Origin of the sequence: Bradyrhizobium sp. Gha, from assembly GCF_900113735.1 — a bacterium.
GTDB lineage: Bacteria > Pseudomonadota > Alphaproteobacteria > Rhizobiales > Xanthobacteraceae > Bradyrhizobium.
Genome location: NZ_FOQM01000018.1, coordinates 1 through 113,207, shown reverse-complemented (window position 1 = coordinate 113,207; position 113,207 = coordinate 1). Strand labels below are relative to the sequence as shown.

The following is a 113,207-nucleotide window of genomic DNA, read 5'->3' as shown; positions in this document are numbered from 1 at the left end:
ACTGCTGGACCTGGCGCAGCGCGCCAAGACCTATGACCTCAACTTCACCGTCGATGCCGAGGAAGCCGACCGGCTGGAACTGTCGCTCGACGTGATCGCGGCCACGCTGGCCGATCCCTCGCTTGGGGGATGGGACGGCTTCGGGCTTGCGATCCAGGCCTATCAGAAGCGCGCCAGCGCGGTGATCGATTACATCCACGAACTCGCGCGCGCGCATGATCGCAAGCTGATGGTGCGCCTCGTCAAGGGTGCCTATTGGGACACCGAGATCAAGCGCGCGCAGGAGCGCGGGCTCGACGGTTATCCGGTATTCACCCGCAAGGCGATGACTGACATGAACTATGTCGCCTGCGCCGCGAAGCTTCTGGGTTTGCGGCCGCGCATCTTCCCGCAGTTTGCCACGCACAACGCGCTCACCGTCGCAACCGTGCTCGAACTCGCCGGCGATAGCGGCGGCGTCGAATTCCAGCGCCTGCACGGCATGGGCGAGGCGCTTTACGAGCAGCTTGCCAAGGATCACCCTGACATCGCCTACCGCACCTATGCGCCGGTCGGCAGCCATCGCGACCTGCTCGCCTATCTGGTGCGGCGGCTCCTGGAGAACGGCGCCAACTCGTCCTTCGTGGCGCAGGCGGCCGACTATCGCGTGCCGGTCCCGGCGCTGTTGAAGCGTCCGGTCGATCTCATCGTCCGGCCTGACCATGCGCATCACGCCAAGATCCCGCTGCCGGGTGACTTGTTCGCGCCGGAGCGGCATAATTCAGCCGGAATCGAGTTCGGCGAGCGCGCGGCGCTCGAGCGGATGCTGGCCGGGGTCAATGCCGCGACGCTCAACCTCAAACCCGTCCCCGACGCGACGCCAGAGCAGGCGGGCGCCGCGATCGCTGCAGCCCGCGCCGGTTTTGCGACATGGAGCCGGACGCAGGCCTCGACACGCGCGGCGGCGCTGGAGCAGGCTGCGCATTTGCTGGAGAGGCGCGGCGCGCATTTCATCGCACTGCTTCAACGCGAAGGCGGCAAGACGCTCGACGATGCGCTGTCCGAGTTGCGTGAAGCCGCCGATTTCTGCCGCTATTACGCCGCCCAGGGCCGAAAGCTGTTCGGCAGCGAGACGGCAATGCCGGGCCCGACCGGCGAGAGCAATGCGCTCGCCATGCGTGGCCGCGGCGTCTTTGTCGCGATCTCGCCGTGGAACTTTCCGTTGGCGATTTTCCTCGGCCAGGTCACCGCGGCCTTGATGGCCGGCAACACCGTCGTTGCAAAGCCCGCCGAGCAGACGCCGCGCATCGCGCGCGAGGCCGTCGCCCTGCTGCACGAGGCCGGCATCCCCAAGAGCGCACTCCAGCTCGTCACCGGCGACGGCCGCATCGGCGCCGCGCTGACCGCGCATCCTGACGTTGCCGGAATCGTCTTCACCGGCTCGACCGAGGTCGCGCGCCACATCAACCGGACGCTCGCCGCCAAGGACGGACCGATCGTGCCACTGATCGCGGAGACCGGCGGCATCAACGCCATGATCGCCGATGCCACCGCGTTGCCCGAGCAGGTCGCTGACGACGTCGTCACCTCCGCGTTCCGTTCCGCAGGCCAGCGCTGCTCGGCGCTGCGGCTGCTGTTCGTGCAGGACGACGTCGCCGACCGCATGATCGAAATGATCGCGGGCGCGGCGCGCGAGTTGAAAGTCGGCGATCCCTCCGAGGTCGCCACCCACGTCGGCCCGGTGATCGACACCGATGCCAAGCAGCGGCTCGATGCGCATATCGCGCGGATGAAGTCGGAGGCGCGGCTGCACTTTGCCGGCATCGCGCCGGAGGGCTGCTTCGTCGCGCCACATATCTTCGAGCTGCGCGATGCTGGCCAGCTCACCGAGGAAGTCTTTGGCCCGATCCTGCACGTGGTGCGCTACCGCGCCGAGACGCTCGAACATGTTCTGCAGTCGATCAAGCAGACCGGCTACGGACTCACGCTCGGAATCCACTCGCGCATCGACGACACGATCGAGGCCATTATCGACCGCGTCCAGGTCGGCAACATCTACGTCAATCGCAACATGATCGGCGCGGTGGTGGGCGTACAGCCGTTCGGCGGCAACGGCCTGTCCGGAACCGGCCCCAAGGCCGGCGGCCCGCACTATCTCGCGCGCTTCGCCACCGAGCAGACCGTGAGCATCAACACCGCCGCAGCCGGCGGCAACGCAGCGTTGCTTGCAGGTGAGGAGTGAGGCCCGCGAGGGGCCGTTGCATCCCGCTGAAACATCGGTCTAATGCCTCCACGAGCGACCCGCGGAAATTCCAGCCGGCGGGAAACAACAAGAGCGAGGGAGCAACGCCGCGATGGAAAAAGGCATTTTTGCAGGGCTCAGGGTTCTCGACTGCGCGAGCTTCATCGCGGCGCCCGCGGCTGCGACCGTGCTGTCCGATTTCGGCGCCGACGTCATCAAGATCGAGCCGCCCGGCATCGGCGATCCCTACCGCAATCTGCCCAACCTGCCCGGCTATCCCGCCGGCGAGCACAATTACGCCTGGCTGTTAGAGGCCCGCAACAAGAAGAGCCTCGCGCTCGACCTTTCCAAGCCCGAGGCGCAGGCCGTGCTCTACAGACTGGTCGAGGAGGCCGATGTCTTCATCACCAACATGCCGCCCCCGGTGCGCGGCCGGCTCGGCATCAGCTATGACCATCTCGCCCATCTCAATGACCGGCTGATCTACGCCTCCTTCACCGGCTATGGCGAGAAGGGCGAGGAAGCCAACAAGCCCGGCTTCGACAGCAACGCCTATTGGGCGCGCTCCGGCCTGATGGACCTCGTCCGCGCCGACACCGACACGACGCCGGCGCGCTCGATCGCCGGCATGGGCGACCATCCCTGCGCCATGGCGCTGTACAGCGCGATCGTCACCGCACTGTATCAGCGCGAGAAGACCGGCAAGGGCTCTCATGTCGCCTCCAATCTGATGGCGAACGGGGTGTGGGCGGCGAGCGTGCTGGCGCAGGCAAAGCTGTGCGGCGCCAAGTTCAGCGAGCGACGGCCGCGCGAGCGCGCGCTCAACGCTGTTGCCAACCACTACCAATGCGGGGATGGCCGTTGGCTCATCCTGTCGCTGCTCAACGAGGAGAAGCAGTGGCCGACGCTGGCCACATGCCTGGGGCGCGAGGACCTGATCAACGATCCGCGTTTCGCCACCAAGCCCGACCGTCACGCCCGCTCGATCGAGTTGATCAAGATCTTTGACGAGACCTTCGCGACGAAGGACCTCGCCGAATGGCGCAAGATCCTGGATGGCAACGGGCTGGTGTTCGGCATTGTCGGCATTTTGGACGACATCCCTGATGACAAGCAGATGCTCGACAACGAGGTGCTGGTCCCGTTCGAGAACGACACGATGCTCACCATCAACTCGCCGATCTGGATCGACGGCACCAAGAAGGTGCAGCCGCGCAAGCCGCCCGGCGTCGGCGAGCACAGTGACGAGATTTTGCGCGGCGCGGGATACGACGAGGCTGCGATCAAAGAGCTGCGGTCGAAGGGCGCCGTGGGGTAAGAGGGCACTCGCTCTTTCTCCGTCATTGCGAGCGAAGCGAAGCAATCCAGAATCCCGCCGCGGATGCATTGCTGGATTGCTTCGCTACGCTCGCAATGACGATGTGGGGCCGGCACGGTATAACAATTGACAAAGCCCAACGCCGCGTGAGGTCTCATGCCCGCCTATCGCCTGCACTACTTCCCCGAATCCGGCAACAGCTACAAGCTGGCGCTGATGCTGACGCTTTGTGGCGAGACGTTCGAGCCTGTGTGGACCGATTTCGGCGGCGGGGTCACGCGCACCGCGGAATGGCGCAAGGCCGTCAACGAGATGGGCGAGATTCCCGTGCTCGAAGTCGACGGCGTGAAGATGACGCAGACGGCGCCCCTTCTCCTCGTGCTTGCCGAACAATATGGCCGCTTCGGCGCCGCGTCAGAAGCCGAAAAATTCGAGTTGCTGCGCTGGCTGTTCTGGGACAACCACAAGCTCACCGGCTACATGGCGACTTACCGCTTCATGCGGGCCTTCACCCAGAAGAACGATCCGCAGGTGCTGAAGCATTTTCGCCGGCGGCTCGATGACTTCCTCGGCATTCTCGACGGGCATCTCCAGAACAACGCGTTCGCCATCGGCAGCAAGCCGACTGTGGCAGATATCTCGATGATGGCCTATCTGCACTACCCGAGCGACGAGCACGGCTTTGATTTCGCCGCAAGCCATCCTGCCGTCCACGCCTGGCTCGGCCGCATGGCCGCGCTGCCCGGCTGGAAGCCGGCCTATGAGCTGCTTCCCGGCAAGCGGATGACGAATTACGCGAAGTGAGGTGCGCGCGCCAAAGCCTCAGCGCCGTCATGGCCGGGCTTGGCCCGGCCATCCACGATCTTGAGCGCGGATAGAGAACGTGGATACCCGGGACAAGCCCGGGCATGACGAAAGAGCGGGGGCTACCTCAGCGCCAGCCAGCCGAGCGTGAACAGGATGCCGCCGATGATGACGACGACCGCGACCGCCCAGGTGCTGACGCGGATGCTGCCGGTGACCTGCTTGGCTTCCTCATTGCGCGCGATCTCGCGATTGCGCTCCTTGTTGGCATCGCTGGTGTCCGTCATGGGGTCATCCGAACCGGTTGGGGGCGGGCCTAACGCGTCTTGATGAAGCACATGCCAATGCGGCTCGAGGCCGCCGCAGGCTGACAGGTGAGACCGTTAGCACAGGTCCATGACGTAAAACTCTGATCCGGCGTTCCCGATCCCATGTTTTGCAGGGAACAATGGGCGCCCCAGCCGTCCAGATATTCGGTGCCGGCGAGCTCTTGGACGCCGCGGGTCTGCGGCCGGCCGGCGAATCCGCGCGAAAAATCAGGGCGTTTGCCGGCTGCGAACGCGGCCAGGATGTCGCGGCGGCGGAGCTGGTCGCCGAAGAAATGCGGCGAGGCCGGCACGATGGTCGAATTTGAAGCCCCCTCCGTCAGCCAGTCCACGCCAGGAAAATGGAAGCCCCCGATGCCGCGGGTCTGGTGGCAGCCCGAGCAGGTGACGTCATTGAGACGGCGCTGGAAGCCTGCGACCGAGCGGATGTTCTCCATGGTGATGCCGCGCGCCGCCGCCTGCTTCAGCGCACCGACGACGTCATCCTCCGTGAAGATGGGATCGTTGCCCTCGCCTTCTTCTTCCCCTTGCATCATGCCGAACTCCGGCTGCAACGCGGAGGCGTCGAGGCCCGCAGGCGTTGGTGCCACGGCAGCTTTGGCGAGATATTGCTCCGGGATCAGCACGGTGCCCCGATCGAACTCGCGAAGATTCACTGCTGACAGCAGCCAGGCCTTGAAGTCGCGCCGGAGCGTGTCATCGGCGAGGATGCGATCGCGATCGATCTGGTTCTCCAGCGTCGATTCCTCGAATGTCCTGTCGACGGCGTTGTATTTGAACACCTTGAGCAGATAGTCGGAGCGGAAATCGTGCAGCGCCGATTTTGGCGAGATCGAGATCTGGATGTTGGTCTCGACGCGGTCGAGCATCGCATCGTAAGGCGCGGTGCGACTGCCGATCAGCCCCCGCCAGTCGCCATTGCCGAGCCAGCGCCGCGCGACTTCGGCACAGGTGATGGGCTTGCCGCTCGCATCGATCCGGCGGGCATCGCGTGCCTTCATCACCAGATTGAACGTCATCGGCAGGCGCGTCGCGGCGTTAGCGCCATCCGGTTTGGTGTCGAACCGCACCAGACGATAGATCAGGCGGATCTCGCCGCAGGACTCTTCCGACACATAGGCGCGGTCCATGCGGTTGACGATGCCCGCCAGCACGAAGCGGGTGTTGGCCGACTTCAGCGCGGCCCGATCGAACAGCTGGACATCGAAACCGTCGCCGACGCCGATGGTCTCGCTCGGCGAGGCCTGCTTGTGCCGGGCGATGTAACGATCGAACTCGGCATCGATCGCCGGCGGAATCTCCTTGAGCTGTGACAGTGATGTGAACAGCAGGTCGCTCGTCAGCGGAGCATTCGCGTTGCGCTCGGGCTGCAGCAGGCGGGGGATCGACAGCGCATCGCTCTGGTCGAGCCTGCGCAGGAGATCGGGATCGGTGATCGCGGTGCCGCGTGCGAGCGCCGGGCGCTCTGCTGCCGAGAGCGACATGATGTTCCCGGACAACATGGCGGCAGCCAGGAGAATTCGCAGCGCGCGGCTCATGCCTCCACTAACACCGCGGACGACAGCCTATTCAAGTAAAAAGGCGCTTCACGCGGTGGTGAAGCGCCTCTTCGCATTGAGATATCGGACGCTTAGCGCGCGACGATCAGGCCCTTGCTGGTGACGACCACCCAGCGGCCATCCTGACGGCGGATCGCGTCGACGCGGCCGATTCCCGGGATGGGATCACCGGCATAGACCTCGTACAGGCCACTCCGGCCCTCGACCAGCGCGCCGCCATTGGCGACGTCGCGCAGCCTCCAGCCCTCGATCGTCGGCAGGCGGCCGACTTCGGTCTTGGGCGCAGCAGGCACGGGAGCCGCCGTAGGAGCAGCCGTCGCAACCTGGGTCGGGGCCGGTGCTGCTACCGTGCCGGTGGTTTCCTTGGCGGGCGCCGGGGCGGCAGCTTGCACAGGGGCGGCTGGCGGCGTGGCACGGAGCTTGTCGACGGTCTCGGACAACTTGGCGAGCTTGGCCATCGGCTCGGCCTGCGCCTTCTCGAGCTTGTCGAGACGATCATTGGCCCGGTTGATTTGGCTGAGGCCATTCTTCGAGCTGTGCTCGAGATTGGCCTTGAGCGCGACGATGTCGGCGTCGATCCGCGAGACGGACGCATCCAGCGCACTGGTATCGGCGACCTGCGCCGGTGCCGGGCTGGCGAAATGCATCATGCTGGCGGTCGCGAGCGCGCCGCTGGCGGCGCCGACGCAAGCCGCGATCGCGACGACAGCGGCCATCGCCGACAGTCGACGCTTGCCGGCAGTGTCCCGCACCTCGTCCGCCTTCACATGCGGGGCGAACTCTTCGCGCTCCCACGACTGCTCCGGGGGCGCCATGACGATGAGCTTGCCGGGCTTTGGCTCCGCCTTGGCCTTGGGTTCAGCCTTGGGCTCAGCCTTGGGTTCAGCCTTGGGTTCAGCGCCGACCTCAAACTTCGGGACCACGATCCGCGGCGGCTCGACCGCCGGGGCATCTGCTTTGGGCGGCGTCTCATGGTCGGGGGCGATCGAAGGGGCATCGATGGCGGCGGCAGCCTCGACGGCCGGCGGCACGGCTGCTCCGGCGGCGTCTGCGGCGCTGTCCTGGCCGGCCAGTTCGGGCATTGGTTCGCTCACGGCTCAAATACTCCAGTCTCGGTTGACCTTTTGGTAACTTTCATTGCTTGCGAATTCCTTACCTCGGGACCCGCTTACCGAAATTTTAGGAACTCGTCCGGGGCCGAATTGGGTCGGGAAAATGGAACCGGCGTGGCGGGCATGAAACAATTTGTAACCGGATGAAGATGAACGGCGGAGCAACGGCCGGGACGGCCGGTGTTTGCCCGTGACCGTTCCCCGGTTAACATGGGCCATCCCGTCAGCCAGAAGGCGTTTGGGGGTGCCATGACAATCGAGAAATGCATCAACACGTTCGGTGTCGATGACGTCATCTTCGAGGAGGGCTCCACCGGGCGCGAATTGTTCGTCGTGCTCGACGGCGAGGTCGAGATCGCCAAACTCGACGGCGCCCGCAAAACCAGCATCATCAAGCTCGGCAAGGGCGAGTTCTTCGGCGAGATGGCCGTGATCGACGGCTCAGCCCGCTCGGCGACCGCGATTGCATCGGCGCCCGATACGAAGGTGATGCGGATCAACCACGCGCGCTTCGTCTACCTCGTCAGCCAGCAGCCGGCGTTTGCGCTGATGGTGATGGACGCGTTATCGAAGCGCCTGCGCGCCTCCAACGCCGTTACCTACCGGGCGGCGCAATCATGAGTGAGCGCAAGCCGACCGCATTCCCGATCCTGATGAAGAACGACGTCTGCTCGCTGATCCAGGCGGCCGATGACGTCTACCAGATCCGCTTCTTCAACCGCGCCGCCAACGCATATCTGGTACGCGGCTCGGCGCGAACCATCCTGATCGATGTCGGCTTGTCCTCCAACTATCCGGCGATGGCCGAGTGCCTGACCTTCGCCGGATGCCCGCCCGAGAAGATCGACATGGTGGTGCTGAGCCATGAGCATCTCGACCATATCGGCGCGGCCTGGCACTTCAACGAGCGCCGCACCTATGTGGCCGCCCATCGCCTTGCCGCCAACAAGATCATGCTGCGCGACGATTTCTCGATGCTGCGCAAGATGTTCAACGAACCGAACGTGCCTATCAACATCGACATCTGGCTCGAGGAGGGCAACCTGATCGACCTCGGCAATTTCCGCCTCAACGTGATGTACACGCCGGGCCATACCTCGGCCTGCATCACGCTGTTCGAGCAGGATAAGGGCTTGTTGTTTGCCGCTGATACCTTGATGCCCGGCGGCGTGATGGGCGGCGTGTTCGGCTCCGGCAGCATCTCCGACTACATCCAGTCGCTGGAGCGCATCAAGGGGCTGAACACCAAGATCCTGCTGTCCGGGCACGGAAGGCTGTCCGACACACCGCAGGAAGACGTGCGCATCGCGATTGCGCGATCACACGGCCTCTTGGAAGACACCGCGGAATTGTTCGAAGCGCTGGATGCACGATCGAACTTCGAGCCGATCATGCAGTCGGTGCGGGATTTGAACAAGCTGGACGACTGAAGGCGCGGGCGCCTCTGCCAACCCCGTCATTGCGAGCGCAGCGAAGCAATCCAGACTGCCGCTGCCAAGAGATTCTGGATTGCTTCGTCGCTTCGCTCCTCGCAATGACGACGGACAGAGCCGCACTCTCACATCACCACCGGTGTGTCCGGCAGCTCGTTCGGATGCGCCCCGCCCGGCGGATAGTGCTTTGCGAGCTCTCGCGACACCGCCGCAATGCCATCGATCGCGCCACGCTCGAACTCGCCGGAGCCGAACGCGGCCTCCATCGCGCGGCAGATCGCCTCCCAGCCCGCGGCACCAACCTTCGCATCGATGCCGCGGTCGGCGATGATCTCGACATCGCGGTCGGCGAGCAGCAGATAGATCAGCACGCCGTTGTTGTGCGCGGTGTCCCAGATCCGCAGATGCGAGAACAAATCGAGCGCGCGCTCGCGAGCGTGCTGATTGCGGAACAGCGGGCGGCCGTCGAGCGCACCTTCGACGACGAAGCGCACCTGGCCGGAATGCGTCCTTTCGCTTTGCTTGATCGCCTGCTCGATGCGATCGAGCACACTTTTCGGGAACACTTGCCGCACACGCCAATGGTGCTGGAGGAGATGCCTGATGATACGTCCGATGCTCATGACTACCAGCTCCCCGAGGCGCCGCCGCCACCAAAGCTGCCGCCGCCCCCACTGAAGCTGCCGCTGTCACTGGACGACGATCCGCTGCTCCAGCCGCCCGACGAGGAGCCGCCCGACCAGGAACCACCGCGCGACGACCCCGTCGACGCCGGAAACAGATCGGCGATGAAGGACAGCACAAAGGCGATGATTCCGGCGAGCAGGGCCAACACGCCGGATCCGAGGATCAGCAGCGCCAGAAGGCCAATCATGCTGCCCGTCGCGACCGAGCCCAGCAACCGCCCCAGCAGTGCGCGCAAGAATCCGCCGACGACGAGCGAAGCAAACAGGACAAACGGAACAGCCGGCCCGATATCATCCAGATTGGCGAAATTCACGCTGCGCGAGGGAGCCGGCAATGGCTCGCCGTCGACGACGCGCATCATCCGCTCCGCGCCGGCCGAGATGCCGCCGGCGAAATCACCGTCCCTGAATTTTGGGGTGATGACCTCATCGATGATCCGCCGCGAGGTCACGTCCGTGAGCGCACCTTCGAGGCCGTAGCCGACCTCGATGCGTAAGTGCCGGTCGTTCTTGGCGACGACGAGAATCGCGCCGTCGTCGACCTTCTTGCGGCCGATCTTCCAGGCTTCAGCGACACGGATCGAGAACTGCTCGATCGTCTCCGGTTCCGTCGTCGGCACGATCAGCACGGCGATCTGGCTGCCCTTGCGCGCCTCGAAATCGCCGAGCTTCTGCGACAATGCGGCGATGTCGCCGCTCGACAACGTGCCGGTCCGGTCGACGACACGGCCGGTCAGTTGCGGAATGGCAACGTCGGCCGCGGCGGGGAGGACAAAGGCAAGGAAAAGCGTTGCCACGATCGTTGCGCGCCACACGCTCAGTGTCATCGCCCGGCTCGAACGGCCGATCCAGTATTCCAGAGACGCCAGCGCGGTCCTGAAAGGCCGCGGCGTACCGGATTCCCCGCTTTCGCGGGGAATGACAGCGGTGGGTGGGGCGCGCATCTGGGACGAACGCTTACTTCGACGGCGCGGGCGTGGGGTTGAAATCGACCTTCGGCGCGGTCGAGATTTCCTTCTCGTTCTCGACCGAGAAGTTCGGCTTCTCCTTATAGCTGAACATCATCGCCGTGAGGTTCGTCGGGAACGAGCGGATGGTGACGTTATAGTCCTGCACCGACTTGATGTAGCGGTTGCGCGCGACCGTGATGCGGTTTTCGGTGCCCTCGAGCTGCGACATCAAGTCCCTGAACAGCGCGTCCGACTTGAGCTGCGGATAGTTCTCCGTGACCACGAGGAGCCGCGACAACGCGCTCGAGAGCTCGCCCTGGGCGGCCTGGAATTTCTGGAAGGCAGCGGGGTCGTTGAGTACCTCGGGCGTTGCCTGGATGCTGCCGACCTTGGCGCGGGCATTGGTGACGCCGAGCAGCACGTCCTTTTCCTGCTGCGCAAATCCCTTCACCGAGTTGACCAGATTCGGCATGAGATCGGCACGGCGTTGATACTGGTTCACCACCTCGGACCAGTTGGCCTTGATCTGCTCGTCCTGGCTCTGGATCGCGTTGTAGCCGCAATTGGTGAGGCTGAGCGAGGCCAGCGCCGCCAGCACGGTCAGGATCTTGCGCATCAAATTTCTCCCGGTGGAATCGGCCGCAAGCTACCAGATCGAGCGCATAAAGCGCCAGATATCCGGCGCGGACGGCGCGAAAAGCAGCCGGCTGACGCAAGCCCCTTGCCTGCCATCACGCGACATAGTCAACTCGCAGCCAACAAGGCGAAAATGCAGGGAGCGCGCCATGTCCTCGTTCGAGACCATCCTGGTGGAGCGGCCGGAGCCGGCGATCGCCCGGATCGTGATGAACCGGCCCGACGCGCGCAACGCGCAGAACCTGCAGATGACCTACGACCTCAACGCCGCCTTCGACGCGGCGGTGCAGGACGATGCGGTCAAGGTGATCATCCTGGCTGGGAACGGGCCGCATTTCTCCTCCGGCCACGATCTGCGCCCTGGGCCCAGGAATACCGCAGGCACAGATTTTCCGCCGGTGGGAAATTGGGGCGGCTTTGCGGAAGCCAACGCCCACGGCCGCTTCGCGCGCGAACAGGAGATATATCTCCAGATCACGCGGCGCTGGCGCAACCTGGCCAAGCCCACCATCGCCGAAGTGCACGGCAAGTGCATCGCCGGCGGCTTGATGCTGGCCTGGGCCTGCGACCTCATCTTCGCCAGCGACGATGCGCAGTTCTGCGACCCTGTTGTCACCATGGGCGTCTGCGGCGTCGAATGGTTCGTGCATCCCTGGGAGCTCGGGCCCCGCAAGGCCAAGGAATTTCTGTTCACCGCCGACTCGTGGAGTGCGCAGGAGGCGCACCAGCTCGGCATGGTCAACCAGGTCGTGCCGCGCGCGGAGCTGTCGTCCCGCGTGCTGGAGCTCGCGCGCCGGATCGCGGCAAAGCCGTCCTTTGCGCTGAAGCTGACCAAGGAGGCGGTGAATCGCTCGGTCGACGTCATGGGGCAACCCGCCGCGATCGACCAGGCCTTCGCTCTGCATCAACTCTGTCACGCCCACAACCTGCAGGAGTTCGGCATGGTGGTCGATCCGTCCGGACTGCATCCCTCCGTGCGCAAACCGGCGGCCGCGGAGTAAAGACATGGATCTCAATCTCAGCGACGAGCAACGACTGCTGCGCGAGAGCGCGGAACGCTTCGTGGCCGAGAGCTACGACGCCGACCACCGCCGCAAGACCGCGAACGACCCACTCGGCTTCAGCCCTGAAGTCTGGAAGCAGTTCGCCGAGCTCGGCTGGCTGGCGCTGCCGATCCCGGAAGAGTTCGGCGGCCTCGGCGCCGGTCCGGTCGAGATCGGCATCTTGATGGAAGCGTTTGGCCGCGGGCTGGTGTCCGAGCCGTACATCGCAACGGTCGTGCTCGGCGCCGCGTTGATCGAGCGATGCGGCGGCCCGGCGCAGAAGCAGGCGAACCTGCCCAAGATCGCGGACGGAACATTGAAGCTCGCCTTCGCGCATTCCGAGCGTGCCGCGCGGTTCGATCTCGCCAAGGTCGCGACATCGGCGACCAAGACAGCACAAGGCTGGCACCTCACCGGCAGCAAGATCGCCGTGCTCGACGGCCATGCGGCCGACGAGATCATCGTGTCAGCGCATCTGCATGATCATCGGGGACCATCAGGACGGGTCGGCCTGTTTCTGGTGCCGGCGACGGCAGCGGGGCTCGCGATTTCCGATTACCAACGTCTCGGCGGGGGACGGGCCTGCAACATCGAACTCTCCGACGTGCAGTTGCCCGAGGACGCCCTGCTCGGCGATGGCGCGAACGCGCTGCCGGCGATCGAATGGGCCGTCGATCGCGTGATGGCTGCGCTTGGTGCCGAGGCTGTCGGCATCATGCAGACGCTGCTCGACACCACGCTTGACTACACCAAGATCAGAAAACAGTTCGGCCGGCCGCTCTCGGCCAACCAGGTGATCCGCCATCGCCTCGCCGACATGGCCATCCAGGTGGACGAAGCCCGCTCGATGGCGCTGCGCGCCGCGTTGAAGGCAGATAGCGCACCGGTCGAGCGCGCCCGCGCTGCTTCAGCCGCGAAGGCGAAGATCGGCAAATGCGCGCGCTTCGTCGGCGAGCAGTCGATCCAGCTTCACGGCGGCATGGGTGTCACCGAGGAACTCGAGGTCGGTGCCTATTTCAAGCGGCTCGTCGCCTTTGACACGCTGTTCGGCGGGGCCGCGCATCATTATGCCCGCCATGCCCAGCTCGGCCGCGCGGCTTCGACTGCCTGAAACAGGAGCGCATCATGGAGCTGTCGTTCAATGCCGAGGAGCGCGCCTTCCAGAGCGAGGTGCGAAGTTTCATCGCCAAAAATCTCACCGAGGAGATGAGGCGCGCGACCGCGCTGACGCCCTCGGTGTTCTCCGATCCCCCGATCGGCATGGCCTGGCAGCGCGCGTTGCACAAACAGGGCTGGGGCGCACCGGGTTGGCCGGTCGAGCACGGCGGCCCGGACTGGACGCCGGCGCAACGCTGGATCTTCGAGAGCGAGTGCGCCCGCGCCGGCGTGCCCAATGTCAATGTGATGGGCGTGAAGATGGTCGGGCCCGTCATCATCGGTTTCGGCTCGCCCGAGCAGAAGAATTATTACCTGCCGCGGATTCTCTCCGGCGAGGACTATTGGTGCCAGGGCTATTCCGAGCCGGGCTCGGGCTCCGATCTCTCCTCGCTGAAGACGCGCGCGGTACGCGACGGCGACGATTACATCATCAACGGCACCAAGATCTGGACCACGCATGCGCACCACGCCAACCGCATGTTCGCGCTGGTGCGCACCAGCGACGGACCGCGCCAGCAGGACGGCATCAGCTTCATCCTGATCGACATGAAGGCACCGGGCATCACGACGCGACCGATCCTCACCATTGGCGGCGACCACGAGGTCAACCAGGTGTTCTTCGACGACGTGCGCGTACCCGTCTCCAACCGCGTCGGCGACGAAGGCAAGGGCTGGACCTACGGCAAATATCTGCTCGAATTCGAGCGCGGCTCCGGCATTGCATCAGCCAAGCTGCGCGAGGGACTGCGCGCGATCACCGAGCTTGCGGAGTCCGATCTCACGGGCCGCGCGATCGAGAGCCCTGACATCGCGTCCCGCATTTCCGAGATCGAGGTCGACATCGATGCGCTTGAAATGACCGAGCTGCGCGTGCTCTCGGCGCTGCAAACGGGCCAAAATCCCGGTGCGGTATCGTCGATCCTGAAGCTGCGCAACAGCGAGATCCGGCAGGCCGTGACAAAGCTGGGCGTCGACGTGATCGGCCACGACGCGCTCGTGGTCGAGCCGATGCGTCCGCTCTACGAGCTCAACCACGAGCCGGCGCTGCCGGAGGACATGCTGACGGTGGTGCCGGAATATCTCAACGGCCGCGCCTACACGATCTTCGGCGGCACGTCGGAGATCCAGCGCGATATCATCGCGAAGATAATGCTGGGGATCTAGCTCTCTCCTCCGCACTTGAAAGGGCTAAGCCGTCGCCTTCGCATCCCGGATCGCCTGCCAGATCTTCTGCGGCGTCAGCGGCGTATTCAGCTGGGTGATGCCGAGCTCGGCGAGCGCGTCCATCACGCCGTTGGCGACGCAGGGCGGGCCCCCGATGGCGCCGGACTCGCCGCAGCCCTTGGCGCCCAGCGGATTGGTGCGGCAGGGCGCGGAATCATCCAGCGTCACCACGATCGGCGGCACGTCATCGGCGCGCGGGATACAGTAGTCCTGATAGCTCGCGGTCAGCAGCTGACCGTCGGCATCATAGGACACACCCTCATACAGCGCCTGGCCGATTCCTTGCGCGACTCCCCCATGGATCTGGCCGGTCACCAGCATGGGGTTCACGGCGACGCCGACGTCGTCGACGGTGGTGTAACGCACGACCTTGGACACGCCGGTCTCGGGGTCGATCTCGACCTCGCAGATATGCGTGCCGTTCGGCCAGCTCGGCCCGTCGACCTCGCCCTCGGAATCGACGCTAAGTCTTTCACCGGCCTCCTTCTCGGCAATGTCGAACAGGCTGATGCGGCGGTCGGTGCCGACCACGGTCAGCATGCCGCCCTGATACTCGATGTCCTCGACCGAGGTCTCGAGCACATTCGCCGCCCTTTCGCGCGCCTTCTGGATCAGATCGTTGGAGGAGACCGCGACCGCGGTACCGCCGACGAACAGCGAGCGCGAGCCGACGCTGCCAAAACCCATGGCGAGATCGGTATCGCCCTGGACGACGTCGATCTTGTCCATGGCAATGCCGAGCGTGTCGGAGATCATCTGCGTGTAGGTGGTCTGCAGCCCCTGCCCCATCGCCTGGGTGCCGGAATGCAGCACGACGCGGCCCTGCGAGGTTGCCTGCAGCGTGACCTTTTCGGTATGCGCGCGGCCGCCGGTCCATTCGATGTAGGAGGTGAGGCCGCGGCCGTAGAGCAGGCCCTTTTTCTTGGCCGCCTTCTTGCGCGCGGCAAAGCCGTCCCAGTCGGCGAGCTTGACTGCACGGTCGAGCATGTGCGCGAAGGCGCCGGAGTCGTACACTTGGCCTGCTGCATTGGTGTAGGGCAGCTGCGCCGGCTTGATGTAGTTGGCTTTCCGGATCGCGCGCGGATCCATGCCGATCTTGCGCGCAGCAGCGTCGAACAGGCGCTCGACGATGAAGACTGCTTCAGGACGCCCCGCGCCACGATAAGCACCGACCGGCGCAGTGTGGGTCATCACCGACTTGATCTCGAAATGCACCAGCGGCAGATCGTAGACGCCGGTCTGCACGAACGGACCGAGCACCAGCGGAATGATGTTGCCCGTGCCGGAGGAGTAGGCACCGGTGCAGCCGATCGACCTGACCCGATAGGCGAGCACCTTGCCCTTCTCGTCCAGGGCGAAGGAGGCGGTCGAAGTGAGGTCGCGGCCGTGGGTGCCGCCGACGAATTCGTCGCTACGGTCGCCGCGCCAGCGGATCTTCTTGTTCAGCTTGGTCGCTGCATAGGCGACGATGCCGTCTTCCGGATAAAGGCTGGTCTTCTGGCCGAAGCCGCCGCCGATATCGCCGACCAGCACGCGCACGCTGTCCTTCGGACGCTTGAGGATCGATTCCGCGAGGAGATCACGGGTCGAGGCCGGCGTCTGTGACTGCACGTGCAGGAGAAGACGGCCGGTCTTCTTGTCGATCTCGGCAATGGTCGAGCGCGGCTCCATCGCCGAGGGCACCAGACGCTGGCTGACGAGATCGAGCTCGACCGTATGCGCCGCCTTGGCGAAGGCTTCGTCGACCTTGGCGGCATCGCCATAGCTCATCGCGCCGACAATGTTATCGGGAGCGTCCGGCCACACTACCGGCGCACCCGGCTTCACGGCCTCGACGGGATCGACCACGGCGGGCTGCACGTCGTACTCGACGGCGATCGCCTCGGCCGCGCTCTGTGCCTCCGCACGTGACGAGGCCACGACCGCCGCAACGGCCTCGCCGGTGTAACGGACGACCTCATGGGCGAGCAGGCGGCGTGGCGGCACCGTCATCGGCTTGCCGTCAGGGCGCTTGAAGATGCTTAGCGTCGGGATGGCGCCGACGTCGTCCTTGACGAGATCGACGCCGGTGTAGATCGCGGCGACACCCGGCATCGATGCCGCCGCGCTGGTGTCGATCGAGACGATTTTCGCATGCGCATGCGGCGAGCGCAGCACGTGCAACCACAGCGCGCCGTCCTCCGGCTTGTCATCGATGAATTGACCCTTCCCGGTGAGCAGCCGCTGGTCTTCCAAACGCTTGACGGGCTGGCCCGCTCCGAAACGCAAATTGCCGGGAAGAATATTCATTCCGCTGGGTCCTCTAAGCCTCAAAAGTGCGGCCGCCTTTTAGCGGATCGAGGCAGACCAGACCAGTCGCGGATTTGGGCGATAAACCCACGGATTCGTCATGCCCGGGCTTGTCGGGGGCATCCACGTTCTTGCTTTCGCGTTGTGAGACGTGGATGGCCGGGTCAAGCCCGACCATGATGCCTGCGGAGGGGCTTACGCCAGCTCCCGCAGCGCCGCCTCAACGGCTTTCCGCGCCTCGGCGTTGAGCGCCGCCTGCGGCGGGACGGGATCGCCGACGTCATAGCCCTGGATCGAAAGGCCAGCCTTGATGCAGGCGGCGAGATTGAAGCGGGCGAAGGCCTCGTTGATGCGCCACAGCCTGCGCTGGAGCGCCATGGCCTCGTCCCAGCGACCGGCCCGGCCGAGATCGTAGAGCCTGACGCTCTGGCGCGGAATGATGCAGGCCGGTCCCGCCATCCAACCGACGCCGCCGATCAACATCACAGCGGCCGGGATGTGGGCAGAGGCCGCAAACACGCGTAAGGCATCGCCGCAGCGGTTGATGATCGAGAGCAACCTGCCGGTGTTGGTCGAGGCATCCTTGATGTAGCCGATGCGCGGATGTTCGGCGAGGCGCGCAATGACGTCGAGGGTCAGATCCGAGCGCTGGAATTGCGGATTGGTGTAGATGACGACCGGAATGTCCACGGCGTCGGCAATGCCGCGGAAATAGGATTCGACCTGGGCATCAGAGAGCGGGAAGTAGGCCTCGAGGATCGCCAGGATGCCGTCGGCGCCGAGCTTCTGATAGGCCTGCGCCTGCGCCACTGCATCGGCCGTCGAGGCCGACGCAACGCCCGCGACGACGGGCACACGGCCCTTCGCAGCCTCGATCGTGGTCTGCACGATCGCCATGCGCTGCGCGGCGTTGAGATAGGCGAACTCCCCGGTCGAGCCGAGCGGGGTCAGTCCGTGCACGTCGGCGCGGATCAGATCGTCGCAGAGCCTTGCGAGCACGTCAGTCCGCACAGTGCCGTCGGCACTGACGGGTGAGACGAGGTAGGGGAAGACGCCGCGAAATTCGGTCATGTCGGGAATAAAATCCGCAGGAGCTGAGTCCAGTCTGGCGGGCGCGCGATCCATCGCGTGCTACCATGGGGTATAATTGCCAGCAAGCGATCGGCCCTCGAGCCTATTTGTGGTCTTTGGAATTGTCCTGCAGCGTTGCGCCTTTCGTTGCGTTGCGTCAACTGCAGCCGCGTGCTCCAACAGATCGATTGCGACGCCATCAAGCCTGGTTTGGGGATTGCGGCACGTTCGCGCGAGGGGCTCCAAATCACATGTCCGTCGGCCATGTCCCTGGGGAGGACTGGCCACCCGGCCAGTTTCGCTATCGGCCGCGACATCCCAGATTGTGGGCAACTTACAGGAGCCTTCCATGACCGACCTCACCCCTCTCACCTCGCTGTCATCGGCGCTCGCGGACGTCGTGGCGCGTATCTCGCCGTCCGTCGTCTCCGTGCATTCGCATCGTTCCCGCTCGACCGGCTTCGTCTGGAAGCGCGGCCTGATCGTCACCGCCGACGAGGCGCTGGCCGACGAGGGCGACGTCCAGATCTCCGATGCCGACGGCAGCGCGGTTGCCGCCACGGTGGTCGGCCGCGACCACACGACCGACATCGCGCTGCTGCGCGCCGATACGGCCATAGCGCCGGTCAAGCTGGCGGCGACGATCCCTGCTCTCGGCTCGCTCTCGGTCGTGGCTTCCACCAACCGCGATGCACCGAGCGCTTCGCTGGGATTGGTGTCCGCTTCAGGCAAGGGCTGGCGCTCGCTGCGTGGCGGCGAGATCGATGCGCGGATCGAGCTCGATGTCCGCCTGCGCCCGAGCCAGGAAGGCGGCCTTGCCATCGATGCCTCGGGCGAGGCCTTCGGCATGGCGGTGCTCGGCCCACGGCGCGTGCTGGTGATCCCGACCGCCACGATCGAGCGGGTCGCGGCGCAGCTCGAGACCCGCGGCCGCATCGCGCGCGGTTATCTCGGACTCGGGCTCCAGCCGCTGCGGCTCGATGATGGCATCGGCGCGATGGTGATGAATGTCGACAAGGCTGGTCCTGCCGCTACGGCCGGCATCCGGCAGGGCGACGTGATCGTGGCGGTCAACGACGAGAAACTTTCCGGCGTGCGCGCGTTGCTGCGAACGCTGGGGCCCGCCAGTGTCGGCCGGGTGGTCGATGTCGCGGTCCGGCGTGGCGGCGAGCCAGCGAGCTTCAGGGTCACAATTGGCGAGAGGCCCGAGGCGTGAGCGAGGACACCACGCCCGACATCGTGCTGTCGATCGAGATCGACGATCCCGTGTTGGCCGACCGCCTCGCGATGCTGCTCGGCAGTGTCGCGGGGCTTCGCCTTGCCGCGTCCGGCGAGACCGCCAATGCGAGCGTCGTCGCACGCGATCCGCGCGTCATGCCCGAGGATATCGCGCTGACGCAGCGCGAGCTCGACGTGCTCGCGCTGATGGCGGAAGGCGCCTCCAACAAGATGATCGCGCGCCGGCTCAATATCTCCGTGCACACCGTGAAATTCCATGTCGGCTCGCTGCTCGACAAGCTGGATGCGACCGGCCGCACCGATGCGGTGGCGCATGCGGCGCGCCGCGGCGTGATCGAGCTATAGCGCGCTCCTGAAGCTGAGCTGCACCGTCAGGCCCGGCGCGTTGTCGTGCAGCGCAATCTCGGCGGCATGCAGGCGCGACACCGCCGCGACCAGGCTCAGGCCCAGGCCGTTGCCCGGCGTATAGCGGCTCTGCTCGAGCCGATAGAAGCGCTTGAACACATGGTCATGCTGATCGGCTGCAATGCCCGGGCCATCATCGGCGATGGCGATCGTCGCACTGTTGCCGGCATTGCGGCACGTCACCGTGACCTTTCCGCCCGGACGGCCGTGCTTGATCGCGTTGTCGACGAGATTGGCGATGGCATCGAACAAGAGGTCGCGATCGCCTGTGACTGCCACTTCGCTGTCACCACCGAGGCTCAGGCGCGTCGCGACCTGTTCGGCGGCGGCGTCGTAGAGCTCGACGACCTCGCCGGCAATTTCAGCCAGGTTGAGCGTACGAAACGCGCTGCGGCGCGCGCGGGTCTCGATCTCCGAGATCCGGGTGATCGAGGCGAACATGCCGAGCACGGCGTCGAGATCGGCGATGGTGTCGCCGATCAGTGCGGCATCGGCCTCGCTGTTGCGCTCGTGGTGATAGGCCTTTTCCAGCCGGCCGCGCATCCGCGTCAGCGGCGTACGGAGATCGTGGGCGACATTGTCGCTGACCTGCTTGACCTCACCCATCAGGGTCTCGATGCGATCGAGCATCTGGTTGAGGTTTTCGGCGGCCCGGTCCCATTCGTCATGACTGCCGCGCAAGGGAATGCGCCGGTCGAGGCCTGACAACATGATCGCGCGGCTGGTGGCGTTGATCTCCTCGATCCGCCCGACCGTGCGCCGCGTCACCAGCACGGCGGCCAGACCGGCCAGCAGCACGAGCAGCACGGCGACCGCGATCATCGCGAGCTCGAGCATGGCGACGAAGCCGGAATGATCGCCGGCATCTCCGACCCGGCTCCGCACATAAGCGAGCGTGCCGAAATAGACGTAAGCCATGATCGCCGCGACGATCAGGCCGAAGATCGCGATCGCAATCAGCGCCAGGCGGAAGGTCGAGGACCGAAGCGTCTTAGCCAGGAGCACGGAGGCAATATCCGATACCGCGAATGGTGTGGATCAATGGATAGGCCTGGGCATCGTCGACCTTGCGGCGGACGCGCCCGACATAAACGTCGATGATGTTGGTGGAGGGATCGAAATGCAGGTCCCAGACGTGCTGCAGCAGCATCGCGCGGGAGACGACACGCCCCTCGTTGCGCACGAGGTATTCGAGCAATTGAAACTCGCGCGGCAGCAGCGGAATCTTGCGGCCGCGGCGGCTGGCGTTGCGCGCGATCAGGTCCACGGCGAGATCGCCGACGCGCAGGATCGTCTCCTTGGCGATGGTCTCGCTGCGGCGACCGAGCGCCTCGAGGCGCGCGAGCAGCTCGACGAAGGAGAACGGCTTGACCAGATAATCGTCGCCGCCGGCGCGCAACCCGCGCACGCGGTCATCGACCTCGCCGAGCGCGGAGATGATCAGGAAGGGCGAGGCGACGCCGTCATCGCGCATCTGCCGCATCACGGTGATGCCGTCGATATCCGGCAGCATGCGGTCGATTGTGATCACGGCATAGTCGCGCACGAGGCCATGGCTGAGGGCTTCACGCCCCGTCGCCGCGAGATCGACGTCATAACCCGAGGCCGTCAATTCCTCGACGAGCTGGCCTGCGGTTTCCGGATCGTCCTCGACGACGAGGATGCGGCGGTGGCCTCCGGTCATGACGAACTCCGCGCGACGATCGCCACCAGATTATCCCGTTCCGGGGCTGAGCGGAACCACCCGGCGGCGATCGCGACAATGGTGCGGTCCGGCGATGCTAGTACCAATTATCCCCGCACACATTGACCCATTGCCACCCATAGGGCGTCCAACTCCTGCGCCAGCAGCCGTCGTCGTAATAATTGGCGTAGTAGAAAGGTGCGCCAAAGAAGGCGAACCGGTGGAAGCGATGATGGTGGAAGAAGAAGGCATGGCGTCCGATGAAAGACCTGCCGTGCCAGCCGGCGCCGGCAAATCGCGGGCCGAAGGCCGCGCGGGTCGCAAACGGTGCACCGGCAAAGCGCGGCCCGAAAGCTGCGTGCGCGGCCATCGGCGAACCGGCGAAGCGCGCGCCACCGAAATGAGCCCCGCCCATGCCGCCAAAGTGCATGGCACCACCCATGCCGCCGGCATGCATTCCTCCACCGCTGAAATGGCCACCACCAAAGCCGCCACCAAAGCCGCCGCCGTGACCGCCGCCTCCGCCACCACCACCTCGGGCGAGAACCGGCGATGCGAGCGCCATCGCTGCGGCGATCGTCACCGCAGTGAGGCCTTTGAGAAGCCTGTTGTCCATGGAAGCATCCTCCGTGCTGCGCGGCGATATCGCTGCCGCGCCAGGAGGGATCAGAGAGGAAGGGACGGGCATCTTCAACTTACAAGCGCGCCAGATTCTGACGCGGAAGTTAGGGAGCGGGAGCGCTCTCGCTCCCGTCATTGCGAGGAGCTCTTGCGACGAAGCAAATCCAGGACTGTTTCCGCGGAGGGATACTGGATCGCTTCGCGGAGCCTGTCATCGGGCCGCGCTTCGCGCGGACCCGTTGGCTCGCAATGACGAGTGGTTAGAGCACGCCCTACGGGCTACTCACCCCCTCACGCCCGCTTGCCGTTGTTCTTCTCCGCGGCCCGGCGCATGGCCTCGGCCAGCGCGCCGCCGCCACCGGACGACTCCTGCTTGCGCGGGGCCGACGAGGTCATGCGGGCGGCGTTACGAGAGTTGTTGTCGCGCTGCATGCCGGGGGCGTCCTTCTTGGCGCCAACCTCGTCGTCGAGGCGCAAGGTCAGCGAGATGCGCTTGCGGGCAACCTCGAAGTCCAGCACCTTCACCTTGACGATATCGCCGGGCTTCACCACCTCGCGCGGATCCTTGATGAAGGTTTTCGACATCGCGGAGATGTGCACGAGGCCGTCCTGGTGCACACCGATGTCGACGAAGGCGCCGAAGGCGGCGACGTTGGTGACGGTGCCCTCGAGGATCATGCCCTTCTGGAGATGCTTGATCTCCTCGACGCCTTCCTTGAACACCGCGGCCTTGAACGCCGGACGCGGGTCGCGGCCGGGCTTTTCCAGCTCGCGCAGAATGTCGGTGACGGTCGGCAGGCCAAAGGTCTCGTCGACGAAGTCCTTCGGCTTCAGCGTGCGGACGACCTCACTGCTGCCGATCAGCGCCTTGATGTCGCTCTTGGTGGCCTCGAGAATCCGGCGTACCACCGGATAAGCCTCCGGATGCACGCCGGAGGCATCGAGCGGGTCTTCGCCGCCGAGGATGCGCAGGAAGCCCGCGCACTGCTCGAACGCCTTCGGACCGAGCCGCGGCACCTCCTTCAGCGCCTTGCGCGACTTGAACGGGCCGTTGGCGTTCCGATGCGCCACGATGCTCTGCGCCAGGCCGGAACCGACGCCCGACACGCGTGCGAGCAGTGGCGCGGAGGCGGTGTTGACGTCGACACCGACCGCGTTCACGCAGTCTTCCACCACCGCGTCGAGCGATTTGGCGAGCTTGGCCTGACCGAGGTCGTGCTGATACTGGCCGACGCCGATTGCCTTGGGCTCGATCTTGACGAGCTCGGCGAGCGGATCCTGAAGACGGCGGGCGATCGAGACCGCGCCGCGCAGGGTGACGTCGAGGTCGGGCAACTCCTCGGAGGCGAAAGCGGAGGCCGAATAGACCGACGCGCCGGCTTCGGACACCACGATCTTGGACATCTTCAATTCGGCGAGACCCTTGACGAGATCGCCTGCGAGCCTGTCGGTTTCGCGCGAGGCGGTGCCGTTGCCGATCGCGATCAACTCGACACGATGCTTGATCGCGAGCTTGCCGAGGATCGCGAGTGACTCATTCCACTGCCGCTGCGGTTCATGCGGATAGATCACCGCGGTATCGACGACCTTGCCGGTCGCGTCAGTGACGGCGACCTTGACGCCGGTGCGGTAGCCGGGATCGAGACCCATGGTGACGCGGGTGCCGGCGGGGGCGGCCAGCAGGAGATCACGCAGGTTCGAAGCGAACACGCGCACGGCCTCGGTCTCGGCCGAGTTCCACAGCCGCATGCGCAAATCGATGTTGAGATGCACCTGGATCTTGGTGCGCCAGGCCCAGCGCACGGTGTCGATCAGCCAACGGTCGCCGGCGCGCTTGAGATCGGCGATGCCGAACCGCTTCATGATCTTCAGCTCATAGGCACCGGGCACGCCGGCGGGCGGCGCCTCCGCCTCGGCCTGGATCTGGAGATCGAGGATTTCTTCCTTCTCGCCGCGGAACATCGCCAGGATGCGGTGCGACGGCAGCTTGGTCAGCGGCTCGGAGAAGTCAAAATAGTCGGCGAATTTTTCGCCCTCGGTCTTCTTGCCATCGCGCACCTTCGAGGTCATGCGCGCATTGGTCCACATCTCCTCGCGCAACACGCCGATCAAATCGGCGTCTTCGTCGAAGCGTTCGACCAGGATGGCGCGGGCGCCGTCTAGCGCAGCCGCGGCGTCGGCAACGCCCTTCTCGGCGTTGATGAAACCTTCGGCGACGACTTTGGGATCGTTGCCAGGCTCGGCGATGAGCTTGACGGCAAGCGCTTCGAGGCCGGCTTCCTTGGCGATCTCGGCCTTGGTGCGGCGCTTCGGCTTGAATGGCAGATAGATGTCTTCGAGGCGCGCCTTGCTGTCGGCGGCGAGAATGGAGGCTTCGAGCGCAGCATCGAGCTTGCCCTGCTCGCGGACTGATTCGAGGATCGCCTTGCGGCGGTCTTCGAGCTCGCGCAGGTAGACCAGGCGCTCCTCCAGGGTCCGCAATTGCGCGTCGTCGAGCGCACCGGTCGCTTCCTTGCGGTAGCGGGCGATGAAAGGAACCGTGGCGCCGCCGTCGAGCAACGTCACCGCAGCCTCGACCTGCTCCGCCCGAACCCCAAGCTCCTGCGCAATTTTCTGGTTGATATTTGCCACGCGAGAATCCCTCTATGTCCAAGCACGCGACGCAGACCGAAATGCGGCCGCGGGACGCCGCTTATGGACCAACCAAGGTCGATTCATCAAGGTGCGGCGGGTGGCCGTCGACAGGGGATTTTTTGTCGGGCCGATGCGATCTCGCCACAATCGTGGGGATGTCGCGGAACACCTCTTGCTTCGCTGACAATGTTAGCTCCGTCGTCCTGAGGCGCGTGACGCACGGCGCATCGCGCCGCGCGGGGAGCCTCGAAGGATGCACGGCAAGGCGCGGGAGCCATCGTCCTCCAATTCACATCTCGAACAGCAGACACGCCTTCTCCTTCTCGATCCGGACTACGGACCTTGCACTTGACATCCGCCCCGCTTCCACGGCTGGTTAGCCTCCGCCGGATCAGCAAACTTCCCGCGAGGATACTCCATGCGCACCACGTCGGTTGGCGTCTTCAAGATCGCCACCAAAGGTCCCGGCGATGTTTCCGGCCTCATGAGCCTGATCGGCTCCCGCGCGATCGATCCGGCTTGCATCCTGGCGATCCTCGGCAAGACCGAAGGCAATGGCGGCGTCAACGATTTTACGCGGGAATATGCGGTCGCAGCGCTGCGCATGGCGCTGGCGCCAAAGCTCGATCTGACGCCTGAAGAAGTCGAGCAGCGCATCGCCTTCGTGATGTCCGGCGGTACCGAAGGCGTGCTCAGCCCGCACATCACGGTGTTCACGCGCCAGGACGTTCAACAGCGGCCCGCAGGCATCTCCGGCAAGCGCCTGAGCATCGGCATGGCGCAGACCCGCGATTTTCTGCCCGAAGAGCTCGGCCGCTCCGCCCAGATCACCGAGACCGCCAAGACGGTGAAGGCCGCGATGGAAGATGCAGGCATCACCGATGCTGCCGACGTCCATTTCGTCCAGATCAAATGTCCGCTGCTCACCAGCGAGCGTGTCGAAGCAGCAAGCTCGCGCGGCCACAAGACGGCGACGATCAGCGCCTACAGCTCGATGGCCTATTCACGCGGCGCCTCTGCGCTCGGCGTTGCGGTTGCGCTTGGCGAGGTCATGTTCGACATCGACGACGACGATGTGCTGCGGCGCTATGATCTGTTCTCGAAGGTGGCCTCGACCTCATCGGGGATCGAGCTGATGCACAACGTCGTCATCGTGCTCGGCAATTCAGATTCGTCGGCGAGCGAATTCGAAATCGGCCATGCCGTGATGAGCGATGCGATCGACGCCTCGGCGGTCTTGTCGGCGCTGAACAGCGTAGGGCTTGGCCCGCAGGCAAAGGCAGGCCGCGAGTTCGTGAACGTGTTCGCCAAGGCCGAGGCCTCGCCAAATGGAAGCGTGCGCGGCTTTCGCCACACCATGCTCGAGGACACCGACATCAGCTCGACACGCCATGCCCGCGCAGCGGTAGGCGGCCTGATCGCGGGCCTTGCCGGCACCGGCGCGGTCTACGTCTCGGGCGGCGCCGAACATCAAGGGCCCGCCGGCGGCGGGCCGGTTGCGGCCATCGCGCGCCTGCTCTAGAGCGCGCCGACCTCTCCGCCCGGCGCAACCCTGCCCTTCGCGCCGGCTCAGTTGATTCATGCCGGCCCTTGCGAAAAAGGTGACGCGACACCTCAAGAGGATCTGACGTCATGACCTTGCCGATGAGCTGGAACGAATGGACGCAGCATGACGGCGTCGGACTTGCAGCGCGCGTCCGCAAGGGCGAGCTGACGGCGAAGGAATTGGCTCGTCAGGCCGCGGCGGCCGTCGCCAAGGTCGATCCGACGCTGTCGGGCGTGGTCGAGCTGTTCGACGACGTCATTGCCGATCCCGCCAAGGACGGCGCCAATCTCTCAGGTCCGTTCGCCGGCCTTCCCTTCCTGATGAAGGACCTCGGTCCGACCATGAAAGGCCGGCTCCAGGAGATGGGCTCGCTGTTGATGCGCGGCAATCGCGCCGCGGCCGACACGTTCCTCACAGGCAAATTCCGCCAGGCAGGCCTCAATCTGATCGGGCGCACGACGACGCCGGAATTCGGCGTGTGCTCTTCGGCCGACAATCCCGCCGTCTATGTCACCCGCAATCCCTGGAATACCGACTACACCACCTGCGGCTCGTCGGCGGGCAGCGCCGCGATGGTGGCAGCCGGCGTGGTGCCGATCGCGCACGCGACCGACGGCGGCGGCTCGATCCGCATCCCCGCCGGCGTCAACGGCAACATCGGATTGAAAGTGTCGCGTGGCGTGTTCTCGCTGGCGCCGCATATGTCCGATCTCACCGGCCTCGTCTCGATCCAAGGATGCCAGTCGCGCTCGGTGCGCGACACCGCCGCTTTCGTCGACCATGCGCGCGGGCCTGCACCCGGCGAGTTCATGCCGTTCTGGACCACGGCACAGCCCTATTGCGAGATGATCAAGCGCGATCCTGCAAAGCTGCGCATCGCGCTGTCCCACACCTGGGGCGACTACACCGCGACACCGGAGATCGCGGCCGAACTGGAGAAGACCGGCCGCTTCCTCGAAGGCCTCGGCCATCACGTCGACTACGCGCTGCCGAACCTCGATTTTCGCGCCGCCTTCGCGGCCCAGACCACCTGCTACATCTCGAATTTTTCGGTCGTGATCTCCAACATGCTCGCGGCGCGCGGGCTGGAGCGGCCGCCGGAAGATCTGATCGAGCCGATGAACATCCGGATCTGGGAAGCCGGACTTCACACCAGCTTTGCCGACCGGGCCAAAATGCAAGCCGTGTTCAATACGACCTCGCGCGGCTTCGGCAGCTTCTTCGAGCAGTGGGACGTGATCCTGACGCCGATCACGGCGCTGCCGACGCCGAAGGTCGGCACAAAGGAATATCTCACCACGTCCGACAATCCCGACGTGTTCGACTGGTTCGGCAATCTCTGGCGCTTCTTCGCCTTCACGCCGCTCGCCAATCTCTGCGGCATTCCCGCGATCTCGATGCCGATGGCAGCCCAGGATCACGGCCTGCCGCTCGGCATCCAGGCCATCGCGAAGCAGGCCAATGATGGCCTGCTGCTGCAGCTCGCCGCCCAGATCGAGCGCGCGCTCGACGGCAAGTGGAATGACGGGAAGAAGCCGAAAGTGCATGTCGGCTGAGATTTGGTGATCCTCTCGATACCCAATTCGATAAGCCTCAGTTCTTCACCGACGGGATCGTCTCCGCCCGCTCCTGCTGTCCGAGCTTGAGCATCGCGAGCGCCTTGTCGATTGCTTCGCGCAAGGCGAGCGCCGCGGCGGGGCTGCAGCGCAGATGCGCGGTCTGGACCACGTCCACTCTGACGGCGGCACCAACAGGCATCAAGAGGTTTGCGGCAAGCTCGATCTGGATCGCACCATTGTGGTGGCCGAAGCAGGATGCACCGTCGAAATAGATGATCGGCGCCCGTTCGGAGCTTGAATTGGAAATGATGACGGGTCCCTGGTTGGCGGGCGTTTCGGGGGCTGCCATGGGATACTCCTCGCGGCAATGGAAGGCCCACCATCGTTGCTTCAGCCTGATCTGTCGAGGCAAAACCGGGCTTGCAGAGGCTGCATGCGGGGTTTTGCGCGGCGCGCGACACTGGTCTAGAACGTCACCATGTCTACCTCATCGCCCACGCTTCCGTTCGAGGAACTCGCCGACGCCATCAAGTGCCGCCGTTCCGATTACGGCCGTATCAGCGGGCTCCAGCTCGAGCGGTTCGCACCGGGCGAGGCGTGGTCGAGCCTGCCCTATCGCCCCGTCTTCGTCGGCGACACCGACACTGGCGTGCTGCATGGCGGCGTCGTCACCGCGATGCTGGATGAGAGCTGCGGCATGGCGGTGCAGCTCGCGCTCGACGGCACCAGCGCGATCGCGACGCTCGATCTGCGCATCGACTACCAGAAGCCGGCGACGCCTGGCCTCGCCATCAAGGCGCATTCGGTCTGCTATCGCACCACGCGCTCGATCGCGTTCGTTCGCTCCACGGCCTACCAGGAGTCCGAGGACGATCCGGTGGCGACCGCCACCGCCTGCTTCATGATCGGCGCCAACCGCACCAACATGCTCGCGGATCGCCCGATGGAGGAGCGCAGCATTCCGACCCTGGAGGCGCCGGACGATCCCGACGGTCCGTTCGCCAACAGCCCGTTCGCGCGCGCCCTCGGCATTCGCGTCAATGATGACGGCACGCTGACGATGCCGTTCTCGCCAAAGATCATCGGCAACCCGATCCTGCCGGCCATCCATGGTGGCATGACCGGCGCCTTTCTCGAAACCACAGCGATCATCGGCGTACGGCGCGAGCTCGGAATCGCGACGCTGCCGAAGCCGATCGGGCTGACTGTGAACTACTTACGATCCGGCCGGGCGCTGGATACCATTGCCAATGTCTCGATCGTGAAACAGGGACGGCGTATCGTCGCCTTTGAGGCACGCGCCTGGCAGGACGAGCCGGGCAAGCCGATCGCCTCCGCTTTCGGCCATTTCATGTTGCGTCCGGCGCCCGGAAACGACGAGTGACAGGCGTATTTTACTTGACGGAACGGGCCTGACGTCGAAGGCTTGATGTCGAACGCTTAACGTCGAAGGCTCGACGTCGAAGGCTCGACGTCGAAGGCTTGGGACTCAACGATAGCGCAAGCTCGCGAAAGGTATTCGGTTGCGACACCCGATCGACATCATCGCCATGTTTGCCGCCATCTGGCTGCTGGCCTCGATGGTGCTGGACGCGGTGACGCCGAAGGAGCTGACGGCGGTCATGATCGCCATCGCGATCGGACCCGCCGTGGTCATCACCGCCGTGTTCTACTATCTGCGCTGCCCGCGCACCGATTTCGCGGTGATGTTCGCTGCGCTCTGGCTTATCTCCGACATCGCGATCGCCTTCATCTCGCCGAAGGAGCTGCCGCAGTTCCTGATCGCGCTCGGTTTCGCGCCCGCCGCACTGATCGGCATCGTGCTGCACTGGCAGCGCTTCCAGCGCCGCCATGAGCAATTGCCTGCGCCGTCGGCGAAGCGCGGCTAGACGCGCTGTTCGTCGGTCTCCTGACCCCGCTAATGCAGCAAGACGGGACAACGCATGAGCGTTAGGGCATCACGGCCTTATGGGGTTTCAGTCCTTCGCAATCGCCCGGTCATAGGCTTCGATCGTCGCTTTCGCGCGCGCAGCGACGTCGGCGGCCGACATGCCTGATTTGTAGAGGCTGGAACCGAGCCCGAAGGCCGTCACGCCGCCCTTGATGTATTCGGCAAAATTCTGGTCGGAGACCCCGCCGACCGCGGCGATCATCACGCCTGCGGGCAGCACCGCGCGGATCGCGGCAATGCCGGACGCACCCAACACACTCGCCGGAAAGAACTTCAAGCCCGAGGCGCCGGAGCCCGCCGCGAGCAGCGCCTCGGTCGGCGAGAACACGCCGGGCAGCGTCACCATGCCATGCTGATGCGCCCGCGCCAGCACCTCGGTGTCGACATTCGGCGCCACCATGAGCTTGCCGCCGGCCTCGTTGAGGCGATCGACATCAGGCGCACTCAGCACCGTGCCGGCGCCGATCAGCACGTTGGCAGGGGCGAGCTTCGCGGCCATGCCGATCGAGCGGAACGGATCGGGCGAGTTCAGGGGAATCTCGATCGCGGTCATGCCGGCCTCGATCAGCACGCCGACGATGGCCTCGCTTTCCTCCGGCTTGACGCCGCGCAGGATCGCGACCAGGGGCCGCTTCATCGGCGGAAAGGGAACGCTCATCTCAAAGATCCTTCTACTTGGTCCAGATCGCCGCAGCCGCCCTCGACAGGCCGCGGCGCACCGCTTCATCCGCATCGATCGGGTTCACGGTAACCGACAGCGCACCGAAAGCCTGGCGGTAAAGTGCCGCCAGGCGGCCCGACGCAATCAGCGAGATGCCGGACTTCGGCACGCTGCCGGAGAGGCCCGCCGCGAGCTCTGCGCCGATCAACGTGCCCGACAATGTCTCGCGCGCCGCCGCCGGCGTGCCGCCGAACAGCAGCTGCCGCGACCGCGCTGTGAACAGGTGATTGGCCGCGAAGGCCGGCGCCTCGAACGCGGCTTTCACGGCGGCCTTGAAGCTCGCGACATCCTCGGCATCATCGGCGCCGGCGATGGCAAGCGACAGGATCGTCTCGCGCGAAACGACGCTGAACAGCTCGCCGGTCATGAAGGTGGAGAAATGCGCAACGCTGCCGTCCTTCACCCGCACCCATTTCGAATGGGTGCCGGGCATGCAGACCAGGGCCTCGCCCGCGGCCTCGAGGCCAAGCGCGCCGAGCAATTGCGTCTCCTCGCCGCGCATCACGTCGGGCGCGGATGCGTCGCGCTGTGCGATGCCCGGCAGGATGCGGATGTCGCGCACTTCGCCCGGCACGCGGGCGGCCTGCTGGAGGACCGCGGACAACGGCGCCGGCGTGTCGACGTAGCCGGCCTCGACCCAGCCGGTCTTGGCGCCAGCCATGCCGCAGACCAGAACCGGCAGATGATCAGGCGCTTGGACCGCGGCGAGGTGCGCTTGCAGCACGCTGGGGAAGCCGGCCTTGGCCGCCGCCAGCATGCCCTCATCGCTGCGGCGCTCGGCCAGCACCTGGCCGGTGCGATCGACCAGCCAGAGGCGAAAGCTGCTGGTGCCCCAGTCCACCGCGACGAATGCGGGTTCGGTCATTTCGAATCGTATCCCTCGTCTCACCGCCAGGACGCCGTCTCGCGACAATGAGACGGACGCTCGGCAAATCTGCCCCGGAATATCGGCTATTACCGCTCCAAACCAGCCTTTTCTCACGGGGCCGGGCGCAAAGCGCGCTGGCACACCGCTTGCTGAAGCTGTTTCCGTTCAAGGGGACGCGCGCAGCAAGACGCGTCAACATCAGATGAGGAAACCATGGAGATCGGCTATTTCACGATGCCTTCGCATCCGCCGGAGTGCGGCCTGAAGGAAGGACACGATTGGGACTTGCAGGTCCTGCGCTGGCTCGACGAACTCGGCTATCAGGAAGCCTGGATCGGCGAGCATCACACCGCGCCCTGGGAACCCAATCCCACGCCGGACCTGCTGATCGCTCAGGCCCTGATGCAGACCAAGCGCCTGCGCATCGGCCCCGGCGGCTTCCTGCTGCCCTATCACCATCCCGCCGAGCTCGCCAACCGGGTCGCGATGCTGGACCATCTCTCCGAGGGCCGGCTCAATTTCGGCGTCGCGGCCTCAGGCTTGCCGAGCGACTGGGCGATGTTCAACGTCGACGGCATGAGCGGGCAGAACCGCGACATGACCCGCGAGGCGCTGGAGATCATCCTGAAGATGTGGAGCGAGCCCGCACCGTTCACGCACAAGGGCAAGTTCTGGACGGTGACCAAGCCCGACACGATGTTCGACTTCCTCAAGCCGCACATCAAGCCGCTGCAGGCGCCACATCCGCCGATCGGCGTGGCCGGACTGTCGAAGAACTCGGACACGCTGAAGCTCGCCGGCGAACGCGGCTTCATCCCGATGAGCCTGAACCTCAACCCGGCTTATGTCGGCAGCCATTGGGATTCGGTGGAGATCGGCGCCGCCAAGACCGGACGCAAGCCGAACCGCGCCGACTGGCGCCTGGTGCGCGAGGTCTTCGTCGCCGACACCGACGAAGAGGCCTGGAAGCTCTCGACCGGTGACATGATGGGCCGGATGATGAGCGAGTACTTCCTGCCGCTGCTCGGGCATTTCGGCTTCAAGGACTATCTGAAGCACGCCCCCGATGTGCCCGATAGCGACGTCACCGTCGAATATTGCGCCAAACGGAACTGGATCGTCGGCTCGCCTGCGACGGTCGCGGAGAAGATCGAGAAGATCTATGACGAGGTCGGCGGCTTCGGCGTGCTCTGCGTGTTCGGCTTCGACTACAAGCACAAGCCGGAGGCCTGGCACCACTCGCTCTCGCTGCTGATGAACGAGGTGATGCCGCGCCTGAAGCATCTCGGCTCCGCAAAGAAGGCAGCTTGACGCTCGGCGGGTGCGGCGCGAACCTGCCGCACCCGCTACTGTTTCGGAGATGTCCGCGTGAGCGTCGACGCCAATCCTTTTGATGCCAAGGATTTCAAGCAGGCGATGCGCCAATGCGCCGGCGCGGTCGCGCTGGTCACGGTCGGCGCCGAGCACGGCAAGCGCACCGGGCTGACGGTGACGTCGGCCTGTTCGCTGTCGGACAATCCGCCCTCGCTGATCGTCTGCGTCAACCGCAAAGCCAGCGCGCACACCCGCATCCGCGAGGAAGGCGCCTTCGCGATCAACTTCCTGCACGAGGATCACGCGCTGCTGGCGCTGACCTTCAGCGGCCAGAAAGGCGTCAACGGCGACGACCGTTTTGCCTTCGGGCAATGGACGCGCGGAGTCACTGGTGCTCCGGTGCTGACCGACGCGGTCGCCGCGTTCGACTGCGTACTGGCGCAGGAATTCGAGACCAGGACGCACTCGATCTTCGTCGGCAAGGTGCGCGGCGTGTCGCATTCAGCCGCGGCCGCGCCACTGGTGTATTTGCGCAGCAGCTTCCACACCCCGCACGAAATCCGCGAGACCGTTTCAGTCGGCGACCTCGATTCGCGGCATCTGAGCTGGATGGATTTTTCGTAAGTGCGAGCTACTGCGGGGTCTCGATCTTCAACTGCTTGATCTTGCGATACAGCGTGGCGCGGCTGAGCTTCAGCGTCCGCGCAGCTTCGGTGACGCGGCCGCCGTGCTTGCGCAGCACTTCGATGATCGTCGCGCGCTCGGCGGCTCCGAGAGCCTCCGTCGCTCTCCCGCCGAACGGCGGCAGATCGAGATCGGACTCCATGATCACCCCATCCTCGGCCGTGCAGCCGGCAAGCCGGAGCACGTGTCGGAGCTGGCGCATGTTGCCCGGATAAGAATAGGCTGCGAGCAGCGACCATGCCTCGCCCGAGATACGGCAATCCGGCGCTTCCTCGCGCGCGATCTGGCGGACGACGTCATCCCGATCCGCGCGCTCGCGTAAGGCAGGCAACCGAACCTCCAGACCGCGCAGGCGGAAATAGAGGTCGGCGCGGAAGGCGCCCTCCTCCGCCATGCGGCCGAGGTCGCGATGGGTGGCGCTGATCAAGCGGATATCCACCGGCACCGGCTTGAGCGCGCCGAGCGGCCAGACCTCGCGGTTCTCCAGCACGCGCAACAGCCGCGTCTGCAGCGCGATCGGCATGTCGCCGATCTCGTCGAGGAACAGCGTGCCGCCATCGGCCTGTACGATCAGGCCTTTCGAGCCGTCGCGGCGCGCGCCGGTGAAGGCGCCGGCCTCGTAGCCGAACAGCTCGGCATCGATCAGGCTCTCCGGCATCGCCGCGCAGTTCAGCGCGACGTAATTGTTGCGCGCGCGATTGCTGGCGGCATGTATGGCGCGCGCGAAGACGTCCTTGCCGACGCCGGTCTCGCCACGCAGCAGCACCGGCAGATTGTGATCGCCGATGCTCCGCAAGCGCTTCACGCTCTTGACCAGGCCTGGATCGCGGCCGGCGAGCCGGTGCAGCGCGTCGAAGCGATCGATCGGAGCATCACGGCGAAGCGTGGACGATCTCGCGCGCAGCGGCGGGGCAAGGTGGCTGCGACCGAGCGGCCGGCCGTCGGCGCGGCGAAGCTCGACGATGTCGTCTGCGTCGCGCGAATGGTCGAGCTTGATATAGCGTGACAGATCGATGCCGGAGGCGATCAATCCGTCGGTGAGGCCGAGCAAGGCGCGCGCCGAGCGGCAGGCGCCGACGATGCGGCGGTCGTCGTCATAGGCGAGCAAGCCGCCGCCGCTGCTATCAGGCACCGTCGCGATCCAGGCGTTGCGGAAATGATCGCGGAAGATCGCACGCTCCATCCGCCGCGTCGCTTCCATCGTCACCGCAAGCGCGAGCTGATGCGCGGCACGGCTGAGGTCATCGCGGCAGGAGGTGATGTTGACCGCGCCGGCGAGACGTCCGGCCTGGTCGAACAGGGGCGTCACTGCGCAGGAGAAGATGCCCCACTGCTCGCGAAAATGCTCATCGCGATGGACCAGGATGGGCTTTTGTTCCGCCAGGCACGTGCCGAGCCCGTTGGTCCCTTCAAAAGCTTCCGAAAAGTTCGAGCCGGTATAGACCTTCCAGCGCAAGAAGATCTCTGTATCGGCCTCGCCGGGCAGGCGGCTGAACAGCATGGTCGCGTTCGCGTCAGCGAGGTTGACGCAATAGCCGGCGTCGCGGAGCACGCGGGCGAGATCGTCGAGTTCGGGCGTGAGCAACCGGATGGTCTCTTCCAGCGGCTCGGCGACGTGCCGGATCTCGGCCTCAGTGAGCGTCTGCGGCGGACCCTGACGGGCAGGGTCGAGCTTGTGGCTGATCAGACAACGCCGCCAGGAATTCGCGATCCGCGACTCCGCGTCGACGTCGGCCATATGATTGGCGACGGACAAGACACGGGCGACATGGTTCGAGGCCGAAAGGCTGGCCATCGCGGACGTCTCCACCCTGTATTCTCGTGCAAAGTCTGGCACCAAAGGCGGGGATGTCAATCGGGAACCGGAACGCAGCTATTGCTGCACCGCGCTCACCAGGTGTCGATGCACGGCCGCTTCTTCTGCGTCCTTGGCGCCGGCTTCGGCACCGAGCGCAGGCCCGCCATGATCCAGCGCCGCGTCTCCGCGGGGTCGATGACGTTGTCGATCTCGAACACCGAGGCGATCGAGACCGCCTTGCCGTTGGCATAGAGCTCGGCGACCTTGTTGCGATAATAGGCCTCGCGCTCCTCGGGGTCGGCGATCGCTTCCATCTCCTTCCGGAAGCCGAGGCGGACATAGCCTTCGAGGCCCATGCCACCGAACTCGCCGGTCGGCCAGGCCGCGGTGAAGAACGAGGCGTGGAAGCCGCCGCCGATCATCGACTGCGCCCCGAGCCCGTAGCCCTTGCGCAGCACGATGCCGAACAGCGGCACGGTAAGGCTCGCGCCCGTCACGAACATGCGCGAGACGTGGCGCACGATCGCGGTCTTCTCCGCTTCCGGGCCGACCATGAAGCCGGGCGTGTCGCAGAGCGAGACAACAGGCAGATCGAAGGCGTCGCAGAGCTGGAGGAAACGCGCGGCCTTGTCGCCGGCGTCGGCATCGATCGCGCCGCCGAGATGGCGGGGATTGTTGGCGATCAGGCCGAACGGTTTTCCCTCGATGCGGATCAGCGCGGTGATCATGCCGAGACCATAGTCGCGGCGCAGCTCCAGCACGCTGTTCTTGTCGGCGACCAGATCGATCACGCTGCGGATCTCGTAGACACGCAGGCGATTCTCCGGGATGGCGCGACGGAGCAGGCGCTGATCGGCGGCTTCCCAGTGCGTCACGGCGCCCTGGAAATAGGACAGGTATTTCTGCGCGACTGACGTCGCCTCCTGCTCGTCCTCGACCAGGATATCGATGACGCCGTTCGGCGACTGGAACGAGACCGGGCCGACTTCTGCGGGATGATAGACGCCGAGGCCGCCGCCTTCGATCATCGCGGGGCCGCCCATGCCGATCGAAGCATTCTTGGTGGCGATGATGACGTCGCAGCAGCCGAGCATCGCGGCATTGCCGGCAAAGCAATAGCCGGAGACGACCCCAATGACGGGCACGAGGCCGGAGAGCTTTGCGAACTGCACGAAGGACGGCCCATCAAGCCCGGTCATGCCGAGCCGGTCGGTGTCGCCGGGCCGGCCGCCGCCGCCTTCGGCATAGAACACCAGCGGCAAACGCCAGTCTTCCGCCAGCGTGAGCATGCGGTCGATCTTCTTGTGGTTCATGTGGCCCTGCGTACCCGCAAGCACGGTGTAGTCATAGGCCACCACGATGCAGCGCGCGGCGTCTCCGCCGAATTTCTCGCCATTGACGGTGGCGATGCCCATGACGAGGCCATCGGCCGGTGTATTCTTGATGAGATCGTCGAGCTTGCGCCGCCGCCGCTGCGCGGCAATGGCCAGGCTGCCATATTCCATGAACGAGCCGTCATCGACCAGCTGCGCGACGTTTTCGCGCGCCGTACGCTGGTTGGTGTTGCGCCGGCGCTGGACAGAGGCCGGACGGTTTGCATCGAGCGTGTTGGCCTGCCGCGCGATCAACTCGGCAAGATCGGGGCGGATATGGTCGAGATCGATGTCGGTCTCGACAGACGACGCATCGGCAGCGACGTCGAGCGGCTCGAGATAGAGGATCGGTTCGCCATGTAGCAGCGTGACGCCGTCGCCGGCTGCGAGCTTCATGACGCGGCCGCCCTGCTCGGCCATGACCAGATGCTCCATCTTCATGGACTCGATCACGGCGAGTTGCTGGCCCGGGCGCACGACCTCGCCTTCCCTGACCTGAATGGTGACGATGGTGCCCTGCAGGGGCGCTGCGACCATCACCGCGCCTTCAGGCACGGCTTGCGCGATTTGGGTCTCGGTGCCGTGAGCGCCGCCTCGCTCAGCCGCGGCAAAGTACAGCGGCTTGGCCGCGCCATCCGCCGCCTCGACCAGCCTGGCGATGTTGCGATCGATGAAATCGGTCGCGATGCGATTGGTCCGGAAGTCAGGGTGCGCCAGCACGGCCTGGAGGAAGGCGATGTTGGTGACGACGCCATCGATCCGGAACTCGCGCAGGGCTCGCGAAGCTTTGGCGACGACGTCATGCCAGGCTTCGCCCGGCGTGTGCACGATCACCTTGGCCAGCAGCGAGTCAAACGCCGCGCTGGTCTTGTAGCCGGCATAGCCAAAACTGTCGACGCGGACACCGGGGCCTGACGGTGGCTCGAATACGGCGAGCACGCCCCCGCTCGGATGCGTCGCACCCGTCGCGTCCAGCGTCTCCATGTTGACGCGGAGCTGCATGGCATAGCCGCGTGGCTTCGGGATCGCGCCCTGCGCGAGACCGAGCGAGGCCAGCGATGCGCCCGCGGCAATTGCGAGCTGGGCGCGGACGAGGTCGATGCCGAGCACCTCCTCCGTCACAGTATGTTCGACCTGGAGCCGCGGATTGGCCTCGATGAAAGCGAAGCTGTCCTCGGCGGTGCCGTCGACCAGGAACTCGAACGTGCCGAGATTGTCATACGAGGCGGCCGCCGCGAGCTGCCTGGCCGCCTCGATGATACGGCCGCGCAAGGTATCGCTCAGCGACGGGCTCGGCGCCACCTCGATCAGCTTCTGATGCCGGCGCTGGACGGTGCATTCGCGCTCCCAGAGATGAGCGATCGCGCCGTGATGATCACCGATGATCTGCACCTCGATGTGGCGCGCCTGCCGGATCAGCCGCTCGGCATAGACGCCGTCGAAGCCGAACGCCGCCCTGGCCTCGGACTGGCAGCGGGCATAGGCCTCGACCAGATCTGCGGCGTTCTCGACCACGCGCATGCCACGTCCGCCGCCGCCGGCCATCGCCTTGATCACCACCGCCGCATTGTTGCCGAGCGAGGTGAAGAACGCCGTAATCTCGTCGAGCGACGACGGCCCGCTGGTGCCTGATATGATCGGCACACCGCAACGCTTCGCCAGTTGCCGTGCGGCGACCTTGTCGCCGAACAGTTCCAGCGCGGCCGGCTTCGGTCCGACGAAGACGATGCCCGCATCCGCACAGGCTGTTGCGAACGCCGCGTTCTCGCTGAGAAAGCCGTAGCCGGGATGCAGGGCATCGCAGCCCGCGCTCTTCGCCGCCCTCACGACGGCATCGATATCGAGATAGGCCCGCGCGCCGCGACCGGGAATTTCGATCGCGTCGTCGGCAACGCGCACATGCAACGACAGCGCGTCATCGGCCGGATGGATCGCAACCGTGGCAATGCCGGCGTCAGCCGCGGCGCGGGCGATGCGGATGGCGATCTCGCCGCGATTGGCGATCAGGAGCTTCTTGAACGACATCGCTCTCACGCTCAGACTGCAATGGGCTGGTTCGGATTGAGATCCTGCTTCTTCACCTTGCCCGTGGCCGTCAAGGGTAGCGCCTCGATGATGCGCACCTCGGGGACCTTGTAGGCGGCCATGCGCTCGGCACACCAGGCGCGCAGGTGCTCGGCGGTGATCGTGCCAACCGCCTCGGGCTTGAGCTGGATATAGGCCACCGGCACCTGCCCCTTGTCGGGATCGTCGCGCCCCACCACACCGGAGCCCAGCACCTTCGGATGCTGCCCCAGCATCGCCTCGATCTCCGGGGGAAACACGCTCATGCCCTTGACCTTCAGCATCTCCTTGCGACGGCCGAGGAAGTGTAGGAAACCGTCCTTGTCGATGGTGCCGATGTCGCCGGTGCGCAGCCAGCCATCGATCAACGATTCCGCAGTCGCCTCCGGCTTGTTCCAGTAGCTCTTGAGCAGCGACGGCGTGCGCACCCGGATCTCGCCCTCCGCGGGGAGCGGGAGCAATGCGCCGGTCTCGAAATCGGTGATCTTGAACTCGGCGCCGGGGACCGGCAGCCCGACGAAGATCGGTTGATTGTTGAGATCGAAATCGTCGTCCTGGAAACCTGACGTGAACGTGTTGGAGGTGTGGGTTTCCGTCATTCCCCAGGCCGCCTCCATCAGGAGGGTACCGGTGAGATCCTTCCAGCGCTTGCGATAGTCGGCGTTGAGCTTCTTGACGAAGGAGACGACGCGGACCTCCTTCAGCGACGACAGGTCGAACTCGCTCCAGCGAGGATGATCCATCAGCTCCACCGCGCTATCGACCGGCATCGCCGTGACGGTGACCTTGTACTTTTCGATCGCGGCCATGGCGCCGACGGCATCCCAGCGCGCCAGCAGCACCAACGTCCCGCCGGAGAACAGCGGGAAGATAAGGCCGGCGTTTTCGCCGGCGATCCAGAACTCGGGAAAGAACGACAAGAACACGCTGCTCTCGTCCGCGGGCACCGAGATGCCGTAATTGGCCGCGGCCGTATAGACCATGTCGCGATGGGTATGGACGCAGCCCTTTGGCATGCCGGTGGTGCCGCCGGTGTAGTTGAGTGCAGCGACCTCATCGAGGCCGGGCGGCGGCAGACGCACAGGCACCGGCTGTGCTGCGAGCGCAGGCAGCAGATCGGTCGCGCCTGAGATCGCGATACGGGGCGCGCGGATCGAATCCGGCGTCGGAAATGTGGGCGTCGAGGGGATGACATCGGCAAAGCTTGTGACGATGATCTCGCGCAGGCTCACCTCGCGCTTGACCTGCTCGACGATGGGTATGAGCTGGTCCAACGCCACGATCACCTCGGCATTGGTGTCGTTGAGTTCGTAGGACAGCTCGAACGCGCGAGACAGCGGGCTGACGGGAACATGGACCGCGCCGAGCTTCAAAATGCCGAAGAACACGATGTGGAATTGCGGGCAGTTCGGCAGGAAGACGGCGACGCGATCGCCCTTGCGCACGCCCTTGGCCTGCAACAGCGCCGCAAAGCGATCGCTCTGCTCATCGAGATCCGCATAGGTCGTGACGTGCCCGTAAAAGATCACCGCGGGCCGTGCAGGGCTCTGCTTCGCCCAGGCGCGGAGATATTCCGTCAAGGGTACTTCGCCATGCAGATAGGTCGGCAAACGCGGCAGGCCCTTGGGCCAGGCCTTCTCCCACAAGCCGTGCAAGGTGGCGAGGTAGTCCTGTTCGTCGAGACCTGCGCTCATGACGTCCTTCCCGCGTGCTTTTCTTTTCGGGCACAGAAGTGCCATTGACCGACGTCTTTACACGTCGAGCACGGCGAACGTCATGTCAAGACAAACAGTTCGCCCACGTCGAGGGCGATGCCGTGACGCGGAAAAATGCCGAACAGGCTTGCACGTCAGGCCGCCCGCACGCCGCCACGAAGGCGCTGACCTCGTTCTCGAGCGATTGCAGCTTCTGGGTCGGCATTGCAGCTTCTGGAGCAGCCGGCCGCTCGATTCGATTCGGCGCTATTCCGCCTGCGCCTGCACGCCGTGGTGACGGTGATACGCACTCGGCGCCGGCCAGGGCCAGCCCTTCAGTGTCGCTGGATCCGGCTCGAAGATTTCGATCTTGAGCGGATGACACGCCGCAACATCGCTGGAATGGGTCGCGCTGCAATCCCCTCCGGGACAGGCCGACAACGCTCCGAGCAGGTCGATCTCCGCGAAGAACTCGATGAAGTCGCCGGGCCGGACCGGACTGGCCTTCATGAAGTACTGGTGCGTGTCGGCAGTGAAGCCGGTGCACATGAAGACGTTGAGCACGTCGTGGACATGGTGCTCCGCCGCGGCGGGATCGACGTTCAATTCGGCGGCAAGCGCGCGCGACAGGTTGGAGTGGCAGCAGAAATCGTAGGCCGTGCCATTCAACAGGAGATTGGTGTAGGGATCGCAGCGCGTACCGATGACGTCGTGAATGCCGGCTCCATCGGCGTCGAAACCGTACCAGCCCAACGTATCGTGACTGATGGTCGCGATCGGCCGCAGATAAGGCATCGTGCTCCAGAGCCGATCACCGAGGCCGACATGGGTGCCGTGAAGCGCCCGCGTCTTGCCGCTGAAGAAGCGCTCGGCGAGATCATCCGCGTTCCAGAGATTGAGATCGCCGACCTGGGGGCCTTCGACGCCGACGATGCGGAAGAACTGGCCGCGCGCCACACGAAAGGCGCGAGCATCGCGGGGCGGCACGATGAGCTCGTGCGTCTTGACCATCGTCCGCCGCGCGGATTCGAGCGTGGCCATGTCAGGCCCGGGCATCGTCCCGGCGGGATAGACGATGGCCGGCTTGGCACCGCGGCGTAAGGCGGCGTCGGCAGGGACGGGTGGGCTATTGGGGGGCATCCTTGGCCTCGGATCGACACAGCAACGCGACAGCCGGCGGCTGACGTTGGGCGCAATGACTCTATCGCCTCACGTCAACCTGAAGCAACACACCCGTCCATGAGCTCGTGCAGCTCGGCCTTCGAGAGCACCCCGAGCTCGGCGATGAAGACGATCCGCGCGCGCGGTACGCCCGCCGCAGGCGCATCAGCCGGCGCCAGTGTCGCGCGGCCGCCGGCAAACTGGAACACCATCTGACGCCCGGGTTGCTCGATCGTCTCGAACAGTCCCTTTGCGCGCGCCAGCTTCGGCGCGAGCTTGTTGATCGCCTGCTGCAGGTGCGGCAGCGAGAGTGGCCGGTCCGCGGTCCAGCTCAGCGTCTCGAAGCGTGCTTCCGCCGGGCGCTTCGGTCCCGGCTCGCGCGGCACGGGCGCGCGATCGCTCGCAGGAAACAGCAGCGCGGATGGGATCTCGCCGTGCCTGGCATCGACAACCACGGCCGGGACGCGCTGCGCGCGGATGACCCCGCGCATCCGCACGCCTGCGCCTTCGTCCGCCAGATCCAGCTTGCTCAACGCCACGATATCGGCGACGCGCAGCTGCGAGCGCTGCAGCGCATCCTCCAGGGCCGCCGGCGGCGTCGCCGCATCCATGACGCAAAGCACGGTTTCCAACGGCGCCTCGCGCAGGATCACGGGGTCCATCAGATTGCGGACGATGTCGGCGGGGTCGGCAACCCCGCTGGTTTCGATGACGATGTAATCGGGCCTCGGATCACGGCGCAGCAGCGTCGACAGCGTGCGCAACAGGTCGCCCTGGAGCGAGCAGCAGATGCAGCCATTGGCAAGACTGACCACCCCGTCACGCTCACCTGCAATCAACTGCGCGTCGATGTTGATCGCGCCGAAATCGTTGACGACGGCCGCGATCCGCCGCCCGTCCGCATTCGCCAGCAGATGATTGACGACGGTGGTCTTGCCCGCTCCCAAAAAGCCCGTCACCAGGAGAACAGGGACCGGCATGGATCAGCTCCCGACGACAGGACGGCGCACCGGCCGGCCCGGCCGCGCCGCGACATCAAGCAGGCCGTCATCGATCAGAACCTGGCCGCTGACGACGAGATGCCGCACGCCTTCCGACGGACGGTTCATCGCGGTGAAGGTCGCGCGGTCCGAGAGCTTCTCGTAGTCGAACACGACGATGTCGGCATCGGCGTCCTTGGCAAGCCTGCCCTTGCTGCGCATCGCCGGCGTGCTCTGCGAGAGGATCTCCGCCGGGATCAGCGCGCATTTGCGCACGCCTTCCAAAAGCGGGATCGCTTTGCGCTCGCGCACCCATTCGCGGATGAATTTCGTGAAGCAGCCGGCCGAGCGCGGATGCGAGGTGGCATCGTCAGGCAACGGCCAGGCGTCGCCCTTGTAGGTCGTGCCGTCCGACAGGGTCCACGGCATCGCGTCGGATGCGATCGCGCCGCCGGGATAGAGCACCGACATGTCGAGGAGTTCGCGATGATGCCAATTGTTCTCGGTGTCGAGAATGTGCCAGAGCACCAGTGAGGACGGCTCTTCGGCCTGGGCCTTGAGCAGTTCCTCACGGTCATGGAAGCGATGGCCGTCGGTGACGCGCTGCACGGAATCGTAAGCCGTGCCATTGCGCTCGACGAATTGGGGATCGCTGAAAAAGGCAGCCGCCAGTACGGTCGAGCCGGTGCCGTAAGGATAGGCCTCGACCGTGATCGGCAGGCCTTGCGCCTGCGCCTTCTCGATCAGCACGCGGCAGCGCGCGATGTCGGTCTTGCTCGACGAATTGAAATGGCAGATGTGCATGTGCGCCCCGGTCGCACCGGCATAGCCGATCAGGCGGATATAGGCCTCCACGGCACTCTCGGGGGCGATGCGCGCCATGTAGGCGACATGGGTGAAGGTCGGCACGTTCTGCGTTGCGGCGAGCTGGCACACCGCGGTCAACTCCTGCACGCCGGCGCCCGGCGCATAGGCGTTCAAGATGCCGATGCCGATGCCGCCCTCGTTTAGGACGCGCGCGAGCCGCTCGGTGATTCCGGCGAGTTCCGCCTCCGTCGCGATATTGTCCATCCAGCGGCGGTCGCGCATGGCGTTGCCGAATGCCTCGAGCGAACTTTCCACGTTGGAGCCCGTCATCGCGCCGATGCGCGCAAACGCCCAATTGGTGGCGGCGCCGTAGTTCAGCACGCGACCTCGCCGCGCCTGGCGCTCGTACCAGGAGCCGACCGGCAGCACGCCGGCTTCGAGATCGAGCGTCGTCGTCACGCCATCGAACGCCTGCATGCGGTCGGCGGGGATCGACTGGCCATGGGCGTGCAGATCGATGAAGCCGGGCGCCACCACGAGCCCGGTCGCGTCGATCACGCGCTCGGCGCCGCCGAGCGAGGAGCCGACCGCGGCGATCTTGCCGTCCACCGCGCATGGCCGCTTCGTCGATGAGGCGGGCGATCGGGGCGAGGCGCAAAGCAGCTCTTGCTGAGGCTGCGCGCGGGACGGAGAAGATGACGAGCGAGACGAGAAACGTCCTGGCCACCTGGCTCGCGAGGATGACGAGAGTCCGGTTCAGCAGATGGCGGTTGACCTCGGTGAGCGTCGCTTCGCCGTAAACCGTCCCGATCGGACGCTTGGTGCCGCGAACCACGTAATCGAGCGGATATTCCGGGGCGATGCTGGGGCGCGCGCTGATCGCAGCGCAATCTGCGCTCCGCGAGCCAGGTGTGGCAAGTCAAGAGCCAGCGGGCTGTGAAATCAATCAGTTCGCGCGGTGACCAACAACGCGGTCGCTGTGGTCGAGGACGCACTTTCGCTGACCGGCAATCACGGCCTTAGCCGCGCCAATCCGCTGGAGCGGCATTATCGCGACGTCCTGTGCGGGCGCGTGCACACGCCGCAGGTCTTTTTACGGCGACGATGCGCCACGCGAATTGACGTGTTGAGGGGGCGTACGATTGAGTTCGCAACGGTCTTCGATCGTAATCCAGACCGCGATCTTAAGCGTTTGCGCGAGGATAAAACAGCTATTGCGCCCATAACCCGGATCTCGAGGCATTTGTTGCCCACCTCACCCGAACTTTGGAATGGCAAGGTCTCCTTGTTTCGCCTCTTCTACGAAGAAAGGCTGATCGTGCTGAAACATCGCGATCCGATCGACGCATCAATCATCCGGGGTCATTCATGTTCGCGCATTTATCTTCAAGCTTGCTCTCCAGACGCCGCCTGCTGGTCGCAACTTCCCTGATGGCAGGCGTCGCCTTGACGGCAATGGCGGGCCAGTCTGCAGTTCTGAGCGCGGGCGCTCCACCAAACGGCGGCGACATTACCTTCCTGATCGACTCGCTCGGCGGCACCTGGATTCCGAACAACAGCTCCATCTCCAGCTTCCAGGGCCACATCTGGGGTCACGTGACCGACAAGCTCGTCTATGTCGACGCCGACGGCAAGGTCAGTCCCTGGATCGCCGAAAGCTGGGAGCAGAGCAGCGACGCCACGCAGTTCACCCTGCACCTCAAAAAGGGCGTCACCTTTTCCGACGGCACCCCGCTCGATGCCTCCGCCGTCGTCGCCAATCTCGACATCTGGTACGCCGGGCGGAAGAACGAAGGCATCAACCCGGTCGGCCTGTTTCCGAAGACCTATGACCGCGCCGAGGCCGTCGACGCGACCACCCTGAAGGTCGTTTTCAAGGCCCCGACACTCGGCTTCATTCCGACGCTCGGCTATCACGGCTCGATCCTCATCTCTCCGAAGACGCTCGCGCAGCCCGCAGCCCAGCAGGCCGACCTCTCCAGGACATCGGGCAGCGGACCGTACGTGGTCGCGTCCTGGAAGGAGGGCGACTTCGTCAAGCTGGTCAAGCGCAAGGACTACAATTGGGGTCCGGCAGCTGTCGGCCACACCGGCCCGGCCTATCTCAACTCGATCACCTACAAGATCGTATCGGAACCATCGTTGCGGGTCGCGGCCGTCCAATCCGGCCAGGCCGACGTCGCCTACAGCCCCTCGCCGCAGGAATTAAAATCGCTCAAGGAGGCCGGCTTCACCACCGCAACCCCACGCTATCTCGGCTTCGTCAACGGCCTTGCGATCAACACCAAGCTGGAGCCGTATAACGATGTGAAGGTGCGCCAGGCGCTCCAGGCCGCCATCGACCGCAAGGAGATCATCGATACCGTCTATACGCCCGACTGGAAGCTGGCGACGTCCTTCATCCAGAGCAACGTGCCCGGCGCGACCGACCACAGCGACCTCTTGGCCTACAACCCGGGCAAGGCGGAGAGGCTGCTCGACGAAGCGGGCTGGATCAAGGGCGCCGGCGGCATCCGCGCCAAGGACGGCAAGCAGCTGACACTGACGCTCTTCTCCAACCCATATCTTGCGACGTCGAAGTCGATCGACGAGCTGATCGCCCAGCAACTCGGCAAGATCGGCTGGAAGGTCAGCATCCGCGCCTATGACGTGGTCACGTTCGGCGAGAAGGTCAGGTTCGGCGGCACCGGCGTTGCGGCCTATGAGGTGACGCGCAGCTTCATCGACGCCGGCACGGTGGCGAGCATTCTCACCAACGCCAACAATGGCGAGGACTGGTTCGCTCTCGGCGAAAGCGACACGAAGCTCAACGATCTCCGCGACAAGATCGCCGGCGCCGGTTCGCCCGAAATCCGCGCGCCCCTCCTCGACGAGCTGCAGAAATACGTACTCGAGCAGGGCTACTTCATTCCGCGCACGCAGATCGTCCAGCGCATCTACGTGCAATCGCCAAAGCTCAAGGGCGAAGTCTACAACGGCGTCGCCTACGCCAGCTACTACACGGCGACGATCAGCGAGTAGGAGCTGACCGGCATGAACAGTGCCTACCTTGCCTATGCAGCGAAGCGCCTCGCGCAGGCGCTCGTTGTCAGCGTGCTGGCTTACATCCTCACTTTTGTCGTCGTCAGCATCCTGCCGGGGGATCCCATCACCAACGTGCTGCGTGACCCACAAAACGGGTTCACCGAAGACGAGATCAAGGCGATCATTGCAGCCCAAGGCCTCGACCAGCCGATCCCAGTCCAGCTCTGGACGTCGCTGTCCCATTTCGTCACCGGCGATTTCGGCCTGTCGATGCGATCCAGCCGGCCGGTGGCCACCCTGATCGCGGAGGTTCTGCCCTCGACGCTCACGCTTGCCTCCGCGGCTTTCGCGATCGCGCTGCTGCTGGCGGTCACGATCGGCTACGGCACGCAATTTCTACCGAAACGATTGGGACAAGGCCTGCTGCGCGGCTTGCCGTCGCTGTTCCTGTCGGTGCCGAACTTCGTCATCGGCCTGATCCTGATCCACGTTTTCGGCTTCCAGCTCGGCCTGTTCCGCGTGATCGAACCGAACAGTTTCTGGGCCACGCTGTTTGCGTCGATCGCGCTCGGAATCCCCATCTCCGCACGGATCGCCGAGGTGTTGATCGCCAATCTCGACAAGGAATCCGAGCAGGAATATGCCGCCGTTGCGCGCGGCCGTGGCCTGACGCAGATGCGCCTCTTTGCCAGGCATCTGCTCAAGCCGTCTTCACTCCCGGTCGTCACCGTGATCGCACTCGCCATCGGCGAGCTGCTCGGCGGCTCGCTCATCACCGAAACGGTGTTCGGACGCACCGGCATCGGCAGCCTGGTGCAGCGCTCCGTGAGCACGCAGGATTTGCCCGTGCTCCAGGCGGTCGTATCGCTGGCGGCGCTGGTGTTCGTGATCGTCAACCTGCTCGCCGACCTCGGCTACCCCCTGCTCGATCCGCGCGTGAAGCTGATCGGGGATCGCAAATATCGCCCGACCACCGCTGACGACAGTCCGGCTACCGTAACCGCGGCGGTGACATCGTGACCTTCGCTTCCTTCTCCGACTCGCGGACGTCGATCAGCCGGCTGAGCGCTGTTCGCGTTCCTCCAACCGTTGCGCTGTCCTTCGCCGTGATCGCGATCGTGGTTGCCTGGGCGCTGGCGCCGGAACTGTTCACCGGTCATAGCCCGATCGTCGGTGTTCCCGCCGAGAAGCTGCTCAGCCCGAATGCCTCGCACTGGTTCGGCACCGATCATCTCGGCCGCGATCTCTATACGCGCGTCGTCTATGGCACGGCGTCCTCGGTGACGAGTGCGCTCATCGCCGTCACCATCGCCGCGGTTGCAGGCGGCTTCATGGGTTTGCTCGCAGGCTTCCTCGGCGGCTGGGTGGATATCCTGCTCGCCCGCCTGGTCGACGTGCTGCTGGCGATCCCGAACTTCCTGCTGGCGGTCATCGTCGTCACCGCGATCGGTTTCGACACCACCAATGCTGCGATTGCGACCGGCGTCTCGGCGGTGGCCGTGTTCGCGCGGGTGATGCGCTCGGAGGTGATCAAGACCCGGCGGGCGACTTTCGTCGAGGCGGCGTTCCTGATGGGCGGCTCGCGCTGGCACATCCTGTTGCGGCACGTGTTGCCGAACGCGTCGCGCTCGGTGCTCCCGCTTGCCGTATTGCAATTTGGCCTGTCGATCCTTGTGATCGCGAGCCTTGCGTTTCTCGGCTACGGCGACCCGCCGCCCGCCTCCGACTGGGGCCTGCTGATCTCGATCGGCAAGGACTATTTGAAATGGCCCTGGCTGGTGTACGCGCCCGCCTTCGTGACGATCGCGACCGTCCTCTCCGTGAACAGGATCAGCCGATGGCTCCGCAAGACGGACTGACCGCCAACATTTTCAAGCGCACTGCGCCGGTGCCGCTGCGCCCGCTTCCGCTGCTCCGGGTCGATGGCCTCTCGGTCTCCTACGGGCCGCACGAGGTCGTGACCAATGTGCGATTTGACCTCGGCCGCGGCGAGAGCCTCGCGCTCATCGGGGAGTCCGGCTCCGGCAAGTCGACGATCGCCCGCGCGGTGCTGCGGCTGCTGCCGAGCAGCGGGCGCGCCACCGGCCGCGTCGCTTTCGACGGCCAGGAGGTGCTTGATATCTCCGAACGCGGCTTCCGGCCGCTACGCGGACGCGCCATCGGCTTCGTGCCGCAGGATCCTGCCAACTCGCTCAATCCGGTGCGGACGATCGGTGCCCAGGCCGACGAGGCCGCGGCACTGCTCGACGAGCCCGACAGGGCGATCCGCAAGCAGCTCATCCTGGAGACGTTCGCAGAGGTGGGGCTCGACAACCCACAACGCATCTACGACTCCTATCCGCACCATCTGTCCGGCGGCATGCTTCAGCGCGTGCTGATTGGGCTCGCGATCCTTCCGCGGCCGGCTCTGCTGGTTGCGGACGAACCGACCTCCGCGCTCGACGTCACGATCCAGAAGCGGATCCTCGACCTGCTCACGCGGCTGCAGCACGATCTCAAGATCAGCCTGCTGCTCATCACCCACGATCTGGCGATCGCGGCTGAACGCGCGAACTCGCTGGTGGTGCTTAAGGACGGCGTCATTCAGGAAGCCGGCCGGACCGCTGCCGTCTTCTCCTCGCCGGCATCGGCCTACACAAGGAAGCTGCGCGCCGATGTCCCGGCACTCAACCCCGACCGTTACGCCGCGCTTCGCGACGTCGGCTTGCGAGCCCTCAAGACCGGCGAGGCTGCGACGCCGAAGATCGCGGTCAACGCCGTCACCAAAACTTTCACCGTCGACGGCAAGACGCTGACGGCCGCCAGCGATGTGTCGTTCGCCGTTCCCGCCGGCACCACGCACGCGCTGGTCGGCGAGTCCGGCTCGGGCAAGACGACGGCGGTCCGACTGCTGCTGGGTCTCGAGCAACCCGACAGCGGCACCATCTCGGTCGCAGGCGAAGAGATCACCGGTCGCTCGCCGGAGGCGCTGCGCTCGGCGTGGCGTCACCTTCAGCTGGTCTATCAGAATCCGTTCACCTCGCTGGACCCGACCTGGACGATCGAGCAGCTGGTCCGCGAACCGCTCGATCGTTTCGGAATCGGAACGCGCAAGGAGCGCGGCGAGCGGGTCCGCGAGGCCCTGGCCGACGTCGGGCTCGGCGAGCACTTCCTTGCCCGCAAGCCCGCGGCCCTGTCGGGCGGCCAGCGCCAGCGCGTCGCAATTGCCCGCGCACTCGTGCTGAAGCCTGATGTGATCGTGCTGGACGAGCCGACCTCTGCGCTCGACGTCAGCGTCCAGGCCGGCATCGTCGAAGTCCTGCTTTCGCTACAGGCCAATCTTGATCTGACCTATGTGTTCGTCTCCCACGACCTGGCGCTGGTGCGCCAGCTTGCCCACACCGTCTCGGTGATGCACCGTGGACGCATCGTCGAGCATGGAACCGTCGCCGACATCTTCGACAATCCGCAGCAACCGTATACGAGGTCATTGCTGGCCTCGATCCCGTCAGGTGTCACGGGCGCCGCAGCCGCGCCGCACAGGCAATTCCGTGCCGCCGCCGACGCTTAGCTGTTCCTCACGGGAATTTTGACAAGATCATTCCAACGACGGCCCACATAACAGAAGACGACAACCCTTGACCGATTGAGAAGAGAAAATCGTGCTGGTCTGACTCTCAACGCATTTGAACCGCAGGATGAACCGGCTCTGCGACGTTGACTGAGCGATCGGAACGGGGACGGCACGATGGATCCGGAGGGGCGGCACGCGATCGTCATCGGCGGGGGCGCCAGCGGCGTCCTTCTCGCCTTTCAGATGTTGAAGAGCGATCCATCCGATCTCCGCGTGACCTTGATCGAAAAGAGGCCCGAGATCGGACGCGGACTTGCCTATCATGCAGGCAATCCCGAACATCTGCTCAACGTCCGCGTGACGAATATGAGCGCGCTGCCTGATGATGCCGAACATTTCTGGAACTGGCTGTGCGCACGGCCCGGCGGGCCGCTGTGTCCGGATCCCTATTGCTTTGTTCCCAGGCAGACCTACGGCGACTATCTCGCCGATATGATCGCACCGCTGAAATCTCGCCACGGATCGCTTGGCCTGACCATCCTGCGCGGCGAGTGCGTATCGATCCGCGAAGGTCCCTCCGACGTCGCAGTCACCCTTGCAGACGGAACATACATCACCGGGAGCACGGCCATTCTCGCGACCGGCCATGATGCCGCAGCGCCGCTGCTGGCGGGCCATGCCGAACCTTGGGCCTCACCCGCCGAGGCCGGCATCGACACGAAGGCTACAGTGCTCATCCTCGGCACGGGTCTTTCGATGGTCGATTATGTGCTGTCGCTGCTCCGCTACGGACATCAGGGGCGGATCGTCGCGATGTCCCGGCGCGGCCTGCTGCCGCGAGCGCATCGGCGCGTCGATCCGATGCGCTTTGCCGAGAGCGAGATTCCGTTCGGCGCCGAGATCGGCACGCTGCTGCGCTGGTTTCGCCGCCGCATCGAGATGCATGTCGCTGCGGGTGGCGACTGGCGCGGTGCCATCGATGCGATCAGGCCCTTCACCCAGCGGCTTTGGCAGGAGCTGCCGCTGAGCTCCAGGCGCCGATTCCTGGAACATGCCCGCGCCTGGTGGGATGTCCATCGCCACCGCACCGCGCCGGAGGTCGAGGCGCGCATTGCGGAGGCTCTCGCGGCAAAGCGCTTGACGGTCATCGCCGGCAAGCTCGCCGCCGTCACACCGAACGCCGGCGGCGCCCTCGTTCGCTATCGCCGGCGCGGCCAGAGCGAGGCGTCCGAGCTGCAGGTCGGAGCCATCATCGACTGCACCGGTATCGTTCGCGATCCCGGCGCCACGACCAACCCGGCCGTGCGTAGCCTGCTCGACCAAGGTCTTGCCCGCATCGATCCATTGCGGATCGGCATCGACGTCGCGCCCGATTGCGCGATCATCAAACGTGACGGATCTCCCTCGCGCCGCCTCTACGCTGTCGGCCCGCTGACGCGGGCCGCGTTCTGGGAGATCATTGCCGTTCCCGACATCCGGCAGCAATGTGCCGAGCTGGCGGCGCGGCTCAAGGGCGATTCCTAGTTGAACAGATCCGGCTCCGCCGCGGTGATCCAGTCCCACAACGGCTGAAAGCTGAAATAGCCGCCCTTGTGCGTGCCGACCTGCCGCGAGGTGAGGCTCGCGATCTCGTGCGGGATCGGCTTTGGCGTGCCGGCGGCCTCGGCAAGCAGCTGGGCGCGCGCGGCATTGTCCATCGCGATGTACCACCATGCGGCCGCCTCGATGGTCGGTCCGACCGTGAGCAGGCCGTGGTTCTGCAAGATGGCGGCCTTCTTCGACCCCAGGGCTTGCGCGATCTTGCGGCCCTCTTCCGCCTCCAGCACGACGCCGGAGAAGGGATCGAACAGTACGTGATCCTGGTAGAACGCGCAGGAATCCTGCGTCAGCGGATCGAGGAGGCGGCCGAGAGCGGACCAGGCCTTGCCGTAAGTCGAGTGGGTATGGGCGGCGGCGATCACTTCCGGATGCGCTGCGTGGATCGCCGAGTGAATCACGAAGCCGGCCTGGTTGATCGGCTTGTCGCCGATCAGGATGTTGCCGTCGTGATCGACCAGCTGAAGGTCGGACACCTTGATCTGGCTGAAATGCTTTGACAGCGGGTTGATCCAGAACCGTTCGGGAAACTCCGGATCGCGCACGGTGACATGGCCAGCGAGGCCCTGATCGAAACCGTAGCGCGAGAACAGGCGGAACGTTCCGGCAAGCCGCTGCTTGCGGTGCAGCCGCTCCTCCTCGAACGTCGCCGCCGGCGTGCGCTCGACCAGGGAATATCTTTTTGGCTTCTCGACGACCTTGTTCATTGTTGCGGCTCCTTTTAGTATTCGAGATTCCTGTCGAAGACGTCGGCCAGCGCCACGCCATGGGCATAGGCGTCGAGGTTGACCAACGTCGTGTCGGCCAGCCGCTTGGCATCCTCGCCCCCCGTCCACGACACGTGCGGGGTCAGGACGACCTTGGGATGGCCATAGATCGGATCGCCTTCCGGCGGCGGCTCGGGATCGGTGACGTCGAGCGTCGCGCCGGCAATCCGTCCCTCATCGAGCGCCTGCAACAGCGCGCTCTGATCGACGATGCGGCCGCGCGCGACATTGATCAGGTGCAGCGACGTTTTGGCGCGTGCCAGCACATCGGCGTTGATCAGATGTGCCGTCTTGGTCGTCGCCGGCAGAGCGAGAACGAGATGATCGGAGATCTCGACCAACTGCTCGATGCTATCGACCGGCTGGATACCCGGCGGGACATAAGGCCAGGCCGAGCGCCGCAAAACCCTGATGTTGACACCGAACGGCTTGACGCGCTCGGCGACGGCACGGCCGATGGCACCGAATCCCGCGATGCCGATCGTCTTGCCGCTGAGCGAGCCCAGCGGGGCGATCTTCCATTCCGAACGGCTACGCGGGCGAATATCGTGGATCCGCTTCTCGAAGCCGAGGATCGCCGCGAGGACATATTCCGCGATCGGATCGGCCGAGATGCCGCGGCCGACCGTGACCACGGGACTGTCGAGCAACCAGGCCGGAAAGAAATCGACACCAGTCGAAGCGGTCTGGATCCAGCGCAGGCCGAACGGCCAGCCGGCTGGTTTCTCCTTGGGCGCGCCGTGCCAGCCCGCCAGCGGCCGCGTCAGCAGCACGTCGGCCTCGGGGGCGATCTCCCATGGCGCGCGATCGGCGGGATGATCGATAATCAGCGGGCGCGACCAGTGATCGGCCAGGACGGCACGAACCTCCGCGCCGAGCTGGTTGACGATGATCGGCGATCGCACGCTGGTGGAAGCGCGCTGGCCTTCAATTCGAGGGGTGTTCATGTCGCGGCATTCACGATGGCTTTGATGCGGACATGCTAGGCGCTCGGGGCAAGATAGTCTTTTCAAAGATCATCGGCATCGGGCAACAACAGGACGAGGCGTCCGGACGAAGCATAAGGATTCCTCTCCGCACGCAGCGCTGCTATTTCCTGCCGCTGACGTCAGGTCGCTCCGCCTTCGATTGCGCGGCGGCCTCGCCAGCGCGGCGAAACACGGTCTCCATCAGCCATTGCTCGTTGGGAAACTGATCCGCCCATTCATCCCAGCCCGAATGCCTGCGATATTGGCCGAGGCGCCCCGATGACAGAACCTCGTCCTTGGTTACGGAGACGCGGCGGTCGCAATCGGGCGCGACGTAGATCGCATCCGCCCGGCAATAGAGCTCGCACATGAAGCAGGTCTGGCAATCCTCGACGCGTGCGAGAACCGGCAAGCCGCCAGGGCCGCGATCGAGCACGTTGGCCGGACAGACCTCGATGCAGGCCCCGCAATCCGTGCAGCGCTCGGCGACGACGAGCTCGATCATGACACCGCCTCGAGTTGATCAGGTTGGACATTCGCAGACGGGCGATCCGGCGCAACCCAGACTCGGTCCAGTCCGCCGCTGAGCAGGCGCCCGGCCAATCGCGGATCCTGTGCAGGATAATCCTCACGACGGTGAAGCCCCCTGCTCTCTTTGCGCGAGGCCGCCGTGGCGACGGACCAGCGCGCCGTGGCCAGCAGCGCCGCCGTCTCGCGCAAAGCGATCGAGCCAGCCTGTCCGTGATTGGCGACCTCGCTCCACAGATCCTCGAGCGTTTGTGAGGATGTCGCAAGCCTTGCTCCGGTGCGGAACAAATTCTTGTCGAACGGATGCATCTCGGCGCGCACGCCATTTCTGGCCGCGGCCACGTCGACATCCTTCGGCCGACCGCACGGGCGGAGACCGGCCTGTCCAAGTGGCGTGAGCTCCGATGAGCGGCTTTTCGTACCGCGAGCTACGCGAGCGGCCGCCTTGCCTGCAAGCACGCCTGATGACAACGCCCATGCCGAATTGACATTGCCACCGCCGGAGATCGCGCCCGCGACCTTCTCGCGCGATGCGTTGTCGCCCGCAACGAACAGTCCCGGCACCGAGGTCGTGCCATCCACGTCGAGCACGCGCACGCCGCCGATCCCACGAATCGTGCCGTCGTTATGCAGGGTAACTTCGAAACGATCGCGATAGGGATCGATGCCCCAGCGGTCGAACACCAGGGGCACGTTCGGCGAGATCGTATGCAGCCTTGCCTTGATGTCGTCGGGAAGCCGCTGCAGCGAGCAGTAGACGCGCCCGCGCTGCAGCGCCCGGGCGAGACGGAGGGTCTGATCAGGACCAAACGGGAGATCCAGCTCGTTTCCCTCTTCGTCGTAGTAGGTCGCGAAGGAGTAGGCCATGGTGCGCGTCATCGTGGAATGCGCCGGCGCGATCGTGTACGCGGCCGTGAATTCCATGCCGGAGAGCTCCGCGCCCGCCTCGGCCGCCATGAGGTAGCCGTCGCCCGTGTTGGTCCGCGATCCCAACAGGTGCGACAGGAAACTGGTGCCGCCGGCCGCCAGGACGACCGCACCGGCCGCGACCCGGTAGGCCCGGTCACCGTCCTGCCGGCGCTGGCCGCGCGCACCGCCGATTGATCCATCGGGCCGCGCCAACAACTCAACTACCGGCGAGTGATCGAGAATGGTGACACCGTGACTCAGCGCATGCTGTCGCAGCGCCCGCATATATTCCGGCCCGCGCACCGCGCGATAATTCACCCTCCCCTCGTCGTCCACGCCAAACTTGTATTGGTCCGCCAGCGTCGGCAGTGTGCGCCAGGTCTGGTCAAGAATGCGATACATCCATTCCGCTTCGCCAAGGCCGAGCCCGGCAGCGATGCGGTTGGCGACAACGACCTCGCGAGCCGCAGGAGGATCTGGCGGCACCCACCAATGGCCCGGCCCCGCAGCGGCCGTGACGCCACTGGTGCCGCAATAGCCCTTGTCAGCAAGTATGACCTTCGCTCCGGCCTGTGCCGCTGAGGCCGCCGCCCAAGCCCCTGCCATGCCACCGCCGACGATCAGCACATCGGCCGTCAGCGACAGTTCTTCCAGCGACGACGAACCCACCTTGTGCCTCACTTTATCTCCAATCCCAAAACATGCGGGAATGCGTAGCGGTCGGCCAAATAGCGCAGTATCCGATCCGAGGAATCGATGAAACGCTGGCCGTTGGCCACATCCGCATCCTCGGGCACCGGCCGGTTCTCATCGAAGACCAGAACCGGAAGCGATTGGTGCTGCTCGCCCAGAAGCTCGACAAGTGCTGATCGCGGGCGCGGGAATGGCAGACGGTGTACTTCGACCTGCGTTGCAAGACCGGGAAACGACGCCAGCAATCCCTCGATCGCATTGCAGTGCGGGCAGACGAAGAACCGGCCCGGCTGTTCGGGATCTTCAAATCCCGGCTTCAACAGAAAGAGGCGATCTCCGCTCATGGCCGGCCTCCTGAGACGACATGAATTTCAATGGCCGAACAGCCGAAAGCTTCGATCGGCCGCCCGCAGGTGCCTGCTTTCCTCGACCCAACCCACCGCTCGCCGGTAACTGCCCAACAAGGCCGCTTCCTTCAACGCCGCCACGTCGATCGCTTGCGGCGCATCGGCAAACGGCGAGACGAACAGCGCATCCTCTGGACAATAGAGCTCGCACAGGAAGCAGGTCTGGCAATCGCCTTGGCGGGCGATCACGGGGATGCCGTCGGACTTGTCGAAGACATTGGTCGGGCACACGTTGACGCAGATGTCGCAAGCCGTGCAGCGCTCGGCATCGATGACCTGGATCATTCCGCAGCCTCCGAAAATTGTGAAGACGCCAGCGGACGCGCCGATGTCCAGACATCGTCGAGCCCGCCGGTCGTCACAAGATGACGGTAGCGGTCATCCGGTTCAGGGTAATCGTCCCGGCGATGCATGCCCCGGCTTTCCTGGCGGGCCAGCGCGCTGCGATACATCCAGCGTGCGGTCGCAAGCATGGCGGCGGCTTCTCGCGCGCGCAGCAGCTCCTCCTCGTCTGGCGCGTCGGCGTCCGACGCATCCGTCCATAATGCATCCAGCCGACGGAGCGACCCGCCCAATCGTCCGGCCTCTCGGAAATAGTTCAGCTCGTAGGGGAACACCTCGTCCTGAACGCTCCGCGCGAGCGGGCCGCCCTGCAACGCCCGGCCGCTGCCGGAGCGCAGACCAACGGTGCCCCGCCGGAACGCCTGGCGCCCGATTGTTGTGCCCAGCTGTCGCGCAAACTCCGCGGCGCCCTGGCCGGCCCAATAGCCTGATGACATCGCCCAGGCGGCATTGTGACTGCCGCCGCCGGTGAAGCCGCCGCAGATCAGCTCGCGCGTCGCAGCGTCCCCTGCCGCGTAGAGACCCGGCACGGTGGTCGCACAACCATCGTCGATGATCCGCAGACCACCTGTCCCGCGAACGGTGCCCTCAAGTCTCAGCGTGATCGGGAACCGTTGTCTAAAGGGATCGATCCCGGTGCGATCGAACGGAAGAAAGAAGTTCGGTTGGGACAGCCGCATGTGCCGCTGGGTCTCGGCATCAGCTTCGTCGAGCTGGGCGTACACGGGACCCTTGCGAAGTGCACGAGCGATCACGGAGCGACCGCCTTTCGAGGACGCCCCCGGAATGACGCTGCCCTGTTCGTCGGTGAAGCTCGCCCAGCTGTAGAACAGGGTCTTGGTCACCGATCCGAACGCCGGCGAGATCGCGTAGGCGTTGGAGAACTCCATGCTGGTGAACTCCGCGCCCGCTTCCGCGGCCAGGAGATAGCCATCGCCGGTCAGCACGTTCGAGCCGAGCGTCTTGCTGAGAAAGGCGCATCCGCCGGTGGCAATCACCACCGCCTTGGCGTTGACAACCCAGCGGTCGCCCTTCTGGCGGCGAAGGCCTGTGGCTCCGGCCACGACGCCATTCCCGTCGACCAGAAGTTCAAGCGCAGGTGAATGATCGAGGATGGTGACACCGGCCTGCTTGGTCCGCTTGCGCATGAGACGCATATATTCCGGGCCTTGCAGCGAATTCCGCTGCGGCCTGCCGTCGTCATCGCTGGGATAAGGATAACCCCAATCGGCGAGCTGATTGCTCTGGGCGTAGGTCCGATCGAGCACGCGCGCCATCCAGCGGCGATCCTGGAGATAGCCGCCCAGCTTTTCGCGACTGGCCATCGCGGCCTCGCGGCGTTCAGGACTTGGGTCGACGTACCACACGCCGGTGCCGGCCGCCGCCGTCGCGCCTGACGTGCCGCAAAAGCCTTTGTCGGCCAGCACGACGCGCGCGCCATGCTCGGCGGCACTGATCGCGGCCCATGCGCCGGCAGGACCCCCGCCGAGCACCAACACATCAGCATCGAACACGACTGATCCTGCCGAACTCGACAGTTTCTCGGCACGACCAAGTGATTTTGTCATCGCTCGTCTCCGCATTGATGCTGTTCAGAATGCCGGGATCTGGCCCGGCAGTTTGTCCTTGATGAGCTGACGAACCGTGTCGTTCTGATAGGCGCGCACCAGCTTGCCGACCCACGGCGCATCCTTGTCCTTCTCGCGAACCGCGATGAAGTTGTTGTAGGGATTGTTGACCGAGGATTCGATGGCAATGGAATCCTTGCCCGGGATAAGACCGGCCGGGACGGCGTAGTTGGTGTTGATGACGGCGGCATCGACGTCGTCGAGACTGCGCGGGAGCTGCGCGGCGTCGATTTCGCGGATTTTCAGATTCTTTGGATTTGCGGTGATATCGAGCACAGTCGGCAGGATTCCCACCCCGTCCTTGAGCTGGATCAGCTTTTCCGCCTGAAGCAGCCGCAACGCACGGCCGCCGTTCGACGGATCGTTCGGAATGCCGATCGAGGCCCCGTCCTTGATCTCGGCGACTGACTTGGCCTTCCGGGAATAGAGCCCGATGGGGGAGACGATCGTCTCGCCGACGGCAACGATCTTGTAGCCCCGCGTCTTGATCTGATTGTCCAGGAACGGCTTGTGCTGGAACGCATTCGCATCGAGATCGCCGGCATCGAGCGCGGCATTGGGCAGCAGATAATCGTTGAAGACGACAACCTGAACGTCGAGGCCGTCTGTGGCTGCGATCTCCTTGACCTTGGCCCAGATGATTTCGGCATCGCCACCCGAGATCCCGACCTTGATCTTCTGATCCGCTGCGGCCGGCGCGGTCAACAGAGCAAGGGCGGCCATCGCCAAAAACAACCGGCGCTTCATCATCTACGTCTCCTTCAAGCTTTTCGTTTCATTTGCTACCCGATCCGGGCAATCAGGATGTCGGCCGCCGAATCCGCGAATTCGGCGGACATATCGTGGAAGACGACACGCTCCTGAACCGTCGCGACGCGCGGCCGGTAGTTTGAAACCTTGCCGCCCCGTCGATCCGGGCAGGACCGGCTGATCGCGCGGGCAAACCGCCGTGAGCCCGCAATCTCCGCGGCCTGCGTCGCGCTACCGGCCGCGAACGCAAGGCTCATGTGATCGACGTCGACAACATAGATCATGACGCGATGTCCTTGCGTTGCGCGCTCGGCAAACTGCCGAATGCCTCTCAGGCCGCCTTGCGCGCGCCTGCATCGGCGTGGGCCAGCGCCTGATCGAGATCCGCCAGGATATCGTCGGGATGCTCGATTCCGACCGACAGGCGGACGTAGCCGGGCGTGACGCCGGCGGCGAGTTGCTCGGCCGCGCTCAGCTGCTGATGCGTCGTCGAGGCGGGGTGGATCGCCAGTGAGCGGGCGTCGCCGATATTGGCGACGTGATAGAACAGCTTTAGCGCGTCGATGAAGCGACGGCCGGCCTCGATGCCCCCTTTCAGCTCGAAGCCGACCAGCCCGCCAAAGCCGCCCTTCAGATAAGCGTCCGCCCTGCGCCGGTTCTCCCCGCTCTGCAACCCGGGGAAGATCACGTTCGAGACCGAGCTGTGCTTGGAGAGGAAGTTCGCGACCTTCACCGCGTTCTCGTTGTGCTGGCGAATACGCAGCGGCAGGGTCTCAAGGCCCTGGATGAACTGGAACGCATTTTGCGGCGCGATCGATGCGCCGAGATCGCGCAGCAGCTTGACGCGAGCCCGCAGGATATAGGCGATCGGGCCGAGCGGCTTCGCCGCCTCGGTCCAGATGGCACCGTGGTAGGCCTCGTCAGGCTTGTTCAGCAGCGGGAAGCGCTCGGCATGCGCGGCCCAATCGAAATTGCCGCCGTCGACGATGGCGCCACCGATCGCGGTGCCATGGCCGCCGATATATTTGGTCGTGGAGTAGACCACCACCGCAGCGCCGTGCTCGAACGGGCGCGCGATCAGGGGCGAAGCCGTGTTGTCGAGAATCAGCGGCACGCCCAGCGAACGGCCGATATCCGCGACCTCCTTGATCGGGAACACGTTCAGCTTGGGATTTGGAAGCGTCTCGCCGAAATAGGCCCGCGTCTTCGCGTCGGTCGCGCGGCGAAAATTCTCGGGATCGGCAGGGTCGACAAATCGGACCTCGATGCCGAACTGTTTCAGGGTCTGCGAGAGCAGCGTCCAGGTGCCGCCGTAGAGATCGGTCGACGACACGATGTTGTCGCCGGCCTGCGCGACGTTGAAGATCGCGAAGGCGGAAGCAGTCTGTCCGGAGGCAACCGCGAGGGCGGCCGCCCCGCCCTCGAGTGCCGCAAGCCGATCCTCAAAGGCCTGCTGGGTCGGATTGCCGATACGGGTATAGATCGGACCAAGCTGCTCTAGCGCGAACAGGCGCGAGGCGTGATCCGTGTTCTCGAACTGGAATGACGTCGTCTGATAGATCGGAACCGCTACCGCACCAGTCGCAGGATCGGTGCGATACGAGCCGCCATGCAACGCCAGCGTCTCGAAGTTCCGGGTTTCAAAAGCCATGTATCAATCCTCCGATTTCGAGAGCACGCACGATGCGCGCCGAAACTCCATCGAAATGATGCGTTTGGATTTCCAGGCTGTCGAGCGGCTGGAAAAAATAGCGATACACGTCCTGAAACATCGCCGTTTCAGAAATCGTTTCTTCCCGATCGCTCGTCGAATTGGAAACAAATCCACTCGCGCAAAATGGTAGGTGTCGTTAGCGAGACACGGATCGCTTCGCGATTGACGGCGGGACTCGACTATGACGCGACCACGAGAGTTACGTTTCAACGCCATCAACATGACCGCGCCAAGTCATCATTGGTCAGGCCTATGGTCGCATCCACGCGATGCGGCCGGTTGCGCCCATGACGACCGCCATGACGCGGCCGAAGACTTCTCACAGCGAGCTACAAGCTATGGGACGGAAGCTAGGAGGACAACGCCGTCGACGCGACCGGTCTTTTTCATCGGCCAGACCAAGCGTATCCAGGCGCACGCCGTCCGCGAGATCCGACGTGCGGCCAAGGACTGCCGCCGCGATCCGTATGACATCCGCCTGTTCGCCGGTTGCTACCGTGATCGTGGCCCCCGACCCGCAGCGAAGCGAACGACCTACCTGAAGACTACGCCCAACGTGTCGATCAGACCGGCCAGCTCGCCCTGTTGTCAGGCTGGGCCGGCATCGGCTTCTCGACTTACGGTCCGGACCACCCGATCGAATATGTCGAAAGCAACGCCATCCAGTCGATGGTCGAAAATTTTGCGGTGCGCAGCGATCGGCCGATTCATATCGGCGATCTCGCGAGGTTGAGTCGCTCCGGCGCCAGGTCTCCATTCGTGGTCGGCTCACCGCGAGACGTCGCGGCCGAATTGATCTCCTAGGCGGATGACACGGACATCGACGGTTTCAATCTGTTCCGCTTCGTTGTGCCGGAATCACTCGATGCATCCGTCGACCTCGCGGTCCCGGAGCTTCCACCCCGCGGCGTCTACAAGACCAGCTATGGCGAAGGAACGCTTCGCCATAAGCTGTTTCCCGGTCGCGGCCCACGACTGCACGTGACTCATTCGGGCGCGGGCTTCTGTCGTCAATCTTCCGTTCCAACGGGTTCGTCTCTGTCCAGCGCTGCCGAATAGGCGACGCAACCAACCGACAAACCATGTTGGCCGCCGGAGCACGCAGCCATTCCGCCCGATGGAGCGTTGATCGAGAACAGCCTACGCCTCCTGAACGCCAAGCGGGTCGAGTCGCGCCAGCTGCGGTGCCTTCTCCGGCTGCCTCAGAAGACCGCGCACGTGGCGCTTCAGGCGAACAAATTCGACGTCAGTCACCAGGTCAGAGACTCGGGGACGAGCAAACGGCAGGCGAAGGTCCTCGACAATTCGTCCCGGCCGCGCGCTCATGACGACGATCCGATCGGCCAGAAACAGTGCTTCATCGATGTCATGGGTGACGAATACCGTCGTTGTCGGGATTTCCGTCCAGATGTCGAGCAGGACCTCCTGCATCATGTTACGCGTCTGCGCATCCAGCGCCCCGAACGGCTCGTCCATCAGCAGGACGCGAGGTCGATTGATAAGCACGCGCGCGATCTCGACCCGCTGCTGCATGCCCCCGGAGAGCTGAGACGGATAGAAATGCTCGAAGCCCGACAGGCCGACGAGCTGCAGAATTTGGTCTGCCGCGCGGCGGCGCTCTTGCTTGCCGACACCGCGCATCTTCGGACCGAAAGCGACATTGTCCCGCACCCGTTTCCACGGAAACAGCGTATGCTGCTGGAAGACAATTCCCCGGTCCGGGCTTGGCCCAAGGACCGGCTTGCCATCCACGGTGAGCTGTCCACCCCCGATTTTCAAATGTCCCGCCACTGCGCCGAGAAGCGTCGACTTACCGCAGCCGGACGGACCGAGAATGCACACGAATTCACCCGGCGTAACCGCAAAACTGAGGTCGCTTACCGCCTCGAACGCTTCTGCTTCCTCCCCAAGCGAAATCGAGACATGAGTGACGTCGATACATCCCACCGCGTGCGTTAAATCATCGGCGACACGGATGTTCATCGCGTTTCCACCGCGCGGCGCCAGGGCATAAGAGCCTGCCCGAAGGTCGTCAGCAGCCAGGAGCTTCCCATGCCAAGCACGCCAATGATCAGCATGCCTACGATGATGTCCGCATAGTTCTGCAGGGTATAAGCTTCCCACGTATAGTAGCCGATGCCGAACTGGCCGGAGATCATCTCCGCCGTAACGAGACAGAACCACGATGTCCCCATACCGATCGCAAGGCCGGTAACAATGCTGGGTGCGGCTGCAGGCAACACGACTTCGAACAGGATCGCCGTCGATGTTCCGCCGAGACTGCGCGCGGACGCCACCAAGCGACGATCAACGTTGGCGACGCCGTGGATCGTGTTCAGGATGATCGGGAATAGGGCGCCGATGAAGGTGATGAAGATCATCGAAAGTTCGGACGACGGGAAAATGAGGATGGACAGGGGAATCCAAGCGACCGCGGGGATCGGGCGGAGCAATTCGAGCGGCGGCAGGAGCAGATCGCCCGCGGCCCTGGAGCGACCGATCGCGAAACCGAATGCAACTCCCGCGACGGCAGCCGCTCCATAGCCTGCGAAGACGCGCCAGAGGCTGCTGCCGACATGCGCGAGCAGTTTCGGCGATTTCAGTAGAGCCAGAGCGGACTCCACGACCTCCGTCGGCGGCGGCACATTGCGAAACGTGATCACGCCCAGGTTCGCATGCAGGCTCGACGCGAGCTGCCAAAGCGCAACGCACGAAAGAACCGAGCAGCCGCGGATCAGGCACCGGATCACCTTCATTCGGGCTTGCCTGCTTGCGATCGGCACGCTACCGGCCCGCCACGAGTGATTCACGTGCGCCGGCGTAGTCCAACACTTCGCCGCCATGGATATTCGCCCAGCGCGTCGCGCCATCCTTGAGCAGAAACGCGCCAAGCTCGCCCCGCTCCGAACGCACGAACCACGCCTGATTCGCAAACAGCTTGATGCCACTCTCGCGGTCCTGCGCATAGACTACGCGAACTGCTCTGCCATCCTTCTCGAGCCTGGCCAGCGCCTTCAAGGCGCTTTCAGGCGATGCATAATGCCGCACCTTGGGTTCATCCTTCACCCAGATCTGGGCAACCCGGCTGAAATCCTCGATTGGCTCACCTGTTGCCGCGTCTTTGGCGTACAGCGGAAGCTGGTCGTAGTTCTTTAGATCGGCATCGTAGTCGCGCCCGATCTGCGACAGCGCAGCACGGATGTACTTTTCGGTCACGAAGTGGTTGATATCGAGGTCGCTGTCCGTCCTCTTTAGCAGCTTCAAAGTCTTGATCGATGTCGCCACTGCCTGGCGGTACTCCGGCTTCCACGTTACATCCCGTGTCTGCAAGCCGAGCGGACCGTGGAAGAGATAGACGACCTCGGCCTCGATGCCGGTCACCTTGGCAATCAGCTCGCTGTAGGTCTCTGGTTCCTCCGCGATCAGGCGGTCAGCTTCGAGCGCGGCGCGCAGATAAGCGACGACGATTTCAGGATATTTCTCGGCGTAATCTCCATCGACCAGAGCCCCATGCAGCGTCGGAGTGTTCGCCTGGGAGCCGTCGAATATCTTCCGCGCAAATCCGCGCCATGGGAACAGTTCGGCGAATGGCACGAAATCGGCGTGGGCCTCTATCTTGTTCGTCTGCAAGGCCGGCCCGGCGACCTCGGGCGCCTGAGTAATGATATTCACGTCAGTTTCGGGATTCCAGCCCTGCGCCTCGATCGCGCGCAGCAACATGCCGTGTGACGTCGAGGCAAATGGAACCGAGATCGTCTTGCCCTTGAGCACCACGATGGCATCTTCGTCATCAGGCGGGGACAGGTCCGCGTCTTTTACAGCGCGCCCTCGGGACGCGAGATCACTCTTGCCTACTGGACGCCAGGACATTTCATCGGCGGCCCAGAGATTACGGGCGGTGGCCCGCACATGTGGTCGGGCGTCGCGATGGAAAAATGCGAGATACAGGCCTTGCCGAGCACCGACCTCCAGAGGCTGCTGAGCGAAATGCCGAGCTTCGCGCTCGCGATGATCGACGGCCTGATCGCCAAGGGTAAATGCTACTCTTCGATGGCGCAGATGCTAGGGACCCGCTCCGTGATCGAGCGCCTTGCGCAGTATCTCCTGAACTTGTCGGAGCTTTATGGCATCGCCGATGGCGACGCCGTCGTTGTCAATCGCAAGGTCACGCACGACCAGATCGCCGCCATGGTGGGGTCGACCCGGCAGTGGGTTACGATGATGCTGAAGCGCTTTCAGACCAAACGCATCATTACCATCGACGGCAGCACGATCCGGATCGAGCGGATCGACCTCCTCGAAAAACTCCTGTTCAAAGACTAGCCGAGTAGGCACGTAGCCCCGCGATACGATGTAGCCGCCTGCCCACAATTCTTGTGCACGAGCACTCCATTCTCAATTCGCACCGAACGAGAGAATGTTCGCTCTAATCCGCGTCTCATTCCGGAATTGCCAGGGGCCCGCGTTCATCGGCACATTGCAGATGTTTGGTCTTCCCAACAGTGGTTGAGACGGCAAGGCAGCCTCTTGCACAGGTTCCTCGAAATGCATCGTCCTCCTTCTCGTCTGCGAGCTATCGCCGTTGCAGCGATCGGCCTTTTCGTCGCGTCATCCGCCGAACCCGCCAAGTCCGAAGAGCTTCGCATCGGTTACCAGAAGTCCTCGACGCTGACGGCGATCCTAAAAACGAATGGAGATCTGGAAAAGGCACTGGCGCCGCTCGGGGTCACCATCTCCTGGCACGAATTCACCAGTGGCCTGCCGTTGCTGGAAGCCATCAACATCGGCAGCATCGATTTCGGCGCCGATGTCGCCGACACCGTGCCGATCTTCGCGCAGGCCGCCGGTGCCAAGCTCGCCTATGTTGCCGAGGAATCGGCATCGCCGGCGGCGCAGGCGATCGTTGTGCCGCAATCGTCGACCATCAAGACCATCGCTGATCTCAAGGGCAAGAAGATCGCCGTGACCAAGGGCGCCGGCAGCCATTATCTGCTGCTCGCGGCGCTGGCAAAATCCGGCCTGAGCTTCAAGGACATTACGCCCGCCTATCTGACGCCGGCCGACGGCCGCGCGGCATTCGTCAGCAACAATGTCGATGCCTGGGTCGCCTGGGATCCATTCCTGACCAGCGCTCTGCACCAGACCAAAGGCCGCATCCTGTCCGACGGCAGCAACGGCCTTGCAAGCTTCAAGCGCTACTACCTCGCCTCGGCCACCTATGCCGACAAGCACGCCGAAGTGCTCAACGTGATCTTCGCAAAGCTCTCGGAGACTGGCAAATGGGTGAAGGCCCAGCCGAAGGATGCCGCCACGTTGCTTGCCGGGCTCTGGGGTATCGATGCGGCGACTGTCGAAGAAGCTAATAGCCATCGCTCTTATCAGGTGGGCGCAGTCACCGGTCCCGGCCTGTCGGAGCAGCAGCGCATTGCAGATTCTTTTCACGCCGAGGGCCTGATCCCCGTGAAGATCGATACCACCGCCATCAAGATCTGGTCCCCGAAGGGGTCCTGATCACTGCTCCCTGCGGCTCAGGCCGCTGAACTTCGGATTCGCAATGCCGCAACGTCAACTGCACCTGAACGTCAACCTGCTTCACTCCGGCGTCTATCCGTCAGCCTGGCGGCTGCCAGACAGCGACCCGCGCGCTTTCTTCGATCTCGGTCATTATGTGCGGGTGGCGCAGATCGCCGAGCGCGGGAAGTTCGATGCAATCTTTCTCGCGGATTCCCCGGCCCTGAACGATCGCATCGACTATCGATCATTCACATCGCTGGAGCCGACGATCATTCTGGCGACGATCGCCGCCGCGACAAAGCATGTCGGGCTGATCGGGACGGTGTCGACGACCTATAACGAGCCCTACAACATTGCGCGCCGCTTCGTGACGCTCGACCATGCCAGTGGCGGGCGTTCTGGATGGAACGCGGTCACGACGGCCGATGCCGCTTCAAGCCGCAATTTCGGCCTCTCGGGTGCACTGGAGCACAAGGCGCGCTATGAGCGCGCCAAGGAATTCACCGAGGTCGTCCACGCGCTGTTCGACAGCTGGGAGGACGACGCCTTTGTCGGCGACAAGGCGAGCGCCAGGTTCGTCGATACGTCGAAAGTCCATCCAATCGCCCACCGCGGCCCGCATTATTCAGTCGCGGGCCCGCTGAACGTGCCGCGCTCGCCGCAGGGACGACCGGTGACGGTGCAGGCGGGCGGCTCCAATGACGGCCGCGACTTCGCCGCCGCCCATGCGGAGGCCGTATTCACACTGGCGCAGTCGATCGAGGAAGGCGTCGCCTATGCCCGCGATCTGCGCACGCGCGCTGCGGCTTACGGCCGCTCCGGTGATGCTGTTGTGATTCTGCCGGGACTTGCGACTGTCATCGGCAGCACGGAAGCCGAAGCAAAGCGTCGGCAGGACGAACTCTGGGAGCTGGTCCCGATCGAATACAGCTTGGCGCGTCTCGCCGGCACGCTTCAGATCGACCCTACCTTGCTTGAGCTCGACAAGCCGCTGCCCGATCCGTTGCCACTTCCGGCGAACGCCAATCACACCATGTTCCAGGGCACTGTAAACATGGCCCGCCGCGGCAACCTCACTGTCCGCCAATTAATCCGCGCGCTGGGCGGCGGCGTTGGCCATCGCATCATCGTCGGTACGCCGGAGCAGATCGCGGGCGATATCGAGGCCTGGTTCAAGGCAGGCGCCGCGGATGGCTTCAACCTGATGCCGGACGTTCTGCCCACCGGGCTCGAGACCTTCGTCGACGCGGTGGTGCCGATCCTGCAAAAGCGCGGACTGTTCCGGACCGAGTATATGGGCACGACCCTGCGCGATCATTTCGGACTGCCGCGGCCAACGAGCCGCTATGCGAAGCAGCCGCCGGCCGTCGCCTCGGCCTGATCGTCGCGACCACCTATCCTGCGGAATGGGCCAGCTTCGCAGCAGGTCCCGCTGATTGTTTGGCCCGAACGCGGGGGATGATCTCCTCTGCGAAGCGTCGCATCTCAGCCTCGAAAGGCTGGAATTGCAGCATGAAGAGCTCAATGCCCGCCGCATGGAACGCCTCCATGCGGGCCGCAACCTCGTCATAGCTGCCGACCAGGCCCGCGGCCGTGCCGCCATTGCTGCCGACGCGCGGCGTTTTCTGCATGGTCTGCATCATCACGACCTTCGGGTCCGTGTTCTGCTTCTGGATCACCTTCATCGGCGCATCCTTTGCCGCAAGGCTGAGCAGCCGCTCATAGGCGGCCTGCGCCTGCTCCCGCGTCTCGCGTGCGACGACAAAGGCGGACAGTCCGAAGCGCAATGGCGGCGCCGCACCGCGCGGCCGGGCCGCGACGTCGGCGATCAGGCCGGCAACGTCATCGAGCGGCTGGCCGTTGATGAACCAGACGTCGCCGTGAGCAGCGACCAGATCGCGCGCCGGCTCGGATTCGCCGCCGACATAGATGGCCGGCCGCTTGCGATAGAGGCTGGTCGGCCGCAGCGCATAGTCCGTGACGTTGAAGTGGTCGCCGCTGAAGTTAAGGCGCTCGCCCTCCATCAGGCGGGACACGACGGAGATCCATTCCTTGCCGTAAGCATACGCGCATCGTGCTCGGGAAAGCCGATTCCCGCCTTCTCCAGCTCCGGACGGTTCCAGGCGTTGACCAGATTGATGGCGAACCGGCCGCGGCTGATGTTCTCGATGCCGAGCGCCAGCTTGGCGAGCACAACGGGGTGATAGAGATACGGCTTGATCGCAGCGATGATCTCGATGCGCTTAGTCAGCGCCGCGATGGCAGCGGCAGCGCTCCAGGCTTCGAGCTGATCGAGATCCTCCTGATGCGGATTGATCGTGTGCTGCGCGATCAGCGTCGAATCGTACCCGAGCTCCTCGGCTGCAAGAATGAGATCCCGATTGCGAACCCACGAGGCATCATAGGGCTCTTCAGGGTCCTGATGCGCGGCACGCGGCCCGTGTACCAAGGCCCAGATGCCGAAGCGAAGACGTGCAGCCGTCATCATGCTCTCCCGTAACTCTCTCGAATTTGAGCGTTCTCGCCAATGGCTGGCGCAAGTTCAAGCAGACCAACATCAAAAGATTTTCTTTGTCGTACAGCCACGCGGCGACGACAGCAGATCACTGCGGATCAAACGACAATTGAAATACCGCTCTATTTCTGTCGACCCGATTTCGTGGGACATTTTGTGGAGACGGCAGGTGATTGCCGTCACGCTTCCTGCATCAAATGCAGTGCGTGAAAACGAGGTCTTGCGTCTTGAGCAACTTGGAACTGAGCGGCATCGATCGTGCCGCGATCGGTGCTAACAGTGCGCCGTCGGCGCAAAGCGGCAACAGCGCACTTGCTCCGACCGCTGCAAACAGAAAGCTAGGCGCGCGCGGCCTTCAGCTTCTGTCATGGCTGGCGCCGATGGTACTGGTCATCATCTGGGAGTGGCTGGCGCAGGCAGGATGGCTCTCGCCGCAAGTTCTGCCCGCACCGAGCAAGGTGATCCGCACGGCTTTCAAGCTTGCAACCACGGGCACACTGCTTAACGATCTCGTCGTGAGCTTGCTGCGGGCGGCGGCAGGCTTCGCGATCGGGACGGCCGTTGGTGGCGGCCTGGGCATTCTCGTCGGCTTCTCCCGCATCGCCGAAGGTCTGATCGACCGCAGCGTGCAGATGATACGGGCCGTCCCGTTCCTCGCAGTGCTGCCCCTCGTCATCGTCTGGCTTGGCGTCGGTGAGACCCAAAAGATTTTCCTTGTTGCTCTCGGCGTCACCTTCCCGATCTACATCAACACTGTTCTCGGTATTCGCCAGGTCGATCCAAAGCTGCTCGAGCTTGGCCGAGTCCAGGGCCTGAGCTCCCTTCAGCAGATCCGCCGGATCATCTTGCCCGGCGCATTGCCGTCGATCCTGACTGGAGTGCGCTATGCGCTGGCGACGGCATGGCTTGCACTGGTCGTAGCTGAAACCATCGGCGCACAGTCCGGCATCGGCTTTCTTGCCATGGACGCGCGCGAATTCCTGCGCACCGACGTGATCGTACTGACCATCGTGATCTATGCGCTCATCGGCGTCACCGCCGATGGAATTGCTCGCTTCCTGGAACGACGGCTTCTCGCCTGGCATCCGAACTACGGGGCAGCACGATGAATGCTCACGTCGCCCCCCTGTCGGCCGCTTTATTCGAAACCGGCCCGGCTGTCGTCGTCAGCAATCTCGTACGCCGCTACGGCAGTCGCGTGGTCATCGAAAAGCTGAACCTGCGTATCGAACGAGGCGAGTTCGTTGCTTTGCTGGGCGAGAGCGGTTGCGGCAAGACCACATTGCTGCGGGCGCTGGCAGGTCTGGACCCAATCCAGGGCGGGCGCATCGTCGCTCCGCGGCGGCCGGCGGTCGTGTTCCAGGAGCACCGGCTCCTACCTTGGGACAGCCTCTGGCGCAACGTCTCGCTTGGTTTGCAGGTGCCGGACGCACGCGAACGCGCCGCCGAAGCATTGACCGAGGTTGGCCTCGGCGACCGTCTCGACGACTGGCCGCGCAATCTCTCGGGCGGACAGGCCCAGCGTGTTGCGCTTGCCCGCGCGCTGGTGCAGCAGCCCGAGCTTTTGCTGCTCGACGAGCCGTTTGCCGCATTGGACGCGCTCACCCGCATCCGCATGCATGAGCTTGTTCGCGAGCTCGTCGCCAATCATCAGCCGGGCGTTCTGCTCGTCACTCACGACGTCGATGAGGCAATTGCGCTCGCCGACCGTATCCTGGTGATGCGGAACGGCGCCATTGCCTTCGAGCACCGCGCCGCGCGCAACGGCTCGACACCCATCTCACGTAGCGAGCTCCTTGGCGAGCTCGGCGTGGATTCGCATTCCACCCACTAATTTAGCGGAAGCCAATATGTCCGACTCTCCAATCGCCAAGCCGTCCCGCCGCAGCTTTCTCAGCACCGCGGCCTTCGGCGTCGGCGCCCTCGCCGGCTTGAACATCGGCGATTTCGCCGAGGCCGCCACTGGCCGTACGACCGACACAGTGCGCCTGACCTGGGGCTTGGGCGGTCTCAATCTCATCGCCAAGGAGCGCGGTGAGTTTGAGAAGGTGCTGGCCAAGGACGGAATCAAGGTCGAATGGCTCGGCCCCTTCCCGAACCATGCGCCGACATTGCAGGCGGTCACGGGCGGCAGCGCCGACTTCAGCTTCGGCGGCAGCACGACGCCGGCCCTGGCGGCGATCATTGCCGGCTCGCCGCTGGTGTTCACCCAGTTCGTGGTCTACGAGCCCCGCACCACGGCGATCATCGCCAAGGATGGTTCCGGCATCGACAAGGTCGAGGACCTCGTCGGCAAGTCGGTCGCGGTCAACCGCTCCGGCCTCGGCGAATTCCTGCTGGTCGCCGCGCTCGAAAAGCACAAGGTTGACCGGTCGAAGGTCAAGTTCGTCTATCTGAATCCGCCCGATGCGGCACCCGCGCTCGCCTCCAGCAAGGTCGACGCTTGGTCGATGTGGAGCCCCGGCGTCGATATCGCGCGGCTCGAATACAAGGCGCATGACATCTTCCTTGAGGGTCGCGATCTCGACTTCCAGATCGACTACACCTCATACCTGACCACCCGCAAATTCGCGACCGACAACCCGGCCCTCGTGCGGGCCGTCAACGACGCGTTCCGCGCCGAAGGCAAGTGGATCTCGGAGAATGGGAAAGAGGCGGAGTACATCGCCCAGAAGGTGGGCAAGTACAGCGACGAGGTTCGCGATCAATTCATCGCGCTGAAACGGCAATACCGCTACTTCGCCGTCAACGATGAGCGCTTCATCAGCGAGCTGCAAAAGGCAGCCGACTGGCTCGTCGCGCGCAAGGTTCTGCCCGAGCCGGTCAAGGTGACCGACCATCTCGCCCAGCTCTAGGAACGTGACCAACAGGCCGATCATGAACAAGACCGTATCCGCCCCCTCTCTCGGCACATCGGAGCCGCTCAAGACCGGCTCGCCGGAGCTGGAAGCGCTGCTCAACCAGATCGCCGAAGGTGCGAGCGCGCGGGAACGCGACCGCGTGCTGCCGTTCGAGGTCATCGATCTCATCCGCCGCGCCCGTCTCGGCGCATTGCGGCTTCCGGTGAGCGCCGGCGGCGCCGGCAGCACGATCCGCGATCTCTTTGCTTTCGTGATCCGGCTCGGCGAGGCTGACGCCAACGTCGCGCACATCCTGCGCAATCATTTCAGCGTCGTGGAGCGGTTGGTGCGTACGCCCAAGGACGCGCAGAGCCGCGCGTGGCAGAAGGCGGTCGCCGAGGGCGCGATCATTGGGCTCGCCACCACCGAGCTCGAAAGCCCGCGCGTCGGCAATGTCACGCCGGGCACCACGTTCACGCCGGATACGAATGGCGATTTCCTGCTGAACGGCACCAAATATTACAGCACCGGCACGTTGTACTCGGATTACGTCCTGGTACGCGCGGCCGACCCATCGGGAGCAACCGGCGCGACGATCGTACCGACCAAGCGCGAAGGCATCGAGCTGGTCGATGATTGGGATGGTCTCGGCCAGCGGCTCACGGCGACCGGAACGACCCACTTCCGCAACGTCAAGGTCAAGCGCCAAGAAGTGGTGTTCGACACGTCGGATGGCGGTTATGGTGTCCCCTATTCCAATACGTTCGCGCAGCTGTTTCTGACCGCGATCGTTGCCGGCATCGCGCGCGCGACGTTGCGCGACGCCACTGCCCTGATCCATTCCCGCAAGCGCACCTTTTACTACGCACCGACTGAAATCCCGACGGACGACCCGCTGCTTCAACAGACAGTCGGGCAGATCGCCAGCGGCGCCTTCGCTGCCGAAACCGTGGTGCTGGCAGCAGCCGAGGCACTCGACGCCGCAACTGACGCGTTCGATGCCGGCGCCGCTCATGCGGCAGAGGCCGCCCACACTGCCGCCCTTCTATCCGCCAAAGCCAAGATAATAGCCGACGATTTCGCCATCCGCGGCGGCAGCCTGCTGTTCGACGTCGGCGGCGCGTCCGCGACCAAGAAGGTCACCAATTTCGACCGGCACTGGCGCAATGCGCGGACGCTGTCCTCGCACAATCCGACCACCTACAAGGCGCGCTCGATCGGCCAATATGAACTCAACGGCACGCCGTTGCCCGCGAAGGGCTTCTTCTAATCAGGAAAGGCGCCTTCGACGGCCAGACACAAGGAGGTCAGGACATGGGAAGGCCGGATATCCATCTCGTCACCGACGGTGACGAGATCGAGCACCAGTTCCGCGCCGTGATGCGCCGCCTTGCCGGCGGCGTCAGCATCATCACAGCCGGTCGTGACGACGACATCTCGGGAATGACGGTCACGTCGCTGACATCGCTGAGTGCAAGCCCACCGCGCGTACTGGTCAGCGTCAACCGACAGGCGTCATCCTTCGCGTTGATCGAGCGGCTCGGCGCGTTCGGTGTCAACATTCTCGGTTCCGACCAGCAAGAGCTGGCGGACCGTTTCAGCGACCGCCGCCTGAAGGGTTCTCAGCGCTTCGAAGGCATCCCGTGGTCGGCCGGAACGTCCGGGGTACCGCTGCTGGGAAACTCTCTCGCGACCGTCGAATGCCGGGTCGAGGAAATCATCGAGCGCTATTCCCATGGAATCATCGTCGGCAGTCTCCTGGGCTTCAACCTATCGCGCGAACTGTCCGGGCTGGTATATTGGAACGGGCAGTACATCGAGATCAAGCACGACTTCGACCTCGACTTGCTCGCCGAGATCAGCATTCCGCTGGCGCATGTGAGGTGAGGCAGCATGAAGCACGAACTCCCCCGCGACCCGTCGGACGACAGGAGTTCCGATAGCTCGAGGCAGAAGCGCTGGCAGCTCGAGCAACTCGTCGCCGCACTCCGCGTCTCCCGGGAGGAGACCCACAGCATCCGCCGAGATGGCGAGGCTCGCCGCGCACCGTCGCGCGAGGCTCTTCAAGCTATACTGGATGGCCTGACCGAAGCGCTATTCCCCCGCCATTACGGCCAGTTCGACCTCGACGGCGAGAACATCGACTATTTCGTCGGTAACCGCCTCAGCGTAGCGCTCGACGGCTTGTGCGACCAGATCCACCGCGCCGCGCTCTTCATCGGTGACGAACTCACGGCCGGCTTCCGACGTGAGGATGCAATCGAGCTGACGCGCCGGTTTGCGTCGGAGCTTCCCGACGTGCGCGGGCTGATCATCAGCGATCTCCGCGCCGCCTTCGTCGGCGACCCCGCCGCCAGGAACTTTCCGGAGATCCTGATTGGTTATCCCGGCATGACCGCGATCATCCACCACCGGCTTGCGCACATTCTCCATCAGCTTGGCGCGCGGCTGGTTGCGCGGCTGGTCGCGGAGATCGCGCACACAAGGACCGGCATCGACATTCATCCCGGCGCCAGCATCGGGTCCGGCTTCTTCATCGATCACGGCACCGGCGTTGTGATCGGCGAGACCGCCATCATCGGCGAAAATGTCCGCATCTACCAAGCCGTGACTCTCGGTGCGCGCCATTTTCCAACTGACGATGACGGCCATCTGATCAAGGGCGACGCCCGGCATCCGGTCGTTGACGATGACGTCGTGATCTATGCCGGCGCCACCATCCTCGGGCGCATTACGATCGGCCGGGGCTCGACCATCGGCGGCAACGTCTGGGTGACCCAGGACGTGCCGCCGAACAGCATCGTGACGCAGGCTACCGCCCGCAACAAGCCGGGTTAGATGGCCGGCGCCTTCCAGCGCATCAGGCGGCGCTCCAGTGCCTCGAGGATGGCGTTGAAGGTGAGGCCGATCACGGTGATTCCGAGGATACCGAAATACATCTGCGGGATCAGGAAGCTGTACTGGCTGTTGATGATGAGATAACCGAGCCCTGATTTCGCACCGACCATTTCGGACGCGACAAGGACCAACATCGCCGAGGCGCTTGCCAGTCGAATGCCGACGAAGATCGTCGGCAGCGACGCCGGCAGGATCACTTTCCGGAACAACTGGCTTGGTGTCGCCCCCATCGTCCGCGCGGATTTGATCAGGAGCGGATCGACCTGGCGGACGGCCGCGATCGTATTGAGCAGTAACGGCCAGGCGCAGCTGTAGACCACCATGGTGACCTTCGAGAGCTCGCCGATCCCGAGCAGCAGGATGAAGACCGGCAGCAGCGCCAGCGGCGCGGTGTTGCGCGCGATCTCGATGATCTGGTTCAGGAAATCGCCGAGCCGGGCATACCATCCGGTGACTAATCCCAGCGGCACTACCACCGCGACCGCGATCAGGAAGCCGCTCAGCGCGCGGAGCAGGCTTGCGGTAACGTCATCGTAGAGCTCGCCCGACTGGGCCAGCTGCCAGCCTGCCGCGATGACCTCCGAGAAAGGCGGCAGGAACGTCACGTCCACCACCCCCAGCCGCGGCACGATTTCCCAAACGGCCAGGAACAGCAGCACCAGCAGCGACCGCTGTCCTATCGCGCCGAACGACCGCGCAAGGCTGCCCGTCGCCGCAGCGAGTGCGCCGGCGCGTTGCCTTGCCCGATACTTTGGGCTTCCCTCGGCGAGTTCGAGCAGCGTCAGAAGCTCCAGATTAGACATGCGCCAACTCCTTCGCTCTCGCTGCACGCTCGCCATCCGGCGCTGGTACCTGTGAGCCCTGTGCCCTCAACACTTCATCGCGCAGCAAGGACCACACTTCGTGTCTGACCTGCCCGAACTGCGGCAATGAGCGGACGTCCTCGGTCTCGCTGTGTAGCTCGGCGGGAATGTCGACGATCTGCTTGATGCGGCCCGGGCGCGAGGTCATCACCGCCACGCGCTGGCCGAGCACGACGGCCTCGTCGATGCCGTGCGTGATGAACAGGATGGTCTTCCCGGTGCTACGCCAGATCCGCAACAGCTCGCCTTGCAGCGTCTCTCGCGTCTGTGCATCGAGCGCCGCGAACGGCTCGTCCATCAGCAGAACCTCGGGGTCGTAGGCAAGGCTGCGCGCGATCGCGACGCGCTGCTTCATGCCGCCAGAAAGCTCATGAGGGTACCGGTCGGCGAAGCCTGACAGACCGACGAGATCGAGATAGTGCAGCGCCCTCTCCCGCCGCTCCCTGGCTTTCAGGCCGGCGATATCCAGCCCGAACTCGATATTCTGTGCGGCCGTACGCCAGGGAAACAGCGCGTATTGCTGAAACACGATGCCGCGGTCGCGCGCAGGTCCCTCGATGACATTGCCATCGAGCAGGATGCGACCGCTGCTCGGCGCCGTGAGGCCGCCGAGCAGATCCAGCAAGGTCGACTTGCCGCAGCCGCTCGGCCCGACCAGCGCCAGGAATTCGCCGGCGCGAACGTCCAGCGTGATATCGTCGAGTGCGGTGAAGCTCTGCGCCGGCCCGCCATCCTTGCCGCGAACCAGGAATTCCTTGCGCACATGCTCGAAGCGGATCTTGGCTGTCGTCATTTTGCCTCCGCGGTTTTGCCAGGGCGGAAATAGTTGAACTCGTTGGTGTAGAGGTCCGAGGGCTTGAGCTGGTCCTGCTTCAGCAAGCCGTCCTTGACCAGCCAGTCGATCCACACCTGGAGTTCGGCATCGCCGATCACCCCGCCCTTGGTCGCCACGCCGGTGCTCCTCCAGTACTTGATCGGCGTTGCGTCCTCATTGCGCTTGCGCTCGGCGATGATGCGCTCGAAGCGGGCGCGGACCTCTTCCGGCGGCGTCGTCTGCGCCCAGGCGATGGCACGGGATACGCCCTCGATCAGCTTGCGGGAGGTGTTGGGGTTGTCCTTGATGAACTTGTCCCGCAGCACGTAGGACCCGCCGGTGAAGTTCCCGAAGATGTCCGTGTCTGCAAACAGCCTGCGGATGCCGCCGCGTTCGAGCGCCTTGTCGCGCAGAATACCGTTCAGCGTGGTGACCTCGACCTGTCCCTGCCGCAACGCCTGCTCGCCGGTGACAGGCGGGATCGCGACCAGCGTCACCTGTTTTGCCTCCGCCGGCGTCAGGCCGTTGCGGGCGAGGTACTCGCGCAGCACGAATTCGAGATGCGCCCCCAGCGTGTTGACCGCGACCTTCTTGCCGATCAGGTCCCGCGCGGTCCTGATCGGACTGTCCTCCGTCACATAGTAACCATTGTAGGTGTTCTCGTCCGAGCCGTAATAGCCGACCACCGCCTTGATCGGCGCCTTGGCGGCGATCAGCTTGATGATGGCGCCATAGAACGCGCCCCCGATATCGATGTCGCCAGTGACCACGGTCTGGATGTCCTGCGGACCGCTGATGGTGTTGCCGACCCATTTGAGCTTGAGCGGTGCGAGATAGCCGAGATCATCGGCCAGCTCAATGAAGGTGACCTGCCCGGCCCAGCCCTGATAGCGGATCTCGGTCTTTTCGAGCTGCGGCTCGGCCAGGGCGCTCCCGGCGAGAGCCGTCAGCCCAAAGGCGGCCAGCGCGAGTTGCCGGCCCCTTGTCCGTAGGCCGGCAACCAAGTGGCGCAGCGCTGAGATGGTGATCTTCATTGTGTTCTCTCCTTCTCAGGCGGCCTTCGCCTGCGGCTTCGCCGCCTTGACGCGAGTGACGCTGCTCCGGCCGTCGATGCTGACAGGCACTTCGCCGTCGATGGTGGCGCGCCGGACCACGCGGTGCTGGTCGCCATAGTCGTTCACGGCATAATGCTGGGTCGCGCGGTTGTCCCAGATCACCACGTCCCCTTGCCGCCAGTTCCAGCGCACGGTGTTCTCCGGCGCGGTGATGTGCGACTGGAACAGGTCGAACAGCTTTTGGCTGTCGTATTTCGACAGTCCGACGAAGCGCTGGACGAAATTGCCCAGCACTAGCGTGCGCTCGCCGGTTTCGGGATGCACCCGGACGACGGGATGCTCGGTCTCATAGACCGTCGCCGTGAAGACCTCTTCGAATTGCTTGCGGTCGGCTTCGCTTGCTCGGGTCTTGACCGCATAATCGTAGGCATTGCTGTGCACCGCCCAGAGCTCGTCCGCGAGCTTGCGCAGCGGCGCCGGCAGATCGAGATAAGACGTTGCCGTATTCGACCAGATCGTGTCGCCGCCGAACTCGGGGATCACGACGCCGCGTAGAATCGAGATCTTCGGATAGGCGTCGACGAACGTGACGTCGGTGTGCCACTGGTCGGCGCGACCCCCTCCGCGGGCGGAGTCGAGTTCGAGGATCGAGGCCGTGCCCTTGGTGGCACCGACCGTCGGATGCGGCACCAGCTTGCCAAGCCGATGAGCGAAACGCTCCTGCTCGGCATCGTCGAGATGATCTTGGCCACGGAAGAAGATCACCTTGTGCTCGAGCAGCACCTGGTTGATCGCCGCAATCGTCCGATCCGGCAGATCGCCTGACAGCTTGATGTTCCTGATTTCGGCGCCGATACGGGCCGATCGCTTGACGATATCCGAACGCGGAATGACGTTGTCGATGGTGATTCCGTCAGTCATGTCATCTTCCCCGAGACCGCGATCCGTTTGGACAAGGCTCCGCCGTTCGTCGATCGCAGTTGCGACGGCGGAGTGAAAGACAGTGATGATGGTGATGCCCCGCTTGCGCGATCGCCGCCGGCTCTGGAGGCGATCGCATCTGACGGGATCTTTCCGCAGTAGCCGCATCGATGCGGACTCGCATTCAGTCAGAGGATGCTAGCTCAGGGCTTTCGGAATTGGCTTCCAAAGTTTGAACGGCGGGGGGAATAGTTGCATTCGCGAAATCCGCGACAGCGAAATGCAGAACCACTCTCGTCGTGATTGCGCCATATCGTGGTCATGGCGACGCTCGTCAGGACAGCCATAAGCTTACTGACCATCGATCGCACCGCGCATGATCTCCATTTACAGGCTTTCTCGCAAGTTCATGCTCGCGCACATCTCAACAACGCAAATCCATTCCATCGACAATCGAGCGAGGCTCGACATAGATTTTGCACAGGCCGATCACGGAGCATTTCGCATGAGCAATCGACGGCAACTCGCTCTCAACCTCTTCATCTATCCCGACGGCCATCACGAGGCAGCCTGGCGCTACAAGGGCTCGGCGACGGAACGCGTCCTCGATATGCGTTATTATCAGGAGCTCGCGCAGCGCGCCGAAGCCCACAAGTTCGATGCGGTGTTCTTCGCCGACGGCCCGGTGCTCGCCGACAATGTCCGCTACGCCCAGCGCTTCCGCTTCGATCCGATCACGCTGCTGACGGCGATCGCCGCCGCGACCAAGAGGATCGGCCTGATCGGCACAGCCTCAACGACGTACACGGAGCCCTATAATTTGGCCCGCCAATTCGCCTCGCTCGACCATTTCAGCGGCGGCCGCGCCGGCTGGAACATCGTCACGACAAGCAGCCCGCAGGCGGCGCAGAATTTTGGATTGCCCGAGCACCCACCGCATCACGAGCGCTACGAGCGGGCGCGCGAATATCTCGACGTCGTCACCCGACTTTGGGACAGCTGGGAGGACGATGCCGTCGTCAACGACCCCTCCTCCGGCGTCTTTGCCGAGACCGCCAAGATCCACGCCATCAAGCATATCGGCAAGCATTTCCGCGTGCGCGGTCCGCTCAACATCCCGCGGTCGCCGCAAGGGCGGCCGGTCTACGTGCAGGCCGGCTCCTCGGATGACGGCCGCGCCTTCGCTGCGCAATTCGCCGAAGCCATCTTCACCGCGCATCAGACGCTCGCCAGTGCCCAGGAGTTCTACGCCGATATCAAGAAGCAAGCGCGCCAGTTCGATCGCAGCCCGGACCAGATCAAGATCCTGCCCGGCATCAGCCCCTTCATCGGCAGCACGCAGGCCGAGGCCGATCGCCTCCAGGACGAGTTCAATGAGCTGATCCAGCCGGAATATTCCCTCACGCAGCTACGCCAGATGATCGGCGTCGATCTCACCGGCTACGATCTCGAGGGGCCGGTGCCGCGCCATCTGATCGACACCGCCAGTGCGCGCGGCGTCGCCAGCCGCTTCAAGCTGGTGGTCGACATCGTCGATCGCGAGAAGCCGACGATCCGCCAACTCGTCCAGCGCCTCGCCGGCGCGCGCGGTCACTGGGTCATTGCCGGCACGCCGGAAAAGATCGCCGACAACATCCAGACCTGGTTCGAGAGCGGCGCGGCCGACGGCTTCAACGTGATGCCGCCGTGGCTGCCCGGCGGCTTCGATGCCTTTGCCGAGCAGGTCGTCCCGATCCTGCGCAAGCGCGGACTGTTTCGCGACGACTATACCGGCACGACGCTGCGCGAGCATTACGGCCTCGCCCGCCCGGCGAGCATCTACTCGAACGAGGTCAAGGCAATTGCCTGACACCGTTCTCCCCTCCAAAATGGAAAATCGTAAGAAGACATGAAGACCGCGTTGTTTCTGCTCTCCGGCCTTTTGGCTCTCTCCCCGCTCGCCGCCGAAAACTCCATGGCGCAGCAACCCGCCAAGCCCGAGCTGCGGGTCGGTTTCGTGCCGGGGCCGTACATCGATGAGTTCAAGATCGGCGTCGAGCCCGAGTTGAAGCAGAAGGGCTACAAGATCCGCTACGTCGAATTCTCGACCGGCCTTGAAGCCAACAACGCGGTGTTCAAGTCCGAGATCGATGCCAATGTGATGCAACACACGGTCTTCCTCGAGTCCTACAACGAGCGCCAGAAGACTGATCTCGTCGGCATCGTCCACGTGCCGACGCCGCCGATGGGCCTCTATTCGAAGAAGCACCCGCTGGGCACGCCGATCAAGCCGGGCTCCAGCGTCGCGGTGCCGAACGATCCCGTCAATCTGCAGCGTGCGCTGTGGGTGCTGCGCGATCTCGGCCTGATCGAGATCCGCGACAGCAAGCCGGTCGACGTCACCGAGCTCGATGTCATCAAGAATCCCGGCGGCATCAAGCTGGTCCCGCTCGAGGCCGCACAGGCGCCGCGCGCGCTCGACGACGTCGACTTCGCCGCCATCCAGGGTAATTTTGCGATCTTCAGCGGGCTGAAGCTGACCAATGCCTTCGCGCTGGAGAAGATGACGACGCCCTACATCAACGTGCTCGCGGTAAAGAAGGCCAACGCAAATGCCGACTGGGCCCAGGACATTGTCGCCGGTTACAAGTCGCCGGCGTTCAAGACGGCGATCCGGACCGATCATTTCTATGATGGGTTCACCCTGCCCGACTACATGAAGTGAGGGGATCGCAGCGCCGGTTCCATGCAGCCCTTGCGGCACGTCGACGTGCTCGCGCTCCTCACAAATGACTGATCCAACGCTCCCGCCCGGTGTACCGCATGAAAATCGTTCCTTGCGAAACGTCGCCATGGAATTTTCTGCTCGGACAGATGACAGCGTCAGTGCGATCCAACCAAACTGATCGTCGCCAAAGCCAGGCGATGTTCAACGTCTTGTCGCCCGTGATAGCCTTGCGGAGTTCTCGCCCTACAATGTTGTCCGGAGTGAACATGAGCTACATCGTCTCGCTGCATCTAAGCATCGCCAGCTGGCTCGAACAGGCACGCGGATGGTTCCAGCGCTCACTGCGGCCACAGACGGGCGGCCCGAACAATGAACCAGGCGGCCATCAGGACGACCTTTACGAGATCTTCCTGTTCGGACCTCACGGCTGAGAACTCTGCGCTAGCGCCGGCCCCAAGCTTCCACTGACACAAAGGTAATCAGACAATGACCGACGCTGCGTTGCAGCTCGCCGAGACTGGCCGCCGCCTTGATGCCATCGACCGCAAGATCCTGACGGTGCTTCAGGAGGACGCCTCGCTCTCGGTGGCCGAAATCGGCGATCGGGTCGGCCTGTCCTCCACGCCGTGCTGGAAGCGCATCCAGCGCCTGGAGGCCGACGGCGTGATCTTGAAGCGCGTCGCCCTTGTCGACCAGAACAAGATCGGCCTCGGCCTTTCGGTGTTCGTCTCGGTGGAAAGCTCCGATCATTCTGACGCCTGGCTGAAGCGCTTCGCCGCGGCGGTCAGCGCCATGCCGGAGGTGATGGAATTCTACCGCATGGCCGGCGACGTCGACTACATGCTGCGCGTCGTCATTCCGGACATGCCGAGCTACGACGTGTTCTACAAGAAGCTGATCCACGCCGTCCCGCTCAAGAACGTCACCTCGCGCTTTGCGATGGAGAAGATCAAGTCGATCACGGCCCTGCCGGTGCCGCCGGTTGCGGTGGACTAGGAGGGAACGGCGAGCGGTACGCCCGAGAGATTACCGACCTACGAAATCTGCGATTTCGTGCAGCGCGTCCTTCGCTTCCGGGAACAATCCAAGGAACGCGTGCCAGACGTGGGGGAGGTCCGGCCAGATGCTGAGAGTGGTCTTCACACCTGCCTCATCGAGACGAGCCGCGAATGTCCTACTGTCGTAGCAAAGAGTTTCGATCGCGCTTGCCTGCAAGAGCGTCGGCGGAAACTTCGCCAGGAGTTCGCGCGGTGCATGCATGGGCGAAACACGATAGTCCGATGCTTTGTCGTTTGGGCCGAGATAAGCAACGATGGCCGCAGCCAGGGATTCGGGGGTCACGATCTGGTCATCAATACCGATGCGCTCGATCGGTGACAGATTGTCGAGCGTCCCCGCAATCAGGACGAGACGATCTGGAAGCCGGCCGCCCTTGGCTGCCAACTCCAGACAAGTCGCCGCAGCCAGATTTCCGCCTGCGGAATCGCCGACCAAGCTCAGATGGATAGCCTGATCGTCAGCGGGCTCGCAATTCCGGCCACCACCAGGCCCATTGGACGCGGCCCAGCGGACAGCGCTAACGCAATCCTCCAGTCCGGCGGGAAATCGGTGTTCCGGCGCCAATCGATAATCGACGACAAGAACGGCCGTCCCAGTCAGGCGGGCAAGGGTTGCGGTCACGTCCCGGTAGTCGCTCGGCGAGCCGCCGACCCAGCCGCCACCGTGCGTGTAGACAATCCGGCGCGCGGGATCAAAATTTGCCGCGATCACCCACTCTGCAGCTGGTCCGCCCGCATTGACCGGCACGAAGGTGACGCCGTCAAGGCTCGGCGCCGGACCTACATCACCATAGCGTGGCATCAGGGCCCGGATGACCGCGACAAACTGCTGGAGCGGATCGGACAGAGCGCTCAAATCCGCCGAAGCTGCGAGCTCGGCCAGGTGCGAAAAGGCGCGGTCCAGCTCGACCCGGCGCGGTCGCAACGCAACAATTTCGTTCATCAGGTCGCTCCTCGGCTTCCGTTGTATTGCGCCAACCTAAGTTATCGATCGCTGTCGGACACGGACCGAAAGATGCGCATGAGGGGGACCAGATCGGTCAAGCCGATTGATTGGACGCGCACGACCAAATTGCGAGCGGGGGCGTTAGCTAGTAGAATCGGTCTCGCAAACCGTCCCATCGGGACACGTCATGCATCACTGGATGCCGCTCGACTGGGTCACCCGCCACGTCAACGGAGCAGTCCGCCAAGGACTGACCTTCGAGCATCTCATGGCGGCGTCGCGGATCGAATTGCGCCACGGCGACAATCGCGACATTGTCGGCCCTGCACAGTACCTGTTGTTATGTATGAATACCGCGCTCGGTGTCGACGACGCGGCGCATGGACTGGCGCGCACGCATCGATCCGGTTTACACCGCACTCGGACTCCGCATAGCGCTTGGCTGCGATACCCTGGAGGAGGCTATCCTCGCGGTCGCGCAACTTTATCGCGCCGCGTCCTGTGCCGTTCACTTCGAGCTGAAGGCGAAGCACGATGTCGCTGTCGTGAGTGTCCACGCCGAGTCCCTTCGGGGTTCCGACGCGTTGCTTCTCGAAGACATCTATCTCAGCTGGATATTCATGCACTGTATGTACTTTCTAGGCGGAGCAATGCCGGTCACATCTGTATCGACCCGGGATCCCCTTCACTTCTGCCTGGACGGTAAACATTTCGCCATCGATGCTCCCGTGCGACATGGCACGGTCACGGGAATGCAGTTCCCCCGCGCCCTGCTTGGACGCCGAAGCCTCAACCGCGCTGGCGCCAATCCGCACTGGGAATGCTTCCGCCTGTGGCTCGATTTCATCGAACATCGAGGTGGCGCGACTGAGCGCAACGCGTTGTGCGATCTCGGCGGCCTGCGCATGAAGGAAATGGCGGTGCGAGCCGGCGTGAGCACTTCAACAATGCGGCGCCGGTTGTTGAGCGATGGCGGCTTCCGCCAAGCGCGCGAGCGCAAATTGGTAACGGCCGCCGTGGACAGGCTGCGTAACAGCGATGAAAGTGTGGAATCGATTGCCGCGGAGCTTGGTTATTCCGACGCACGAAGCCTCCGCCGCTTCCTCAAGGCGACAACCGGCGCGACGCCGCAGCAGCTTCGTATGGCAGTATTCTCCCCGCAACCAGACGACAGGGAGGCACGAGTGCGCCTGCAGGAAATCGGCGCGGCGATGGCTCATGCCTGAGCGAACCAGACAGCGCTTTGCTAGACCCCGAATCTGAAGCACATCGACGCGGACCACTGGAACGAGCGCTTCGGCAGGGATTATCGGATCCTCAAGGGCCTCGACCAGCTTCGCTGGCGGCCTTTTTCTTCTGTCAATCTCACCTCAGGAGGCGGTCGCCCTTGCTCGTTCTCGCGCCTCGCGAGCGCGACGTGCTGCTGGGGGTTGCTCCCTTAAGTCGCACGTGGATTAGTTCGCCATGTTGGTGTCAAGGATCGCCAGAAGTGAGCGCACGACTACTAGTCGCCGACGTCCGATCGTTGTCGTGGCGATATGGCCAGTTTCTATCAACTCGTAAAGCTTCGTTCGTCCTAAGCCGGTCACTTCGCATGCATCATCAATCGTGCAGGTGAGCCGCTGTGTGAACGGCATCGTGCTCGGTTCTGCGACGTTCGGAGCGGATAGACGGGCCTGTGATTGTTGTTCGCCAGCTTTCTCTCGCCGATTGTATCTCACGTGGCCCTCCTGTTCGCACAGAACTCGACAGGACAAGAGTTGATTGTGCGACGAGCAAGGTCAATGCATCCGAGGGCGCTGGCGTACGACAGCGCACGTCAGCGGCGGTTTGAGTATTTCCGGACACCAAGGGTGAAGGGGAAATTTTTCGCGAATGCGCCAGCGACAATGAAGGCATCGCGCCTGGGGCTAGTCGCCTATTGTCTGCGGCAAATTCCGCAAGCGTCCGCCGCTGTTCACCAGCGTCTTAGTCCACGAACGGGGCGTGATTGCTAGCTAAGTGCCTGAATTTACTGGCGCTCCCTAGGGGAATCGAACCCCTGTTTCAGCCTTGAGAGGGCCGCGTCCTAACCGCTAGACGAAGGGAGCGTGAGGGCTAGCCAATAACCTCGAAATTTGTCCGCTGCAAGGACCGAACTGCCGTTTTACGGCTCATTGGCAAATTTCAGCTTTCCGACAGGGCTCAAGGTGTGGGCGTCGAAGGTGCGGATCTCGATGACGCCGCCGATATCGAGCGTGACCAATAGGCGATCGCCGGCAATCCCGGTGGAGACGATTCTGGCCCCCTTCGGCAGCGTCGCGGTGACGTCGCTCCCGGCATCAGGCGCCCTTCCCTCCGACTTGAAAAGGCGGTAGCCCACCGCGATCAGGACGGCGCAGATGGCCAGCGCCGAGGTCAACCCCGCGATCAGCATCATCCGCCGCACCCGCGCAAACAGCGCGGCTTGCTCGGGGCTCGGTTCGGGAACAGCGGTATCAGACGTCGTCATGGAAAGTTTTGGCTCTGCGCAAAGGTTGGAAGTCGTGGTCGAGGGCGACGAGGGCTCGGCCCGGCTCGACCGCGTGCTGGCGGCGCGCCTTCCCGACCTGTCGCGATCAAGGCTGAAAGCCCTGATTTTGGCGGGCGCCGTGCGCCTGAAGGCCGCCGAGGTCCGCGACCCCGCTTATCACGTCAGTTCAGGCGATACGATCATAATCGACGTGCCGGAGGCGGCCCCGCCGGAGCCGAAGGGCGAGGATATCGCCCTCGATATCGTGTTCGAGGACGACGACATCGTCGTCATCAACAAGCCGAAGGGCCTGGTGGTGCACCCTGCCGCCGGCCACGAGACCGGCACGTTGGTGAACGCGCTGATCGCCCATTGCGGTACCTCGCTGTCCGGGATCGGCGGTGTGCGCCGGCCCGGCATCGTGCACCGGCTCGACAAGGACACGACAGGGCTGATGGTGGTCGCCAAGAATGACCTCGCGCACGCCTCGCTCACTGCCCAATTCGCCGACCATGGTCGCACCGGGCCGATGCGGCGGGGCTATATGGCGTTCGCCTGGGGGCTGCCCGGCCGCCATCGCGGCACCATCGATGCGCCGATCGACCGTCATCCCCATGCGCGGGAAAGGATGGCGGTGCGCCAGGGCGGCCGCGAAGCGGTGACGCATTGGGAGCTTTTGCAGAGTTTTACCGGACGCGATGGCAAGCCGGTCGCGGCGCTGCTCGCATGCGAGCTTGAGACCGGCAGGACCCACCAGATCCGCGTCCATCTCGCCCATATCGGCCATCCCCTGATGGGCGATGCCGTCTATGGCCCGCATTTCAAGACCAAGGCGAACCAGCTGGGCCAGCAGTCGCAAGGCGCCCTGACGGCGCTTGGACGACAAGCCTTGCATGCATATTTGCTGGTACTTGAGCACCCCCGAACCGCAGAACTTCTTCACTGGGAGGCGGGCCTGCCCGAGGATTTGCTTCTCCTCGAAAGCGTCCTGAAAGCGGCGCTATGACGCAGGGACTTTGAGAAAGTCCTTACCTTACAAAAAGTTATAGCAGCCACACGGGGACGTGACGTCAGCAATCCTTCCCTTTTTGTCTCCTCATGGAGTATATTGCGCCTGCGTTGGAAGTGACCAACGTGGAACATCGCAGCTACGACCGGCTTTAACCAAGCGGTCGTCTGCCTGGCCCGCCGCTATCGGGGGCCTGAACCTTGGAGGGCTTCAACATGGCCCGTACCGCTACTTTGCCGGTCCTGAATGGGGAATCCGGCCTTTCTCGCTACCTGGGCGAAATCCGCAAGTTCCCGATGCTGGAACCCCAGCAGGAATACATGCTCGCCAAGCGCTGGCGCGAACACGATGATCGCGACGCTGCGCACCAACTCGTCACCAGCCATCTCCGGCTCGTGGCCAAGATCGCCATGGGCTATCGCGGCTACGGCTTGCCGATCTCCGAGGTCGTCTCGGAAGGCAATGTCGGCCTGATGCAGGCGGTGAAGCGTTTCGAGCCCGAGAAGGGCTTCCGTCTCGCCACCTACGCGATGTGGTGGATCAAGGCGTCGATTCAAGAGTACATCCTGCGTTCCTGGTCGCTCGTGAAGATGGGCACCACCGCGAACCAGAAGAAGCTGTTCTTCAACCTGCGCAAGGCCAAGAGCAAGATCAACGCGCTGGATGAGGGCGATCTTCGCCCCGACCAGGTGAGGGTCATTGCCAAGCGCCTCGGCGTCACCGATCAGGACGTGATCGACATGAACCGCCGCCTTGGTGGCGACGCGTCGCTCAACGCACCGATCCGCGACGACGGCGAAGCAGGCGAATGGCAGGACTGGCTGGTCGACAATTCGCCCAACCAGGAAGCCATGCTGGCCGAGCACGAGGAATATGACGAACGCCGCGACGCCCTGAACGGCGCCATGGGCGTGCTCAACCCGCGCGAACGCCGCATCTTCGAGGCCCGTCGCCTCGCCGATGAGCCGATGACGCTGGAAGACCTTGCCGCCGAGTTTGGCGTGTCGCGCGAGCGCGTCCGCCAGATCGAGGTCCGCGCCTTCGAGAAGGTGCAGTCCGCGGTCAAGGGCACAATTGCAAAGGCCGAACAGGCGGCGCTGGAAGCCGCGCATTAAGCGCGGGTTTTCGAGCGGCAGATATTGGCGGATCGACAAGACAGGAAAAGCCGGCGGCAACGCCGGCTTTTTTTGTTGTGTGTGATGAGCTCGGCTTGTTCGGAATTGCCCCGGGAGCCAGGATTGATCCGGCGCTTGTTCGGCTGGATGACGCAGCCGGTATAACGCGCTCTCGTTACTCTCCCCAGGTCCTCGCCAGCGTCGCGAGCCAGCAGCCTTCGCAATAGCGGGCGTCCTTGTAGTCGATCCAGTTGTGGGCATAGACGTGGTCGAGCGGGATGCCGTAGCGCGCGCGCAAGACCTGGACCAGGATCTTCCAGGCCGCGACCTGGGCCGCGGTCGGGCCGATCGTCACATCCGGATAGTTGCCGGCGAACTCGACGCCGATCGAATTGTCGCGCACGACCTGATGATAGGTCAGGCCGTTGTCGATGTATTTGTTGTCGTTGCGGTTGGCGCCGTCGGTATGGGTCGGCACCAGATTGTCCGCGACCGACCAGTAGACCGTGCCGTCGGTCTCGACCCAGACCATCACGCCGCGCCGGGTCGGATTCTTCGACTGCGCCTCGGCGCCGCCACGCGCCGAGCCCGTCGGCCCCTCGGTCTGGTGCACGATGATGTTGCGCCAGGCATGCGCGCTCGCGACATCGCCCCACGGCGCGAGCCAGACGATCTTCAGTCCGGGAAAGTCGGGCGTGCCGGTGCTACGCGCCAGCCTGGCGAGCTCGGCGTCAATTGCATCGGCAGGGGCGATCAGAAGGAGGGCGGCGAAAACCGCCGCGAGCAGGCGAGGCATCATCAGAGGCGTCCAACAACGAACCCCAACCTAGCAGGGTTTACGCGATTTTGCGCGAGACCTCGACGTCACAGGCCGGTTCGGGCGAGAGCGGAGGGGCCGGATCGTAGATCGCAAAATCGTTCTTGCCCTTTTTCTTGGCGGCGTAGAGCGCATGATCGGCGTGAGCGATCAGCCTGTCCGGGAATTGGCTGATGCCGCGGTCCCATTCCGCAACGCCGATCGAGATCGCGATCGGGATGTCGTTGCCGGTGCAGCCGGCGGCATCCTTGCGGCACACATCGAGGATACGGCGGGCGATCAGCGCCCCCTCGCGCAAGGAGGAGGACGGCAGCACGACGCAAAACTCGTCGCCACCGGTGCGCGCGAGCATATCGCCGGGCCGCAAGCGCGTCTGCGCCATCAGCGTGAAATGCTGGAGACAGCCATCACCCGCCGCGTGGCCATAGGTGTCGTTGATGGTCTTGAAGCCGTCGAGGTCGATCACCAGCAGCGAAAACGGCTCGCCGCTTCGCTCCGAACGGGCGCATTCCTCGGACAGGCGCTGCAACAAATGCCGACGGTTGGCGACGCCGGTGAGATCGTCGAGCAGAGCGAGGTCGGCAACCTCGTTGCGCAAGCGGTCCATCGCCATCAGCAGGAAGCCGAAATTGAGCGTCATGGTCAGGAACAGCAGCACCAGCACCATGACGGCATGGGCCTGGCTGCCCGCGACCGCCGAGAAATCGCCGCCAAGCGAATTGCCGACCGCACGCGCCACGAAGATCGCGATGATCGTGAGAATGACGATGCCGGACAGCCGCGCACCCGGGCTGGCGCGGCCTTCCGACGGCGACAGCAACGGACGCAGTGACAGCATCAGCGGCAAGCCCTGCCCGACCGTGTAGCTGAGCATGCGCAGCTGCAACTGGTCGAAGCCGATCTTGAACAGCGCGACGCCGGCGAGGCTCGCGACAGCAGTGCCGGCCATGAGGCGCAGATGGACCGGCCGGTCATAGAAACGCTGAATGCCCATGGCGGCGAGGCAGCTCGCCGCGATGATGCCTGCAGCGCCTAACAGAAGCGGCAGCGGAGACTCGGTGAACAGGCGGATCAGCGCCGTCATCGCGCCGGCCGCACCGACGAAGGCCGACGCCATCCAGTACCGCGCCGCCTCGAATTTCGGATAGGAGCGCGTCACGTAAGCCCAGATCAGGCCGAGCGCGGAGAAGTTGACGACGAACACCATCCAAAGCGTTGGTACGTTCAGCATGGCGCAAGCGGCGCGCCGATCGTCCCGCCCCCTGTCTCCGGCAGAAGTTCGTCCATGACCCGTCCCCGTGTTCTTGCGGAGGATCATGCGCGGGTTGCACTTAACGGAACCTCACTGCGATGGTCGAAAGCGCGCCTTTTGGTTTTGGATTCATGAACGCCGGTCTCGATTATCGGATCGTTAGGCACGTCCGATCACGCGGTGCGCGGTCGAGTCACCGCGCCTCGCGATGCGGATTCGCGGGCTAAAATCACCTGAAAATGCATCTGAGCTGTGGATAAGCGGATGACGCAGATGTGACAGCACGGGGCAGCACCGCGCGAATCTGCTGAGTTTGTCATCGAGGATGTTGCGAGGCTGGCCCTCCGCCGAGCGTTCCTCGTGTCGCGTTTAACCATGAACCCTTGAGAGGATACTATGGCTAAGAAAGCGAAGAAGGCGAAGAAGGCGACGAAGAAAAAGGCCAAGAAGGCCGCGAAGAAGAAGTAGCGCAGCGATTCTTTGCCCGGGTGGAGCGCGCTCCGCCCGGGCGTCGGGTCAGGCTGAGAGAATTTGAAGATGGCGGGCGCGAGGCCCGCTTTTTTATTGGTTACCGCTCGGCGAAGGCGAGCTTGGCACCCAGCAGCGCGAAACCGGCCGCAAACGAGCGGCGCAGCCAGGCCATCACGCCGGGACGGGAAATGACGCGCTCGCGCACGGAGGACGCGCAGCCAAGGTGTAGAGCACGCCGGTGCCGGGCGATGCGAGGACGATCAGCGAGGTGAGCAGGAAGGACCAGGACATGCCTCGTCCCTATCATTCACGGCGCTCAACGAGAAGTCACGACACGGTCAGCGAGGCGCGAACACGCTTCAGTTCAGCTGGGCGATCTCGGCTTCCCGCAGCACGTCGAGCGGCGCCCAGGGTTTGGCCCAGAACTTGGCGCCGTCGGGCAATGGCTGGACCAGAGGACGGCCCGAGGTGACGACGACATCGAGCTTCGGATTGCGCCCCTTGGCGACGTGCGCCAGCTCGACGCCGCTCATGCGGCCGGCGAGCTGCACGTCGGTCAGCATCAGGCAGAGCGCGCCGGCGTTCTTGTCCAGCACGAGCTCGGCGGCTTCGGCGCTTTCGCACTGGATGACCTGATACCCGCTTTCTTCGAGGAGGACACACAGCATCTCCCGCTGCATGGCGTCGTCCTCAACGATCAACGCGGTCGCTTGAAATGGTTGTGCCTGTCCCATCGGGCTGCTCCAGATGTTCGCATGCTCGCAAGTACGGTGGGTTAAGGACAGAAGGTACGATATGGTTCGGTTCCAAACTGAAGAAATGTAAATCCCGGTTCCCAGTGCGACGGGACGCATCAATCACGATGTCTGTTCACTGCCCCACCAGCCGGTCGGCAAAATACCCGATCGTCTTGCGGTAGATCACCGCCCTGTTCCACTCGCGCATCGCCTCGAAATTGGCGGAGCCTTCGCCATAGGGCTGGCCCATCTTGAAGCCGCTGGAGTGCAGCAGGTTCGCGGTCGAGGCGAGCACGTCGGCGACGCTGTGGCGGAGATCGACATGGCCGTCGCCGTCGAAATCGACGCCGTATTTGATGTAGGACGACGGCAGGAACTGGGTCTGGCCGATCTCGCCGGCATAGGCGCCGATCAGATCGCGCAGCGGCAGGTCGCCGCGCTGCACGATCTTGAGCGCGGCGAGCAGCTCGCCCTGGAACAGCTCGGTGCGGCGGCAATCATGCGCGAGCGTCGTCAGCGTGCGGATCACCGGCAGCTTGCCCATGTCGCCCTTGCCGAAATCGCTCTCCAGCCCCCAGATCGCAACGAGGATCTGCCGGGGCACGCCGAACTGCTGCTCGATGCGCGAGAGCAGCGCGGCATGCCGCTGCAGCAGCGCGCGCCCGCCATTGATGCGGCCGGCGCCGACGCGGGTCGAGACGTACTGCTCGAAACTCTTGTTGAAGGTGTAGCGCTGGCGCCGGTCGAAGGCGAGCACGGCGCCATCCTGGGTGATGCCGCTGAACGCCGCGCTGGTCACGCCCGCCGAGACCCCGGCCGCCTGCGCCTCCGCAGCCATGCGCGCCACAAAACTGTTGAAGTCGCCGCCGCAACGCGCGGCCTCGGCCGGCCCGCCGACGAGACAAACGACGAAGGCGGCGGCGACAAGCGATCTCAACATGCCGAAGATTCCTCATGCGTGGGCGTGAATGGCTGGCGATCATGCCCGGGAACGGGAGTCGCGTCAAAGCGACATAGACCCGATCATATCTGATACAAGCGATCAACGACGCCGAAACGAAAATCGAAAAACAACCCCATGCACAGTAGGAGCGCGACAGACCAGCGTCTGCGCTTTTTCCGAATCATGCTTGACCCGTCGGGCAAAACAGGGGTACTATGCTGGCATCGCAGACTCCGGCGCCGGCGCCCGCCCGGAGCCGCATCCGCAAGAGCGTCGTGCGATCCACCATGATGCCCGACGACACGAGCTCCCGCTGCGCATGGTCCTGACCCCGCAACGCAAGTCCCGGCCATTACGCGCGCCTTCTCGCTGCGTCTCCAGAGCGCGGCAAGATGAACAAACTATTTCGATATCTCAAACATCTGCTTTTCGAGATTGCGGGAACCTGTCATGACATCTGCCGCATCTGGTGCGCTTGCTGCGACATCATGGCCAGAACGATTTGCCTTGCCATGTCGTGGCGCAAGCGATAGAATTCTATCACAGGTTGTTGCCCTGCCAGCCCCGGGCGACGCTGACGACCGAATAAACGGCGGGCTTCATGGCCCGCCGTTTATCGAGGCGAAGGTCGATCGCGGCACGTTGGCCCGTCGCTCGCAAAAACAAGCGCAATCAGACGGTTGCGCGACCAGCCCACCGGCACGTCAGCCGCGTCGCCGATCTCGACGGCGCGAAGTCATTTGACTGCGGCGCCCTGATCGACGACAAGCCGCCATGGCCAAAAAACCCGGAACCAACCCGAAGGGCGAATTCGCCTTTTTCAACGTCGTCTACGAAGACGGCTCCCAACGCTCCAACCGCCGCGTGCCCAGCGAGCTGCTCGGCGGCCTCGACGGCGACGAACCCGCGCGCAACTTCATCAGGGAGCAGGACCGCGAGATCGCGCAAAAGAGCGGCCGGCCGGCGCTGGAGATCGAGCGGATCGAGCGGGTCGGGGCGAAGAAGAAGTAGGCACGACTAAGAGCTCGACGAGATGCGCTGAACTGGTGCGGCAAGTAGGTTCACCTCTCCCTTGGGAGGTCGGCGCGTCCCGGGCGATGCGAAGCATCGTCCCGCGCGCCGGGTGAGGGTTTACGGTCTCACGTTCGGCAGCACCCCCTCACCCGATTTGCTCTGACGATGCTACGCATCGCCAGGAGTAAATCGACCTCTCCCCGCTGGGGAGAGGTGTCAGAGTCCGCGGCCGGCCTATCGACTCAATCTAGAGCCACGATGCTCCAGCCGAGCGCCTCACCAGCGCCCGCACCATTTGTTCCAGGCAAACAGCAGATCGGCAAAACGGTCGTAGACAAATCGCGTGACCGGCAGCGCCACGCGATTGCCTGATAGCGCCGCATGCCACCCCTCGCTCGGCGTCAGCCGCCACAGCGCAATCGCCACATCCGCGCCGACGATGAGCCGTCCGGCCTCGTCGGTTGCATGCAGGCGGCGCCTGATGTCGTCGAGCGATGCGCCAAACTGTGCCAGCGCATCGGGCTGGCCAACAGCTTGTTGCGCTGCCAGTCGATGCCGGCGTCGCAGACGGGGCAGCGGGTGTTGTAATAGACGGTGAGGTGGGGTGGCATCAATGCGCCTTTCGCGTCGGAAGTATAGTCCGAGAGAAAGCCAGGTAAACGTCTTCGGCTGAAGCTGCCGATACGATGGCACAAAGAAGAGCGGCCCGACCTAGGCTCGCCGTTGCTCGGCGACATCGACGGCGACGAACCCGCGCAACTTCATCAGGGAGCAGGACCGCGAGGTCGCGGAAAAGAGCGGGCGGCCGGCGCTGGAGATCGAACGGATCGAGCGGGTGAGGGGCAAAGAAGAAGTAGGCAGCAGCAGCGGACAGGCTAAAGTACAATTCCTGTTTTTCAGCAGGCACCCTGTCTTTGCGGATAGGATTTGATCGCATTTATTGGCTTGAATCGCCAATTAGGCTATCGGCGCAGGAGTTTCGTAGTACCGGCGGACATTGCTGCGGCGCAGAGAACTCACAATACCGGGCAGAACGAAGGCGATATCCCTCGATTTTTGGAGACATTCAGCGCCTCTGGGGTTGCAGCTCCCAACAGCACAACTCATACTTCTCCCCATTGGAGTCGAAGATGGATTTTGATTCTTATCAGAGCGAAGCTCAGAAGACAGATGAAGCAAAGAAATCGACAATCTCGCTCTACGGGCTTTCTGGAGAGGTCGGTTCGATTTTTTCTCTTTTCAAGAAGCGGCTTCGGGACAACCCTCCATTCCAAAAATTTCAAGATGAACTGAAGGAAGAGCTAGGAGACCTTCTTTGGTATATCTCTAGCATCGCTTCGATTCACAAAATTAGCCTCAGCGAAATCGCTGCCAAGAATTTAGCAAAATCTCGCTCCCTTTTCGACGAAGGTGAAATCACCCATTTCGATAGCGAATTTAAGCCAGAAGAACGTCTTCCACGCTCTCTAACTGTCGAGTTTCAACTTGATCCGAAAACCAAGCGATCAGAGATGATCATAAACGGACAACGAGTGGGCGATCCCCTGAGCGATAATACAGACGAAGAAGATCACTACCGGTTCCACGACATCTTCCATCTCTCGTTTATGGCATTCCTTGGTTGGTCGCCTGTTATGCGGCGCCTTCTCAACACAAAGAGGAAGTCAGACCCTAAGGTCGATGAAAACGAGGACGGAGCCCGCGCCGCGATCACAGAAGAAGCCATCTCGGCAATTGTTTTCAGCGTCGCAGAAGATAATGACTTCTTCCGAGAGATCAGATCAATACCGGTCAGTTTGCTCAAAACGATTGGCAGCCTCGCCGGAAAGTTTGAAGTGAGAACTTGTACGTTCAAGCAATGGCAGCATGCCATCTGGCATGGCTGCCACATCTACCGAGAACTGGTGGCTAATCAAGGAGGCACAGTTGAACTCGACTTGAACGAGCCCGCCATAAGGTATGTAGCCTGTCCCATAGATGGTGGATAATGCCCGAGCTCGCTTCTGGAATGGATGTTGTAGACGCTTGGAAGAAAGCTTCAAAACTAGTCCTAAAGGCCCCCGAACATCGCATTCGAAATCTGATTGTAGAAATCGAGAGCCCGACAGAGTTCGAGCGCTCTTGGTTGAAGAAATTCGACCCTAAGGGCGTCGGATCGACCGATCGGTTATCAGTCGTCGTAAAGGTGCTATTCCCGTTTACGGGCAAGAAGCAAAACGAAACTCGCGAGGATTTCTATGAGCGGTGGAACACCACCCTCGAACTCAACAGGAAAAGGAAAAATCTTCGCGCTCCTTGGGGAACTTACTTTGGACGCCTCACGAATTTTGGCTCCGAAAAAAACCAACTGGAAAATATGATTCATGCTCTTTCTAATTGGGGCATGAAGCCCGAAGCAGCGCTCGTTGCACACACTTCGGCCCCTACTCTCGATACAATCAAGCCGATCGGAAGCCCGTGCCTTCAGTATGTGGAGATACTTTGGGGACGAGATAATGTAATTGACCTAGTCGCGGTGTACAGAAACCACGATTTTTTGAAGAAAGCTCTGGGAAACTATATTGGGCTTGGCCAGCTTCTTGAGTTCATCTCAAGCGAATCAAATAAGACGCCGGGACGGATCGTATGTCACTCGGTTAGAGCCTATTGCGATGAGCCGGGAAAGCTTAGAACTCTGATCGCGAAATGATTAATCCAGAAAAGGAACGGGAATTTGCCGAGCTCGCCAGCAAGGCTAAGGCCTGCACGCTTTGCCCTCGCATGGCCGAAAGCGTCCGCGTAATTGGCCCAGCAAGTGGATCGATTGCTGCACCAATCCTCATAATAGGTGAAGCTCCGGGCCGCCTTGGCGCAGATGCGTCTGCTATACCATTCCACGGTGACAAGGCAGGCGAGAATTTTGAGACGTTACTGGAGCAAGTCGGTCTCAGCCGCCATGACTGCTTCATCACGAACGCAGTACTGTGCAACCCCAAGGATGAGAATGGCAACAACTCGACCCCGTCGAGATCGGAAGTAAATAACTGCTCTCGGTTCTTGAAGCGGCAGGTGGATCTTGTAAGTCCTCGGATCGTCGTGACGCTAGGCGCCCAGGCTCTTAATGCCATTAAGTCGATTGAACCGCACGAAATTGAGCTATCGTCCGCGCTTCGGAAAACTTGGAATTGGTACGGCAGAACTCTCATTGCACTCTACCATCCGGGACAGAGGGCGATGGTTCATCGCAGCTTCCTAAATCAACTTGCCGATTACCAGTTCTTGGCGGAGACTTTTCGGCGAACTGTTCGACAACGAGTGGCCTTAGGTATAGCTCCAACATCTGCGACGGTTGCCCAGATAGCTGAGAAACTTGCTACCCAACCAAACGGGATTTCGTATTTCGCCCTTCACAAACTCTTCTACCTCGCGGAATATGAGTATTATAGGCACAACAATCGGCGAATGACCTCCGCCTACATTGTTAGGCAAAAGGAAGGGCCATATGTTTTTGAAATGCACATAAAGAAGCTTTCAAAAGCAATAAAGAATCTCAAAGTTTGGAACGACCGCGATCGCTTGATAGTCAAGGCCGGCGGTCGTTTTGATTTGTTCGCATTGCGGGCGAGCAACGAGTACGACGACATACTCAAATACATTTCGGATAAATACGCGAATAGCACAGACGGCGATCTTAAGAGGATAGTTTATTTGACAGCGCCAATGCGGCAAATGTTGCGAAGGGAAAAAAAGCTTGGGGAGTCGACCTTCAACAAAGCTATCGATTTTTCTGTCATAAGCACCGCTTCGTAAGCATCAACGCTGGACTCAGTGATCAAACAGATACAAAAATGGCGGGCTCATGCCCGCCGCTTTGATGGATGCCCAAATGGCGCGCCGACATTCCTACGGCTGACCCGGCCGCGGATGCTTTGCTCTTACTGTTTTCGCCCTAGCCCTAAAGACCGGATCAATTTGTGCTGCGGCTTCCAGTCTTCCAAGCAACGGGCGCAGCACTTTTTCTCTGTCAGTCAGGGTTTTCGCTTTCTCTAGAGCGTCAAATCCGCTCTTGATCTTCAGGTGCAATTTGTTCGGCACGCGAGGACCAGATGGTGTGTTGCAGACGCCCGTCACCACTTTGGGCTGAGAACCCGAAAAGGCGTGTGCCTTGTGGGACCTCAATCCATGCCGCGCAATAATCTTCTTGATCTCGTAAAGTACGCTTTTGTTGGCACGCGGGCCGCTCAAAGCCATGTCGTCGACATAACAGGTCATAGCAAGACCGAGAGACTCGGCGAACTGCGCGATCTCGTCAAACATAGGCTTGAATGAATAGTACGCTATGATCGGACTAGCAGCGCTCCCTGTTGGCAGATGAGCATCGAAGGTAAGAATATCTGCAAGCAATCCTGCTACATCGCGGCGACACTTTAGCGGGCCCACGAAAAAGTTGAAGACTACGGCGCGCGAAACTGACGGGAAGAATTTCTTAATGTCGATTTTGATCGTGGGCATCGCGGGATCGTGCGCGGCAGCGTTGGAGATGTACGACTTGCCCCTCACGGCTGAATGCAAATACCTAGGAACTGCAACTCGCGACAACAGCTTATGAATTCGAGCGTGAACAGTTTGCAGCCGGCGCTTTGGCCACTGGATTGGGCGAGATTTGCCCTTCTCATTTATATTAGAGAACAGACGGTAGTTTCCAACGTCCCGCGCGAACAGCGAAAGATCATCAACCGTCACTTGATGGCCTGGCGTGGATAGCCGCCGCGCGAGATCGGAACGTGAGTCAATTGCCGAAAGCCAACAATCTTACAGATGTAGACCCGCGCGCGCTTTCTTCCCTGGATTAACCACGATGAACCTCGTCGCGCGTGGTTTCTTCAAGCCATTCCAGCATCTTTAGAACTTTGTCGGCGGCAAATATTCGCGAACCTTCGCGGAAATCTGAAGATCCAGATCGTTCAGCGAATAGAAGAAGAGACGATATTGGAATTTTGAAATAGCTCGCATAACGCTCGAGCACATCAATACTTGGCTTCTTTCCTCCAGACTTTTCTAGCTCGGACACGAATGAACGCGAGAGATTGAGTGCGTCAGCAAGCTCCGCTTGCGACAGTCGATGATATTGGCGGATTAGCTTCAACGCCCGATCATACATCGATTCACTCAGCCTTCGAGAATTGGGAAAACTAGCTTAGAGATCGCTAGAACAGCCTATTCACTAGTTCGACCAACCGCACAATCAATGTGAGAATGCGGATAGCCAGAATGAACGTCCGTCTGGTGACAAGGTTGCGGCCAAAGCCGCGCACGAGTCTCCAGAAACCAGAACGCTTCCGTTCGTCGCTTGGTGGATCACTGGTTTTTTGGACCATTGACCATCTCCCTGTTCGCCGACGCAGAATTGCGTCGGTGCCTTTGAACAAGGAACATCTCGAACGGAAGGACCTCTAAGCTTCCCAGGCGAGCATCGAAGCCTTTCGATGCTCGCCTATGTTTGGCGGAGGACGCGCGACCCAGAAACAGGTGCCGCAAGACCGGCCAATGGAGGATTCTTTCGAACCCCAAGAGCGATTTTACTCGCCCGGTTTGAGAGGCATGAGTGTCACCCCAAGCGTGGCAACATTCATGTCCGATTCGAAACCCAGCAGCAAACAAAGTTCGCTGTTAGCGAATAATAATCGCAATTGACTTCGCTTGGCAAGACCTTTCTTAGGACCGCCTGATTCGGCGGACAATCGGGTTCGGTTCCTATTCTGTCTGCCTCATTGCATAAAAAAACGGCGGGTCGTGGCCCGCCGTTTTGCCGGTTTTGGATAAATGCCTGGCTCAATTATCCAAGAAGCTCCGCAGCTTCCTCGACCTGCTCGGATGCTTCAGCTTCCGCAGCGCCTTGGCCTCGATCTGACGAATACGCTCGCGCGTCACCGAGAACTGTTGCCCCACTTCTTCCAGCGTGTGGTCGGTGTTCATGCCGATGCCGAAGCGCATGCGCAGGACGCGCTCTTCGCGCGGGGTGAGGGAGGCGAGCACGCGCGTGGTGGTTTCGCGCAGGTTGGACTGGATCGCGGCGTCGATCGGCAGGATCGCGTTCTTGTCCTCGATGAAATCGCCGAGGTGTGAATCCTCTTCGTCACCGACGGGGGTTTCGAGCGAGAGCGGCTCTTTCGCGATCTTCAGGACCTTGCGGACCTTCTCCAGGGGCATGCCGAGCTTTTCGGCGAGCTCTTCCGGGGTCGGCTCGCGGCCGATCTCGTTGAGCATCTGGCGGGAGGTGCGCACGATCTTGTTGATCGTCTCGATCATGTGCACGGGGATGCGGATGGTGCGGGCCTGGTCCGCAATGCTGCGGGTGATGGCCTGCCGGATCCACCACGTGGCGTAGGTCGAGAACTTGTAGCCGCGGCGGTATTCGAACTTATCGACCGCCTTCATCAGGCCGATATTGCCTTCCTGGATCAGGTCGAGGAATTGCAGGCCGCGGTTGGTGTACTTCTTCGCGATCGAGATCACGAGACGGAGGTTGGCTTCCACCATCTCCTTCTTGGCCTGGCGTGCCTCGCGCTCGCCCTTCTGCACGGAGTGCACGATCTTGCGGAACTCGACGATCTCGAGGCCCGTCAGCGCCGCGAGCTGATGCACCTCGTGACGGAGGTCCTTGATGCGGTCCTTCTCGTGATGGACGAAATTCTTCCAGCCCTTGGCCGAGAGTTTCGAGACGCGGTTGAGCCAGCGCGGATCGAGCTCCGAGCCGGTGTAGTTGCGCAGGAAGTCCTCGCGCGCGACGCCGTGGCTGTCGGCGAGGCGCATCAGGCGGCCCTCATGCGAGACGAGGCGCTTGTTGATGTCGTAGAGCTGCTCGACCAGCGAGTCGATACGGGCCTGGTTGAGGCGCAGCGACTTCACCTCGACGATGATCTCGTCCTTCAGCTTGCGGTATTTGCGCTCCTGGTGCGGCGACAGCGAGGGACCATGCGAGGTGCTCTCGAGCTGGTTCTGGATGTCCTGCTCCTGAAGCTTGCGCAGCTTCTTGTAGCTCTCGGCGATCCTGTCGAAGATCTCGACGACTTTCGGCTTGAGCTCGGCCTCGATCGCCGCGAGCGACATCTGGTTCTCGAACTCGTCGTCCTCGTCCATGTCGGCTTCGGCGGCGGCTTCGCCCGGATCCTTGTCCTCGCCACCGGGGCCGCCGGCGGCGGTCGGCGCGGCGCGGAACGGGGTCGGCGACGGCGGAGCTGCGGGCGGCGCGACATGCGCGGGCGCACCGGCGGCTGCGGCCTGACCGTCGGCCGGCGCTTCGCCGTTCTCGCCGGCGGGACCCGCGATCATCGCGGTGTTCATGCCGGCCTTGGCGTCGGGACCGGCATAGGTGGCCTCGAGATCGATGATGTCACGAAGGAAGATCTTTCCTTCGTTCAATTCGTCGCGCCAGATGATGATGGCCTGGAAGGTCAGCGGGCTTTCGCAGAGGCCCGCAATCATCGCCTCGCGGCCGGCCTCGATGCGCTTGGCGATGGCGATTTCGCCTTCGCGGGAGAGCAGCTCGACCGTGCCCATCTCGCGCAGATACATGCGCACGGGATCGTCGGTGCGCTCGCCCGGCTCGCTCTTCTTGACCTCGGTGACGGCCTTTTGCGTGACCTCGACGAGCTCGTTGTCGGTCTCGTCGTCAGCCTCATCCTTCTCCTCCTCGCCTTCAGTATCGTCGGCTTCGGTGACGTTGATGCCCATGTCCGAGAGCATGGACATGATGTCCTCGATCTGCTCCGGCGAGGTCTGGTCGGACGGTAAAACTTCGTTGAGCTGATCGAAGGTCACGAAGCCGCGCTTCTTGGCCTGCTTGATCATCTTCTTCACTGCCGCATCGGACAGATCGAGCAACGGCGAGGGCGCGTCCTGGGAGTCCTTCTCCGGCGCGTCCGCTGCCTTGTCGTCCTTTTCCTTGTCCTTCGCCTGCAGCGTCTTTGCCTTGGTGGCCATCCATTGCTCCTAAACGCGTTTCATGCGGGACGTCGCGCGCGCCCGCGTGAAATCACTTGAACCTGTTGCTCGACGCTCTCGCTTCGCCAGATCTCGACACGGAAAGGGCGGCGCGCACATCTCTCGCCACCCCGACCTCTCTCTCGCCGGATTTGCCTAACGCTTCGTGAGCCTCTTTGTCGCAGCGGATGCAGGTGAAGTGCCAACAGAGGTTGCGCGGATTCATTCCTGACGCGTCTGTTCTGCCTGCGGCCGCCTGGTGGCCAAAGTGCTACAAGACCGTTAAGCCTCGATTAACCCTGTTTTTGCCGCCAAACCTCGGATTTGGCGAGTCTTTTAGCGGTACCTAGCGCGGCCGTCCGCATGATTCTTTCATCACATGCTCTTCTGGAACCGGCCCGACAGCTCGCCAAAACCCTCGATCAGGGCCTCGGTACCGTCGACCTCGGCCAGTCGGGCCTTGACGTCACGCAGCCACGCCAAATTGGCCTCGCTGGGGTCCTCCCCCAAAGCCAGCTCGGCGTCCTTCAGCTCCCTAAGTAGTGAATGGTATTGCCGATGCAAGGCAACCAGCTGGTGCCATGTCGCAAGAACATCATCCCGCGCCGCGCCCTCGCGGGCGCCCCACACCGCCGCGGTGGTGATGCCGCCTTCAACCCTTTGAAGAATCTGCGAAAATCCACCCCTCTCGAGATCCCCGCGCATCTTCTCGGCCTGCTCGCCGGGATCGGGGGAATGGTGATGGTCGTTGGCAAAAGCGGCGATGATGGCGGCCCGCAGCTTATGGGCCTCGGGGTGGGCGAGCTCCAGGGCGGCCACCTCCTCGAGGTGATCGTGCAGCAGCCAGGGGTGGTTGATCAGGGATTGGAGGATCAGGGCCTCCCGGCGGGAGATCGCGCTTCTCTGGCCGCGCATGATCGGGCTCGCCGCGAGCTGGGGGCTCGCCGCCTGGTAGGGACCTGACGGCAGCGGGATGGGGCCGGGCGCGCCGCGGCGGCCGCCACCAAAACCTTGGTTGCCGAATCGATTCGCTCCCCCGCCGCGGGGCTGGAACGGACGACCGCCCCCGCCTCCGCCTTGGCGGAAATTGCCCCTGCCGGCAAAGCCGCCGCGGCCGCCATCGGGGGCGAAGGTGCGCTGCAGCCGCTCGACGAAATCGTCGCGATAATAGCGCCTGACAACCTCGTCGCGGATGCCGTTGGACAAGTCCTTGATGCGCGCTTCCAGCGCGGCGCGGCGCTCCGGCGTTGCGAAATTGCCGCCTTCGAGCTCGCGCGACCACAGCATGTCGGCGAGCGGACGCGCCGCCGCGATCACCTCCTCGATCGCGCCGCGACCGCCGGAGCGTGCGAGATCGTCAGGGTCCTGCCCTTCCGGCAGCAGCGCAAAACGCAGGCTCTTGCCTGGCGCGAGAAATGGCAAGGCAAGGTCCGCAGCACGATAGGCCGCCTTCTGGCCGGCGCGGTCGCCGTCGAAGCAGAGGATCGGCTCGTCCGCCATCTTCCAGAGCAGCGCGAGCTGGCTTTCGGTCAACGCAGTTCCGAGCGGCGCGACAGCACCCGGAAAACCCGCGGTGACCATGGCGATGACGTCGACATAGCCTTCGACCACGATCAGCGCGCTGCCATCATGGGTGGCTTTGCGCGCGGTCTGGTGATTGTAGAGATTGTCGCCCTTGTGGAAGAGCGGCGTCTCCGGCGAATTCAGGTATTTGGCCGGAACGTCCTTCTCCAGCGCGCGTCCGCCGAAGGCGATGACGCGGCCGCGGATGTCCGTGATCGGAAACATCACGCGATCGCGGAAGCGATCGTAGGGCACGGGAATGTCGTCGCCGCCGATCAACAGGCCGGTCTCGACCATGTCCTCGACGGAGACGCCGAGCTTGCCGAGATGCTCCTTCAGCGCGAAGCGCTCGGGCGGCGGCGGCGCATAGCCGAGACGAAACTGCAATTGCGTCGCCGGCGAGATGGCACGATCGGCGAGATAGCCGCGCGCTTTCGCACCGACGCGCGAGGCCAGCGTTTCCGAGAAGAACTTGGCGGCAAGCTCCATGACGTCGTGTAGCGTGCGGCGGCGCTGCTCGTGCCGGGCTGCATCCGGCGTCACCGCCGGCAGCGGCAGGCCCGCCATGCCGGCGAGCCGCTCGACCGCTTCGGCGAACGGCAGGCCGTCGGTCTCCATCACGAAGCTGATGATGTCGCCGTGCTTGCCGGAGGAGAAGTCGTGGTAAAAACCCTTCTGGTCGTTGACGTAGAAGGACGGTGTCTTCTCCTGCTGGAACGGCGAGAGCCCCTTCCACTCCCGCCCCGCCTTCTTCAGCTTGACGCGCTTGCCCACGACTTCGGAGACCGAAAGCCGGGCACGCAGCTCGTCGAGGAATTGGGGCGTGAAGCGCACGGCCATAATGTAGCGCAATCCAGAGTGAGTCGGGCGAAGGGATCAGGGATATAGGTGCGGCCAGCCCAGAAGTCAGCTTTGCGCGGGTTATCCTGATTATTCGACCTATGCACAGGGGCTCTCTGTCGTGCCTCGGCCATGGTTTGTCACCGTCACCCTGAGGTGGCCGCTTCTTCGGCGGCCCTCGAAGGGCGACGGCCCGGCTGCATCCGGGCCGATTCATCCTTCGAGGCTCACACTGCTTTGCAGTGTGAGCACCTCCAGCGACAACGGCTTCGCCGCTGCGCGGGGATGACGGGGTGGCACGAGAGCCCACTTGAACCGCGCCCGGTTCCACGCTTCCATGGGCCATGTTCAGGACCTTTCGGGGCGGCCAGAGCGGGGGCTGGCGCGTGACCTCGATCTCGCCCGTCACGGGCGAGCCCCTGCCCTTCATGCCGGCGCTGTCGGTGACCGACGGCGGCGCCGTTGCGCTGCCGCTGGTGCCCTCGCGCAACGCCTGGCGCCTGGTCGGCGTGCCGAGCAGCCTGCGCTACACCGAACGGGGCGAGAAGCAGCAGCTCGAGAGCGTGCAGGCCGGCCTCGGCCGATTGGAGGCGACCTGCGCGGCGCTGATCCCGATCCGCAAATCGCAGGCGTGGTGGGAGCTGACGCAGGAAGAGCGGCGCCAGATCTTCGAAGACAAGTCGCACCACATCGCGAGCAGCCTGCGCTTCCTGCCCGCCATCGCGCGCCAGCTCTATCACTGCCGCGATCTCGGCGAGCCCTTCGATTTCCTGACCTGGTTCGAATTCGCGCCCGCGCACGCCTCGCTGTTCGACGAGCTGGTGGGAACGCTCAGGCAGACCGCGGAATGGAGTTATGTCGAACGCGAGGTCGATGTGCGCGTCGTGAAGGAAGTGCTGTCGGCTCAATGATCGAGGAAGCGGCCGGACGCGATGTGCGGCAGATCGGTGACGGGCCAATTGTAGACGTAAGTCCAGGCCGGGGCTGTCGCGCCATCCATGCCGGTCACATCAACCAGCTGGCGCAGATATTCCGTCGGCTCCGGAAAACCCTCGCCGCAGGCCTCGTACATGTCGAGCTCGCGCAGGAGCTCGTCGCCGGCCCGCAGGCGGAAGAGCTCACCGTACGCACGCTCGGTCGGCGCGCCGGACAGCAGCAATCCCGGATAGTGCTTCACCAGAACGAGCCGGCCACGGCAGCTCGCCTCGCCCAGAAAATCCGCATGCTGCGCCAACAGCCGCGCCATCGGATGATCGAAGCCGCGCATCAGGGTGCCGTAGACGAAGAGACGATCGGAGGTCATGGGGCTCTATAGACTCTCCACGCCCTCATTGCGAGCGCAGCGAAGCAATCCGGGACTGTATCCGCGGAAAGATCCTGGATTGCTTCGCTTCGCTCGCAATGACGGAAAGAGAGCTGCTCCATCTACAAAGCCGCCGCTTCCAGCTCCTCGCTGCGCTCCTCGGCCGAGACCACCTGGACGCTCACGTCCATGACATCGAAAGCGTCCCGGGTGCCGACATAGACGCCGCGCAGCGGGATCGCCTGGCGCGGGTCGCGCGCCACCGCGACGCGGATGAGATCGCGGGTGCCGACGATGCCGTTGGTCGGATCGAACTCGATCCAGCCCGCGCTCGGCAAATAGACCTGCACCCAGGCATGGGTCGAGCCGCCGCCGACATGGTGCTGCGCGATGTCATCGGGCACGAAGATGTAGCCGGAGACGAAGCGCGCGGCGAAGCCGAGCCGGCGCAGCGCCTCGATCATGAACAGCGCGTAGTCGCGACAGGTGCCGGTGCCCCATCGCAACGTATCGCACGGGGCTTGCGTGCCCGGCTCGTGACGCCTGCGGTATTCGAACTGCTTGCGGATGGCGTGGGTGATGCGGCTCAGGATCGCGAACGTCGGCGACGGCCTATCCTCATCGACAAAGCTGCGTGCCCATGCCGCGATGTTGCCCTCGGGATCGGGGTATTGCGGCGTGATGTACTGGACGAGATCGGGCAATTCCGCATCGTCATAGACGAACGGATAGAAATAGGCGGGATCGTCGGGCGTCAGCGCGAAGTCTTCGACCGGATTGTGCGCGACGGTGACATGCCAGTCGAAAACCAGACGATCCGCGCGCGCGTCGAAATCGGCGATCGCGACGGAGTTGCCGAACACGTCGTGAATCCAGCGCAACGACATCGGCTCGGGCGAGATCTTCAGCCTGGAGTCGAGCACGCGCAGATCATGGCCGTCGCTCGGACGCAGCATAAACCTGTGCTCACCGAAGGACACGGGACTGATGTAGCGATATTCGGTCTTGTGATGAATCGTCAGCAGCGGCATCGTCGGCAGATCATGGTGATGTTGGGCAGACCGAGTCGTCGATCGTATGCCCAATGTCCGGGGCGACTGCTTTATCGATAGGCAATCAGGATGGCTTTCAACACAGCCGAGGCTGCGGATCAACTCCTTGGGGAAGGCGATATTCCGCCAGTGCATGAGGTGAATGCGGAGGGGACATCGCCCTTCCTGCTCACATCGGACCATTACGGCCGCATTCTGCCGCGCGCGCTCGGCGATCTCGGTATATCGGAAAGCGAGCTATCGCGGCATATCGGCTGGGACATCGGCATCGCCGGCGTCGCCGAGCGGATGGCCAACATGCTCAACGCGCATCTGATCGCGCAGCGCTATTCGCGCCTCGTGATCGACTGCAACCGCCCGCCCGGGGTGGCGAGCTCGATCCCCGTGATGTCGGAGACGACGGCGATCCCGCGCAACGAAGGCATTTCTGAAAGCGAGCGCGCGGCACGCCGGCGCGAGATCTTCGATCCCTATCATCACCGCATCGGCGCCGTGATCGACAGCCGCCTGCGGGACGAGCGGCCGACGGTGCTGGTGTCGCTGCACAGCTTTACGCCCCATTATGCCGGCGTCGCGCGGCCCTGGCACATCGGCGCCCTCTACAACCGCGACACCGTGCTGCCGAAGCTGCTGCTGCAACATCTGCGTAGCGAGGGCGACCTCGTCGTCGGCGACAACGAGCCCTATGCGGCGAGCGATCTCACCGACTACACGATTCCCGTTCACGGCGAGGCGAGAGGTCTCCTCAACACCGGCATCGAGATCCGCCAGGATCTGATCGCCGATCAATCCGGCCAGCAGCGATGGGCCGAACGTCTGGCGCGGATTTTTGCGGCGATCGAGATGGAGCTGAAGCCGGGGCTGTTGGCCCGCTAGCCGCCGCGCCGTCCTGATAGCGCGACAACTTGTTTGGCCATGCTCATCTGGCCCGGATCAGCGCCAGCCAGATGCCGCCGCCGATCATGAAGCCGCCGGAGACGCGCGACACCATGCGGGTCCGGCGGGCCGAGAAAAAGCCGCGGACTCGACCGGCGAGCAGCGCATAGATCCCGTCCGTCATGCCGGCAAGCACCATGAAGGTGATCCCGAGCACCAGGACTTGCGACAGCTGATCCTTGCTCATGTCCATGAACTGCGGAATGAATGCGCCGAAGAACACCAGCAGCTTCGGGTTCGACAACGCCACGACGAAGCCCTGCAAGAGAAAGCCACCTCGCGGAGGCGGCGGTGGCTCATCAGCGGAGACGCCCTCGACCGGAGAGCGGATCAGCTTGATGCCGAGCCAGACCAGATACGCGGCGCCCGCAAAGCGCACCCAGTTGAACCAATAGCCCATCGTCGCCATCAGCGTGGTGAGGCCGACCGCAAGCACGCCGATCGCGATCAACAAGCCCATCTGCACGCCGAGAATGTTGGTCAGCGCCGCGCGCGTGCCGTGGCGCAGGCCGTTGGCGATGACGATGGTGACGATCGGCCCCGGCAGCAGCGCGAGGGCAATGCAGGCGGCGACGAAGGCGAGATAGGCTTGCATGGACATCATGGGGAGAACTCGCTGACGGCGATTTGCCCGCATTAATGCATGGCACTTACTTTCCGTCCAGCGCCGCCATCGCCCACGCCTTGATCTCCGGTGTGCCCAGGAACACGAGCGCGGCATGCTGCATCACGCCGGCCTCGCCACGCCCCTGCACCGCCACGACCAGGAGATCGCAGCGGCGTGAGAGCGCGACGCCGATGGCGACGTGGCTCGCAGCGGCATAGGTGGCGAGATCGTACTGCCGCGCACGGCCGTGCATCTCGCCCATCTGCACCACCTCACCCGGCGCAGTGGCGCCAAAGCGCGGCGTGATCAGATCGATGTCGGCAACACGATCGATCTCGTCATCATCGGCAACGCCGCTCTCGCAGTTACAGAAGCCGCGCTTGGCGCGGACGTAGAGCTCGGCACCGTCGCAAGCACCGCCCTCGCAACGAAACGCGCGGCCGGCGGGCCAGCCGTCGCGCGGGAACGGCCAGGCGAGCTCGCGCCAATGCTCCGCGGTTTGCGCTCGCGGTGACGCGAGCTGATAGGCGCCGACGCCCGATGCGCCGAGCACGGCAAGGACGAGCGCGATTGCCGCCGCGCGCCGCATCGTCAGTTCTTCGGCAGGCCGGCGACGGCGCGGGCCGGCCCGGTCAGCTCGAGTATGTGCAGGCCGGTGTTGGCGCGATCGACGATGTAGATGTAGCCGCGCTCGTCGGTCTCGACATTGTTGGTCTGGATCGCGACCTTGCAGCGTTCGCCGCCCTCGACCGGAATGCAACGCTTGTCGGTCGCCTGCGTGATCGCCGGAATGAAATAGCCGACTTCCCTGGGATGATAGGGATCGCGGATGTCGAGCGCCCGCACGCCGGCATTGAAGAAGGCGATGAAGGCCATCTTCTTGTAGTAGACCGGCGCCATGCTCTCGTTCGAGGAGTGCGAGCCGAAACGGCCGCCGCGCTGGCAGAACTGCCCGCCCGCCTCCGGCACGGTGTAGCTCGAGATCATCATGGGCCGCGTCTCGGTGGTGACGTCGGCGAACCACACCATCTGCCGCGCCTCGCCGCATTCGTTCAGGATCGCCTCGTCGACGATCATGACGATGTCGCGGGTCTTGCCGTCCTTGTCCTCGGCAAACTCGGCGACCGGCATGTCGAGCATCGGAAACGTGGTGTGCGCGCCGTTGAAGGCGGACATCGGCAGCCGCGAGATCTCGGGATAGCGCAGATTGTCCGGCGTCGGCTCCTTCGGCCCGTTCAAGAGCTTCTCGCGATCGACGATCTGCAAGATGCCGGCCTTGTCGGTGCCGTAGCCGAAATAAACGCGGTTGCCTGCGGGCCCGGTCGAGATCGGCCCGTGCAGCTCGGTCGGCACCGCGCCGGTCGAGCCGGGCTCCTGACCGGGCAGGCCGAAGTCGCGGATTTTTTGCGGATGGGCGGGATCGGAGAGATCATAGACCTGTGTCATCCGCCTCGTGCGCCAGTCCGGCGCGCCCGAAACGAGATAGGCAACGCCGGTGTCGCATTCCCACCAGCTCTTGTGCGTGTCCTTCAAGCCACCGAGGCGCGTGATCAGCACGGGATTGGCGGGGTCGGCGACGTTCCAGATCTCATGCGCCTCGCTGCCGAAGGTGCGCAGCATGTAGACCGCGTTGGGATCGCCCTTCGGCAAGCCTGTGCCATCGCACACCCGCACCATCTGCGCGCCGCCGGATTCGTACTTGCCTGCCTGGCCCGGCAGATGCCTGAGATATCTGGGATGCGCGGGATCGGTGACATCGACGATCGAGGTCCCGTTCGGCTCCGCTTGCCCGGTCATCGGATTGACGGGATCAGGCACGTCATCGGTGCCGCCGTGGTGGCCGATATAGGCGATCCAGCGGTCGCCCTGATGATGGATGGTCGGCTGATAGGCGCTTCGTGCCTGAAGATCGTTGGTGCCGACCAGTTTCATGTTGGACGCCTCAGGGGCCGCCCCGATCGTCTGTTTCTGGGCGTGGACGAAGGCGCTGCCGGCGAAAAGGACGAGGACGGCAGCAGTCAGGACGCAACGGAACATCAAAGTCCTCCCGGAACCAATCTGCGCTGGCTGAGCTTGAACGCTAACACGACCGCATGCATGCGCCAACGCTGGATCAGGAAATTCGAGCCAAACCAGATGCTCGCCATTCCGCGCACGGCGCTCAACAACGGGCTCGACGCAAAATGAAACTCGATCAGTTCAGGCCGCTGACCGTCTACACCATCTACATCGCCGCTACGCCGGAGAAGGTGTGGGAGGCACTGACCTCGGCCGAGTTCAGCAAGCAGTACTTCTTCGGCAACGCCGTCGAGGTCGAGCCGCGGCTCGGAGGCGCCTTCATCGTGCGCACGGCCGCTGGCGCCCTGCATATCAGCGGCGAGGTGCTCGCCTACGATCCGCCGCGCAAGCTCGCGGTGACGTTCAACGTCAACTGGCCCGAGCTGATCGAGAAACTAGGGCCAACCCTCGTGACCTACGACATCGAGCAGGTGGGCGATGCTGTCCGACTCACCATGAGCGAAGGCCATGATCGACCGCTCAGCGACGATATATTGTCGGGCGGCCGATCGGGCTGGCCCGCGATCCTGTCGAGTCTCAAGAGCTTGCTCGAGACCGGCAAGCCACTCGCCGTCAAGCTCGGCCCGCCGCAGCGGATGCTGGATGCGCTCAAGGCGATGGGAATCGAGACGCCCTAGGAGCGGCAATCTCCACCATCATCGCAATGCGGGCAGAAGGGCGACGCCGAGATTGGCCGCGGACAGGCCTCCGTCGATCGCGAAGATCCTGAGCATGGGACCTTTCAGCGCACCGTCGCGAAGAATTTCCGGACGTCGCGCACAAACAGCTCCGGCTGCTCGAAGGCGGCGAAATGCCCGCCCTTCTGCATCTCGCTCCAATGCGTGATGTTGGCGAAGCTTGGCTCTATCCAGTGCCGCACCGGCGCGATGATCTCCTTGGGAAACACCGCAACGCCCGTTGGAACCTTCACGACCGGCGTGGTCCGCCGTTTGCCAAAACTCTCCCAATAGAGCCGCGCGGACGACGTCGCCGTCGCCGTGGTCCAGTAGAGCATGACGTTGTCGAGCAGCTCGTCCTTGTCAAAGATGTTTTCGGGATGACCGTCGCAGTCGGTCCAGGCCCAGAATTTCTCCAGGATCCAGGCGGCCTGCCCGCTCGGCGAATCCGTCAGCCCATAGCCGAGCGTTTGCGGCCGCGTCGCTTGCTGCTTGGAATAGCCGGAGTCGAGATCCACATAATGCTTGAGGCCGGCGAGCGCGCGCTTCTCTTCCGGTGTCGGCTCACCCTCGATCTTTGGTGCCGTGTTGAAGGCGAGCGTGATGTGGATGCCGGCGCAATGTTCGGCGTCCTGTGCGCCGAGCGAGGTCGTCACCGCCGAGCCCCAATCGCCACCTTGCGCGCCGTAACGCGCGTAACCCAGCCGGTCCATCAGCTTCGCCCAGATCGCGGCGATGCGGTCGACGCCCCAGCCGGTGGTCTTGGGTTTTGCGGAGAAGCCAAAACCCGGCAGCGAAGGGCAGATCACATGAAAGGCATCCGCGGGTTTGCCCCCATGCGCGGCGGGATCGACCAGCGGCGCAATCACCTTCTGGAATTCGACGATCGAGCCGGGCCAGCCATGGGTGATGATCAGCGGTAGCGCGTTTGCTTCTTTCGAACGGACATGCAGGAAGTGGATATCGAGCCCGTCGATCTCGCTGATGAACTGATCGAAGCGATTGAGTTTTGCCTCGCGCCCCCGCCAGTCGTAACCGTCGGCCCAATAGGCGCAGATCTGCTGGATCCATTTCAGCGGCGCGCCCTGGCTCCAGTCATCGACCAGCTCGGCCTCCGGCCATCGCGTACGGGCAAGGCGCAATTTGAGGTCGGAAAGGACGTCGTCGCTGATCGCGATACGAAACGGTTTGATCGCGGCAGTCATCGGTTGCCTCCCGATTGTTTCTCGCGGGAGAGAGTAGACCGGATTGGTGCGGCGACAAAGGTGCCCCTTCTCCCCTTGAAGGTGGCCCGAAGCGCCGGATGAGGGACTGTCTCCGCGAACAGAGATACCCCTCACCCGCCTCGCCGCTACGCGGCGAGCCACCCTCTCCCACCAGGAAAGAGGGCAAGAAAGCGCTAGCCCGACAGCGCGGACTTCACGAGACCGGATGCCTTGCCGAAATCCATCTGTCCGGCGTATTTCGCGCGCAACACCGCGATCACCTTGCCCATGTCCTTCATGCCGGCGGCGCCGGTTTCGGCGATGGCGTTTGCGATCGCCTTCTGCACCTCGTCCTCCGACATCTGCTTCGGCAGGTACGCCGAGATCACCGCGATCTCCTCGCGCTCTTGCGCCGCCAGTTCGGCGCGGCCGCCCTTGTCATAGAGCTCGACCGCCTCCTGGCGCTGCTTGATCATCTTCTGGAGCACGGCGAGCAGGTCGGCATCCGAGAGTGGCGGCTTGCCCTGGCCGCGGGCGTCGATGTCGGCGTTCTTGATGGTCGAATTGACCATGCGCAACGTGGAGAGCTTGCGCTCGTCCTTGGCCTTCATGGCCTCCTTGACCGCATTGTTGATGTCGTCGCGCAGCATGATCGTGATCCCTTCGAATATCCGAGGCCTGATCTAGGCCGTTCGCCGGAAAGAGGCCAGACCGAACCTTGCATAGGCGGTTCATTGTTTCCCGGCCGGTGGGCAAAATTGCCCAAAATTTCGTAGTCCAGCCTAAGTACCTGAAGCGGCCCGTCAAATATGCAAAAACGCATGTGAATCCGCCGTTTCCCGCTTTGACGGGGGAGCGTGGGGGCCTTATGAAGCGGGCTCATGACACAACATGACAACGATCCCGCCTGGCCGGACCATAAACCGACCGCGCTCCTCGTGCTTGCCGATGGCACGAGGCTCGAAGGCTTTGGTCTCGGCGCCGAAGGCCACGCGGTCGGTGAAGTCTGCTTCAACACCGCGATGACCGGCTATGAAGAGATCCTCACCGATCCCTCCTATGCCGGCCAGCTCATCACCTTCACCTTCCCGCATATCGGCAATGTCGGTACCAACGAGGAAGACATCGAGACGGTGAACATGGCCGCGACGCCTGGCGCGCGCGGCGTGATCCTGCGCACCGCGATCACCGATCCCTCGAATTACCGCGCCACCAAGCATCTCGACCAGTGGCTGAAGGCACGCGGCATCATCGGCCTCTCCGGCATCGACACCCGGGCGCTGACTGCGCTGATCCGCTCCAAGGGCATGCCCAACGCCGTGATCGCGCACGCCAAAAATGGCGAGTTCGACATGCATGGCCTCAAGGAGGAAGCGCGCGAATGGCCGGGCCTCGAGGGCATGGACCTCGTGCCGATGGTGACCTCCGGCCAGCGCTTCACCTGGGACGAGACGCCCTGGCTGTGGGACAAGGGCTTTGGCCGCCAGGAGAAGCCCGAGTTCAACGTCGTCGCGATCGACTACGGTATCAAGCGCAACATCCTGCGCCTGCTCGCCGGCGTCGGCTGCAAGGTGACGGTGGTGCCGGCGACCACCTCGTCCGAAGACATTCTGGCGATGAAGCCGGATGGTGTGTTCCTGTCGAACGGTCCGGGCGATCCGGCCGCCACAGGCAAGTACGCCGTGCCTGTGATCAAGGACGTCATCAAGTCGGGCACGCCGACCTTCGGCATTTGCCTCGGGCACCAGATGCTCGGCCTCGCGGTCGGCGCCAAGACGAAGAAGATGCATCAGGGCCATCACGGCGCCAATCATCCCGTCAAGGACGAGACCACCGGCAAGGTCGAGATCACCTCGATGAACCACGGCTTTGCCGTGGACGAGACGACGCTGCCTGATGGCGCCACGCAGACCCACATCTCGCTGTTCGACGGATCCAATTGCGGCATCCAGCTCGACGGCAAGCCGGTGTTCTCGGTGCAGTATCACCCCGAGGCCTCACCGGGTCCGCGCGACTCGCACTATTTGTTCCAGCGCTTCGCCGATCTGATGCGGCAGAAGAAGAGCGCGTAAGACAGCTCCTCCTCGTCATTCCGGGGCGCGCGAAGCGCGAGCCCGGAATCCATTAGGCACCACATTCTGTAGAACGATGGATTCCGGGCTCGACGCTGCGCGTCGCCCCGGAATGACGGAGGAACACGCATTCCCGCCCTTCGTTAATTCCTGTCACTCTTGTGCCGGAGCCCTGCCATGTCCGTCGTCCGCGACAATGCCGAGCCGCTTGCCATCGTGTTCGAGGATGACGGGCTCGTGCCGAACAACATCCTCCCATTCCTGGTCTACCAGGGCGCGGTGGCGCTCGATCCGCAGCAGCCGGAAGAGACCATCGAAAACCTGTTCGCGACGAACGATTGGGGCGGCACCTGGCGCAATGGCGTCTACGACTATCTGCATTACCACGCGACGGTGCATGAGGTGCTCGGTGTCGCGCGCGGCCGCGCCCGCGTTCGCTTCGGCGGCGATCACGGCCAGGAGCTGGACATCAAGGCCGGTGATGTCGCGATCCTGCCCGCAGGTACCGGGCATCAATGCATCACGGCGAGCGACGATTTCTGCGTGATCGGCGCCTATCCGCCGGGCAGCAAGATGGAGATCACGCGGGCAACGCCCGAGAACCACGCCAAGGCGCTGAAGACAATTCCGAAGGTTGCGCTGCCCCCGGCCGATCCGGTGACGGGCATGCATGGCGCGCTGATGCGCTTGTGGCGGTAGGACAAAGGCGGTGCCGTAGGGTGGGTTAGCACGGTGGCTGCGCCAAGCGCAGTCCGCGGGGCGTAACCCACCTTTTCTCTTTCCTCGGTGACAGAAGTGGTGGGTTAGCCAATCGAGTGCGCTTCGCGCAATCGATTGGCTAACCCACCCTGTACCCTTCTTGTCGTTCGGCGCCAGTCCAATGATGTAGACTGGCAGCACGGGCCGATCTGCCGGGAGCAGCCTTATCCACCTGTGCCTGAGCACCTGCGTAGGAACCGCGCCCCGACGGAGCGGCCGCGATCGAGATCCAGTAGGAGGTCATTGCGCCGAGAGCGCCAGTACAGGGATCGATCAGGATCGCGGTGGCCCGCTTCGAGAACGAGGAGGAGATCCCTATCATGGTCGACGGTGCACAATGGTTCGTCGGGGTCGACTGGGCGACGCAAAGCCATTGCGTTT

At 63.7% G+C, this 113,207-nt stretch carries 103 protein-coding genes, 1 tRNA gene and 6 pseudogenes (1 of these 110 running past the window's edge); 49 read left to right on the top strand and 61 right to left on the bottom strand.

What is annotated here, in order from left to right; genetic code table 11:
• From putA to BM222_RS21730, 3 genes are all read left to right on the top strand, one after another.
• Positions 1–2,221 carry the 3' portion of a bifunctional proline dehydrogenase/L-glutamate gamma-semialdehyde dehydrogenase PutA gene (gene putA / locus BM222_RS21740; RefSeq protein ID WP_092231762.1) on the top strand. It extends 791 nt beyond the left edge of the window, so only the last 2,221 of its 3,012 coding nucleotides appear in the window; its start codon lies off the left edge, out of view; the stop codon is at positions 2,219–2,221.
• A gap of 112 nt (positions 2,222–2,333) precedes the next feature.
• Entirely contained in the window at positions 2,334–3,539 is a 1,206-nt protein-coding gene (locus BM222_RS21735) for a CaiB/BaiF CoA transferase family protein (protein WP_092231759.1), read from the top strand.
• 156 nt (positions 3,540–3,695) lie between these two features.
• Entirely contained in the window at positions 3,696–4,343 is a 648-nt protein-coding gene (locus BM222_RS21730; protein ID WP_092231756.1) for a glutathione S-transferase family protein, read from the top strand.
• Positions 4,344–4,465: 122 nt separating this feature from the next.
• Here the strand turns inward: BM222_RS21730 and BM222_RS41205 are convergent, their stop codons facing one another.
• The 3 genes from BM222_RS41205 to BM222_RS21720 all read right to left on the bottom strand — a co-directional run bounded on the left by BM222_RS41205 (position 4,466) and on the right by BM222_RS21720 (position 7,310).
• The gene (locus BM222_RS41205) at positions 4,466–4,630 is read right to left on the bottom strand and encodes a hypothetical protein (RefSeq protein ID WP_177243364.1); all 165 of its coding nucleotides are present in this window, start codon (positions 4,628–4,630) and stop codon (positions 4,466–4,468) included.
• 29 nt (positions 4,631–4,659) lie between these two features.
• Complete coding sequence (locus BM222_RS21725; protein ID WP_092231753.1) at positions 4,660–6,207, bottom strand: hypothetical protein; 1,548 nt, start codon at positions 6,205–6,207, stop codon at positions 4,660–4,662.
• Between the two features lie 92 nt (positions 6,208–6,299).
• Positions 6,300–7,310: a hypothetical protein gene (locus tag BM222_RS21720; RefSeq protein WP_092231750.1), complete on the bottom strand. Its 1,011-nt coding sequence runs from the start codon at positions 7,308–7,310 to the stop codon at positions 6,300–6,302.
• Between the two features lie 279 nt (positions 7,311–7,589).
• Between BM222_RS21720 and BM222_RS21715 the strand changes: the two genes are divergently transcribed.
• On the top strand, positions 7,590–7,961 hold the full coding sequence (locus BM222_RS21715) for a Crp/Fnr family transcriptional regulator (RefSeq protein ID WP_092231920.1): 372 nt from the start codon (positions 7,590–7,592) through the stop codon (positions 7,959–7,961).
• A complete protein-coding gene (locus BM222_RS21710) occupies positions 7,958–8,770 on the top strand; it encodes an MBL fold metallo-hydrolase (RefSeq protein WP_092231747.1) in 813 nt (270 codons plus the stop codon). Before BM222_RS21715 ends, BM222_RS21710 begins: the two co-directional genes overlap by 4 nt.
• Before the next feature lie 128 nt (positions 8,771–8,898).
• Here the strand turns inward: BM222_RS21710 and BM222_RS21705 are convergent, their stop codons facing one another.
• The 3 genes from BM222_RS21705 to BM222_RS21695 all read right to left on the bottom strand — a co-directional run bounded on the left by BM222_RS21705 (position 8,899) and on the right by BM222_RS21695 (position 11,025).
• Positions 8,899–9,396 carry a TPM domain-containing protein gene (locus BM222_RS21705; RefSeq protein ID WP_092231744.1) on the bottom strand — a complete coding sequence of 166 codons (498 nt, stop codon included), beginning with the start codon at positions 9,394–9,396 and terminating at the stop codon, positions 8,899–8,901.
• Between the two features lie 2 nt (positions 9,397–9,398).
• Entirely contained in the window at positions 9,399–10,286 is an 888-nt protein-coding gene (locus BM222_RS21700; protein ID WP_177243363.1) for a TPM domain-containing protein, read from the bottom strand.
• A gap of 130 nt (positions 10,287–10,416) precedes the next feature.
• Positions 10,417–11,025: a LemA family protein gene (locus BM222_RS21695; RefSeq protein WP_092231737.1), complete on the bottom strand. Its 609-nt coding sequence runs from the start codon at positions 11,023–11,025 to the stop codon at positions 10,417–10,419.
• 169 nt (positions 11,026–11,194) lie between these two features.
• Between BM222_RS21695 and BM222_RS21690 the strand changes: the two genes are divergently transcribed.
• From BM222_RS21690 to BM222_RS21680, 3 genes are read left to right on the top strand one after another with little or no spacing between them, the layout of a single operon-like run.
• A complete protein-coding gene (locus BM222_RS21690; RefSeq protein ID WP_092231734.1) occupies positions 11,195–12,046 on the top strand; it encodes an enoyl-CoA hydratase in 852 nt (283 codons plus the stop codon).
• A 4-nt stretch (positions 12,047–12,050) separates the two neighbouring features.
• Positions 12,051–13,199, top strand: a complete 1,149-nt coding sequence (locus BM222_RS21685; protein ID WP_092231731.1) for an acyl-CoA dehydrogenase family protein — start codon at positions 12,051–12,053, stop codon at positions 13,197–13,199.
• 14 nt (positions 13,200–13,213) lie between these two features.
• Complete coding sequence (locus BM222_RS21680; RefSeq protein WP_092231730.1) at positions 13,214–14,410, top strand: acyl-CoA dehydrogenase family protein; 1,197 nt, start codon at positions 13,214–13,216, stop codon at positions 14,408–14,410.
• 24 nt (positions 14,411–14,434) lie between these two features.
• Here BM222_RS21680 and BM222_RS21675 read toward each other — a convergent pair whose 3' ends face one another.
• Positions 14,435–16,759 (bottom strand): xanthine dehydrogenase family protein molybdopterin-binding subunit, encoded by a 2,325-nt coding sequence (locus tag BM222_RS21675; protein WP_092231727.1) that lies wholly within the window; start codon positions 16,757–16,759, stop codon positions 14,435–14,437.
• Positions 16,760–16,954: 195 nt separating this feature from the next.
• Positions 16,955–17,830, bottom strand: coding sequence for a dihydrodipicolinate synthase family protein (locus BM222_RS21670; RefSeq protein ID WP_092231724.1), 876 nt, complete (start codon positions 17,828–17,830; stop codon positions 16,955–16,957).
• A 349-nt stretch (positions 17,831–18,179) separates the two neighbouring features.
• On the opposite strand from BM222_RS21670, the gene BM222_RS21665 reads away from it, so the two are divergent.
• Complete coding sequence (locus tag BM222_RS21665) at positions 18,180–19,046, top strand: S1C family serine protease (protein WP_092231721.1); 867 nt, start codon at positions 18,180–18,182, stop codon at positions 19,044–19,046.
• A complete protein-coding gene (locus BM222_RS21660) occupies positions 19,043–19,414 on the top strand; it encodes a response regulator transcription factor (protein WP_092231718.1) in 372 nt (123 codons plus the stop codon). The genes BM222_RS21665 and BM222_RS21660 overlap by 4 nt, the downstream gene beginning before the upstream one ends.
• Here BM222_RS21660 and BM222_RS21655 read toward each other — a convergent pair.
• The 4 genes from BM222_RS21655 to BM222_RS21640 all read right to left on the bottom strand — a co-directional run bounded on the left by BM222_RS21655 (position 19,409) and on the right by BM222_RS21640 (position 24,410).
• On the bottom strand, positions 19,409–20,479 hold the full coding sequence (locus BM222_RS21655) for a sensor histidine kinase (RefSeq protein ID WP_092231715.1): 1,071 nt from the start codon (positions 20,477–20,479) through the stop codon (positions 19,409–19,411). The genes BM222_RS21660 and BM222_RS21655 overlap by 6 nt on opposite strands.
• Positions 20,466–21,158 (bottom strand): response regulator transcription factor, encoded by a 693-nt coding sequence (locus tag BM222_RS21650; RefSeq protein WP_092231712.1) that lies wholly within the window; start codon positions 21,156–21,158, stop codon positions 20,466–20,468. The genes BM222_RS21655 and BM222_RS21650 overlap by 14 nt, the downstream gene beginning before the upstream one ends.
• Before the next feature lie 97 nt (positions 21,159–21,255).
• Positions 21,256–21,774: a hypothetical protein gene (locus BM222_RS21645; RefSeq protein WP_092231709.1), complete on the bottom strand. Its 519-nt coding sequence runs from the start codon at positions 21,772–21,774 to the stop codon at positions 21,256–21,258.
• Between the two features lie 296 nt (positions 21,775–22,070).
• Positions 22,071–24,410, bottom strand: a complete 2,340-nt coding sequence (locus BM222_RS21640) for a Tex family protein (protein WP_092231706.1) — start codon at positions 24,408–24,410, stop codon at positions 22,071–22,073.
• Positions 24,411–24,831: 421 nt separating this feature from the next.
• On the opposite strand from BM222_RS21640, the gene atzD reads away from it, so the two are divergent.
• Together atzD and BM222_RS21630 are read left to right on the top strand one after the other, a co-directional pair.
• Positions 24,832–25,935: a cyanuric acid amidohydrolase gene (atzD, locus tag BM222_RS21635; protein WP_092231703.1), complete on the top strand. Its 1,104-nt coding sequence runs from the start codon at positions 24,832–24,834 to the stop codon at positions 25,933–25,935.
• 110 nt (positions 25,936–26,045) lie between these two features.
• A complete protein-coding gene (locus BM222_RS21630; protein WP_177243362.1) occupies positions 26,046–27,515 on the top strand; it encodes an amidase in 1,470 nt (489 codons plus the stop codon).
• Between the two features lie 37 nt (positions 27,516–27,552).
• Here the strand turns inward: BM222_RS21630 and BM222_RS21625 are convergent, their stop codons facing one another.
• Positions 27,553–27,867 (bottom strand): hypothetical protein, encoded by a 315-nt coding sequence (locus tag BM222_RS21625; protein ID WP_092231700.1) that lies wholly within the window; start codon positions 27,865–27,867, stop codon positions 27,553–27,555.
• A gap of 129 nt (positions 27,868–27,996) precedes the next feature.
• Here BM222_RS21625 and BM222_RS21620 point away from each other — a divergent pair, with 129 nt between their 5' ends.
• Together BM222_RS21620 and BM222_RS21615 are read left to right on the top strand one after the other, a co-directional pair.
• Positions 27,997–28,902, top strand: a complete 906-nt coding sequence (locus BM222_RS21620; protein WP_092231697.1) for a PaaI family thioesterase — start codon at positions 27,997–27,999, stop codon at positions 28,900–28,902.
• Between the two features lie 139 nt (positions 28,903–29,041).
• On the top strand, positions 29,042–29,407 hold the full coding sequence (locus tag BM222_RS21615) for a hypothetical protein (RefSeq protein ID WP_177243361.1): 366 nt from the start codon (positions 29,042–29,044) through the stop codon (positions 29,405–29,407).
• An 87-nt stretch (positions 29,408–29,494) separates the two neighbouring features.
• Here BM222_RS21615 and BM222_RS21610 read toward each other — a convergent pair whose 3' ends face one another.
• Together BM222_RS21610 and BM222_RS21605 are read right to left on the bottom strand one after the other, a co-directional pair.
• Positions 29,495–30,127: a 2-dehydro-3-deoxy-6-phosphogalactonate aldolase gene (locus BM222_RS21610; protein ID WP_092231695.1), complete on the bottom strand. Its 633-nt coding sequence runs from the start codon at positions 30,125–30,127 to the stop codon at positions 29,495–29,497.
• Positions 30,128–30,140: 13 nt separating this feature from the next.
• Positions 30,141–31,055 carry a 2-dehydro-3-deoxygalactonokinase gene (locus BM222_RS21605; RefSeq protein ID WP_092231692.1) on the bottom strand — a complete coding sequence of 305 codons (915 nt, stop codon included), beginning with the start codon at positions 31,053–31,055 and terminating at the stop codon, positions 30,141–30,143.
• 216 nt (positions 31,056–31,271) lie between these two features.
• Between BM222_RS21605 and BM222_RS21600 the strand changes: the two genes are divergently transcribed.
• Positions 31,272–32,369, top strand: a complete 1,098-nt coding sequence (locus BM222_RS21600) for an LLM class flavin-dependent oxidoreductase (RefSeq protein ID WP_092231689.1) — start codon at positions 31,272–31,274, stop codon at positions 32,367–32,369.
• A gap of 57 nt (positions 32,370–32,426) precedes the next feature.
• Positions 32,427–32,996 (top strand): flavin reductase family protein, encoded by a 570-nt coding sequence (locus tag BM222_RS21595; RefSeq protein ID WP_177243360.1) that lies wholly within the window; start codon positions 32,427–32,429, stop codon positions 32,994–32,996.
• 7 nt (positions 32,997–33,003) lie between these two features.
• Here the strand turns inward: BM222_RS21595 and BM222_RS21590 are convergent, their stop codons facing one another.
• The 6 genes and pseudogenes from BM222_RS21590 to BM222_RS21565 all read right to left on the bottom strand — a co-directional run.
• Positions 33,004–34,851 carry a sigma-54-dependent Fis family transcriptional regulator gene (locus BM222_RS21590; RefSeq protein ID WP_177243359.1) on the bottom strand — a complete coding sequence of 616 codons (1,848 nt, stop codon included), beginning with the start codon at positions 34,849–34,851 and terminating at the stop codon, positions 33,004–33,006.
• Between the two features lie 95 nt (positions 34,852–34,946).
• Entirely contained in the window at positions 34,947–38,252 is a 3,306-nt protein-coding gene (locus tag BM222_RS21585; protein WP_177243358.1) for an acetyl-CoA carboxylase family protein, read from the bottom strand.
• A gap of 11 nt (positions 38,253–38,263) precedes the next feature.
• A complete protein-coding gene (locus tag BM222_RS21580) occupies positions 38,264–39,985 on the bottom strand; it encodes an AMP-binding protein (protein ID WP_092231684.1) in 1,722 nt (573 codons plus the stop codon).
• 267 nt (positions 39,986–40,252) lie between these two features.
• Positions 40,253–41,125: an urea carboxylase-associated family protein gene (locus BM222_RS21575; RefSeq protein ID WP_092231682.1), complete on the bottom strand. Its 873-nt coding sequence runs from the start codon at positions 41,123–41,125 to the stop codon at positions 40,253–40,255.
• A gap of 74 nt (positions 41,126–41,199) precedes the next feature.
• On the bottom strand, positions 41,200–42,126 hold the full coding sequence (locus tag BM222_RS21570; protein WP_092231681.1) for a CobW family GTP-binding protein: 927 nt from the start codon (positions 42,124–42,126) through the stop codon (positions 41,200–41,202).
• A 3-nt stretch (positions 42,127–42,129) separates the two neighbouring features.
• Positions 42,130–43,545 (bottom strand): annotated as a pseudogene (locus tag BM222_RS21565) (amidohydrolase family protein); the annotation flags it as partial.
• A 346-nt stretch (positions 43,546–43,891) separates the two neighbouring features.
• Here BM222_RS21565 and BM222_RS21555 point away from each other — a divergent pair.
• From BM222_RS21555 to BM222_RS21530, 6 genes and pseudogenes are all read left to right on the top strand, one after another.
• Positions 43,892–44,020: pseudogene (locus BM222_RS21555) on the top strand (acyl-CoA dehydrogenase family protein); the annotation flags it as partial.
• Positions 44,021–44,364: 344 nt separating this feature from the next.
• Positions 44,365–45,954 (top strand): ABC transporter substrate-binding protein, encoded by a 1,590-nt coding sequence (locus BM222_RS21550; RefSeq protein ID WP_244547205.1) that lies wholly within the window; start codon positions 44,365–44,367, stop codon positions 45,952–45,954.
• A 12-nt stretch (positions 45,955–45,966) separates the two neighbouring features.
• Positions 45,967–46,977, top strand: a complete 1,011-nt coding sequence (locus BM222_RS21545; RefSeq protein WP_092231668.1) for an ABC transporter permease — start codon at positions 45,967–45,969, stop codon at positions 46,975–46,977.
• Positions 46,974–47,816 (top strand): ABC transporter permease, encoded by an 843-nt coding sequence (locus BM222_RS21540; protein WP_092231664.1) that lies wholly within the window; start codon positions 46,974–46,976, stop codon positions 47,814–47,816. Before BM222_RS21545 ends, BM222_RS21540 begins: the two co-directional genes overlap by 4 nt.
• Positions 47,795–49,507 (top strand): ABC transporter ATP-binding protein, encoded by a 1,713-nt coding sequence (locus tag BM222_RS21535; protein WP_092231661.1) that lies wholly within the window; start codon positions 47,795–47,797, stop codon positions 49,505–49,507. Before BM222_RS21540 ends, BM222_RS21535 begins: the two co-directional genes overlap by 22 nt.
• A gap of 177 nt (positions 49,508–49,684) precedes the next feature.
• Complete coding sequence (locus BM222_RS21530) at positions 49,685–51,034, top strand: FAD/NAD(P)-binding protein (RefSeq protein WP_092231658.1); 1,350 nt, start codon at positions 49,685–49,687, stop codon at positions 51,032–51,034.
• Here the strand turns inward: BM222_RS21530 and BM222_RS21525 are convergent.
• From BM222_RS21525 to BM222_RS42845, 11 genes are all read right to left on the bottom strand, one after another.
• Positions 51,031–51,813 (bottom strand): class II aldolase/adducin family protein, encoded by a 783-nt coding sequence (locus BM222_RS21525; protein WP_092231655.1) that lies wholly within the window; start codon positions 51,811–51,813, stop codon positions 51,031–51,033. The genes BM222_RS21530 and BM222_RS21525 overlap by 4 nt on opposite strands.
• A 14-nt stretch (positions 51,814–51,827) precedes the next feature.
• Entirely contained in the window at positions 51,828–52,820 is a 993-nt protein-coding gene (locus BM222_RS21520; protein WP_092231652.1) for an NAD(P)-dependent oxidoreductase, read from the bottom strand.
• A gap of 142 nt (positions 52,821–52,962) precedes the next feature.
• Positions 52,963–53,346 carry a 4Fe-4S dicluster domain-containing protein gene (locus tag BM222_RS21515; RefSeq protein WP_092231649.1) on the bottom strand — a complete coding sequence of 128 codons (384 nt, stop codon included), beginning with the start codon at positions 53,344–53,346 and terminating at the stop codon, positions 52,963–52,965.
• On the bottom strand, positions 53,343–54,947 hold the full coding sequence (locus BM222_RS21510) for an FAD-dependent oxidoreductase (protein WP_092231908.1): 1,605 nt from the start codon (positions 54,945–54,947) through the stop codon (positions 53,343–53,345). The genes BM222_RS21515 and BM222_RS21510 overlap by 4 nt, the downstream gene beginning before the upstream one ends.
• An 8-nt stretch (positions 54,948–54,955) precedes the next feature.
• Complete coding sequence (locus BM222_RS21505; RefSeq protein WP_092231648.1) at positions 54,956–55,315, bottom strand: DUF3088 domain-containing protein; 360 nt, start codon at positions 55,313–55,315, stop codon at positions 54,956–54,958.
• A gap of 27 nt (positions 55,316–55,342) precedes the next feature.
• Entirely contained in the window at positions 55,343–55,663 is a 321-nt protein-coding gene (locus BM222_RS21500) for a 4Fe-4S dicluster domain-containing protein (RefSeq protein WP_092231645.1), read from the bottom strand.
• Positions 55,660–57,288: an FAD-dependent oxidoreductase gene (locus BM222_RS21495; RefSeq protein WP_177243357.1), complete on the bottom strand. Its 1,629-nt coding sequence runs from the start codon at positions 57,286–57,288 to the stop codon at positions 55,660–55,662. Before BM222_RS21495 ends, BM222_RS21500 begins: the two co-directional genes overlap by 4 nt.
• Positions 57,289–57,312: 24 nt before the next feature.
• Positions 57,313–58,095 (bottom strand): MetQ/NlpA family ABC transporter substrate-binding protein, encoded by a 783-nt coding sequence (locus tag BM222_RS21490; RefSeq protein ID WP_092231902.1) that lies wholly within the window; start codon positions 58,093–58,095, stop codon positions 57,313–57,315.
• Between the two features lie 35 nt (positions 58,096–58,130).
• Positions 58,131–58,382, bottom strand: coding sequence for a hypothetical protein (locus BM222_RS21485; RefSeq protein WP_092231640.1), 252 nt, complete (start codon positions 58,380–58,382; stop codon positions 58,131–58,133).
• 47 nt (positions 58,383–58,429) lie between these two features.
• Positions 58,430–59,749 (bottom strand): O-acetylhomoserine aminocarboxypropyltransferase/cysteine synthase family protein, encoded by a 1,320-nt coding sequence (locus BM222_RS21480; protein WP_092231636.1) that lies wholly within the window; start codon positions 59,747–59,749, stop codon positions 58,430–58,432.
• Complete coding sequence (locus BM222_RS42845) at positions 59,739–59,870, bottom strand: hypothetical protein (protein WP_283810250.1); 132 nt, start codon at positions 59,868–59,870, stop codon at positions 59,739–59,741. Before BM222_RS42845 ends, BM222_RS21480 begins: the two co-directional genes overlap by 11 nt.
• Before the next feature lie 527 nt (positions 59,871–60,397).
• On the opposite strand from BM222_RS42845, the gene BM222_RS42195 reads away from it, so the two are divergent.
• On the top strand, positions 60,398–60,616 hold the full coding sequence (locus BM222_RS42195) for a hypothetical protein (protein WP_244547203.1): 219 nt from the start codon (positions 60,398–60,400) through the stop codon (positions 60,614–60,616).
• A gap of 336 nt (positions 60,617–60,952) precedes the next feature.
• On the opposite strand, the gene BM222_RS21470 is transcribed toward BM222_RS42195, so the two are convergent.
• The 3 genes and pseudogenes from BM222_RS21470 to BM222_RS21460 form a co-directional block, all read right to left on the bottom strand.
• The gene (locus BM222_RS21470) at positions 60,953–61,795 is read right to left on the bottom strand and encodes an ABC transporter ATP-binding protein (protein ID WP_092231634.1); all 843 of its coding nucleotides are present in this window, start codon (positions 61,793–61,795) and stop codon (positions 60,953–60,955) included.
• On the bottom strand, positions 61,792–62,568 hold the full coding sequence (locus BM222_RS21465; RefSeq protein ID WP_177243356.1) for an ABC transporter permease: 777 nt from the start codon (positions 62,566–62,568) through the stop codon (positions 61,792–61,794). Before BM222_RS21465 ends, BM222_RS21470 begins: the two co-directional genes overlap by 4 nt.
• A gap of 28 nt (positions 62,569–62,596) precedes the next feature.
• Positions 62,597–63,580 (bottom strand): annotated as a pseudogene (locus BM222_RS21460) (ABC transporter substrate-binding protein); the annotation flags it as partial.
• A gap of 12 nt (positions 63,581–63,592) precedes the next feature.
• On the opposite strand from BM222_RS21460, the gene BM222_RS21455 reads away from it, so the two are divergent.
• The 3 genes from BM222_RS21455 (at position 63,593) to BM222_RS21445 (ending at position 66,707) form a co-directional block, all read left to right on the top strand.
• Positions 63,593–64,135, top strand: coding sequence for a Crp/Fnr family transcriptional regulator (locus tag BM222_RS21455; RefSeq protein ID WP_092231631.1), 543 nt, complete (start codon positions 63,593–63,595; stop codon positions 64,133–64,135).
• A 222-nt stretch (positions 64,136–64,357) separates the two neighbouring features.
• The gene (locus BM222_RS21450; protein ID WP_092231628.1) at positions 64,358–65,323 is read left to right on the top strand and encodes an aliphatic sulfonate ABC transporter substrate-binding protein; all 966 of its coding nucleotides are present in this window, start codon (positions 64,358–64,360) and stop codon (positions 65,321–65,323) included.
• A 43-nt stretch (positions 65,324–65,366) separates the two neighbouring features.
• Positions 65,367–66,707, top strand: a complete 1,341-nt coding sequence (locus BM222_RS21445; RefSeq protein ID WP_092231568.1) for an LLM class flavin-dependent oxidoreductase — start codon at positions 65,367–65,369, stop codon at positions 66,705–66,707.
• A gap of 13 nt (positions 66,708–66,720) precedes the next feature.
• Here the strand turns inward: BM222_RS21445 and BM222_RS21440 are convergent.
• Positions 66,721–67,811: pseudogene (locus BM222_RS21440) on the bottom strand (LLM class flavin-dependent oxidoreductase).
• Between the two features lies 1 nt (position 67,812).
• On the opposite strand from BM222_RS21440, the gene BM222_RS40145 reads away from it, so the two are divergent.
• The 7 genes from BM222_RS40145 (at position 67,813) to epsC (ending at position 73,519) form a co-directional block, all read left to right on the top strand.
• On the top strand, positions 67,813–68,118 hold the full coding sequence (locus BM222_RS40145; RefSeq protein ID WP_143106013.1) for a hypothetical protein: 306 nt from the start codon (positions 67,813–67,815) through the stop codon (positions 68,116–68,118).
• 103 nt (positions 68,119–68,221) lie between these two features.
• Positions 68,222–68,950, top strand: a complete 729-nt coding sequence (locus tag BM222_RS21435) for an ABC transporter permease subunit (RefSeq protein ID WP_092231895.1) — start codon at positions 68,222–68,224, stop codon at positions 68,948–68,950.
• Positions 68,947–69,675: an ABC transporter ATP-binding protein gene (locus BM222_RS21430; protein ID WP_092231565.1), complete on the top strand. Its 729-nt coding sequence runs from the start codon at positions 68,947–68,949 to the stop codon at positions 69,673–69,675. Before BM222_RS21435 ends, BM222_RS21430 begins: the two co-directional genes overlap by 4 nt.
• 16 nt (positions 69,676–69,691) lie before the next feature.
• Positions 69,692–70,696 carry an NrtA/SsuA/CpmA family ABC transporter substrate-binding protein gene (locus tag BM222_RS21425; RefSeq protein WP_092231562.1) on the top strand — a complete coding sequence of 335 codons (1,005 nt, stop codon included), beginning with the start codon at positions 69,692–69,694 and terminating at the stop codon, positions 70,694–70,696.
• 22 nt (positions 70,697–70,718) lie between these two features.
• Positions 70,719–71,951 (top strand): acyl-CoA dehydrogenase family protein, encoded by a 1,233-nt coding sequence (locus BM222_RS21420; protein WP_092231892.1) that lies wholly within the window; start codon positions 70,719–70,721, stop codon positions 71,949–71,951.
• A 44-nt stretch (positions 71,952–71,995) separates the two neighbouring features.
• Positions 71,996–72,568 carry a flavin reductase family protein gene (locus BM222_RS21415; protein ID WP_092231559.1) on the top strand — a complete coding sequence of 191 codons (573 nt, stop codon included), beginning with the start codon at positions 71,996–71,998 and terminating at the stop codon, positions 72,566–72,568.
• Between the two features lie 6 nt (positions 72,569–72,574).
• On the top strand, positions 72,575–73,519 hold the full coding sequence (gene epsC, locus BM222_RS21410; RefSeq protein WP_092231556.1) for a serine O-acetyltransferase EpsC: 945 nt from the start codon (positions 72,575–72,577) through the stop codon (positions 73,517–73,519).
• Here the strand turns inward: epsC and BM222_RS21405 are convergent.
• The 4 genes from BM222_RS21405 to BM222_RS21390 are packed head-to-tail and all read right to left on the bottom strand — an operon-like array spanning position 73,516 to position 77,232.
• Positions 73,516–74,382 (bottom strand): ABC transporter permease, encoded by an 867-nt coding sequence (locus BM222_RS21405; protein ID WP_092231553.1) that lies wholly within the window; start codon positions 74,380–74,382, stop codon positions 73,516–73,518. The two genes, epsC and BM222_RS21405, sit on opposite strands and share 4 nt — an antisense overlap.
• Positions 74,375–75,235 (bottom strand): ABC transporter ATP-binding protein, encoded by an 861-nt coding sequence (locus tag BM222_RS21400; RefSeq protein WP_092231550.1) that lies wholly within the window; start codon positions 75,233–75,235, stop codon positions 74,375–74,377. Before BM222_RS21400 ends, BM222_RS21405 begins: the two co-directional genes overlap by 8 nt.
• Positions 75,232–76,290, bottom strand: a complete 1,059-nt coding sequence (locus BM222_RS21395) for an ABC transporter substrate-binding protein (protein WP_244547202.1) — start codon at positions 76,288–76,290, stop codon at positions 75,232–75,234. Before BM222_RS21395 ends, BM222_RS21400 begins: the two co-directional genes overlap by 4 nt.
• A gap of 15 nt (positions 76,291–76,305) precedes the next feature.
• Complete coding sequence (locus BM222_RS21390) at positions 76,306–77,232, bottom strand: TauD/TfdA dioxygenase family protein (RefSeq protein ID WP_092231885.1); 927 nt, start codon at positions 77,230–77,232, stop codon at positions 76,306–76,308.
• 505 nt (positions 77,233–77,737) lie between these two features.
• Here BM222_RS21390 and BM222_RS21385 point away from each other — a divergent pair.
• From BM222_RS21385 to BM222_RS21375, 4 genes are all read left to right on the top strand, one after another.
• A complete protein-coding gene (locus BM222_RS21385; RefSeq protein ID WP_092231882.1) occupies positions 77,738–79,081 on the top strand; it encodes an LLM class flavin-dependent oxidoreductase in 1,344 nt (447 codons plus the stop codon).
• 39 nt (positions 79,082–79,120) lie between these two features.
• Positions 79,121–79,936 (top strand): MetQ/NlpA family ABC transporter substrate-binding protein, encoded by an 816-nt coding sequence (locus BM222_RS21380; protein WP_092231547.1) that lies wholly within the window; start codon positions 79,121–79,123, stop codon positions 79,934–79,936.
• Positions 79,937–80,205: 269 nt separating this feature from the next.
• Positions 80,206–80,370, top strand: coding sequence for a hypothetical protein (locus BM222_RS41200; RefSeq protein ID WP_177243355.1), 165 nt, complete (start codon positions 80,206–80,208; stop codon positions 80,368–80,370).
• A gap of 55 nt (positions 80,371–80,425) precedes the next feature.
• Positions 80,426–80,935, top strand: coding sequence for an Lrp/AsnC family transcriptional regulator (locus tag BM222_RS21375; protein ID WP_092231544.1), 510 nt, complete (start codon positions 80,426–80,428; stop codon positions 80,933–80,935).
• Between the two features lie 30 nt (positions 80,936–80,965).
• Here BM222_RS21375 and BM222_RS21370 read toward each other — a convergent pair whose 3' ends face one another.
• Entirely contained in the window at positions 80,966–81,940 is a 975-nt protein-coding gene (locus tag BM222_RS21370; protein ID WP_092231541.1) for an alpha/beta hydrolase, read from the bottom strand.
• Between the two features lie 383 nt (positions 81,941–82,323).
• On the opposite strand from BM222_RS21370, the gene BM222_RS21365 reads away from it, so the two are divergent.
• Positions 82,324–83,169, top strand: coding sequence for a helix-turn-helix transcriptional regulator (locus BM222_RS21365; protein ID WP_092231538.1), 846 nt, complete (start codon positions 82,324–82,326; stop codon positions 83,167–83,169).
• A gap of 228 nt (positions 83,170–83,397) precedes the next feature.
• Here BM222_RS21365 and BM222_RS43355 read toward each other — a convergent pair whose 3' ends face one another.
• The 3 genes from BM222_RS43355 to BM222_RS21350 form a co-directional block, all read right to left on the bottom strand.
• Positions 83,398–83,580, bottom strand: a complete 183-nt coding sequence (locus BM222_RS43355; protein WP_092231535.1) for a helix-turn-helix domain-containing protein — start codon at positions 83,578–83,580, stop codon at positions 83,398–83,400.
• Positions 83,581–83,958: 378 nt separating this feature from the next.
• Positions 83,959–84,033: transfer RNA gene (locus BM222_RS21355), tRNA-Glu, on the bottom strand.
• 56 nt (positions 84,034–84,089) lie between these two features.
• Positions 84,090–84,434 (bottom strand): hypothetical protein, encoded by a 345-nt coding sequence (locus BM222_RS21350; RefSeq protein WP_092231532.1) that lies wholly within the window; start codon positions 84,432–84,434, stop codon positions 84,090–84,092.
• Here BM222_RS21350 and BM222_RS21345 point away from each other — a divergent pair.
• Both BM222_RS21345 and rpoH read left to right on the top strand, forming a co-directional pair.
• A complete protein-coding gene (locus BM222_RS21345) occupies positions 84,433–85,440 on the top strand; it encodes an RluA family pseudouridine synthase (RefSeq protein ID WP_092231529.1) in 1,008 nt (335 codons plus the stop codon). The two genes, BM222_RS21350 and BM222_RS21345, sit on opposite strands and share 2 nt — an antisense overlap.
• 218 nt (positions 85,441–85,658) lie before the next feature.
• Positions 85,659–86,558 (top strand): RNA polymerase sigma factor RpoH, encoded by a 900-nt coding sequence (rpoH, locus tag BM222_RS21340; protein ID WP_092231878.1) that lies wholly within the window; start codon positions 85,659–85,661, stop codon positions 86,556–86,558.
• Between the two features lie 175 nt (positions 86,559–86,733).
• Here rpoH and BM222_RS21335 read toward each other — a convergent pair whose 3' ends face one another.
• The 5 genes and pseudogenes from BM222_RS21335 to BM222_RS21315 form a co-directional block, all read right to left on the bottom strand.
• Positions 86,734–87,357 (bottom strand): peptidoglycan recognition protein family protein, encoded by a 624-nt coding sequence (locus BM222_RS21335; protein WP_177243354.1) that lies wholly within the window; start codon positions 87,355–87,357, stop codon positions 86,734–86,736.
• A 37-nt stretch (positions 87,358–87,394) separates the two neighbouring features.
• The gene (locus BM222_RS21330; protein WP_092231522.1) at positions 87,395–88,606 is read right to left on the bottom strand and encodes a GGDEF domain-containing protein; all 1,212 of its coding nucleotides are present in this window, start codon (positions 88,604–88,606) and stop codon (positions 87,395–87,397) included.
• A 589-nt stretch (positions 88,607–89,195) separates the two neighbouring features.
• Positions 89,196–89,315: pseudogene (locus BM222_RS21325) on the bottom strand (LysE family translocator); the annotation flags it as partial.
• Positions 89,316–89,457: 142 nt separating this feature from the next.
• Positions 89,458–89,832 carry a response regulator gene (locus tag BM222_RS21320; RefSeq protein WP_092231519.1) on the bottom strand — a complete coding sequence of 125 codons (375 nt, stop codon included), beginning with the start codon at positions 89,830–89,832 and terminating at the stop codon, positions 89,458–89,460.
• Positions 89,833–89,968: 136 nt separating this feature from the next.
• On the bottom strand, positions 89,969–90,775 hold the full coding sequence (locus BM222_RS21315; RefSeq protein WP_092231516.1) for a lytic murein transglycosylase: 807 nt from the start codon (positions 90,773–90,775) through the stop codon (positions 89,969–89,971).
• 777 nt (positions 90,776–91,552) lie between these two features.
• Between BM222_RS21315 and BM222_RS21310 the strand changes: the two genes are divergently transcribed.
• Positions 91,553–91,789 (top strand): hypothetical protein, encoded by a 237-nt coding sequence (locus BM222_RS21310; protein ID WP_092231513.1) that lies wholly within the window; start codon positions 91,553–91,555, stop codon positions 91,787–91,789.
• A 279-nt stretch (positions 91,790–92,068) separates the two neighbouring features.
• Here the strand turns inward: BM222_RS21310 and BM222_RS21305 are convergent.
• Positions 92,069–92,403: pseudogene (locus tag BM222_RS21305) on the bottom strand (DCC1-like thiol-disulfide oxidoreductase family protein).
• A gap of 519 nt (positions 92,404–92,922) precedes the next feature.
• Between BM222_RS21305 and BM222_RS21295 the strand changes: the two are divergent.
• Genes BM222_RS21295 through BM222_RS21285 form a run of 3 tightly spaced genes read left to right on the top strand, consistent with a single transcriptional unit; the run spans position 92,923 to position 95,581 of the window.
• Entirely contained in the window at positions 92,923–93,780 is an 858-nt protein-coding gene (locus tag BM222_RS21295) for a nucleoside triphosphate pyrophosphohydrolase family protein (protein WP_092231510.1), read from the top strand.
• A complete protein-coding gene (locus BM222_RS21290; protein WP_092231507.1) occupies positions 93,780–94,481 on the top strand; it encodes a thymidylate synthase family protein in 702 nt (233 codons plus the stop codon). The genes BM222_RS21295 and BM222_RS21290 overlap by 1 nt, the downstream gene beginning before the upstream one ends.
• Entirely contained in the window at positions 94,478–95,581 is a 1,104-nt protein-coding gene (locus BM222_RS21285; RefSeq protein ID WP_092231504.1) for a uracil-DNA glycosylase family protein, read from the top strand. Before BM222_RS21290 ends, BM222_RS21285 begins: the two co-directional genes overlap by 4 nt.
• A 93-nt stretch (positions 95,582–95,674) precedes the next feature.
• Here the strand turns inward: BM222_RS21285 and BM222_RS21280 are convergent, their stop codons facing one another.
• The 4 genes from BM222_RS21280 to dnaG all read right to left on the bottom strand — a co-directional run bounded on the left by BM222_RS21280 (position 95,675) and on the right by dnaG (position 102,151).
• A complete protein-coding gene (locus tag BM222_RS21280) occupies positions 95,675–96,514 on the bottom strand; it encodes a reverse transcriptase family protein (RefSeq protein ID WP_177243353.1) in 840 nt (279 codons plus the stop codon).
• 106 nt (positions 96,515–96,620) lie between these two features.
• Complete coding sequence (locus BM222_RS21275) at positions 96,621–96,932, bottom strand: helix-turn-helix domain-containing protein (RefSeq protein ID WP_092231498.1); 312 nt, start codon at positions 96,930–96,932, stop codon at positions 96,621–96,623.
• Positions 96,933–97,603: 671 nt separating this feature from the next.
• Positions 97,604–99,754 carry an RNA polymerase sigma factor RpoD gene (gene rpoD, locus BM222_RS21270; RefSeq protein ID WP_092231495.1) on the bottom strand — a complete coding sequence of 717 codons (2,151 nt, stop codon included), beginning with the start codon at positions 99,752–99,754 and terminating at the stop codon, positions 97,604–97,606.
• Positions 99,755–100,129: 375 nt separating this feature from the next.
• Positions 100,130–102,151, bottom strand: a complete 2,022-nt coding sequence (dnaG, locus tag BM222_RS21265; RefSeq protein ID WP_092231875.1) for a DNA primase — start codon at positions 102,149–102,151, stop codon at positions 100,130–100,132.
• Positions 102,152–102,501: 350 nt separating this feature from the next.
• Between dnaG and BM222_RS21260 the strand changes: the two genes are divergently transcribed.
• Positions 102,502–103,068, top strand: a complete 567-nt coding sequence (locus BM222_RS21260; RefSeq protein WP_092231492.1) for a chlorite dismutase family protein — start codon at positions 102,502–102,504, stop codon at positions 103,066–103,068.
• Here the strand turns inward: BM222_RS21260 and BM222_RS21255 are convergent.
• Together BM222_RS21255 and BM222_RS21250 are read right to left on the bottom strand one after the other, a co-directional pair.
• Entirely contained in the window at positions 103,062–103,460 is a 399-nt protein-coding gene (locus tag BM222_RS21255; protein ID WP_092231489.1) for a gamma-glutamylcyclotransferase family protein, read from the bottom strand. The two genes, BM222_RS21260 and BM222_RS21255, sit on opposite strands and share 7 nt — an antisense overlap.
• 122 nt (positions 103,461–103,582) lie before the next feature.
• On the bottom strand, positions 103,583–104,491 hold the full coding sequence (locus tag BM222_RS21250) for a transglutaminase family protein (RefSeq protein ID WP_092231486.1): 909 nt from the start codon (positions 104,489–104,491) through the stop codon (positions 103,583–103,585).
• A gap of 90 nt (positions 104,492–104,581) precedes the next feature.
• On the opposite strand from BM222_RS21250, the gene BM222_RS21245 reads away from it, so the two are divergent.
• Positions 104,582–105,388, top strand: coding sequence for an N-formylglutamate amidohydrolase (locus BM222_RS21245; protein ID WP_092231482.1), 807 nt, complete (start codon positions 104,582–104,584; stop codon positions 105,386–105,388).
• A gap of 43 nt (positions 105,389–105,431) precedes the next feature.
• Here BM222_RS21245 and BM222_RS21240 read toward each other — a convergent pair whose 3' ends face one another.
• From BM222_RS21240 to BM222_RS21230, 3 genes are read right to left on the bottom strand one after another with little or no spacing between them, the layout of a single operon-like run.
• Positions 105,432–106,049: a LysE family translocator gene (locus BM222_RS21240; protein WP_092231872.1), complete on the bottom strand. Its 618-nt coding sequence runs from the start codon at positions 106,047–106,049 to the stop codon at positions 105,432–105,434.
• A gap of 49 nt (positions 106,050–106,098) precedes the next feature.
• The gene (locus tag BM222_RS21235) at positions 106,099–106,644 is read right to left on the bottom strand and encodes a hypothetical protein (protein ID WP_092231479.1); all 546 of its coding nucleotides are present in this window, start codon (positions 106,642–106,644) and stop codon (positions 106,099–106,101) included.
• Positions 106,645–106,646: 2 nt separating this feature from the next.
• Complete coding sequence (locus tag BM222_RS21230) at positions 106,647–108,092, bottom strand: LVIVD repeat-containing protein (RefSeq protein ID WP_092231476.1); 1,446 nt, start codon at positions 108,090–108,092, stop codon at positions 106,647–106,649.
• Between the two features lie 146 nt (positions 108,093–108,238).
• Between BM222_RS21230 and BM222_RS21225 the strand changes: the two genes are divergently transcribed.
• Entirely contained in the window at positions 108,239–108,751 is a 513-nt protein-coding gene (locus BM222_RS21225; RefSeq protein ID WP_092231473.1) for an SRPBCC family protein, read from the top strand.
• 104 nt (positions 108,752–108,855) lie between these two features.
• On the opposite strand, the gene BM222_RS21220 is transcribed toward BM222_RS21225, so the two are convergent.
• Together BM222_RS21220 and BM222_RS21215 are read right to left on the bottom strand one after the other, a co-directional pair.
• The gene (locus tag BM222_RS21220) at positions 108,856–109,995 is read right to left on the bottom strand and encodes an epoxide hydrolase family protein (protein ID WP_092231470.1); all 1,140 of its coding nucleotides are present in this window, start codon (positions 109,993–109,995) and stop codon (positions 108,856–108,858) included.
• 194 nt (positions 109,996–110,189) lie between these two features.
• Positions 110,190–110,645: a GatB/YqeY domain-containing protein gene (locus tag BM222_RS21215; protein ID WP_092231467.1), complete on the bottom strand. Its 456-nt coding sequence runs from the start codon at positions 110,643–110,645 to the stop codon at positions 110,190–110,192.
• 231 nt (positions 110,646–110,876) lie between these two features.
• Between BM222_RS21215 and carA the strand changes: the two genes are divergently transcribed.
• A complete protein-coding gene (carA, locus tag BM222_RS21210; RefSeq protein WP_092231465.1) occupies positions 110,877–112,067 on the top strand; it encodes a glutamine-hydrolyzing carbamoyl-phosphate synthase small subunit in 1,191 nt (396 codons plus the stop codon).
• Between the two features lie 177 nt (positions 112,068–112,244).
• Positions 112,245–112,766, top strand: a complete 522-nt coding sequence (locus BM222_RS21205; RefSeq protein WP_092231462.1) for a cupin domain-containing protein — start codon at positions 112,245–112,247, stop codon at positions 112,764–112,766.
• Positions 112,767–113,207 lie beyond the last annotated feature (441 nt).

Bases quoted from the DNA above. Each gene is read 5' to 3' on its own strand.
- BM222_RS21735 (WP_092231759.1), top strand. From the start codon at position 2,334: ATGGAAAAAGGCATTTTTGCAGGGCTCAGGGTTCTCGACTGCGCGAGC.
- BM222_RS21730 (WP_092231756.1), top strand. From the start codon at position 3,696: ATGCCCGCCTATCGCCTGCACTACTTCCCCGAATCCGGCAACAGCTAC.
- BM222_RS41205 (WP_177243364.1), bottom strand. From the start codon at position 4,630: ATGACGGACACCAGCGATGCCAACAAGGAGCGCAATCGCGAGATCGCG.
- BM222_RS21725 (WP_092231753.1), bottom strand. From the start codon at position 6,207: ATGAGCCGCGCGCTGCGAATTCTCCTGGCTGCCGCCATGTTGTCCGGG.
- BM222_RS21720 (WP_092231750.1), bottom strand. From the start codon at position 7,310: ATGCCCGAACTGGCCGGCCAGGACAGCGCCGCAGACGCCGCCGGAGCA.
- BM222_RS21715 (WP_092231920.1), top strand. From the start codon at position 7,590: ATGACAATCGAGAAATGCATCAACACGTTCGGTGTCGATGACGTCATC.
- BM222_RS21710 (WP_092231747.1), top strand. From the start codon at position 7,958: ATGAGTGAGCGCAAGCCGACCGCATTCCCGATCCTGATGAAGAACGAC.
- BM222_RS21705 (WP_092231744.1), bottom strand. From the start codon at position 9,396: ATGAGCATCGGACGTATCATCAGGCATCTCCTCCAGCACCATTGGCGT.
- BM222_RS21700 (WP_177243363.1), bottom strand. From the start codon at position 10,286: ATGACACTGAGCGTGTGGCGCGCAACGATCGTGGCAACGCTTTTCCTT.
- BM222_RS21695 (WP_092231737.1), bottom strand. From the start codon at position 11,025: ATGCGCAAGATCCTGACCGTGCTGGCGGCGCTGGCCTCGCTCAGCCTC.
- BM222_RS21690 (WP_092231734.1), top strand. From the start codon at position 11,195: ATGTCCTCGTTCGAGACCATCCTGGTGGAGCGGCCGGAGCCGGCGATC.
- BM222_RS21685 (WP_092231731.1), top strand. From the start codon at position 12,051: ATGGATCTCAATCTCAGCGACGAGCAACGACTGCTGCGCGAGAGCGCG.
- BM222_RS21680 (WP_092231730.1), top strand. From the start codon at position 13,214: ATGGAGCTGTCGTTCAATGCCGAGGAGCGCGCCTTCCAGAGCGAGGTG.
- BM222_RS21675 (WP_092231727.1), bottom strand. From the start codon at position 16,759: ATGAATATTCTTCCCGGCAATTTGCGTTTCGGAGCGGGCCAGCCCGTC.
- BM222_RS21670 (WP_092231724.1), bottom strand. From the start codon at position 17,830: ATGACCGAATTTCGCGGCGTCTTCCCCTACCTCGTCTCACCCGTCAGT.
- BM222_RS21665 (WP_092231721.1), top strand. From the start codon at position 18,180: ATGACCGACCTCACCCCTCTCACCTCGCTGTCATCGGCGCTCGCGGAC.
- BM222_RS21650 (WP_092231712.1), bottom strand. From the start codon at position 21,158: ATGACCGGAGGCCACCGCCGCATCCTCGTCGTCGAGGACGATCCGGAA.
- BM222_RS21645 (WP_092231709.1), bottom strand. From the start codon at position 21,774: ATGGACAACAGGCTTCTCAAAGGCCTCACTGCGGTGACGATCGCCGCA.
- atzD (WP_092231703.1), top strand. From the start codon at position 24,832: ATGCGCACCACGTCGGTTGGCGTCTTCAAGATCGCCACCAAAGGTCCC.
- BM222_RS21630 (WP_177243362.1), top strand. From the start codon at position 26,046: ATGACCTTGCCGATGAGCTGGAACGAATGGACGCAGCATGACGGCGTC.
- BM222_RS21625 (WP_092231700.1), bottom strand. From the start codon at position 27,867: ATGGCAGCCCCCGAAACGCCCGCCAACCAGGGACCCGTCATCATTTCC.
- BM222_RS21620 (WP_092231697.1), top strand. From the start codon at position 27,997: ATGTCTACCTCATCGCCCACGCTTCCGTTCGAGGAACTCGCCGACGCC.
- BM222_RS21610 (WP_092231695.1), bottom strand. From the start codon at position 30,127: ATGAGCGTTCCCTTTCCGCCGATGAAGCGGCCCCTGGTCGCGATCCTG.
- BM222_RS21605 (WP_092231692.1), bottom strand. From the start codon at position 31,055: ATGACCGAACCCGCATTCGTCGCGGTGGACTGGGGCACCAGCAGCTTT.
- BM222_RS21600 (WP_092231689.1), top strand. From the start codon at position 31,272: ATGGAGATCGGCTATTTCACGATGCCTTCGCATCCGCCGGAGTGCGGC.
- BM222_RS21590 (WP_177243359.1), bottom strand. From the start codon at position 34,851: ATGGCCAGCCTTTCGGCCTCGAACCATGTCGCCCGTGTCTTGTCCGTC.
- BM222_RS21585 (WP_177243358.1), bottom strand. From the start codon at position 38,252: ATGTCGTTCAAGAAGCTCCTGATCGCCAATCGCGGCGAGATCGCCATC.
- BM222_RS21580 (WP_092231684.1), bottom strand. From the start codon at position 39,985: ATGAGCGCAGGTCTCGACGAACAGGACTACCTCGCCACCTTGCACGGC.
- BM222_RS21575 (WP_092231682.1), bottom strand. From the start codon at position 41,125: ATGCCCCCCAATAGCCCACCCGTCCCTGCCGACGCCGCCTTACGCCGC.
- BM222_RS21570 (WP_092231681.1), bottom strand. From the start codon at position 42,126: ATGCCGGTCCCTGTTCTCCTGGTGACGGGCTTTTTGGGAGCGGGCAAG.
- BM222_RS21550 (WP_244547205.1), top strand. From the start codon at position 44,365: ATGGCAGGCGTCGCCTTGACGGCAATGGCGGGCCAGTCTGCAGTTCTG.
- BM222_RS21545 (WP_092231668.1), top strand. From the start codon at position 45,967: ATGAACAGTGCCTACCTTGCCTATGCAGCGAAGCGCCTCGCGCAGGCG.
- BM222_RS21535 (WP_092231661.1), top strand. From the start codon at position 47,795: ATGGCTCCGCAAGACGGACTGACCGCCAACATTTTCAAGCGCACTGCG.
- BM222_RS21530 (WP_092231658.1), top strand. From the start codon at position 49,685: ATGGATCCGGAGGGGCGGCACGCGATCGTCATCGGCGGGGGCGCCAGC.
- BM222_RS21525 (WP_092231655.1), bottom strand. From the start codon at position 51,813: ATGAACAAGGTCGTCGAGAAGCCAAAAAGATATTCCCTGGTCGAGCGC.
- BM222_RS21520 (WP_092231652.1), bottom strand. From the start codon at position 52,820: ATGAACACCCCTCGAATTGAAGGCCAGCGCGCTTCCACCAGCGTGCGA.
- BM222_RS21515 (WP_092231649.1), bottom strand. From the start codon at position 53,346: ATGATCGAGCTCGTCGTCGCCGAGCGCTGCACGGATTGCGGGGCCTGC.
- BM222_RS21505 (WP_092231648.1), bottom strand. From the start codon at position 55,315: ATGAGCGGAGATCGCCTCTTTCTGTTGAAGCCGGGATTTGAAGATCCC.
- BM222_RS21500 (WP_092231645.1), bottom strand. From the start codon at position 55,663: ATGATCCAGGTCATCGATGCCGAGCGCTGCACGGCTTGCGACATCTGC.
- BM222_RS21495 (WP_177243357.1), bottom strand. From the start codon at position 57,288: ATGACAAAATCACTTGGTCGTGCCGAGAAACTGTCGAGTTCGGCAGGA.
- BM222_RS21490 (WP_092231902.1), bottom strand. From the start codon at position 58,095: ATGAAGCGCCGGTTGTTTTTGGCGATGGCCGCCCTTGCTCTGTTGACC.
- BM222_RS21485 (WP_092231640.1), bottom strand. From the start codon at position 58,382: ATGATCTATGTTGTCGACGTCGATCACATGAGCCTTGCGTTCGCGGCC.
- BM222_RS21480 (WP_092231636.1), bottom strand. From the start codon at position 59,749: ATGGCTTTTGAAACCCGGAACTTCGAGACGCTGGCGTTGCATGGCGGC.
- BM222_RS42845 (WP_283810250.1), bottom strand. From the start codon at position 59,870: ATGTTTCAGGACGTGTATCGCTATTTTTTCCAGCCGCTCGACAGCCTG.
- BM222_RS21470 (WP_092231634.1), bottom strand. From the start codon at position 61,795: ATGAACATCCGTGTCGCCGATGATTTAACGCACGCGGTGGGATGTATC.
- BM222_RS21465 (WP_177243356.1), bottom strand. From the start codon at position 62,568: ATGAAGGTGATCCGGTGCCTGATCCGCGGCTGCTCGGTTCTTTCGTGC.
- BM222_RS21450 (WP_092231628.1), top strand. From the start codon at position 64,358: ATGCATCGTCCTCCTTCTCGTCTGCGAGCTATCGCCGTTGCAGCGATC.
- BM222_RS21445 (WP_092231568.1), top strand. From the start codon at position 65,367: ATGCCGCAACGTCAACTGCACCTGAACGTCAACCTGCTTCACTCCGGC.
- BM222_RS40145 (WP_143106013.1), top strand. From the start codon at position 67,813: ATGCTCTCCCGTAACTCTCTCGAATTTGAGCGTTCTCGCCAATGGCTG.
- BM222_RS21435 (WP_092231895.1), top strand. From the start codon at position 68,222: ATGGTACTGGTCATCATCTGGGAGTGGCTGGCGCAGGCAGGATGGCTC.
- BM222_RS21430 (WP_092231565.1), top strand. From the start codon at position 68,947: ATGAATGCTCACGTCGCCCCCCTGTCGGCCGCTTTATTCGAAACCGGC.
- BM222_RS21425 (WP_092231562.1), top strand. From the start codon at position 69,692: ATGTCCGACTCTCCAATCGCCAAGCCGTCCCGCCGCAGCTTTCTCAGC.
- BM222_RS21420 (WP_092231892.1), top strand. From the start codon at position 70,719: ATGAACAAGACCGTATCCGCCCCCTCTCTCGGCACATCGGAGCCGCTC.
- BM222_RS21415 (WP_092231559.1), top strand. From the start codon at position 71,996: ATGGGAAGGCCGGATATCCATCTCGTCACCGACGGTGACGAGATCGAG.
- epsC (WP_092231556.1), top strand. From the start codon at position 72,575: ATGAAGCACGAACTCCCCCGCGACCCGTCGGACGACAGGAGTTCCGAT.
- BM222_RS21405 (WP_092231553.1), bottom strand. From the start codon at position 74,382: ATGTCTAATCTGGAGCTTCTGACGCTGCTCGAACTCGCCGAGGGAAGC.
- BM222_RS21400 (WP_092231550.1), bottom strand. From the start codon at position 75,235: ATGACGACAGCCAAGATCCGCTTCGAGCATGTGCGCAAGGAATTCCTG.
- BM222_RS21395 (WP_244547202.1), bottom strand. From the start codon at position 76,290: ATGAAGATCACCATCTCAGCGCTGCGCCACTTGGTTGCCGGCCTACGG.
- BM222_RS21390 (WP_092231885.1), bottom strand. From the start codon at position 77,232: ATGACTGACGGAATCACCATCGACAACGTCATTCCGCGTTCGGATATC.
- BM222_RS21385 (WP_092231882.1), top strand. From the start codon at position 77,738: ATGAGCAATCGACGGCAACTCGCTCTCAACCTCTTCATCTATCCCGAC.
- BM222_RS21380 (WP_092231547.1), top strand. From the start codon at position 79,121: ATGAAGACCGCGTTGTTTCTGCTCTCCGGCCTTTTGGCTCTCTCCCCG.
- BM222_RS41200 (WP_177243355.1), top strand. From the start codon at position 80,206: ATGAGCTACATCGTCTCGCTGCATCTAAGCATCGCCAGCTGGCTCGAA.
- BM222_RS21375 (WP_092231544.1), top strand. From the start codon at position 80,426: ATGACCGACGCTGCGTTGCAGCTCGCCGAGACTGGCCGCCGCCTTGAT.
- BM222_RS21370 (WP_092231541.1), bottom strand. From the start codon at position 81,940: ATGAACGAAATTGTTGCGTTGCGACCGCGCCGGGTCGAGCTGGACCGC.
- BM222_RS21365 (WP_092231538.1), top strand. From the start codon at position 82,324: ATGGACTGGCGCGCACGCATCGATCCGGTTTACACCGCACTCGGACTC.
- BM222_RS43355 (WP_092231535.1), bottom strand. From the start codon at position 83,580: ATGCCGTTCACACAGCGGCTCACCTGCACGATTGATGATGCATGCGAA.
- BM222_RS21345 (WP_092231529.1), top strand. From the start codon at position 84,433: ATGGAAAGTTTTGGCTCTGCGCAAAGGTTGGAAGTCGTGGTCGAGGGC.
- BM222_RS21350 (WP_092231532.1), bottom strand. From the start codon at position 84,434: ATGACGACGTCTGATACCGCTGTTCCCGAACCGAGCCCCGAGCAAGCC.
- rpoH (WP_092231878.1), top strand. From the start codon at position 85,659: ATGGCCCGTACCGCTACTTTGCCGGTCCTGAATGGGGAATCCGGCCTT.
- BM222_RS21335 (WP_177243354.1), bottom strand. From the start codon at position 87,357: ATGATGCCTCGCCTGCTCGCGGCGGTTTTCGCCGCCCTCCTTCTGATC.
- BM222_RS21330 (WP_092231522.1), bottom strand. From the start codon at position 88,606: ATGCTGAACGTACCAACGCTTTGGATGGTGTTCGTCGTCAACTTCTCC.
- BM222_RS21320 (WP_092231519.1), bottom strand. From the start codon at position 89,832: ATGGGACAGGCACAACCATTTCAAGCGACCGCGTTGATCGTTGAGGAC.
- BM222_RS21315 (WP_092231516.1), bottom strand. From the start codon at position 90,775: ATGTTGAGATCGCTTGTCGCCGCCGCCTTCGTCGTTTGTCTCGTCGGC.
- BM222_RS21310 (WP_092231513.1), top strand. From the start codon at position 91,553: ATGGCCAAAAAACCCGGAACCAACCCGAAGGGCGAATTCGCCTTTTTC.
- BM222_RS21295 (WP_092231510.1), top strand. From the start codon at position 92,923: ATGGATTTTGATTCTTATCAGAGCGAAGCTCAGAAGACAGATGAAGCA.
- BM222_RS21290 (WP_092231507.1), top strand. From the start codon at position 93,780: ATGCCCGAGCTCGCTTCTGGAATGGATGTTGTAGACGCTTGGAAGAAA.
- BM222_RS21285 (WP_092231504.1), top strand. From the start codon at position 94,478: ATGATTAATCCAGAAAAGGAACGGGAATTTGCCGAGCTCGCCAGCAAG.
- BM222_RS21275 (WP_092231498.1), bottom strand. From the start codon at position 96,932: ATGTATGATCGGGCGTTGAAGCTAATCCGCCAATATCATCGACTGTCG.
- rpoD (WP_092231495.1), bottom strand. From the start codon at position 99,754: ATGGCCACCAAGGCAAAGACGCTGCAGGCGAAGGACAAGGAAAAGGAC.
- BM222_RS21260 (WP_092231492.1), top strand. From the start codon at position 102,502: ATGTTCAGGACCTTTCGGGGCGGCCAGAGCGGGGGCTGGCGCGTGACC.
- BM222_RS21255 (WP_092231489.1), bottom strand. From the start codon at position 103,460: ATGACCTCCGATCGTCTCTTCGTCTACGGCACCCTGATGCGCGGCTTC.
- BM222_RS21250 (WP_092231486.1), bottom strand. From the start codon at position 104,491: ATGCCGCTGCTGACGATTCATCACAAGACCGAATATCGCTACATCAGT.
- BM222_RS21245 (WP_092231482.1), top strand. From the start codon at position 104,582: ATGGCTTTCAACACAGCCGAGGCTGCGGATCAACTCCTTGGGGAAGGC.
- BM222_RS21240 (WP_092231872.1), bottom strand. From the start codon at position 106,049: ATGTCCATGCAAGCCTATCTCGCCTTCGTCGCCGCCTGCATTGCCCTC.
- BM222_RS21235 (WP_092231479.1), bottom strand. From the start codon at position 106,644: ATGCGGCGCGCGGCGGCAATCGCGCTCGTCCTTGCCGTGCTCGGCGCA.
- BM222_RS21230 (WP_092231476.1), bottom strand. From the start codon at position 108,092: ATGTTCCGTTGCGTCCTGACTGCTGCCGTCCTCGTCCTTTTCGCCGGC.
- BM222_RS21225 (WP_092231473.1), top strand. From the start codon at position 108,239: ATGAAACTCGATCAGTTCAGGCCGCTGACCGTCTACACCATCTACATC.
- BM222_RS21220 (WP_092231470.1), bottom strand. From the start codon at position 109,995: ATGACTGCCGCGATCAAACCGTTTCGTATCGCGATCAGCGACGACGTC.
- BM222_RS21215 (WP_092231467.1), bottom strand. From the start codon at position 110,645: ATGCTGCGCGACGACATCAACAATGCGGTCAAGGAGGCCATGAAGGCC.
- carA (WP_092231465.1), top strand. From the start codon at position 110,877: ATGACACAACATGACAACGATCCCGCCTGGCCGGACCATAAACCGACC.
- BM222_RS21205 (WP_092231462.1), top strand. From the start codon at position 112,245: ATGTCCGTCGTCCGCGACAATGCCGAGCCGCTTGCCATCGTGTTCGAG.